106 protein-coding genes, 1 tRNA gene and 1 riboswitch (2 of these 108 running past the window's edge) are annotated in these 112,058 nt (G+C 67.4%); of the genes, 48 read left to right on the top strand and 59 right to left on the bottom strand.

The annotated features are described in order from the left end of the window. Positions 1 to 66: transfer RNA gene (locus IED13_RS07250), tRNA-Gly, on the top strand (it extends 9 nt beyond the left edge of the window). Positions 67 to 138: 72 nt separating this feature from the next. Here IED13_RS07250 and IED13_RS07245 read toward each other — a convergent pair. The 4 genes from IED13_RS07245 to IED13_RS07230 all read right to left on the bottom strand — a co-directional run bounded on the left by IED13_RS07245 (position 139) and on the right by IED13_RS07230 (position 4,246). After that, positions 139 to 1,071 carry a glutaminase gene (locus tag IED13_RS07245; protein WP_038365043.1) on the bottom strand — a complete coding sequence of 311 codons (933 nt, stop codon included), beginning with the start codon at positions 1,069 to 1,071 and terminating at the stop codon, positions 139 to 141. Positions 1,072 to 1,247: 176 nt separating this feature from the next. Beyond that, positions 1,248 to 2,438 (bottom strand): GGDEF domain-containing protein, encoded by a 1,191-nt coding sequence (locus tag IED13_RS07240; RefSeq protein ID WP_191123786.1) that lies wholly within the window; start codon positions 2,436 to 2,438, stop codon positions 1,248 to 1,250. 136 nt (positions 2,439 to 2,574) lie between these two features. Then, positions 2,575 to 3,369: a class I SAM-dependent methyltransferase gene (locus tag IED13_RS28535; protein WP_113252820.1), complete on the bottom strand. Its 795-nt coding sequence runs from the start codon at positions 3,367 to 3,369 to the stop codon at positions 2,575 to 2,577. Between the two features lie 121 nt (positions 3,370 to 3,490). Beyond that, a complete protein-coding gene (locus IED13_RS07230; RefSeq protein WP_208112850.1) occupies positions 3,491 to 4,246 on the bottom strand; it encodes a Crp/Fnr family transcriptional regulator in 756 nt (251 codons plus the stop codon). A 203-nt stretch (positions 4,247 to 4,449) separates the two neighbouring features. On the opposite strand from IED13_RS07230, the gene IED13_RS07225 reads away from it, so the two are divergent. Then, entirely contained in the window at positions 4,450 to 4,728 is a 279-nt protein-coding gene (locus IED13_RS07225) for a hypothetical protein (RefSeq protein ID WP_038365041.1), read from the top strand. A gap of 205 nt (positions 4,729 to 4,933) precedes the next feature. Beyond that, positions 4,934 to 5,824: a transglutaminase family protein gene (locus IED13_RS07220; protein WP_038365039.1), complete on the top strand. Its 891-nt coding sequence runs from the start codon at positions 4,934 to 4,936 to the stop codon at positions 5,822 to 5,824. Positions 5,825 to 5,857: 33 nt separating this feature from the next. On the opposite strand, the gene IED13_RS07215 is transcribed toward IED13_RS07220, so the two are convergent. Genes IED13_RS07215 through IED13_RS07205 form a run of 3 tightly spaced genes read right to left on the bottom strand, consistent with a single transcriptional unit; the run spans position 5,858 to position 8,291 of the window. Beyond that, entirely contained in the window at positions 5,858 to 7,477 is a 1,620-nt protein-coding gene (locus IED13_RS07215) for a histidine kinase dimerization/phosphoacceptor domain -containing protein (protein WP_191123785.1), read from the bottom strand. A gap of 36 nt (positions 7,478 to 7,513) precedes the next feature. After that, positions 7,514 to 8,104 (bottom strand): sigma-70 family RNA polymerase sigma factor, encoded by a 591-nt coding sequence (locus IED13_RS07210; protein ID WP_038365035.1) that lies wholly within the window; start codon positions 8,102 to 8,104, stop codon positions 7,514 to 7,516. After that, on the bottom strand, positions 8,091 to 8,291 hold the full coding sequence (locus IED13_RS07205) for a NepR family anti-sigma factor (protein ID WP_162719993.1): 201 nt from the start codon (positions 8,289 to 8,291) through the stop codon (positions 8,091 to 8,093). Before IED13_RS07205 ends, IED13_RS07210 begins: the two co-directional genes overlap by 14 nt. Before the next feature lie 234 nt (positions 8,292 to 8,525). Here IED13_RS07205 and IED13_RS07200 point away from each other — a divergent pair, with 234 nt between their 5' ends. The 3 genes from IED13_RS07200 (at position 8,526) to IED13_RS07190 (ending at position 10,454) form a co-directional block, all read left to right on the top strand. After that, complete coding sequence (locus IED13_RS07200; protein WP_038365029.1) at positions 8,526 to 9,320, top strand: response regulator; 795 nt, start codon at positions 8,526 to 8,528, stop codon at positions 9,318 to 9,320. 133 nt (positions 9,321 to 9,453) lie between these two features. Then, a complete protein-coding gene (locus IED13_RS07195) occupies positions 9,454 to 9,618 on the top strand; it encodes a hypothetical protein (protein WP_162719994.1) in 165 nt (54 codons plus the stop codon). A 170-nt stretch (positions 9,619 to 9,788) separates the two neighbouring features. Beyond that, a complete protein-coding gene (locus IED13_RS07190; protein ID WP_191123784.1) occupies positions 9,789 to 10,454 on the top strand; it encodes an extensin-like domain-containing protein in 666 nt (221 codons plus the stop codon). 19 nt (positions 10,455 to 10,473) lie between these two features. Here IED13_RS07190 and IED13_RS07185 read toward each other — a convergent pair whose 3' ends face one another. Next, complete coding sequence (locus IED13_RS07185; protein ID WP_166652920.1) at positions 10,474 to 10,644, bottom strand: hypothetical protein; 171 nt, start codon at positions 10,642 to 10,644, stop codon at positions 10,474 to 10,476. A 298-nt stretch (positions 10,645 to 10,942) separates the two neighbouring features. On the opposite strand from IED13_RS07185, the gene IED13_RS07180 reads away from it, so the two are divergent. Beyond that, entirely contained in the window at positions 10,943 to 11,449 is a 507-nt protein-coding gene (locus IED13_RS07180) for a DUF992 domain-containing protein (protein ID WP_051988248.1), read from the top strand. A gap of 157 nt (positions 11,450 to 11,606) precedes the next feature. Next, complete coding sequence (locus IED13_RS07175; RefSeq protein WP_112762414.1) at positions 11,607 to 11,984, top strand: response regulator; 378 nt, start codon at positions 11,607 to 11,609, stop codon at positions 11,982 to 11,984. A 17-nt stretch (positions 11,985 to 12,001) separates the two neighbouring features. On the opposite strand, the gene IED13_RS07170 is transcribed toward IED13_RS07175, so the two are convergent. The 7 genes from IED13_RS07170 to IED13_RS07140 all read right to left on the bottom strand — a co-directional run bounded on the left by IED13_RS07170 (position 12,002) and on the right by IED13_RS07140 (position 22,096). Next, positions 12,002 to 13,378: a sensor histidine kinase gene (locus tag IED13_RS07170; RefSeq protein ID WP_191123783.1), complete on the bottom strand. Its 1,377-nt coding sequence runs from the start codon at positions 13,376 to 13,378 to the stop codon at positions 12,002 to 12,004. Positions 13,379 to 13,457: 79 nt separating this feature from the next. After that, the gene (locus IED13_RS07165; RefSeq protein WP_191123782.1) at positions 13,458 to 13,889 is read right to left on the bottom strand and encodes a hypothetical protein; all 432 of its coding nucleotides are present in this window, start codon (positions 13,887 to 13,889) and stop codon (positions 13,458 to 13,460) included. A gap of 3 nt (positions 13,890 to 13,892) precedes the next feature. Then, positions 13,893 to 14,252: a DUF883 C-terminal domain-containing protein gene (locus IED13_RS07160; RefSeq protein ID WP_038365020.1), complete on the bottom strand. Its 360-nt coding sequence runs from the start codon at positions 14,250 to 14,252 to the stop codon at positions 13,893 to 13,895. Between the two features lie 150 nt (positions 14,253 to 14,402). Beyond that, the gene (gene polA, locus IED13_RS07155) at positions 14,403 to 17,444 is read right to left on the bottom strand and encodes a DNA polymerase I (protein WP_248312477.1); all 3,042 of its coding nucleotides are present in this window, start codon (positions 17,442 to 17,444) and stop codon (positions 14,403 to 14,405) included. Between the two features lie 221 nt (positions 17,445 to 17,665). Continuing rightward, on the bottom strand, positions 17,666 to 18,598 hold the full coding sequence (locus IED13_RS07150; RefSeq protein WP_191123780.1) for an aldo/keto reductase: 933 nt from the start codon (positions 18,596 to 18,598) through the stop codon (positions 17,666 to 17,668). A gap of 249 nt (positions 18,599 to 18,847) precedes the next feature. Next, entirely contained in the window at positions 18,848 to 20,671 is a 1,824-nt protein-coding gene (gene typA, locus IED13_RS07145) for a translational GTPase TypA (RefSeq protein WP_038365017.1), read from the bottom strand. Between the two features lie 153 nt (positions 20,672 to 20,824). Beyond that, positions 20,825 to 22,096 carry a TAXI family TRAP transporter solute-binding subunit gene (locus IED13_RS07140; protein WP_162719996.1) on the bottom strand — a complete coding sequence of 424 codons (1,272 nt, stop codon included), beginning with the start codon at positions 22,094 to 22,096 and terminating at the stop codon, positions 20,825 to 20,827. 193 nt (positions 22,097 to 22,289) lie between these two features. On the opposite strand from IED13_RS07140, the gene IED13_RS07135 reads away from it, so the two are divergent. The 3 genes from IED13_RS07135 to IED13_RS28735 all read left to right on the top strand — a co-directional run bounded on the left by IED13_RS07135 (position 22,290) and on the right by IED13_RS28735 (position 26,244). Next, positions 22,290 to 22,970, top strand: a complete 681-nt coding sequence (locus IED13_RS07135; RefSeq protein WP_191123779.1) for a phosphoribosylanthranilate isomerase — start codon at positions 22,290 to 22,292, stop codon at positions 22,968 to 22,970. Beyond that, positions 22,967 to 24,184, top strand: a complete 1,218-nt coding sequence (trpB, locus tag IED13_RS07130) for a tryptophan synthase subunit beta (RefSeq protein ID WP_191123778.1) — start codon at positions 22,967 to 22,969, stop codon at positions 24,182 to 24,184. Before IED13_RS07135 ends, trpB begins: the two co-directional genes overlap by 4 nt. Positions 24,185 to 24,318: 134 nt before the next feature. Continuing rightward, the gene (locus IED13_RS28735; protein ID WP_191123777.1) at positions 24,319 to 26,244 is read left to right on the top strand and encodes a glycosyltransferase; all 1,926 of its coding nucleotides are present in this window, start codon (positions 24,319 to 24,321) and stop codon (positions 26,242 to 26,244) included. On the opposite strand, the gene IED13_RS07120 is transcribed toward IED13_RS28735, so the two are convergent. From IED13_RS07120 to mutM, 13 genes are all read right to left on the bottom strand, one after another. Then, positions 26,189 to 26,785, bottom strand: coding sequence for an SCO family protein (locus tag IED13_RS07120; protein ID WP_112762421.1), 597 nt, complete (start codon positions 26,783 to 26,785; stop codon positions 26,189 to 26,191). The genes IED13_RS28735 and IED13_RS07120 overlap by 56 nt on opposite strands. A 30-nt stretch (positions 26,786 to 26,815) precedes the next feature. Then, positions 26,816 to 26,992 carry a hypothetical protein gene (locus IED13_RS07115; protein WP_156115994.1) on the bottom strand — a complete coding sequence of 59 codons (177 nt, stop codon included), beginning with the start codon at positions 26,990 to 26,992 and terminating at the stop codon, positions 26,816 to 26,818. A gap of 67 nt (positions 26,993 to 27,059) precedes the next feature. After that, a complete protein-coding gene (gene gyrB / locus IED13_RS07110; protein ID WP_191123776.1) occupies positions 27,060 to 29,498 on the bottom strand; it encodes a DNA topoisomerase (ATP-hydrolyzing) subunit B in 2,439 nt (812 codons plus the stop codon). Between the two features lie 256 nt (positions 29,499 to 29,754). After that, positions 29,755 to 31,593, bottom strand: a complete 1,839-nt coding sequence (gene recQ / locus IED13_RS07105) for a DNA helicase RecQ (RefSeq protein WP_191123775.1) — start codon at positions 31,591 to 31,593, stop codon at positions 29,755 to 29,757. A 229-nt stretch (positions 31,594 to 31,822) separates the two neighbouring features. After that, positions 31,823 to 32,176, bottom strand: a complete 354-nt coding sequence (locus tag IED13_RS07100; RefSeq protein WP_191123774.1) for a hypothetical protein — start codon at positions 32,174 to 32,176, stop codon at positions 31,823 to 31,825. A 6-nt stretch (positions 32,177 to 32,182) separates the two neighbouring features. After that, positions 32,183 to 32,797, bottom strand: coding sequence for a LysE family translocator (locus IED13_RS07095; protein WP_191123773.1), 615 nt, complete (start codon positions 32,795 to 32,797; stop codon positions 32,183 to 32,185). A gap of 76 nt (positions 32,798 to 32,873) precedes the next feature. After that, positions 32,874 to 34,001 (bottom strand): DNA replication/repair protein RecF, encoded by a 1,128-nt coding sequence (gene recF, locus IED13_RS07090; RefSeq protein ID WP_191123772.1) that lies wholly within the window; start codon positions 33,999 to 34,001, stop codon positions 32,874 to 32,876. A gap of 13 nt (positions 34,002 to 34,014) precedes the next feature. After that, a complete protein-coding gene (dnaN, locus tag IED13_RS07085) occupies positions 34,015 to 35,130 on the bottom strand; it encodes a DNA polymerase III subunit beta (RefSeq protein ID WP_112762424.1) in 1,116 nt (371 codons plus the stop codon). A 154-nt stretch (positions 35,131 to 35,284) separates the two neighbouring features. Beyond that, on the bottom strand, positions 35,285 to 36,748 hold the full coding sequence (dnaA, locus tag IED13_RS07080; protein ID WP_051988271.1) for a chromosomal replication initiator protein DnaA: 1,464 nt from the start codon (positions 36,746 to 36,748) through the stop codon (positions 35,285 to 35,287). An 841-nt stretch (positions 36,749 to 37,589) separates the two neighbouring features. Further along, complete coding sequence (rpsT, locus tag IED13_RS07075) at positions 37,590 to 37,856, bottom strand: 30S ribosomal protein S20 (protein ID WP_038365000.1); 267 nt, start codon at positions 37,854 to 37,856, stop codon at positions 37,590 to 37,592. Positions 37,857 to 38,036: 180 nt separating this feature from the next. After that, a complete protein-coding gene (locus tag IED13_RS07070; RefSeq protein ID WP_038364997.1) occupies positions 38,037 to 39,020 on the bottom strand; it encodes a threo-3-hydroxy-L-aspartate ammonia-lyase in 984 nt (327 codons plus the stop codon). A gap of 108 nt (positions 39,021 to 39,128) precedes the next feature. Further along, entirely contained in the window at positions 39,129 to 39,902 is a 774-nt protein-coding gene (locus IED13_RS07065; protein WP_191123771.1) for an enoyl-CoA hydratase, read from the bottom strand. A 202-nt stretch (positions 39,903 to 40,104) separates the two neighbouring features. Further along, positions 40,105 to 40,995: a bifunctional DNA-formamidopyrimidine glycosylase/DNA-(apurinic or apyrimidinic site) lyase gene (gene mutM, locus IED13_RS07060; RefSeq protein WP_133560286.1), complete on the bottom strand. Its 891-nt coding sequence runs from the start codon at positions 40,993 to 40,995 to the stop codon at positions 40,105 to 40,107. Between the two features lie 114 nt (positions 40,996 to 41,109). Here mutM and ubiE point away from each other — a divergent pair, with 114 nt between their 5' ends. Both ubiE and ubiB read left to right on the top strand, forming a co-directional pair. Then, positions 41,110 to 41,871, top strand: coding sequence for a bifunctional demethylmenaquinone methyltransferase/2-methoxy-6-polyprenyl-1,4-benzoquinol methylase UbiE (ubiE, locus tag IED13_RS07055; RefSeq protein ID WP_191123770.1), 762 nt, complete (start codon positions 41,110 to 41,112; stop codon positions 41,869 to 41,871). Between the two features lie 16 nt (positions 41,872 to 41,887). After that, positions 41,888 to 43,444 (top strand): 2-polyprenylphenol 6-hydroxylase, encoded by a 1,557-nt coding sequence (ubiB, locus tag IED13_RS07050; RefSeq protein ID WP_133560290.1) that lies wholly within the window; start codon positions 41,888 to 41,890, stop codon positions 43,442 to 43,444. 123 nt (positions 43,445 to 43,567) lie between these two features. Here the strand turns inward: ubiB and IED13_RS07045 are convergent, their stop codons facing one another. After that, entirely contained in the window at positions 43,568 to 45,022 is a 1,455-nt protein-coding gene (locus IED13_RS07045) for an AMP nucleosidase (RefSeq protein WP_038364987.1), read from the bottom strand. Positions 45,023 to 45,182: 160 nt separating this feature from the next. On the opposite strand from IED13_RS07045, the gene IED13_RS07040 reads away from it, so the two are divergent. Genes IED13_RS07040 through IED13_RS07030 form a run of 3 tightly spaced genes read left to right on the top strand, consistent with a single transcriptional unit; the run spans position 45,183 to position 46,610 of the window. Next, complete coding sequence (locus IED13_RS07040; protein ID WP_112762428.1) at positions 45,183 to 45,530, top strand: ArsR/SmtB family transcription factor; 348 nt, start codon at positions 45,183 to 45,185, stop codon at positions 45,528 to 45,530. A gap of 39 nt (positions 45,531 to 45,569) precedes the next feature. Further along, entirely contained in the window at positions 45,570 to 46,115 is a 546-nt protein-coding gene (locus IED13_RS07035; protein WP_191123769.1) for an SRPBCC family protein, read from the top strand. Positions 46,116 to 46,175: 60 nt separating this feature from the next. Continuing rightward, a complete protein-coding gene (locus tag IED13_RS07030) occupies positions 46,176 to 46,610 on the top strand; it encodes a VOC family protein (protein ID WP_142022445.1) in 435 nt (144 codons plus the stop codon). A gap of 141 nt (positions 46,611 to 46,751) precedes the next feature. Here IED13_RS07030 and IED13_RS07025 read toward each other — a convergent pair whose 3' ends face one another. The 5 genes from IED13_RS07025 to IED13_RS07005 all read right to left on the bottom strand — a co-directional run bounded on the left by IED13_RS07025 (position 46,752) and on the right by IED13_RS07005 (position 51,707). Next, the gene (locus tag IED13_RS07025) at positions 46,752 to 47,507 is read right to left on the bottom strand and encodes an SDR family NAD(P)-dependent oxidoreductase (protein ID WP_191123768.1); all 756 of its coding nucleotides are present in this window, start codon (positions 47,505 to 47,507) and stop codon (positions 46,752 to 46,754) included. Next, a complete protein-coding gene (locus tag IED13_RS07020) occupies positions 47,480 to 48,517 on the bottom strand; it encodes a ketopantoate reductase family protein (protein WP_191123767.1) in 1,038 nt (345 codons plus the stop codon). The genes IED13_RS07025 and IED13_RS07020 overlap by 28 nt, the downstream gene beginning before the upstream one ends. 13 nt (positions 48,518 to 48,530) lie before the next feature. After that, complete coding sequence (locus tag IED13_RS07015) at positions 48,531 to 49,478, bottom strand: isoaspartyl peptidase/L-asparaginase family protein (protein ID WP_191123766.1); 948 nt, start codon at positions 49,476 to 49,478, stop codon at positions 48,531 to 48,533. Between the two features lie 73 nt (positions 49,479 to 49,551). Then, positions 49,552 to 51,144 carry an ABC transporter substrate-binding protein gene (locus tag IED13_RS07010; RefSeq protein ID WP_038364972.1) on the bottom strand — a complete coding sequence of 531 codons (1,593 nt, stop codon included), beginning with the start codon at positions 51,142 to 51,144 and terminating at the stop codon, positions 49,552 to 49,554. Between the two features lie 32 nt (positions 51,145 to 51,176). Beyond that, entirely contained in the window at positions 51,177 to 51,707 is a 531-nt protein-coding gene (locus tag IED13_RS07005) for a MarR family winged helix-turn-helix transcriptional regulator (RefSeq protein WP_051988240.1), read from the bottom strand. Between the two features lie 157 nt (positions 51,708 to 51,864). On the opposite strand from IED13_RS07005, the gene IED13_RS07000 reads away from it, so the two are divergent. Genes IED13_RS07000 through IED13_RS06980 form a run of 5 tightly spaced genes read left to right on the top strand, consistent with a single transcriptional unit; the run spans position 51,865 to position 57,064 of the window. After that, complete coding sequence (locus tag IED13_RS07000) at positions 51,865 to 52,566, top strand: creatininase family protein (RefSeq protein ID WP_133560309.1); 702 nt, start codon at positions 51,865 to 51,867, stop codon at positions 52,564 to 52,566. A gap of 22 nt (positions 52,567 to 52,588) precedes the next feature. Further along, a complete protein-coding gene (locus IED13_RS06995) occupies positions 52,589 to 53,563 on the top strand; it encodes an ABC transporter permease (protein WP_112762434.1) in 975 nt (324 codons plus the stop codon). Further along, a complete protein-coding gene (locus IED13_RS06990; protein ID WP_038364968.1) occupies positions 53,560 to 54,438 on the top strand; it encodes an ABC transporter permease in 879 nt (292 codons plus the stop codon). Before IED13_RS06995 ends, IED13_RS06990 begins: the two co-directional genes overlap by 4 nt. Further along, positions 54,435 to 56,147: a dipeptide ABC transporter ATP-binding protein gene (locus IED13_RS29185; RefSeq protein WP_191123765.1), complete on the top strand. Its 1,713-nt coding sequence runs from the start codon at positions 54,435 to 54,437 to the stop codon at positions 56,145 to 56,147. Before IED13_RS06990 ends, IED13_RS29185 begins: the two co-directional genes overlap by 4 nt. 11 nt (positions 56,148 to 56,158) lie before the next feature. Continuing rightward, positions 56,159 to 57,064, top strand: a complete 906-nt coding sequence (locus IED13_RS06980; protein ID WP_142022439.1) for a polysaccharide deacetylase family protein — start codon at positions 56,159 to 56,161, stop codon at positions 57,062 to 57,064. Positions 57,065 to 57,121: 57 nt separating this feature from the next. Here IED13_RS06980 and IED13_RS29180 read toward each other — a convergent pair whose 3' ends face one another. Next, a complete protein-coding gene (locus IED13_RS29180) occupies positions 57,122 to 57,445 on the bottom strand; it encodes a hypothetical protein (RefSeq protein ID WP_248312476.1) in 324 nt (107 codons plus the stop codon). A gap of 608 nt (positions 57,446 to 58,053) precedes the next feature. On the opposite strand from IED13_RS29180, the gene IED13_RS29175 reads away from it, so the two are divergent. The 4 genes from IED13_RS29175 to thiC all read left to right on the top strand — a co-directional run bounded on the left by IED13_RS29175 (position 58,054) and on the right by thiC (position 62,078). Then, complete coding sequence (locus IED13_RS29175; RefSeq protein WP_260368380.1) at positions 58,054 to 59,274, top strand: OmpA family protein; 1,221 nt, start codon at positions 58,054 to 58,056, stop codon at positions 59,272 to 59,274. A 141-nt stretch (positions 59,275 to 59,415) separates the two neighbouring features. Then, positions 59,416 to 59,697 (top strand): hypothetical protein, encoded by a 282-nt coding sequence (locus IED13_RS06970; protein WP_191123764.1) that lies wholly within the window; start codon positions 59,416 to 59,418, stop codon positions 59,695 to 59,697. Between the two features lie 44 nt (positions 59,698 to 59,741). Continuing rightward, positions 59,742 to 59,939: a hypothetical protein gene (locus tag IED13_RS06965; protein WP_038364961.1), complete on the top strand. Its 198-nt coding sequence runs from the start codon at positions 59,742 to 59,744 to the stop codon at positions 59,937 to 59,939. A 77-nt stretch (positions 59,940 to 60,016) separates the two neighbouring features. Further along, positions 60,017 to 60,121: riboswitch (TPP riboswitch) on the top strand. 79 nt (positions 60,122 to 60,200) lie between these two features. Then, positions 60,201 to 62,078 carry a phosphomethylpyrimidine synthase ThiC gene (thiC, locus tag IED13_RS06960; protein WP_133560319.1) on the top strand — a complete coding sequence of 626 codons (1,878 nt, stop codon included), beginning with the start codon at positions 60,201 to 60,203 and terminating at the stop codon, positions 62,076 to 62,078. Between the two features lie 88 nt (positions 62,079 to 62,166). Here the strand turns inward: thiC and IED13_RS06955 are convergent, their stop codons facing one another. Beyond that, on the bottom strand, positions 62,167 to 63,051 hold the full coding sequence (locus IED13_RS06955) for a hypothetical protein (protein ID WP_191123763.1): 885 nt from the start codon (positions 63,049 to 63,051) through the stop codon (positions 62,167 to 62,169). A 345-nt stretch (positions 63,052 to 63,396) separates the two neighbouring features. On the opposite strand from IED13_RS06955, the gene dnaK reads away from it, so the two are divergent. Together dnaK and dnaJ are read left to right on the top strand one after the other, a co-directional pair. Next, positions 63,397 to 65,310 carry a molecular chaperone DnaK gene (gene dnaK / locus IED13_RS06950; protein WP_038364955.1) on the top strand — a complete coding sequence of 638 codons (1,914 nt, stop codon included), beginning with the start codon at positions 63,397 to 63,399 and terminating at the stop codon, positions 65,308 to 65,310. Positions 65,311 to 65,464: 154 nt separating this feature from the next. Beyond that, on the top strand, positions 65,465 to 66,595 hold the full coding sequence (gene dnaJ / locus IED13_RS06945) for a molecular chaperone DnaJ (protein WP_038364952.1): 1,131 nt from the start codon (positions 65,465 to 65,467) through the stop codon (positions 66,593 to 66,595). A 72-nt stretch (positions 66,596 to 66,667) separates the two neighbouring features. Here dnaJ and IED13_RS06940 read toward each other — a convergent pair whose 3' ends face one another. Beyond that, a complete protein-coding gene (locus tag IED13_RS06940) occupies positions 66,668 to 66,859 on the bottom strand; it encodes a CsbD family protein (RefSeq protein ID WP_038364949.1) in 192 nt (63 codons plus the stop codon). A gap of 86 nt (positions 66,860 to 66,945) precedes the next feature. Beyond that, positions 66,946 to 67,767: a helix-turn-helix domain-containing protein gene (locus IED13_RS06935; RefSeq protein WP_113252788.1), complete on the bottom strand. Its 822-nt coding sequence runs from the start codon at positions 67,765 to 67,767 to the stop codon at positions 66,946 to 66,948. A gap of 127 nt (positions 67,768 to 67,894) precedes the next feature. On the opposite strand from IED13_RS06935, the gene IED13_RS06930 reads away from it, so the two are divergent. After that, on the top strand, positions 67,895 to 68,308 hold the full coding sequence (locus tag IED13_RS06930; RefSeq protein WP_113252787.1) for a hypothetical protein: 414 nt from the start codon (positions 67,895 to 67,897) through the stop codon (positions 68,306 to 68,308). A gap of 71 nt (positions 68,309 to 68,379) precedes the next feature. After that, positions 68,380 to 70,581 (top strand): esterase-like activity of phytase family protein, encoded by a 2,202-nt coding sequence (locus tag IED13_RS06925; protein WP_191123762.1) that lies wholly within the window; start codon positions 68,380 to 68,382, stop codon positions 70,579 to 70,581. A 123-nt stretch (positions 70,582 to 70,704) separates the two neighbouring features. Here the strand turns inward: IED13_RS06925 and IED13_RS06920 are convergent, their stop codons facing one another. From IED13_RS06920 to IED13_RS06900, 5 genes are read right to left on the bottom strand one after another with little or no spacing between them, the layout of a single operon-like run. Continuing rightward, positions 70,705 to 71,508, bottom strand: coding sequence for a MetQ/NlpA family ABC transporter substrate-binding protein (locus IED13_RS06920; protein ID WP_038364941.1), 804 nt, complete (start codon positions 71,506 to 71,508; stop codon positions 70,705 to 70,707). A gap of 55 nt (positions 71,509 to 71,563) precedes the next feature. Next, positions 71,564 to 72,229, bottom strand: a complete 666-nt coding sequence (locus IED13_RS06915; RefSeq protein WP_112762445.1) for a methionine ABC transporter permease — start codon at positions 72,227 to 72,229, stop codon at positions 71,564 to 71,566. Next, on the bottom strand, positions 72,219 to 73,325 hold the full coding sequence (locus IED13_RS06910) for a methionine ABC transporter ATP-binding protein (protein ID WP_191123761.1): 1,107 nt from the start codon (positions 73,323 to 73,325) through the stop codon (positions 72,219 to 72,221). Before IED13_RS06910 ends, IED13_RS06915 begins: the two co-directional genes overlap by 11 nt. A gap of 7 nt (positions 73,326 to 73,332) precedes the next feature. Further along, a complete protein-coding gene (locus IED13_RS06905) occupies positions 73,333 to 73,494 on the bottom strand; it encodes a hypothetical protein (protein ID WP_156115993.1) in 162 nt (53 codons plus the stop codon). 5 nt (positions 73,495 to 73,499) lie between these two features. Then, a complete protein-coding gene (locus IED13_RS06900; RefSeq protein WP_113252785.1) occupies positions 73,500 to 73,751 on the bottom strand; it encodes a hypothetical protein in 252 nt (83 codons plus the stop codon). 422 nt (positions 73,752 to 74,173) lie between these two features. On the opposite strand from IED13_RS06900, the gene IED13_RS06895 reads away from it, so the two are divergent. Further along, complete coding sequence (locus tag IED13_RS06895; RefSeq protein ID WP_191123760.1) at positions 74,174 to 74,557, top strand: hypothetical protein; 384 nt, start codon at positions 74,174 to 74,176, stop codon at positions 74,555 to 74,557. A 92-nt stretch (positions 74,558 to 74,649) separates the two neighbouring features. Next, entirely contained in the window at positions 74,650 to 75,129 is a 480-nt protein-coding gene (locus IED13_RS06890) for a copper chaperone PCu(A)C (protein WP_081925515.1), read from the top strand. 98 nt (positions 75,130 to 75,227) lie between these two features. Here the strand turns inward: IED13_RS06890 and IED13_RS06885 are convergent, their stop codons facing one another. Continuing rightward, complete coding sequence (locus IED13_RS06885) at positions 75,228 to 76,157, bottom strand: dihydrodipicolinate synthase family protein (protein ID WP_191123759.1); 930 nt, start codon at positions 76,155 to 76,157, stop codon at positions 75,228 to 75,230. Positions 76,158 to 76,183: 26 nt separating this feature from the next. Further along, positions 76,184 to 76,870, bottom strand: a complete 687-nt coding sequence (locus IED13_RS06880) for a fumarylacetoacetate hydrolase family protein (protein ID WP_142022428.1) — start codon at positions 76,868 to 76,870, stop codon at positions 76,184 to 76,186. 233 nt (positions 76,871 to 77,103) lie between these two features. On the opposite strand from IED13_RS06880, the gene IED13_RS06875 reads away from it, so the two are divergent. Next, positions 77,104 to 77,313: a cold-shock protein gene (locus tag IED13_RS06875; protein ID WP_038364926.1), complete on the top strand. Its 210-nt coding sequence runs from the start codon at positions 77,104 to 77,106 to the stop codon at positions 77,311 to 77,313. A gap of 238 nt (positions 77,314 to 77,551) precedes the next feature. Here IED13_RS06875 and IED13_RS06870 read toward each other — a convergent pair whose 3' ends face one another. From IED13_RS06870 to IED13_RS06860, 3 genes are read right to left on the bottom strand one after another with little or no spacing between them, the layout of a single operon-like run. Next, positions 77,552 to 78,790 (bottom strand): multidrug effflux MFS transporter, encoded by a 1,239-nt coding sequence (locus tag IED13_RS06870; protein ID WP_248311207.1) that lies wholly within the window; start codon positions 78,788 to 78,790, stop codon positions 77,552 to 77,554. Beyond that, positions 78,787 to 78,933, bottom strand: a complete 147-nt coding sequence (locus IED13_RS06865) for a hypothetical protein (RefSeq protein WP_156115992.1) — start codon at positions 78,931 to 78,933, stop codon at positions 78,787 to 78,789. The genes IED13_RS06870 and IED13_RS06865 overlap by 4 nt, the downstream gene beginning before the upstream one ends. After that, on the bottom strand, positions 78,930 to 79,565 hold the full coding sequence (locus tag IED13_RS06860; RefSeq protein WP_038364925.1) for a glutathione S-transferase family protein: 636 nt from the start codon (positions 79,563 to 79,565) through the stop codon (positions 78,930 to 78,932). The genes IED13_RS06865 and IED13_RS06860 overlap by 4 nt, the downstream gene beginning before the upstream one ends. Positions 79,566 to 79,733: 168 nt before the next feature. Here IED13_RS06860 and IED13_RS06855 point away from each other — a divergent pair, with 168 nt between their 5' ends. Beyond that, positions 79,734 to 80,435 (top strand): hypothetical protein, encoded by a 702-nt coding sequence (locus IED13_RS06855; protein ID WP_191123758.1) that lies wholly within the window; start codon positions 79,734 to 79,736, stop codon positions 80,433 to 80,435. A 3-nt stretch (positions 80,436 to 80,438) separates the two neighbouring features. Here IED13_RS06855 and IED13_RS06850 read toward each other — a convergent pair whose 3' ends face one another. The 3 genes from IED13_RS06850 to IED13_RS06840 all read right to left on the bottom strand — a co-directional run bounded on the left by IED13_RS06850 (position 80,439) and on the right by IED13_RS06840 (position 85,812). Then, positions 80,439 to 81,386, bottom strand: a complete 948-nt coding sequence (locus IED13_RS06850; protein ID WP_162737798.1) for a lysylphosphatidylglycerol synthase domain-containing protein — start codon at positions 81,384 to 81,386, stop codon at positions 80,439 to 80,441. 197 nt (positions 81,387 to 81,583) lie between these two features. Further along, a complete protein-coding gene (locus IED13_RS06845) occupies positions 81,584 to 83,866 on the bottom strand; it encodes an NADP-dependent malic enzyme (RefSeq protein ID WP_038364922.1) in 2,283 nt (760 codons plus the stop codon). Positions 83,867 to 83,988: 122 nt separating this feature from the next. Continuing rightward, positions 83,989 to 85,812, bottom strand: a complete 1,824-nt coding sequence (locus IED13_RS06840) for a methyl-accepting chemotaxis protein (protein WP_191123757.1) — start codon at positions 85,810 to 85,812, stop codon at positions 83,989 to 83,991. A gap of 105 nt (positions 85,813 to 85,917) precedes the next feature. Here IED13_RS06840 and mutS point away from each other — a divergent pair, with 105 nt between their 5' ends. Further along, a complete protein-coding gene (gene mutS, locus IED13_RS06835; RefSeq protein ID WP_191123756.1) occupies positions 85,918 to 88,644 on the top strand; it encodes a DNA mismatch repair protein MutS in 2,727 nt (908 codons plus the stop codon). 8 nt (positions 88,645 to 88,652) lie between these two features. On the opposite strand, the gene IED13_RS06830 is transcribed toward mutS, so the two are convergent. The 3 genes from IED13_RS06830 to IED13_RS06820 all read right to left on the bottom strand — a co-directional run bounded on the left by IED13_RS06830 (position 88,653) and on the right by IED13_RS06820 (position 91,407). Beyond that, the gene (locus IED13_RS06830; RefSeq protein WP_191123755.1) at positions 88,653 to 89,510 is read right to left on the bottom strand and encodes a C40 family peptidase; all 858 of its coding nucleotides are present in this window, start codon (positions 89,508 to 89,510) and stop codon (positions 88,653 to 88,655) included. Between the two features lie 80 nt (positions 89,511 to 89,590). After that, on the bottom strand, positions 89,591 to 89,944 hold the full coding sequence (locus tag IED13_RS06825; protein ID WP_191123754.1) for a MarR family transcriptional regulator: 354 nt from the start codon (positions 89,942 to 89,944) through the stop codon (positions 89,591 to 89,593). A gap of 80 nt (positions 89,945 to 90,024) precedes the next feature. Further along, complete coding sequence (locus IED13_RS06820; RefSeq protein ID WP_260368379.1) at positions 90,025 to 91,407, bottom strand: leucyl aminopeptidase family protein; 1,383 nt, start codon at positions 91,405 to 91,407, stop codon at positions 90,025 to 90,027. Between the two features lie 122 nt (positions 91,408 to 91,529). Between IED13_RS06820 and IED13_RS06815 the strand changes: the two genes are divergently transcribed. Next, positions 91,530 to 92,414 carry a tetratricopeptide repeat protein gene (locus IED13_RS06815; RefSeq protein ID WP_191123753.1) on the top strand — a complete coding sequence of 295 codons (885 nt, stop codon included), beginning with the start codon at positions 91,530 to 91,532 and terminating at the stop codon, positions 92,412 to 92,414. Between the two features lie 58 nt (positions 92,415 to 92,472). On the opposite strand, the gene IED13_RS06810 is transcribed toward IED13_RS06815, so the two are convergent. Both IED13_RS06810 and IED13_RS06805 read right to left on the bottom strand, forming a co-directional pair. Beyond that, positions 92,473 to 93,246 (bottom strand): IclR family transcriptional regulator, encoded by a 774-nt coding sequence (locus IED13_RS06810; protein ID WP_038364916.1) that lies wholly within the window; start codon positions 93,244 to 93,246, stop codon positions 92,473 to 92,475. A 1-nt stretch (position 93,247) separates the two neighbouring features. Then, positions 93,248 to 94,021 (bottom strand): IclR family transcriptional regulator, encoded by a 774-nt coding sequence (locus IED13_RS06805; protein WP_038364913.1) that lies wholly within the window; start codon positions 94,019 to 94,021, stop codon positions 93,248 to 93,250. Positions 94,022 to 94,139: 118 nt separating this feature from the next. On the opposite strand from IED13_RS06805, the gene IED13_RS06800 reads away from it, so the two are divergent. Genes IED13_RS06800 through IED13_RS06765 form a run of 8 tightly spaced genes read left to right on the top strand, consistent with a single transcriptional unit; the run spans position 94,140 to position 101,134 of the window. Beyond that, entirely contained in the window at positions 94,140 to 94,976 is an 837-nt protein-coding gene (locus IED13_RS06800; protein WP_318652228.1) for a shikimate dehydrogenase family protein, read from the top strand. 42 nt (positions 94,977 to 95,018) lie between these two features. Then, the gene (locus IED13_RS06795; protein ID WP_038364910.1) at positions 95,019 to 95,687 is read left to right on the top strand and encodes an amino acid ABC transporter permease; all 669 of its coding nucleotides are present in this window, start codon (positions 95,019 to 95,021) and stop codon (positions 95,685 to 95,687) included. A 7-nt stretch (positions 95,688 to 95,694) separates the two neighbouring features. Then, positions 95,695 to 96,345: an amino acid ABC transporter permease gene (locus tag IED13_RS06790; protein ID WP_051988233.1), complete on the top strand. Its 651-nt coding sequence runs from the start codon at positions 95,695 to 95,697 to the stop codon at positions 96,343 to 96,345. Between the two features lie 37 nt (positions 96,346 to 96,382). Beyond that, positions 96,383 to 97,228, top strand: a complete 846-nt coding sequence (locus tag IED13_RS06785) for a transporter substrate-binding domain-containing protein (protein ID WP_038364908.1) — start codon at positions 96,383 to 96,385, stop codon at positions 97,226 to 97,228. 53 nt (positions 97,229 to 97,281) lie between these two features. Further along, positions 97,282 to 98,061, top strand: a complete 780-nt coding sequence (locus IED13_RS06780; protein WP_112762457.1) for an amino acid ABC transporter ATP-binding protein — start codon at positions 97,282 to 97,284, stop codon at positions 98,059 to 98,061. Positions 98,062 to 98,121: 60 nt separating this feature from the next. Next, entirely contained in the window at positions 98,122 to 98,589 is a 468-nt protein-coding gene (locus IED13_RS06775; protein ID WP_038364906.1) for a MaoC family dehydratase, read from the top strand. After that, a complete protein-coding gene (locus IED13_RS06770; RefSeq protein ID WP_191123752.1) occupies positions 98,589 to 100,118 on the top strand; it encodes an acyl CoA:acetate/3-ketoacid CoA transferase in 1,530 nt (509 codons plus the stop codon). Before IED13_RS06775 ends, IED13_RS06770 begins: the two co-directional genes overlap by 1 nt. 29 nt (positions 100,119 to 100,147) lie before the next feature. Continuing rightward, the gene (locus tag IED13_RS06765; RefSeq protein WP_191123751.1) at positions 100,148 to 101,134 is read left to right on the top strand and encodes an aldo/keto reductase; all 987 of its coding nucleotides are present in this window, start codon (positions 100,148 to 100,150) and stop codon (positions 101,132 to 101,134) included. A gap of 91 nt (positions 101,135 to 101,225) precedes the next feature. On the opposite strand, the gene IED13_RS29170 is transcribed toward IED13_RS06765, so the two are convergent. Then, positions 101,226 to 102,221 (bottom strand): cupin, encoded by a 996-nt coding sequence (locus IED13_RS29170; protein ID WP_191123750.1) that lies wholly within the window; start codon positions 102,219 to 102,221, stop codon positions 101,226 to 101,228. Between the two features lie 540 nt (positions 102,222 to 102,761). Further along, on the bottom strand, positions 102,762 to 103,343 hold the full coding sequence (locus tag IED13_RS06755; RefSeq protein WP_133560543.1) for a TetR/AcrR family transcriptional regulator: 582 nt from the start codon (positions 103,341 to 103,343) through the stop codon (positions 102,762 to 102,764). Between the two features lie 79 nt (positions 103,344 to 103,422). Here IED13_RS06755 and IED13_RS06750 point away from each other — a divergent pair, with 79 nt between their 5' ends. The 4 genes from IED13_RS06750 to IED13_RS06735 all read left to right on the top strand — a co-directional run bounded on the left by IED13_RS06750 (position 103,423) and on the right by IED13_RS06735 (position 110,189). After that, a complete protein-coding gene (locus IED13_RS06750) occupies positions 103,423 to 104,547 on the top strand; it encodes an efflux RND transporter periplasmic adaptor subunit (RefSeq protein ID WP_191123749.1) in 1,125 nt (374 codons plus the stop codon). After that, positions 104,544 to 107,666 carry an efflux RND transporter permease subunit gene (locus IED13_RS06745; protein ID WP_191123748.1) on the top strand — a complete coding sequence of 1,041 codons (3,123 nt, stop codon included), beginning with the start codon at positions 104,544 to 104,546 and terminating at the stop codon, positions 107,664 to 107,666. Before IED13_RS06750 ends, IED13_RS06745 begins: the two co-directional genes overlap by 4 nt. A gap of 367 nt (positions 107,667 to 108,033) precedes the next feature. Further along, on the top strand, positions 108,034 to 109,029 hold the full coding sequence (locus IED13_RS06740; RefSeq protein ID WP_142022206.1) for a sterol desaturase family protein: 996 nt from the start codon (positions 108,034 to 108,036) through the stop codon (positions 109,027 to 109,029). Further along, positions 109,026 to 110,189: a GNAT family N-acetyltransferase gene (locus IED13_RS06735; protein ID WP_191123747.1), complete on the top strand. Its 1,164-nt coding sequence runs from the start codon at positions 109,026 to 109,028 to the stop codon at positions 110,187 to 110,189. The genes IED13_RS06740 and IED13_RS06735 overlap by 4 nt, the downstream gene beginning before the upstream one ends. Here the strand turns inward: IED13_RS06735 and IED13_RS06730 are convergent. Further along, positions 110,140 to 111,636: a glucosamine inositolphosphorylceramide transferase family protein gene (locus tag IED13_RS06730; protein WP_191123746.1), complete on the bottom strand. Its 1,497-nt coding sequence runs from the start codon at positions 111,634 to 111,636 to the stop codon at positions 110,140 to 110,142. The two genes, IED13_RS06735 and IED13_RS06730, sit on opposite strands and share 50 nt — an antisense overlap. Before the next feature lie 206 nt (positions 111,637 to 111,842). On the opposite strand from IED13_RS06730, the gene IED13_RS06725 reads away from it, so the two are divergent. Continuing rightward, positions 111,843 to 112,058, top strand: the beginning of a protein-coding gene (locus IED13_RS06725; RefSeq protein ID WP_191123745.1) for a GumC family protein. It continues 1,923 nt past the right edge of the window; 216 of the gene's 2,139 nt are visible here — the first part of the coding sequence; it begins with the start codon at positions 111,843 to 111,845; its stop codon lies off the right edge, out of view.

Here is a 112,058-nt window from a genome sequence, read left to right as displayed (position 1 = left end):
GTTCAGTGGTAGAACGTCAGCTTCCCAAGCTGAATGTCGTCGGTTCGATCCCGATCGCCCGCTCCAATGTCCCTCGAAGCTTCAGCATGTTGTGGCGGCCTGCCGCGAGACCTGCGCTTGCCGGCGTGGCCTTCGCCCTTAGCCCGGGTTGAAGACCGACCAGCCGGTCGCCTCGGCGAGCCGCTCCAGCGCGAGCGTTCCCAGCATGGAATTGCCGTTGGCGTTGAGGCCCGGCGACCAGGCCGCGATCGCGGCCTTGCCTGGAGCGATGGCGAGGATGCCGCCGCCGACGCCGGATTTTCCGGGCAATCCGACGCGAAAGGCGAAATCGCCCGAGGCATCGTAATGGCCGCAGGTCAGCATCAGCGCGTTGATGCGCCGTGCCCGTTGGGCCGAGACGACCCGCGGCCCGCCCGGCAGATGCAGCCCGCCATGCATCAGGAAGCGCCCGGCCATGGCGAGCTGGCGGCAGCTCATGGCGATGGCGCATTGGTGGAAATAGACGCCGAGCGTCAGCTCCGGCGCATGGTGGATGTTGCCGAACGCCTTCATGTAGTTGGCGAGTGCGATGTTGCGGAAGCCGGTCGCCTGTTCGGCCCGCGCCACCGCCTCGTCGATGATGATGCCGTCGTCATCGGCAAGATAGCGCGTGAAGCGCAGCAATTCGCCGATCGCCTCGCGCGGTGCGTGCCCGGCGAGATTGATGTCGGAGACCACCAGCGCGCCGGCATTGATGAAGGGGTTGCGCGGGATGCCCTGCTCGCGCTCGAGCTGCACGATCGAGTTGAACGGCGTGCCCGAGGGTTCGCGCCCGACACGGCGCCAGAGCGTGTCGCCGACCTTGCCCAGCGCCTGTGTCAGCGCGAACACCTTGGAGATGCTCTGGATCGAGAAGGGCTCCTCGCTTTCGCCGGCGCTGTGGACGGCACCCTCGGCGGTCACGACGCAGAGTCCGAACTGGCGGGGATCGACGCGGGCGAGCGGCGGGATATAGCTCGCGACCTCGCCGCGGTCGCTCGCGTCGCGCATCTCCGTCGCGATGTCCTGCACGAGGCGCGCGAGATCGGCCAAGCTTCCCCTCCTGCCCTTCTGTCGCAATGAGGCAAGCCCGATGCACGCGCTCAGGTCAAGCGAGGCGGGGGCGATGCCGCCTCTTCGCCCTTGGAGCCGGATGATGCCATCTGATATCTGAATCCGTCTCTCGCCGAGGAGTCGGAGCAGGATTCCTGCGAAAAACCGGTTCTCCCTTAGTGCAGGAGAGGGCGGTTGCCGGCGCCCTGCCCGTCGATGACGGCGCGCTGGCTGGCGATGACGCAAAGCGATTTTCCGCGCGACTTCGCCTGGTAGAGCGCTGCGTCGGCCGCCACCATCAGGGCGTTCATGTCGGTTCCGTGCTCAGGGGCCAGCGCAATGCCGACCGAGGCGCCGATATGCAGCCGGTGGCCGCTGTCGAGCTCGTATGGCTCGGAGATCTCCGCGACGAGGCGCTCGCCGATGCGCTGCAGCTGCACCCGTTCGGTCTGCTCGGACAGGACGACGAATTCGTCGCCGCCGATCCGCGCGGCAAGGTCGGAGCTGCGCACGAGGCCGCGCAATCGCTCGGCGACGAGCTGCAGCAGCGCGTCGCCGGCCGGGTGGCCGTGGGTATCGTTCACGGATTTGAAGCCGTCGAGATCGAGATAGATCAACGCCAGGCCGTGCGGGGCGGAGGCACTGCCGAAGCGGGTCTCGAAGGCACGTGTCAGCCCGGCCCGGTTCGACAGGCCGGTCAGCATGTCGTGACGGGCGTGGAAGGCGTTCTCGCGTTCGGCCCGCATCGTCGAGATCAGCATCCCGTTCAGCTTGTAGGCCGCGACCGTCATGCTGAAGAGATAGAGCGGGATCTGCATGAAGGTGATGAGCATGATCGGCTCGCTGGCGAACAGCGTCGCGAAGCAGCATGGTCCCAGCGTCAGCCCGATCATCACGCCCGCCATGCGCGGCGCTCCGAAATTCCGGAAGCAGATGCCGCCGACCATGGCGGCCGCCGACAGGCAGGCGAGGGTGGCGACGACCCAGTCGCCGCTCGTCAGGCTCAGAAAGGTGCCGGCGCCGATGCCGGCCGCCCAGGCCACGCCGAGCAGGAGATAGGTATCTGTCCAGGTTGGTTCGCCGCGTTCCGCCCTGCGGCGGGCGTTGATGAGCACGAAGAGCCGGGCGAGGCAGCACAGCACCTCGAAGACGCACCAGAGCTGGAACGGCAGGGTCGGGATGCGCCAGGCGATCAGGAAGGAAACAGCGAGCGAGTTGATGACGCCGCCGGCGAAGATCGGCAGCGTGCCGAACAGGCTGGCGATCAGTGCGGCCCTGATCTCGGCGGGAACGTCCGGGCCCGCATCGGCGAGCCAGCGCGTCACGCGCCAGCGCGGCAGAGTGTAACGCAGGGCTGCACCGCTCATGGGGCCGGTCGAAGTCCTCGCTGCGAACAGGTCCGATGCGGTGCCTGCTCCAACAGGCTGTCTAACGTCGAGCGGTTACGATTCGGTTCGGCTGGCCCGCATTATTTGCATGGCCCGCAACCGGATCGGACGGGGCTCAGCTCGCTTCGCGGTAGACCCAGACCCGCGCCGGCGGAATGTTGCGCAGGACCCAATCGGAGACGAAGGCCTTCAGGCCGGAGCCCTTGCGCGGGATCGGCGAGATCACCGAATAGGTGAACTGGATGAAGGGCGCGCCTTCGACCATCAACGGGAACGCCTCCTTCGCCAGCGCCGTCCGGCTCGGGGGCGGGCGGTTGAACAGGGGCAGGCTCGAGACCAGGGCGGCGGCCTTCTCGGTCAGGTGCCCCGCCAGCGTCGTCGAGAGGGCGTAGGCATCGCCCTGGACGACGGTGGCCCGCGGGAAGCGCTTGCGCAGCAATTCGCAGAATTCGGGGCTGTATTCCACGAGGATGAGACGCTCCTCGTCGACGCCGCGCTCGATCAGGGCTTCGGTCACGGGACCGGTACCAGGGCCGATCTCGATGACGGGGCCGGGCTGCTCCGGATCGACATAGGACGCCATGCGCCGCGCCAGGGCCGGGCTCGAGGGGGTTACCGAGCCGGTCCGCAGCGGATCGTCGATCCAGGATTTGATGAAGCGAGCCTCGTCGCCCAGCTTCTCCGCGGCTACGCTGACGCGGCTCTTGAGCTTCTCCGCCTTGTTGCGGACCTCGCCTTCGACCTTGTAGCGGACGGCCGCGACCTTGAGCCTAGCCTCGGCCACGCAATCGACCAGATCGGCCGCGGTGACGCGCACCTCGCCTTCGAGCCGGCTGGCGACGCGCGACTGGCCGAGCCGGGCCGCGATCGAGCCCGCGCGCGGCGGACGATGTCTGATCGTCGAAGACATGATACCCCTTGCGCGCCCCGAACTTCGCCTTCAAGCGCTGCGGAACGTTACCCACCCGGCATATGGGGTCAAGTCCGGCCTCTCGCCAAGCCCCATCTCGGTCGTTGGCCACGAAATGGCGTCAGATCAGCGGCCGCGGCGCTTTGCTTTGCTCGTAGACAGCGGCCATGCGGGCGGTAAGGCGCGGATTCAGTAGGGTCAGCCGTCCGCCGGAAATGGTGAACAGCCCCGCCTTGCGCAGTTTCGACCATGTCTTGCTGGTATGGACGAGGGAGAGGCCGAGCGCATCGGCAAGCTGTTGCTGCGACAGGGGAAAGTCGAAGCTGCCGTCGCTGACCAGCCCGAGCGCATCGGCGCGGCGATAGAGCGTGATGACGAGGGCCGCGATACGCTCGCTGGCATTGCGCTGGCCCACCGAGGTCAGGTTGTCGTCGATCATGGACTCCTCGCGGGAGCCGAGCCAGGCGAGCTCATAGGCGAGATTGGGCATCCGCACGAACAGGTCCCAGATCCGTTTGCGCGGGAAAACGCAGAGTTCGACATCGGTGAGCGCCTCGATGCCGTGCTGGGCCGCGGCGAGCAGGGAGGCCTGCAGGCCGACGATGTCGCCGGGCAGGAGAAAGTTGAGGATCTGGCGGCGCCCGTCCGGCAGGGATTTGTAGCGGAAGGCCCAGCCCGAGAAGAGCGTGTAGAGCTCAGCGCTTTCCTGGTCCGGGCTAATGATGTCGCTCCCCGCCTTCAGGCTGCGGTGATCCGTCTTCATCGCCTGGATGAAACGGATCTCGTCATCGGTCTTGTCCTCGAAGGCGGGCTTCATGCGCAAAGGACAGGCAAGGCAGGGCGTGCCGATGCGGCCCGGCCTCGAATTGAGGTTCATCATTGAATCTGTTCCCCCCTCGCGGCGGAAGATTGCGCCGGCGGCCGAATAACGCCGGGAAGCCGTTCGGCGTTCCACGAGGGCCGGTTTCGACCGGCTTTTGCCTTCGTCGTCCCGTCCCGGGGAACCGGAAACCGTCCGGCTGCGTTTCTATCTCGTAACAGCCGGCCCATCCGGGCTGGCGCAGGCGTTGGGAGACGAAGATGCTGAACGACAGCCTGGCCCCCGCCAAGCGCGCCTTGTTCTTTTTCGGCTGCATGGCGGCCGTGGTGACCGGCCTGAGCTTCGGCGCCGGCTTGCAGATGCCGACCGACCAGAGCTCGACCACTGTCGCCGCCTTGCGGGGTCATGCGCAGCCTGGTGAAGCCCGCTTCGCCGCCGTCGATCGGGCGGACCGCAGCGAGAGCGCCGCCCGCCGCAGCATCCCGGCGCCGTCGAAGCAGGCGATGGCGGATGGCGTCCGCGCCCTGATCCTGCGCTAGAGCATTTCCGCGCTTCTCCGATCTCCTTGTTTTATCGCATTTTCTTCACGCAAACCGGTGTCCACTTCGCTCGAAAATGCTCTAGGAGCAGCGGAACCAATCACGCTTTTCCGCGTTCAGCCCGCAGCGCATCCTCGCGCCGCACTTCAAAGCCGCCCTGGGGCGGCTTGTTTTTTGCGGGTGAAGGGCGCCGACAGGGGAACCGATGCATCTGCGTGTCCGCCATGCCACGACCTACCGCTATGCCGAGCCGGTCAGCTTCGGCCCGCATCGGCTGATGCTCAGGCCGCGCGACAGCTTTGATCTGCGGCTGGTCGATACCGCCCTGGCGATCTCGCCTCCTGCGATGCTGCGCTGGATGCACGATGCCTATGGCAACCCGGTCGCCGTCGCGACATTCGCGGAACCCCACGACACGCTCGAGATCGTCAGCGAATTGATGCTCGAGCGCTTCGGTTCGGCGCTGCCGCGCAGCAGGCTCGCACCGGGCGCGGCCTTGACCGGTGTCGTCTACAGCGACGGCGAACGCATGGTCCTGCAGCCCTATCTCCACCTCGCCGCGGCCGATCCCGACGGCGTGATCGAGCGCTGGCTCGCCGATTTCCGTGCCGGGTTCGGCCCGGGCTCGGGCCATCTCCTGCGTGATCTCGCCCATGCGATCCATGCCGGGCTGAGCTACGCCGTCCGCTACGACGAGGGTACCCAGCATCCGGCCGACACGCTGCTGCTCGGCAGCGGCTCCTGCCGCGACTACGCCTGGCTGTTCATCGAGCTGGCGCGCCGCATGGGTTTCGCGGCGCGCTTCGTCACCGGTTATATCCAGGATCAGACGCCGGACGCGGCCGGGCTCATCTCGCCCGTCGGCCTGACGCATGCCTGGGCGGATGTCTTCATCCCCGGCGATGGCTGGGTCGAGTTCGATCCGACCAATGATCTCGTCGCCGATCGCCAGCTTCTGCGCATTGCGGTGGCGCGTGTCCCCGAGGACGCATCGCCGATCGCCGGTAGCTTCACGGGGCCGCCGGGCGCCTTCCTGGGGTTGAGCGTCGGCGTCCTGATCGAACCGGTTGAGGCTCCGCTGGAAAAGCCCTGCTGACCGACGCGCTGGAGACCCGCCCGCGCAGCGGTCTCAGCCTTTATGGCTGACGCGCCAACGCCCGAGATTGCGCCCCTCCGGCGGTCCGGACTGAACCGCCTCGATCTGCGCGAGCAGGCCGGCGAACAGGCGCGGGGGCTCCTGATGCACGATCTCGCGGTCGGCCTCGATCGCGACCTCGATCGTCGTGTCATCGAGATCGTGGACCGTCAGCGTGATCCGCACCCCGGGCGTGCTGCGCAGCACGCGTGAGGCGACGTCGGCGACGAGAAAGCCAAGAGGGATGATGCGATCGACCGACAAGGTCGCGGCTGTCTCGATCCGGCCCGAGATCCACTGATCGCGCCGGCGGATCAGGTTCGAGATCATCGTGACGACGTCCTCGAGGAACAGGTCGACCCGGACCGGTTGCATCTCGCCATCCGCGAGGGTGAAGCGATAGGCTGCGGACAGGACGTGGACGCGGCATTCCGCGTCAGCCAAGGCGAGCCTGGCCTCGTCGCGATAGTCGCGCTTGGTCAGCCCGATATAACTCTGCACCACCTGGAGGCTGTTCTTCACCCGATGATGCAGTTCGCGCACCAGGAAGCGGTTGTCGTCGAGGGCGGTCTGCAGGCGCCGCTGCCGCACCTCCTGCTCGTCCACCATGATGTTGAAGGCTTCGGCGACGCTGCGGATGTCGCTTGGCATGTCGTCGGCGACGGCCGCACGCGCCGCCCGTCGCGCGGTCGCACGGGAGCGGGCCGCCGCCTCGATGCTGCGCAGCCAGCGCACGCAGTGCCGGTCGATGGCGCGCAGATAGACGATGCACAGCAAGGTCAATGTCAGCAACGGCGCGAGCAGGAGCACTGCGAACTGGATGCGCGCGGCCTGCTCGCGCGAATCGTTGAAGGAGGCGACGACGTAGAAATCGGGTTCGGCGACCATGCGCGCGACATAGACGCGTTCGTCGCCCTGGCGGCTCGGCGCGCGCCAGCGCTCAAGCGCCTGCGGGAGACGGGCATCGCGCGGCAGCCAGCCCAGAGCCTCGCCGTCGCCGCGGCTGGCGACCACGCCGCTGCCTTGCGAGACGAGCGCGACCTCCATGTCCGTGCCGCCCTCGCCGAGGTCGAAGACGTTCTCCAGCACCTCGGGTTCGATCAGCAGCAGAGCCTCGCGCAGACCCGCTCCGGATGCCGTCGGATTTTCGGTATGCACGGTGAGATAGCGCCGGTTGCCGATCGTGGCCTGGTCGTAATGCGACTTGCCGAGATCGATGCCGCTCCAGGGCGCCACGGCGGGAAGGTCGCGCAGGCGCGTCGCCGTTCGATCCAGCGTTTGCGCATCGATACCGGCATCGAGCGCTGCGGTGCAAAGCTGCCCGTCGGCGCCGCGCACCAGCACGGCGGAGAAGCCGCGGACCTGGGCGAGCATCTTGAGGCCGGCCTCCCTGCAAAGCTCGGGCGAAAGCCCGGCTTCGGCCGTGGCCGTGCCGAAGGACAGGAGCGAGCGCAGGGCGCCGCGATACCAGATCCGCGTGCGAATGGCGAACTCGTCGGCCGCCCGGATCTGCGCGGTCTCGATCGCGCCGGTGATGGTGCGATAGGCCGTGGCCGCAGCCAGGGCGGTCACGCAGCCGATCGGAAGCGCGATCGCGATCAGCAGCGCCAGCAAGCGCCCCCGGACAGTGCTGAATCGCGTTAGGCGCATTCAGGAGCCGACTGGTTCGGAGCCCGCCCTTTGCATGGCGGCAGCGCTGGTCCGATCCGGTCCGAGATCGTCGACGCTGCCAATGGAGAGGAGTTCGGCGAGCTTGGTGCGGGCACGATTGACACGGCTCTTGATGGTCCCGATCGCGACGCCGCAGATCTCCGCCGCCTCCTCATAGGAGAGCCCGGTCGCGCCGACCATGATCAGCACTTCGCGCTGCTCCTCGGGCAACTTGGCCAGCGCCTTGCGGAAGTCGGCGAGATCGAGATGGCTTTCCTGGTTGCCATGCGTCGCCAGACGCTCGGCGTAGGTGCCTTCGCTGTCCTGCACCTCGCGGCCACGCTTGCGGTAGAGCGAATAATAGGTGTTGCGCAGGATGGTGAAGAGCCAGGCGCGCAGGCTCGTTCCCGGCTCGAACTTCTCGGAATTGCCCCAGGCCTTGAGCAGCGTGTCCTGAACGAGATCGTCGGCGAGCTGCATCGAGCCGGAGAGAGAGGCGGCGAAGGCGCGGAGATTCGGAATCTCCTTGATCAGGCCGTCCTTGAACTCATTGGCCTTGAAGTCGCTCGCCTTGCAGTCATTGGCACTCATGGGACGACGCTCCGCCTGCGCGCTGCTCCGTCGCCTCCAGCTGCGCCAGCAGCACGAGAAACTTGTCGGGTATCGGCGCGTTCACGATGTCGTCGTAATGCGCCTTCAGCGAGCGGCCGATGGATTCCTGGACCCTGGGATCGAGAACCATGTCGAGATCGTCGTTGTCGCCTCCGGGATCAGGCATTGCAGCATCCAGATTCGTCATATCAGCCCTCGCGCCGAGACCAGGCCTGCTTTTCCAGCAGGTCCCGCATGTAACTTCCGATCATGGCGGAACCAGCCTCGGGCGGCGACGGCGACACCAATGCGCCCTAATAACAGCCTCCCTCTTGAAAGGTTCCCACTTTCCAAAAAAATAAATTGCTTGTCTCCTGCGGTACCTAAGTCATTATCCGCGCACAATAAAAAGGACGGTTTGATGACGATAGCCAAGGAAATTGCGCCTTATCTTCCTTACCTGCGCCGCTTCGCTCGCGCGTTGAGCGGCACGCAGACCAGCGGCGACGCGCATGTCGTCGCCATGCTGGAAGCGCTCATCGCCGACCCCTCCAGCTTTCCCCGTGACCTGGACCCGCGCATCGGGCTCTACCGGACCTTCCTCAAGCTCTGGTCCTCGGTCGGAATCGACACGCGCGAGACGGTCGTCGAGCTCGGTAACTCGCCGGCCGAGCGCAATCTCGAGGCACTGACGCCGCGTCCGCGCCAGGCCTTCCTGCTACGGACCGTGGAGGGCTTCTCGATCGAGGAGGTTGCAGCGATCATGGAAATCTCGTCCCCGGACGCCGCCGCGCTGGTTCAGATCGCGGGCCAGGAAATCGCCGAGCAGGTCGCGACCGATGTCCTGATCATCGAGGACGAGCCGATCATCGCGCTCGACATCGAGACGATGGTCGAGGAGCTCGGCCACAGCGTCACCGGCATTGCGCGCACCCAGCGCGAGGCGATCGCTCTGGTCGCCAAGAAGCGCCCCGGGCTCGTGCTCGCCGATATTCAGCTGGCCGATGGCAGCTCCGGTCTCGACGCCGTTAACGAGATCTTGACCTCGATTGACGTGCCGGTGATCTTCATCACCGCCTATCCGGAGCGGCTTTTGACGGGCGACAGGCCGGAGCCGGCCTTCCTCATCACCAAGCCGTTCCAGCCCGAGGCGGTGAAGGCCGCGATCAGCCAGGCGCTGTTCTTCGATCGCCGGGCCGGCCGGAAGGCGGCGTGAAGGATCTGTGAAGGATAATTGGGCTCGCCTTCGCTGCGGGCCTTGCTTTTGGCGCACGCTGCGGAACAAGCCTCGTCACGCTGCGTTCGCGACTTGATGTCGGGTTGGTTTGCAGTTGGGGAGGGTGTGGGCCATGGCAACGACCTTCGTGGTTGCAGCAGGGGGCGCGGCGACGGTTGCGGCTGCGTTGTTTTCCGGAACGGTGCAGCCTGGAGCGATCAGCAACGAGATTCTCTCGCTGGCGCTCGCGGCATTGACCAGCATTGCGGTGGCCAGCGCTTCGGCCCTCGACGGCTGATCCGGCCCGCTCGCAGCCTCGCTGTGGCATTGGCTCTCTGTTGCGGCTTGCCGCTTCTTTCCGACGCGCCTGCCGCCGCGCAGGCGTCGCGGAAGGACGGCGGGGCGTTTTCGCGAGAGCTTCCGCCGGTCCGGCCGGCCGAGCTTGGCCCTTCCACTGAGCAGCAGACGATGCGGCCTGCCGCAGCTCTGGGGGGCGCTGCCGCGCAGCCTCTCGCCAGCGAGCGGCCGGAAGCGCTACCCCCGGGCGGGGAAACGTCCTGCCTGGCGGCTCTCCAGGCAATCCCGGGCAACAGCATCGAGGCCGCCGATCCGAAGCTCGCGCAGGGCGATCCCGCCTGCCGCGTCGACGAGCCCGTCATCGTGAAGGCGCTTGCCCTCCGCGCAACCGGGACGGCGGGCGCGGGCACCGTCACCTTCGCGCCGCCGGTGACGCTGAGCTGCGCCATGGCGAAGACCGTCGCGGGCTGGCTCGACGACAGCGTCCGGCCGCTGGCACGGGGACATTTCGACAGCGATCTCACCGAATTGCGCGTCGGCGGCGGGCATGAATGCCGCCGACGCAACCGCGCCTCGGCCGGGCCCGTCAGCGAGCATGCCACGGGCAAGGCGCTCGACATCTTTGCGTTCCACCTCGGCGAGGGGAAAGCCGCGACGCAGGTTTCGGTGGAGAAGCCGGCCGGCCTGGCTCAGAACCGGTTCCTGACGGCCGTGCGCCAATCGGCCTGCGGCGCGTTCATGACGGCGCTGGGGCCCGGCTCGGATGCCGCCCACGCCAATCATCTGCACATCGACATTCAGGAGCGCCGCACGCATGCCTCGCGCTTCTGCCAATAGGTTCGCGGTCGTCTTGCGCTCAGAAGATCAGCTTGAAGCGGCGGGCGGCGAGCTCACTGGCCGGGTCGGCCTCAGGCTCCGAGCCGTCGACCAGCCTCAGCGCGGCGCGGCGGGCGGCCATCACCTGAAGGGCCGCCTCGCATGCGAGCCCGTCGGCGAGCAGATCCTCGAGCTCCCAGAACGGCGGCACGTGCAAATCCGGCCCGGCGGTCGGCTCCGGGGGTGTCGGGGTTTTCCCACGCAGGCGACTCACGGACATCGACATTCCCATGCCAGGATGAAGCCGCAACGCAACAGGCTCTCGGTGGTTCCATTATGCCGGAACTGTGGGCATCTTGAGGCGTTTCGTTGGGTCACCCGGAGCCGGACCCGATCGTGTCGAAATCGACCCGAACGGTGCATCCGTCTTCGCATATTGATAGGGAATGCATGATCACCCAGATTGCGTTGCGATCCGGGCGGTGAGTCCTCTGGCGGGAGCTTTCAAGATGAGCATTCGGCACTACACGTCATGCTTCGGCGCCGCGGCCGCGCTCGCCTGCCTGTTCGGCCCGGTCCCGGCGCGGGCGCAGTCGGGGCCTCCGACCGGGCGGCTGTCCTGTACGGTCGGGGCGAGCTTCGGGGCGGCCGTGAAGACGCAAAAGCCGCTCGAATGCCGTTTCAGGCCGAGGCGAGGGCCGATGCAGTACTATACCGGCATCGTCCGCCAGTTCGGCCTCGATCTCGGCTCGATCCGCCCCACGACGATGTCCTGGCATGTCTACGGCCCTTATGCGCGCGCTCCGCTCGGCGCGCTGAACGGCCGCTACACGGCGCAGACGGCCGCCGCCGCGCCCGCAAGCGGTGCCGCCTCATCGCCCTTGATCGGCGGCGAGGATGACAAGGTCAGCTTGCAGCCGCGTGCGATTCAGACGACGCGCGGCTTCAATGCCGCCGGTGGCGTCACGCAATTCGAGTTGACGCTCGCGAGCTCCGGTACCGGGCGCCGGCGCTGATCGCGTGGGAGGGGGCGCTTACCCTTTGCTAACCGTGATCCGGCAGAATTGAGTCAAACCGGATGTAATCCTGGCCGCGGCGCGTTTGAGGCAGGAACATCGTGACCCCTGTTACGTTGGGGGGTAACAGGTTGAAGTGAGTGAGAAAGCCGTTTCAATGGCTGCTGTTCGCGTTCTGATTGTCGAAGACGACCCGTTCATCGCCATGGACATCGAAATGGCGGTGGCGGAGCAGCTCGGCGAGGCGGCCGAGCTCATCGTCGTCGAATCCGTGGCTCAGGCCCGGCGGGCTGCAGCCGGGCAGCTCTCCTGCGCCCTGCTCGACATCGACGTCGTCGACGGCAAGACCTTCGAAGTCGCGGACACGCTGCGCAAGACCGGCATTCCCTTCGCCTTCGTGTCCGGCTCGGCGCCGCAGGAGGTGCCCAAGCCGCTGCGGCAGGCCCGCTTCCTGCGCAAGCCCTTCTCGACGCGCGAGGTCGTGGCTTTCGTCATGGCGGCGATCGGGGGCATCGTTCCTGAAAGCATCGCCTGATCCGCCTGCCACAGGGGTCAGGCGCTGTCGCGCTTCGGGAAAATCACGGTGACACGAGTTCCCGGGCGGTCGGTGCCGGGGTGAAGCGGCAGCGTCGTCATCGTCGCCCGCATGCTGCGCAGCAGGCTCGCGATCACGGTCTGGCCGAGCCCCTTGCTGTGGTTCTCCGCCGGCATGCCGATGCCGTCATCCTCGATCGACAGTGACAGGGCGGGCTCGCCGTCCTGCTCGGCGCGTTCGAGGCGGATCGCGATCCGCCCGGCCATATTGTCCGGAAAGGCATGCTTGATCGCATTGGTGACGAGCTCGTTGACGATGACGACGTAGGACACCGCGTCGCGGCCGGGCAGCCGGATCGAATCCATGTCGAGGTCGATCGTGATCGGCCGTCCCTCGGCCGATTTGCCGATCTCGGCGAGCAGGTCCTCCATGTAGGGACGCGCCTCGATGGCATCGGTCTCGATGTCCAGGCGCAGCCGCCTTTGCCCGGCGGCGATCGCCTGGATGCGTGACTGCGCCTGCCCCAGCGCCGCCTTGACCGCAGGCTCGCGCGTCTGCCGGCTTTGCACGTTCAGCAATGCGGAGACCATGGCGAGGTTGTTGCCGACGCGGTGATTGACGTCACGCAGCAGCGCCTCGATGCGCAGGCGCTCGCCTTCGAGCTCACGGGTCCGATCGTTGACCATCTGCTCGAGCTCGGCATTGCTGACCGCCAGCTCCGTGCTGCGACGCTGGCGCCTGCGCAGGAGTTGCCAGGCGGCGAAGGCCAGCCCGGCAAGCGCGACGACGATGCCGGTGCTTCCCCAAAGGCGTCGCCGTTCCTCGCTGCGGTAGAGCGAGCGCAGGCGGATGTTCTCCGTCTGCTGGATTTCCTGGACCGCGTCGCGCAGCTTGTCCATCGTGGCGATGCCGGGCCCGTCGCGCATCATGGCGACGGCCTCCTCGCGGCGCCCGTTGCGCGTGAGTTCGATCGTCCTGTTCAGCTCGGTGAGCTTGAGCCGCATGGTCTCGCGCAGGCTGGCCACGCGCTGCTTCTGGGCAGGGTCGGCATCGACCAGCGCCTCGAGCACGTCGAGCTCCGGACCGGCCGTCGCACTGCCTTCGGTGAAGGGTTCGAGATAGGCGGCCTGACCGGTCAGCAGATAGCCGCGCTGGCCGGTCTCGGCATCGCGGAGCCGGCCGAGGAAGCGTTCCGCCCGTTCCCGGATCTCGATCGCGTGCGAAACCTGGTCCGCGGCGTGGCGCGCCTGCAGATTGATCCAGGCCGCCAGAACGATCGCGATGGCGACGACGCCGATCGCGCCGATCGTGATCGTTGCTGAGCGCAGCCGCGCGCCGAGCAGGGGAAAGGCGGGGAGCGGCAAGCGGTTCCGGGGCCTCACGAGATCAGACATGCCTGTCCTGTTACAGGACGCATACCCGTATCCCTATGTAAAAAGACAGCCTCCGTCCACCCGCGCCGGGTGAGGCGCTTCAGGCGTCATCCGTGTCCTCGCCGTCACCGCCCGAAAAAAGCTGCCGGCCGAGGACGGTGCCCAGCACCGCGATTCCGGCCAGGGCCGCAATGCGCCATCCGGTCCGCGAGGTCAACATCTTGGCAGCCAGCGGAGCGGCGGCGAAGGCCGCGGTGGCGGCGATCGGGCGCTGCGGGCGCGGGCGGTTCCTGACGAAGAGCGCGATGCCGAAGGCGATCAGCGCCGAGATCGCGAGGCCGCCCGCGATCCACAGGCTTGCTGCGACCGCGCCATAGCGCTCCGTCAGAACGATGTGCAGCGCATTGAGCGAATAGCCTCCGGCGCAGAGCAGCAGCAGGGCCGCGAAGGCGAACAGGCCGAAGACCGTGGCGTTGCGTTTCACCGTTCCGGAGACTTCCGAAGCGATGAAGGAACCGAGCCCCCCGAACATCGGCTATCGCGCCGAAAGGTAGCCGACGAAGAGGCCGACGGCGGCCGCCAGCCCGAGCGCCCGCAGGGGCCGCTCGCGAATCTCGTCCTCGACCAGCTTCTGCAATTCGGTCGCCTGTTCCTTGGCGACGTCGACCATCCGGTCGGTATCGACGCCGACGGAGCGCAGCCGGTCGCTGACGGTTGCGGCGATATCCTCGGCGCTGCGGGTCAGGGTCTCCTCGAGCGCGCTCGCCTGACGCTTGGCACGGGCACCGGCGCGGCGCGCTTTCTGCGCGACATCCTCGGTGCCGGCTTCGATCCCGGCCTTGGCGTCCTTGACGGCCGCGGCCGCCGAACGTTTCGGAGATGTCGTTCTTGCCATGACGCTGGTTTCCTGTCGCTCGATGCCGTGAAGACCAATGGTGTCCGGACTGGACGTTGGCCGCAAGAGACCCGCCTGATGCGGGTCTCTCTCAGGGCGCCAACGCAGGCGGACCTGCTTCTGTTCCGCAGCCGGCGACGGGGCGAGGCTTCAGTGCGCCTCGTCCCAGTTGCCGGCGGCGCGGGCCTCGACGGCGAGCGGCACCCTGAGCTGCACGGCCGGATGCGGCGCCTCGATCATCACCCTCTCGATCACCGGCAGCGTCTTCTCGACCTCCTCGTCGGGAACCTCGAAGACGAGCTCGTCATGGACCTGCAACAGCATGCGGGCATTGAGCCGCTGGGCGGCGAGCGCCGCGTCCATGCGGATCATCGCCCGGCGGATGATGTCGGCGGCCGAGCCCTGGATCGGCGCGTTGATCGCCTGGCGCTCGACGAAGGCGCGCTCGGACGGGTTCTTCGAGGCCACCGCGGGGAAATGGCAGACGCGGCCGAAGATCGTCGTGACCTGGCCATGGACGCGCACATGGGTCTTGGTCTGGTCCATATAGTCGCGGATGCCGGGGAAGCGCTCGAAATACTTGCGGATATAGGCGCTGGCCTCCTCGCGGCCGATGCCGAGCTGGTTGGCCAGCCCGAAGGCCGAGATGCCGTAGATGATGCCGAAATTGATCGCCTTGGCGCGGCGGCGCACCTCGCTCGGCATGCCCTGGACGGGAACGCCGAACATCTCGGAGGCCGTCATCGCATGGATGTCGATGCCATCCGCGAAAGCCTGCCGGAGCTGCGGGATCTCGGCGATATGGGCGAGCAGGCGCAGTTCGATCTGGCTGTAATCGGCCGAGACCAGCTTGAAGCCCTTTTCCGGAATGAAGGCCGTCCTGATCTTGCGCCCGGCCTCGGTGCGGATCGGGATGTTCTGCAGATTGGGCTCGGAGGAGGAGAGCCGGCCCGTCGTCGTCGCCGCCAGCGCATAGGAGGTGTGGACCCGGTTGGTCTGCGGGTTCACATAGGCGGGCAGCGAGTCCGTATAGGTCGATTTCAGCTTGGCAAGCTGGCGCCACTCCAGAATCTTGGAAGGCAGCGGATGGCCCTGCTCCGCGAGGTCTTCGAGCACGCCGGCGCCCGTCGCCCATTGGCCGGTCGCGGTCTTCTTGGCTCCTGCCAGCCCCATCTTGCCGAACAGGATGTCGCCGAGCTGCTTCGGGCTGCCGATGGTGAACTTCTCGCCGGCGAGCTCGTAAATCTCGTCCTCCAGCCGCGCCAGCCCCTGCGCGAAATCGCCGGAGAGGCGGGAGAGGATCTGCCGGTCGATGGCGATGCCGCGCGTCTCCATCGCGGCGAGCACGGCGACCATCGGCCGTTCCAGAACCTCGTAGACGGCGGTCTTCTTCTCGGTGGCAAGCCGTGGCTTCAGCGCGAGCCAGAGCCTGAGCGTGACGTCGGCATCCTCGGCGGCGTAGTCGGTCGCCTTGTCGAGCGGCACCTTGTCGAAGGTGATCTGCGACTTGCCGCTGCCGGCGACCTGCGCATACGGAATCGTCTCATGGCCGAGATGGAGCTCGGAGAGCCGGTCCATGCCGTGGCTGTTGCTGCCGGCATCGAGCGCATAGGAGATCAGCATCGTGTCCTCGATCGCGGACACGGTGAGGCCGTGGCGTTCCAGAACCAGCAGGTCGTATTTGAGGTTCTGGCCGATCTTGAGCACGCTTTTGTCGGCCAGCAGGGGCTTCAGGGCGGCGACAGCCTGCGCCAACGGAATCTGCTCGGGCAGCAGACCTTCGTCGAAGAGCCCGCCATCGCCGGCGCGATGCTGCAGCGGGATGTAGCAGGCGCGGCCGGGCGCGACCGCGAGCGAGATGCCGACGAGATCGGCCTGCATCGCATCGAGCGAATTGGTCTCGGTATCGAGGGCGACATGGCCGGCCTCATAGGCCCAGCCGATCCAGCGTTCGAGATCGGCGAGCCCGCGCACGCATTCATATGTGGAGCGGTCGATCTTGCCCGCGATCGCCTCGTTCTTGCGGGATGCGGCGAGATCGGCGGGCTTCATCCAGCCGGCTTCGCCGCCGGTCGCTTCGGGCAGAGTGGCCGAGGCTGACGGGGCGGCCGGCGTCACGTCGGAAACCGCGTCCTCGATGACATCGGCGCCGGCATAGAGCGCCTTGAGCTCGGCCGCGCGCGAACCGCCGGGAGCCAGCGCGGGATCGGCATCGACGGCGCCGACATCCGCCTCATAGGCCTCGGCGACGCGCTTGGTGATGGTGGTGAACTCCATCGCCTTGAGGAAGGCGATGAGCTTGGCCGGGTCGGGCTGATCGAGCGTCAGGGTCTCCAGCGGCGTCTCGACCTTCACGTCGTCCACGAGCGTGACGAGCTTGTGCGAGATCCGGACCTTCTCGACGACCTCGGGATTGGTCAGCGTCTCCCGGCGCTTCGGCTGCTTGATCTCGCCGGCCCGCGCCAGCAGGGTTTCGAGATCGCCATATTCGCCGATAAGCTGGGCCGCCGTCTTGATGCCGATGCCGGGCGCGCCCGGCACGTTGTCGGTGGCATCGCCCGCGAGCGCCTGCACATCGGTGACCTTGTCGGGCGTGACGCCGAAATACTCGACCACCTCCGGCTCGCCGATGCGACGCTCGGCGCGGAAGCCCGCGCCCTTCTTCTGGTCGCCCGAGGCGGGGTCGTACATGGCGACACCCGGCCGCACCAGCTGCATCAGGTCCTTGTCGGCGGAGACGATCAGCACATCGGCGCCGGCCTCGCGCGCCTGCTTCGCATAGGTCGCGATCAGGTCATCGGCCTCGTAGACATCCTGCTCGACCGGGATCAGTCCGAAGGCGCGCACCGCCTCGCGCATCAGCGGGAACTGGGGAATGAGATCGGCCGGCGGCTCCGAGCGGTTGCCCTTGTAGGCCGGGTAGATCGCCTTGCGGAACGAGTTCTCCGACTTGTCGAAGACGATGGCGAGATGGGTCGGCCTGACGCCGAGCACGCCCTCGCGCACGAACTGAAAGAGCTTGGTGGCGAAGAGCCGGACCGCTCCGGACGGCAAGCCGTCAGAACGGGCATTGTATTTCCGGTCCTGGTTGATCGACTGGAAATAGGCCCGGAAAATGAAGTTCGAGCCGTCGACCAGGAAGAGGTGGTCGCCGGGCTTCAGGGCGGGGGCGGTCGTGGCTTTATCGCTCATGGCGCGGACCATAAGCGGGCGCGCGCGGGCGGTCCATGGCGATGGCGCGACGGGATGCACGAAGCTGTCAGGAATGGCGCCGCCTTCTCCCCTGCGGGAGAAGGCGGCGCGGCGAAGCCGAGACGGATGAGGGCGCGCACCGGCTTGGATCGCTAGCGATCAGCGTCGCGAGATCCCTCACCCTCACCCTCTCCCGCAAGGGGAGAGGGGACGGTTCCTGCCTACTTCACGATCTCATCGATCTCCGCCAGCTCTCCCGCCGTCAGGGCCCAGTCGGCCGCCTTCACATTGGCCGCGATCTGTTCCGGCTTGGTCGCGCCGGCGATGACGCTGGAGACGACCGGTTGCGCCGCCAGCCAGGAGAAGGCGAGCTCGACGAGGCTGTGGCCGCGCTGCTCGGCGAAGGCGGTCAACCCCTCGATCTTCAGCCAGTTCTCCTCGCTGAAGATCTGGCCGGCGCGCTCCGGCAGCTTGGTCAGCCGCGCGCCTTCCGGCATCGCCGCGCCGCGCTTGTACTTGCCGGTGAGCGCGCCATTGGCGAGCGGGAAATAGGGCAGCAGACCCATGCCGTAATGGGCGATCGCCGGGATCAGATCCTTCTCGGCGCCGCGCTTCAGCAGGCTGTACTCGTCCTGCGCCGAGGCGAAGCCGGTGAGGCCGAGATCGCGCGCCGTCCATTGCGCATCGGCGACCTGCCAGGCGACCATGTTGGAGCAGCCGATATAGCGGACCTTGCCCTGGGTCACGAGGTCTTCCAGCACGCGCAGCGTCTCGTCGATCGGCGTCAGCGGGTCGGGCTTGTGGAACTGGTAGAGATCGATCCAGTCGGTCTTCAGCCGCTGCAGCGACTCTTCGACGGCGGTCATGATGTAGCGGCGAGAGCCGCCCTCGCCGCCATGGAACATCTTCATGCCGAATTTGGAAGCGAGCACGATGTCCTTGCGGCGCGCGCCCAGCACCTGGCCGAGCGCGGTCTCCGAACCGCCCTTCTCGCCATAGATGTCGGCGGTGTCGAACAGCGTGATGCCGTGCTCGATGGCCGCGTCGACGACCTTGCGCGTCGCCTCGAGATCGATGCGGCCGCCGAAATTGTTGCAGCCGAGGCCGACGAGCGAGACGCGCAGGCCCGAGCGGCCGAGATTGCGGAACTGCATGGCGATGGTCCTTCCCCTTTCGCATCGGACCGAAAAGCGGGCTCCACTTTTCGGAAAAATCCGATGCGATAACACCGTGATAGATCACCGTGACCGCGTCCGGTCGGACGCGCGATGATCTGGAGGCGGGCAGAGGACCAGAGCGCGTGCGCGAGGGCAATCGCCCGGTGCGTCATCCTCGGGCTGCGCTGAGCGCAGACCCGGCTTCAGATCAAAAAAATGCCCGGGTCAGGACCCGGGCATTGCCGATCAGGCCACTTCGGCCTTCATCTTCTGCGAGCGCTTGCGCTCGTTGGGGTCGAGGATGGCCTTGCGCAGGCGGATCGACTTCGGCGTGACCTCGACGAGCTCGTCGTCGTCGATCCAGGCCAGCGAGCGCTCCAGCGTCATGCGGATCGGCGGCGTCAGGCGCACGGCCTCGTCCTTCGACGTCGTGCGGATGTTGGTGAGCTTCTTGCCCTTGAGCACGTTCACCTCGAGGTCGTTCTCGCGGGTGTGCTCGCCGACGATCATGCCCTGATAGACCTTCCAGCCGGGCTCGATCATCATCGGGCCGCGATCCTCGAGGTTCCACAGCGCATAGGCCACGGCCTCGCCGGTCTCCATCGCGATCAGCACGCCGTTGCGGCGTCCGCCGATCTCGCCCTTGTAGGGGAGATAGTCATGGAACAGGCGGTTCATGATCGCCGTGCCACGCGTGTCGGTCAGGAGTTCGCCCTGATAGCCGATCAGGCCGCGCGTCGGGGCATGGAACATCAGGCGCAGGCGATTGCCGCCGGAGGGACGCATCTCCAGCATGTCGGCCTTGCGCTCCGACATCTTCTGCACGACGACGCCGGAATGCTCCTCGTCGACGTCGATGATGACCTCCTCGATCGGCTCCAGGAGCTGGCCGCTCTCGTCGCGCTTGAGCACCACGCGGGGACGCGAAACGCCGAGCTCGAAGCCCTCGCGGCGCATCGTCTCGATTAGGATCGCGAGCTGGAGTTCACCGCGGCCGGAGACGATGTAGCTGTCCTTGTCGGAGGCTTCCTCGATCTTCAGCGCGACATTGCCCTCGGCCTCCTTGAGCAGGCGGTCGCGGATGACGCGGGTGGTGACCTTGTCGCCCTCGGTGCCGGCGAGCGGCGAGTCGTTGACCATGAAGGTCATCGACACCGTCGGCGGGTCGATCGGCTGGGCTTCGATCGGCTCGGTGACGGAGGGGTCGCAGAAGGTGTCGGCGACCGAGCCCTTCACCAGGCCCGCGATCGAGACGATGTCGCCCGGAATCGCTTCCTCGATCGGCGTGCGCTCGAGGCCGCGGAAGGCGAGGATCTTGGTGATGCGGCCGGTCTCGACGGTGGAGCCGTCGCCCGAGAGCACCTTGATCTGCTGGTTCGGCTTGGCCGTGCCGGAGACCACGCGGCCGGTGATGATGCGGCCGAGATAGGGGTTGGCCTCCAGCAGCGTGCCGATCATCCGGAACGGGCCTTCCTCGACGCGCGGCTCGGGCACATGCGAGAGGATCAGGTCGTACATCGGGGCCAGGCCCTGGTCCTGCGGGCCGGCCGGATCATGCGCCATCCAGCCCTGCTTGCCCGAACCGTAGAGGATCGGGAAGTCGAGCTGCTCGTCGGTCGCGTCGAGCGCGGCGAAGAGATCGAAGACCTCATTGATGACTTCGGTGGTGCGGGCGTCGGGCTTGTCGACCTTGTTGATCGCCACGATGGGCTTGAGGCCGAGCTTCAGCGCCTTGGAGACCACGAACTTGGTCTGCGGCATCGGGCCCTCGGCCGCGTCGACCAGCACGATGGCCGAATCGACCATGTTCAGGATGCGCTCGACCTCGCCGCCGAAATCGGCGTGGCCGGGGGTGTCGACGATGTTGATGCGCGTATCCTTCCAGACGACCGAGGTCGCCTTGGCCAGGATGGTGATGCCGCGCTCCTTCTCGAGGTCGTTGGAATCCATCACGCGCTCGATGACGCGCTGGTTGTCGCGGTAGGTGCCGGACTGCTGCAGCAGCTTGTCGACGAGCGTGGTCTTGCCATGGTCGACGTGCGCGATGATGGCGATGTTGCGCATGGACATGCGGATAGGGCCTTGCTTTCAAGGCCACGAGCCGGTCAGGTTCAAAGCCCTGCCGGCGCAGCCCGTTTCACGTGAATCTGGAATTCGTTGCGCTGCACATAAACGTTGGCGGCCGTTTCGGCAACCGCAGCCGGTGCCGAAAGGTGAACGGGCTCAACCTTCGGCCAGCGCCCGCTGCCGCTCGGCGACCGCCCGGCCGACCTGATCGATGGCGAGGCGGTAGGCCGCGAGCGCGGCCGCATCGAGATCGCCCTTGGCATAATCGGCGAGCACGCGGGTCAGGACCATGTCCGCCTCGCGGCCGAGCCGGGCCAGTTCCGCCTCGTCCTCGCAGGAGCGGATGGTGCCGAGCAGCTCCAGCAGCGTGTCGAGGCCGGCCATGGCGCGGCGGCGGCGGGTCGCGCCCTCGCGGCCGAGGATCGTGGCCGCGCCGGTGCCGAGCGCCGACAGCGCCATCGCGCCGATATAGAACCAGTCGCCATAGCGGTCGAAGAAGCTCTCCTGCTCGCCATCGATATAGGCGGCGGCGCCGGTATGGACCGGCAGGGGCGCATCCTTGTCGGTCGAGGGCGTCTCCAGCGCCTGGATCGCGGGCAGCTCGCTCGCCAGCGTGAGCCTGAGCGCGAGGATGTCCTTGGTCAGGTTGCCGACGAGCGTGTCGTCGAGGCTCTGGGCGGCGACGAGGCGCGAGGTGATCGCGATGGTCTGCAGGCTTTCGGCCGGGCGCGGCGGGTCGCCGCCCAGCGCGCCGCGCACGATCTCGCCGGTCTCGATCGCGCGGTAATGGGCCGCGAGCGCATCGGCTTCGCGGATCGGGATCAGCACCGGGTCCTCGCCCCAGGCCTCGCGCAGCCGGCGCAAACCGTCATTGTTGGTGTGGGAGCCGACCGCATTGATCGAGAAGAAGGCGTCGATGCGCCTGTCCTTCGCCGCGGTGACGATCTCGTCCTGCGTCAGCCCGACGATCTCGACCTCTTCCGGCCTCACCTCATACTGCCCCAGCACCCGCTTCAGCAGCACGATATTGCCGGCCGGATTGCGTCCGACACCGATCCTGCGGCCGCGCAGATCGGCGATGCGGCCGATCGCGGTCTCCTTCGTCGTGATGATGAAGGGAAAGGTCCGACGGGTGATGAGCACGGTGTCGGCCGTCGAGGGCATGGCGATATCGGCCCGAAGCAAGGCGAGGTCGGCTTCACCGGCATCGATCCGCTTCGCGCTGTCCTCGGCCCCCTCGGTCAGGAGGAGGCGGATGCGGACATCGGCCTTGTCCCGGTTGAGCCCCTGCACGAAGGCGGCGGCCATGCGCGCATCCTCCGAGCCGAGCGGCCCCACTGCGAGGCGCAGCGTGCGCGGCTGGTTATAGATATAGAGGGCTGCGGCGGTGACGCCGAGGATGGCGAGCAGGGCCGCCGCAATGGTCAATACGCTCCACCGCATCGCGAAACCGGCTACGCCCCTTGTCTTCGCCCCGTCACAGCATCGCTTCCTTCGCCACCATGTCGCAAGTGTGGCATGGAATCGGCCCACTGCGCAGATGACGCGACTATGCTAGATGCCCGTCCGGCAATCGAAGCCCTCGGCGTGAAGGCTTTCAAACCGGCGCTAAGACGGAACGATGGTAAACGCAACCTTAACGATCAAGATCTGCGGCCTCTCGACTCCCGAGACGCTGGACGCGGCGCTCAGCGGCGGCGCCGACATGATCGGCTTCGTCTTCCATCCGAAGAGCCCGCGCTTCGTCACGCCGGAACGCGCTGCGGAACTCGCCGCACAGGCGCGCGGCAAGGCGGAAATCGTCGCGCTGATCGTCGATTGGGACGAAAAGCGCGCGGCCGACCTGGTGGAATTGCTGAAGCCGGACCGGCTGCAATTGCATGGCTCGGAATCGCCGGAGCTCGCCGCGGCCATCGCCTCGGCGAGCGGTAGGCCGGTGATGAAGGCGCTCGGCGTCGCGACGGCGGCCGATCTGGATCGCGTCCCGCGCTATGCAGCCATGGTCGATCGCATCCTGCTCGATGCCAAGCCGCCGAAGGACGCCGCCTTCCCCGGCGGGCATGGCCGCGCCTTCGACTGGACATTGCTGACCGGCCTCGACCCTGCGCTGCGCTTCATGCTATCGGGCGGGCTCGATCCGGCGAATGTCGCGGAGGCGATCCGGGTGGCCCGGCCGGCCGGCGTTGACGTATCAAGCGGCGTCGAGCGCGCGCCGGGCGTCAAGGATCCGGCCCGGATCGCGGAATTCATCGCATCGGCCCGCAAGGCCGCGGCGGCAATGCAGGAAGGTTTGACGGCATGAACGCCCCCTCCAGCCCGAACAGCTACCGCAACGGCCCGGACGAGAACGGCCGCTTCGGGATGTTCGGCGGCCGCTTCGTCGCCGAGACGCTGATGCCGCTGATCCTCGAGCTGGAGGAAGCCTACAACGCCGCCAAGGCCGACCCGGCCTATCACGCCGAGATGGCCTATGGGCTGAAGCACTATGTCGGCCGGCCCTCGCCGCTCTATTTCGCCGAGCGCCTGACCGAGCATTTCGATGGCGCCAAGATCTATCTGAAGCGCGAGGAGCTGAACCATACCGGCTCCCACAAGGTGAACAACGTGCTCGGCCAGATCCTGCTGGCGCGGCGCATGGGCAAGAAGCGGATCATCGCCGAGACCGGCGCCGGCCAGCACGGCGTCGCGACCGCGACGCTCTGCGCCCGCTACGGGCTCGAATGCATCGTCTATATGGGCGCGGTCGACGTCGCCCGTCAGGCGCCCAACGTCTTCCGCATGCAGATGCTCGGCGCCACCGTCGTGCCGGTCGAATCCGGCACGAAGACGCTGAAGGACGCCATGAACGAGGCGCTGCGCGACTGGGTGACCAATGTCGCGACGACCTTCTACTGCATCGGCACGGTTGCCGGGCCCCATCCCTATCCGGCGATGGTGCGCGATTTCCAGTCGATCATCGGCAGGGAGACCCGCGAGCAGATGCAGGAAGCCGAAGGCCGCCTGCCGGATTCGCTGATCGCCTGCATCGGCGGCGGCTCGAACGCGATGGGGCTGTTCCACCCCTTCCTCGACGATTCCAGCGTCGAGATCTACGGCGTCGAGGCCGCTGGCCACGGCATCCCGAGCGGCCTGCATGCTGCCTCGCTCACCGGCGGACGCCCCGGCGTGCTGCACGGCAACCGCACCTTCCTGCTTATGGACGACGACGGGCAGATCAAGGACGCGCACTCGATCTCGGCCGGGCTCGACTATCCCGGCATCGGGCCGGAGCATTCCTGGCTGCACGATGTCGGCCGGGTGAAATACCTCTCGGCCACCGACGAAGAGGCACTGGAAGCCTTCCAGCTTCTCTCGCGGCTGGAAGGCATCATTCCCGCGCTCGAAAGCGCGCATGCGCTGGCGCGCGTCGCTGAACTCGCCCCGCAGAAGCCGAAGGACCATCTGATGGTGGTCAGCCTCTCCGGCCGCGGCGACAAGGACATCCCGCAGGTCGCGGAGATCCTGGCGGGGCGCTGACGGCACGCCCGTCGGCCCGGAAATTCCGAAAGTCGTACGACTTCGCGACTCGACTCGCGCGCCTGAAACCGCAACCATAGGTTTGCCGGGCGTGCTGGGCGCCCGGCTGGCGTGGCGTCGGACGGGATTGGACCGTGGGGGGCGACGGTCGGGGCGATGTTGTCGATCCGCAGGGGCGCGGCTTCGCCGATTTGCCCGTCGAGATCGCTTTTCTCCCCCGCCACGGCGTCGCGCCGGCCGGCCTTGCCCTTGCCGCGCGTCGCGCGCGGCGCTACGGCACCGACGCGGTGCGCGAGGTTTTCGCGCTCGGGTTGATCGATCAGGAGAGCTATTACCGGGCGCTCGCTGCCGAGCTCGGCCTGCCTTTCCATACCGACGCCTTCGATCTCCTGTCCGGTGGCCGGCATGAGGCGATCCTGCGCGGCGGCATCGCTCCTTTGGCGGGGCCGGTGAACCCGCGCTTGCGCTTCCTGCTCGCGCCCGAAGGCGCCGCCCTGCGCCATATGATCTCGGCCGGGGCGCGCCACCGCGACGATGTCGCGGTCACCACGCCCCGTCGCTTCGCGGACCGCCTGCGGGAGGCCAATGGCGAAGGGCTGGCCCGATCTGCTGCCGGGCTCGACGAGCCGGGCCTTGCGCGTGACAGCGCCCGCACCGGCGCCAGCCGCGGCCAGGTCGCCGCGACCGGCATCGGCCTCGCGACGGCAACGCTCGGGGGCATCTTCGCGCCGCTGGAGAGCTTCTTCGCGCTTGCCCTGCTGCTCGGGCCGCTGTTTCTGGGGCTCATCCTGCTCAGGCTTGCGGCCTCGATCGAGCGCACCTCCCCCGATCTCTGGCGCACCCAGCGCTGGCGCCTCGATGACAGCCGTTTGCCGGTCTACACCGTCGCCGTGCCGATGTACCGGGAGGAGGCGGTGCTGCGGCAGATGCTCCGGGCGCTGTCGGAGCTGGACTACCCACCGGCCAAGCTGGACATTCGCCTGCTGGTCGAAGCTGAAGATACCGGCATGCGGGCGGCGCTCGCGCCGATGTCCCTGCCGGCGCATGTCACCGTCACGATCGTGCCGCCCGGCCAGCCCCGGACGAAGCCGCGGGCGCTGAACCTCGCTTTGCTCGAGGCGCGCGGGAGCCTCTTCACCATCTTCGACGCCGAGGACATTCCCGATCCCCAGCAATTGCGGCTGGCGGCAGCGCGCTTCCATCGCGCTTCCGACGATCTCGCCTGCCTCCAGGCGCGGCTGGTGATCGACCATGCCGAGGAGGGCCTGCTGCCGGCCTTGTTCGCGTTGGAATATGCAGGGCTTTTCGAGGTGCTCAATCCCGGGCTGCTGCGCGCCCGGTTGCCGATCATGCTGGGCGGCACCTCCAATCATTTCCGGACTGATGTGCTTCGGGCGCTGGGCGGCTGGGACGCCTGGAACGTCACCGAGGATGCCGATCTCGCGGTTCGGCTGGCCAGGGCCGGCTATCGTATCGGCGATCTGCCGTCGGATACGCGCGAGGAGGCCCCGGTCACGGTCAAGGCCTGGCTCAGCCAGCGTTCACGCTGGATCAAGGGCTACATGCAGACGGCGGTGACGCATTCGCGCGCGCCGTTGAAACTGCTGCGCGAGGCCGGCTTCGCCGCGACCTTCGCCTTCGCCTCGCTGGCGCTGGGCACGATCGTGACGGCGCTCGGCTATCCCGTTTTCGCGGTCGCGACGCTCATCGCCTATTGGGAGGGCTCGCTCTTCGACCCGGCGAGCGCGCTGACCACCGTGACATCGGCCTTCGCGCTGTCGATCTGGCTCTTCGGCACGCTCTCGCTGTTCCTGCCGCCGGCCATCGGCGCGCTGCGCCGGCGCGACCCGAGCCTGTTATGGCTGCTGCCGTTGCTGCCGCTCTATTACGGGCTGGTCTCGGTCGCGGCCTGGATGGCCTTTTACGAATACTTCGCCCGGCGCTTCGCCTGGAACAAGACGGAGCACGGGCTGGCGCGCCGGCGGACGCCGCCGGCCGAGGCCGTCAGCTCTGGCGAAGCCACTCCGCCGCCGCCTGCGCCGGTGCCTGTTCGATATTGAAGGCGCCGACGAAGCTGCCATCCTTGCCCATCAGATAGACCAGCGCGGTATGGTCCATCGTGTAGTCGCCATCCTTGAGCGGCGTCTTCTTCGCATAAGCGCGATAAGCCTTGATCGTCGCGTCGATTGCTGCGCGATCACCGGTCAGGCCGATGATGCGCGGATCGAAGGAGCTGAGATAGCTCTTCATCACCTCCGGCGTGTCGCGCTCGGGATCGACGGTCACGAACAGCGCCTTCAGGTTCTTGGCCTTGTCGCTCTCGCCGGCGGCGCGCAGCGCTTCGGAGATCTCGAAGAGCTTGGTCGGGCAGACATCGGGGCAATGGGTGAAGCCGAAGAAGACCAGGAAGGGCGAGCCGCGCAGATCCGTATCGGAGAGCGGCTTGCCGTCCTGCGTGGTCAGGGTGAAGGGGCCGCCGACGCTGGCCGTCCCGCTCCCCGTCGTCCGGCCACCGGGGGAGAAGGTGAGGATCGCCGCTGCGGCGAGCGCGAGCGCGCCGGCGAGGAAGACGACGAGGGGCAGGATGAGGCGGCGATTCACGGTGATGTCCCGAAGAGAAGCTGGAGACCGCTAGAAGCAGGCGACGATGGCGGCGATCAGACCGTCGGTGAACAGTCGGCTGCCCTCGCGCCACCACAGCAGCAGGCCGGTCAGAACCAGAGCGAGAGCCCCGCCGGCGAGCAGCAGGATGCCAGCCCGGCCGGGCGGGCCGCTCTCGACACCGGGTTGTTGCTCCGTCTGGGCCATGACCGGACCATAACGCCGAAGCCGGAGCGCCGAAAGCGCTCCGGTGACGCAGGTCGTTGCAGCGGGATCAGATGTCGACGGTGGCGTTCAGCGCGTTGGTCTGGATGAATTCGCGCCGCGGCTCGACAACGTCGCCCATCAGCTTGACGAAGAGGTCGTCGGCCTCGTCGTTCTGGTCGTTCTTGACGCGCAGCAGCGTGCGCACGTCGCGATCGAGCGTCGTCTCCCAGAGCTGGTCGGGGTTCATCTCGCCCAGTCCTTTGTAGCGCTGCAGCGCGACGCCCTTCTTGCCGATGGTCGAGACCGCATCGAACAGGTCGGTGGGGCCGTTGATCGGGAAGGAATCGCCCTTGCGGGTGAGCAGCGCCGGCTTGGCATAGGCTTCCTGCAGGGAACCCGCCGCGGCATCGAGCTTGCGGGCTTCCGCACTGGCGAGGAGGCCTGCGTCGATGGTCGCCGCCTGCTTCACGCCGCGGATCATGCGCGAGAACACGAAGCCGCCTTCGCTCACCTTGCCTTCCCAGCCACGCTCCAGCTCGTCCGAGATCGCATCGAGGCGGCGCGCGACAGAGGCTGCCGCCTCGTTCGCCTGGGCCTCGTTCTCCTCGCTCACCGGATGCAGCACGCCGGCGATCGCCATCTGCTCGACGATGCGCCGGTCATAGCGGGAATGGAGCTGGCCCAGCGCGTTGCGGACGTTGCGGGCTTCCTCGATCAGCACCCTGAGATCGGCGCCGGCCCGTTCCACGCCCTCGCTGGTGCGGAAGGTCGCGCCGTCCAGCGTCGAATCGATCAGGTACTCCTCCAGCGCCCGCTCGTCCTTGAGATAGACATGGCTCTTGCCGCGCGCCGCCTTGTAGAGCGGCGGCTGGGCGATGAAGAGATGGCCGGCATCGATCAGTTCCGGCATCTGCCGGTAGAAGAAGGTCAAGAGCAGCGTACGGATATGGGCGCCGTCGACGTCGGCGTCGGTCATGATGATGATCTTGTGGTAGCGCAGCTTCGCCAGGTTGAAGCCGCCCTGCTCGGCATCGGCGCGGCCGATGCCGGCGCCCAGCGCCGTGATCAGCGTGCCGACCTGATCCGACGAGAGCATCTTGTCGAAGCGCGCGCGCTCGACGTTCAGGATCTTGCCGCGCAGCGGCAGCACGGCCTGGTATTCGCGGGCGCGGCCCTGCTTGGCGGAGCCGCCGGCCGAGTCACCCTCGACGATGAAGAGTTCGGATTTGGCGGGATCCCTCTCCTGGCAATCAGCCAATTTGCCCGGGAGCGAGGCGATATCGAGCGCGCCCTTGCGGCGGGTGAGGTCGCGCGCCTTGCGGGCGGCCTCGCGGGCGGCAGCGGCTTCCGCCACCTTGCCGACGATGGTCTTGGCCTCGCCCGGATGCTCTTCGAGCCACTCCGAGAGAGCCTGATTGACCACATTCTCGACGACCGGGCGGACTTCCGAGGAAACCAGCTTGTCCTTGGTCTGCGAGGAGAATTTCGGGTCGGGAACCTTGACCGAGACGATCGCGGTCAGGCCCTCGCGGCAATCGTCGCCGGTGAGCGAGACCTTCTCCTTCTTGGAGATGCCGGAGCTTTCGGCATAGCCGGTGATCTGGCGCGTCAGCGCGGCGCGAAAGCCGGCAAGATGGGTGCCGCCGTCGCGCTGCGGGATGTTGTTGGTGAAGCAGAGCACGTTCTCGTGGTAGCTGTCGTTCCACCACAGCGCGACGTCGACGGTGATGCCGTCCTTCTCCGAGGTCAGCATGATCGGCTTGTCGATCACGGCCGACTTGGCGCGGTCGAGATAGCGCACGAAGGCCTCGACGCCGCCATCATACATCAGCTCCTCGCGCACGATCTCGGCATGGCGCGCATCGGTCAGGACGATGCGCACGCCCGAGTTCAGGAAGGCGAGCTCGCGCAGGCGGTGTTCAAGCGTCTTGTAGTCGAACTCCACCATGGTGAAGGTCTCTTGCGACGGCAGGAAGGTCACCTCGGTGCCGCGCTTGTCGCCCTGCGGGCCGACGACCGCAAGCGGCGCCACTGCGTCGCCATGGCGGAACTCCATGTAGTGCTCGTGGCCGCCGCGCCAGATGCGCAGCTTGAGCGAAACCGAGAGCGCGTTGACGACGGAGACGCCGACGCCGTGCAGGCCGCCCGAGACCTTGTAGGAGTTCTGGTCGAACTTACCGCCGGCATGGAGCTGGGTCATGATGACCTCGGCGGCCGAAATGCCTTCCTCGCTGTGGATATCGGTGGGGATGCCGCGCCCATTGTCGCTGACCGTGACCGAGCCGTCGGCATTCAGCGTCACCGTGACGAGGTTGGCATGACCCGCCAGCGCCTCGTCGATGGCGTTGTCGACGACCTCGTAGACCATGTGATGCAGGCCCGAGCCGTCATCGGTGTCGCCGATATACATGCCAGGCCGCTTGCGAACGGCATCCAAGCCCTTGAGAACCTTGATGGAATCGGCGCCGTAGTCGTCGGGCTGGGCGCTGAGCGCGGCATCGGTCATGAAATGGTCCCTGAGCGGGCGAGCGAGCGCCCGCGATGATCCTGATTCGAAACGACAATATAGGGGCAGACGATGGCTTTTTCACGCGCCTACGCGTGCGTGTGCGTAGAGGGGCGGTTTGGTTCGCCTGCCTCGTCATTCCGGACAAGCCGCGAAGCGGCGCCGATCCGGAATCCATCGGAGGGCTCCGGCGTTCGACGATGGATTCCGGGTCTCCGCTTCGCTGCGCCCGGAATGACGACGGACAGGGTGAGCCTTAGCCTCGAAACTCCGAAATCGCCTCGACGAAGGCCTCGCCATATTGCGCGAGCTTGCGCTCGCCGACGCCCTCGATCGCCCGCATCTCGTCCAGGCCCAGCGGCCGCTCGCGCGCCATCGCGATCAGGGTCCGGTCGGTGAAGATGATATAGGCCGCCACGCCCTCCTCGCGGGCGATCTGGAGCCTGAGCTTGCGCAGATGCTCGAACAAGCCGGCCGTGCCCTCGTCGAGCCCGTCGGCGCGGGCCGCGTCGCGCTCCGAGCGGCGGGAGCGTCGCTCGGCGAACGGGTCGGCCCGGAGCGCGATCTCCTCTCGGCCGAACAGGATGTCCTCGCCCTTCGGCGTCAGCTTGAAGCCGCCATGCTCGGCGCTGGCCTCGGCCAGCGCCCCGGCGGCGAAGAGCTTGCGCGTCAGGCCCATCCAGGCGGCCTTGGGCTTGTCGGCGCCGACGCCGAAGGTCTTAAGCCCGTCATGGTTCTGCCGGCGGATGACCTCGGTCGTCGTGCCCGTCAGGATATCGGCGAGATGGCCGGCGCCGAAGCGCTCGCCGGAACGGATCACGGCCGAGAGCAGCTTGCGCGCATCGAGCGTCGCATCCTGCAACGCGGGCGCCTCCGCACTACAGAGATCGCAGCGGAACGGCGCTTGGCCATGCCGGCATGGCGGTGTCTCCTCGCCGAAATAGGCGAGCAAGGCGCTGCGCCGGCAGAGCGCGTTCTCGCAGAGATCGATCATCGCGTTGAGGCGCTTGTGCTCGATGCGCCGGCGCTCGTCGTCGATCTGCTTCTCGTCGATCTGGCGGCGCCTCAGAGACATGTCGTCGACGCCATAGAGCGTCAGCGTATCCGCCGGCAGGCCGTCGCGCCCGGCGCGGCCGATCTCCTGGTAATAGCCCTCGATCGAGCCCGGCATATCGGCATGGACGACGAAGCGCACATCCGGCTTGTTGATGCCCATGCCGAAGGCGATGGTGGCGCAGACGACGACGCCGTCCTCCTGCAGGAAGATGTCCTGGTTACGGTTGCGCGTCTCCTGCTCGAGCCCGGCATGGTAGGGCAGGGCATTCCAGCCCTTTTCGCTGAGCGCCGTGGCGAGACGCTCGGTCTTGCTGCGCGAGGAGCAGTAGACGATGCCGGAGCCGTTGCGGTGGCGGCGCAGGAAATCGTCGATCTGCCGGCGCGGCTGCTCCTTCGGCGCGAAGGCGAGCTTCAAATTCGGCCGGTCGAAGGAATGCACCACCATGCGCGGCGGCTGCGGGAAGAGCTGCTGGGCGATATCGGCCTGGGTCTGCCGGTCGGCGGTCGCGGTCAGCGCGGTGACGGGCACGCCGCCGAGCGCCTCGCGCGTCTTGGCGAGCAAGCGATATTCCGGGCGGAAATCATGGCCCCATTGCGAGACGCAATGCGCCTCGTCGATCGCGAGCCGGGTCACGCCGAGGCGCTTCAGCCGGCCGACCAGTCCCTCGCCGGCCAAGCGTTCGGGCGAGACGAAGAGCAGCCGGAGATCGCCGGAATTGAGCTTGTCCCAGGCCTCGCTGGCCTCGCTCTCGCTGTTCATTGAGTTGAGCGAGGCGGCCGATACGCCGGCTCGCACGAGCTGGCCGACCTGATCGCGCATCAGGGCGATCAGCGGCGAGACGACCAGCGTGAGCCCGCCCGCAACCAGCGCCGGCAATTGGTAGCACATCGACTTGCCGGAGCCCGTGGGCATCACCGCGAAGACGTCTTCGCCGTTGAGTGCGGCTGCGATCACCTCCCACTGGCCGGGGCGGAAATCGTCGTAGCCCCAGACGGATTTGAGGATCGCGCGGGCGTCTGATTCGCGGGATGGCGACATGGACAAGGGATGTGCCGCAGCCGGGCGCGCTTGGCCAGCCTTTCGAGCCGAAAGCCTGTGTCGGTATCCTTCGGAGCCACCACCGTCATCCCAGGCTTGACCCGGGATCCATCGAAAGGCGCCGCGCTTTACGATGGATCCCGGATCTCCGCGGAGTTTAGCCTTGGGCCGATCGAAGATCGGACCCGAGAGCTTCGTCCGGGATGACGGCGTGAAGCTTGGATGGCTCTCAGACTTTGACGGCCAGCAGGTGGATCACAATCGCCAGAGCAAAAACCGCCGTGATCAGCTTGGACGGCCAGGGCTTGAGGTCGAACCAGATGAATTGCAGCGTCAGCCGCAGGCCCCAGAAGGTGGCGCCCACGAGCGGCAGCACGGGGTGGACGCGGCCTTGCCCGGCCAGCCAGATCAAGGTCGCACCATAGGCGAGGAAGACGAAGATCAGCATCGCGTTGAGCGTCTGCGTGATCGCCGTGTTCAGGCCGCCGGATGGCGTCAAACGCTCCGGCCAGCCGAACAGACGCCGGAACGCGGCATGAAACAGCGCGAAGCCGAGATCGATGAGGCCGGCCGCCAGAGCCAAGGCTGCTCAGCTCCGCGTCGCGATCGCGGCAGCGGCGCCCGCCATCACGCCACCGGTCGTCCGGTTGATCCAGCGCATCGCGCGCGGGCTGGCGACGAGGCGCCGGGCCCGGTCGGCCGCATAGGCATAGGCCATCAGCGTCCCCGTGATGATCGGGGCGATCAGCGCAGCGACTTCGACGAAGGCCAGCGTGCTCATCGCGTTGAGGTCGATCACCAGCGGCAGGATCGACAGGAAGAAGACCATGACCTTGGGATTGCTGAGCGTCAGCGCGATGCCGCCGAGGAACAGGCGCGCACCCTCGCCGCGGGCGGCAGCGGAGGGCTTCGGTGCTTCGGCCGGCGCCGTCCAGGCCTTGTAGGCGAGGTAGAGCAGATAGGCGCAGCCGGCATATTTGATCGCGACGAAGACGCCGTGGAAGCTCTGCATCAGCACGCTCAAGCCCAGCGCGGTCAGTGTGAACCAGACGAGATCGCCCGCGACGATGCCGGCGAGGAAGGGCAGCGAGCGCCGGAAGCCCGAGGACAGCGAGCGCGCGACCAGCGCCGCGATGGCGGGGCCGGGCGAGGCGACAGCGAGGAAATAGACGCCGGCGAACAGGGCAAGGCTGGAGATGTCCATGGAAAGCCTCCGAGACTGCCCGCGAGATTAGCAGGAACGCGACGAAGCGTCCCATCGCAAGCCGTGGCCTGACCGATCAATCGAGCGGATCGATCCGCCCCGGCGTCACCGAAAAGCGCTGCGCGCCGGCCGGCAAATCGCCGAACAGGGCAGCGTCGGCACCGGTCATCCAGACCTGGCAGCCGAGCCCGGTCAGCCCGTCGTAGAGCGCCGCACGGCGGCGCGGATCGAGATGGGCGGCAATCTCGTCGAGCAGAACCAGCGGCGCGATGCCGCTCATCGCGGCGACCAGCCTGGCATGGGCGAGCACGAGCCCGATCAGCAGCGCTTTCTGCTCGCCGGTTGAACCCTGGCCGGCTGGAATATCCTTCGGCCCGTGCCGGACCTCCAGATCGGAGGCTTGCGGCCCCGCGAGCGTGCGCCCGGCGGCACGGTCGCGGTGGCGGCCCTGACGCAGCAGGTCGCGATAGGCGTCCTCCGCGTCGACGGCCGGCAGGCGCGCGACGAGCGCGTCGATCTCGCCGGAGAGCGCGATATCGGCGAAAGGGAAGGGCGAGGCCTCGTCTCGCGTCTCGGCGATGATGGCGGAGAGCCGCGCCACCGTCTCGGCCCGGGCGGCGGCGACCGCGATGCCGAGCTCGGCGACCTCGCGCTCGACGGCGTCGAGCCATTGTCCCTGATTGGGGCTCTCTTCAAGGATGCGGTTGCGCGAGCGCAGAGCCCGCTCCAGCGCGTTCGAGCGGGTCGCATGGGCGGGATCGATCGCCAGCACGAGACGGTCGAGGAAACGGCGCCGGTCGCCGGCGGCGCCGCGGAACAGCCCGTCGAGATCGGGCGTCAGCCAGACCAGCCGCAGATATTCGCTGAAGGCCAGCGCCGAGCCGGCGGTCGTGCCGTCGATGCGGGCGATGCGCGGGCGGCGCCCCTCCGCATCGAGTGGTCCGAGCCCGATACCAAGCCGGCCGGCCTCATCGGCCAAGGTGATGGACGCGGCGAAGCTGCCGTCGCCGCCCTGGCGCGCCATGCCGGGCAGCTCTGCCCGGCGCAGGCCACGGCCGGGCGCGAAGAGCGAGAGCGCTTCGAGGATATTGGTCTTGCCGGCACCGTTCTCGCCGATCAGCGCAACGATTTGACCCTCGACCGGGAGATCGAGGGCCTCGTAGGAACGGAAATCCTGCAGGATCAGGCGCGTAACGGCCGTCACGGCCGAAAGCCCTTCACACGCGCATCGGCATCAGCACATAGAGCGCGGAGGCGCCTTCGCGGTCTTGGATCACGGTCGGCGAACCCGGGTCGGCGAGCTTCAGCAGCGCCGTGTCGCCGTCGAGCTGGGCGGCGATGTCCATCAGGTAGCGGGCGTTGAAGCCGATATCGAGCGGGCTCGCCTCGTAATCGACCTCGATCTCCTCGGTCGCCGAGCCTGAATCCGGATTGGTGACCGAGAGTGTCATGCGCCCGTCGGCCATGGAGAGCTTCACGGCGCGGCCGCGCTCGGAGGAGATCGTCGAGACGCGGTCGACGGAAGCGGCGAAATCGCCCCTGTCCACCGTCAGCCGCTTGTCGTTGCCGGAGGGGATGACGCGCTGATAGTCGGGGAAGGTGCCGTCGATCAGCTTCGACGTCAGCACGACATCGGCGGCGGCGATGCGGATCTTCGAGCCGGAAAGCTCGACCGCGACCTCGCTCTCGCCATCCTCCAGCAGCTTCTGGATCTCGGCCACGGCCTTGCGCGGCACGATCACGCCGGGCATGCCGGCCGAGCCCTGCGGGGCGGCGGTGTCGACCCGGGCGAGCCGGTGCCCGTCGGTCGCGACGGCGCGCAGCACCGGGCGGCCATCGACATCGATGGTGTGGAGATAGATGCCGTTGAGATAGTAGCGCGTTTCCTCGGTCGAGATCGCGAACTGGGTCTTGTCGATCAGGCGCTTGAGCTCGCCGGCCGGCAGCACGAAGCGATGCGCCATCTCGCCGGCGGTGATGTCCGGGAAATCGCTTTCCGGCAAGGTCTGGAGCTGGAAGCGCGAGCGGCCCGAGCGCAGCACGAGGCCGGTGTCGCCGGTGGTCTCCAGCGAGACCTGCGCGCCGTCCGACAGCTTGCGGACGATGTCATAGAGGGTGTGTGCCGGCACGGTCGTCGCGCCGGGCTCGGTGACATCGGCCGGAATCGTCTCCACCACCTCGATGTCGAGATCGGTCGCCTTGAGGCGCAGGCCTCCATCAGTGGCGCTGAGCAGCAGGTTCGACAGGATCGGGATGGTGTTGCGGCGCTCCACCACGCGATGCACGTGGCCGAGCGATTTGAGCAGCGTGGAACGTTCGACCGTGACCTTCATGATTGTCTAGTCTTCTGACGCTAGCCGCCCAGGCATGACGGCCCGGGCCCGAATGAATGGCCAGCGACATTGCCGGACAGCAGCCGGGCGCGCAAGGGCCGCGCATCCCGGCAACCACAACCATTTGGCAGGACAGGCGCGAGCGGCCGCTCCCTCACTCCTGCAGCATGCGCTTCAGGAGATCGACCTCCTCATGCAGCGAGCGGTCCTCGCTGATCGCTTTCTCGATCTTGCGCACGGCATGCAGCACCGTGGTGTGATCGCGCCCGCCGAAGCGCCGGCCGATCTCGGGCAGCGAACGCGGGGTCAGCGCCTTCGACAGATACATCGCGATCTGGCGCGGCTTCACGACCGCGGCCGTGCGGCGCTCGGAGAGGATATCGGCGCGGCTGACATTGTAGCGCGTCGCGACGAGCTTCTGGATGTCCTCGATCTTGACCCGGCGCGGCTCGCGCGTCCGCACGAGGTCGCGGATGGCCGCCTCCGCCGTCTCCAGCGTCACGAACTGGCCGGACAGCGTCGCATGGGCGAGCAGCCGGTTGGCGGCGCCGTCGAGATCGCGGCCATTGGTGGCGACGACGCGGGCGACATAGGCCACCACATCCGGGCTGACCTGGAAGTTGGGATGGGCGCTCTGCAGCGCTTCCAGCCGGGTCGCCAGGATCTTGGCGCGCAAGGCTTCGTCGAGTTCGCCCACTTCGACAACCAGACCGCCGCCCAGCCGCGAACGGATGCGCTCGTCGAGGGCCTCGAGCTCGCCGGCAAGGCGGTCGCCGGCGACGACGATCTGCTTGCCCGCATCGAGCAGCGCGTTGATCGTGTGGCCGAATTCCTGCTGGATCGACTTGCCCTGGATGAACTGCACGTCGTCGACGACGAGCAGGTCGATGCCGCGCAGCTTCTCCTTGAAGGCCAGCGCCGTTTGCGATTTCAGCGCCGCGACGAAGCCGTACATGAAGCGGTCCGCCGTGAAATAGGCGACGCGCTTGCCCAGCCGCCTGGCTTCCTGCGCGATGGCCTGCAGCAGATGCGTTTTACCCAGGCCGACACCGGCATGGAGATAGAGCGGGTTGTAAGGGCTCTGTCCGGCCGGCGCCGCCGCGATGCGCTCGGCCGCGGCGAAGGAGAGCTGGTTCGACTTGCCGACGACGAAGTTCTGGAAGCTCATCCGCCTGTCGAGTGTCGTGCCGCAGACATCGACCAGCTCGGGTTCGCCGGACTGGGCGGTCGCCGCGCCGGGCTTGGCCGCCTCGGCCGGGACCGGTGTCGTCGAAGAGGCGGGGCGGCTGCGCATCACGGCTTCCGCCAGCGGCGCCGGCGTGGTGTCGCGCGAAGCCTGGCGGACCGAGAGCAGCACGCCCTTCGGCGCCGGCAGCTCGGCGATGCAGTTCACCCGCAGCCGCTCGGCGTAATGGGCCTCGAGCCAGCTTTTCAGGAAGCGGGTCGGGACGGTGAGATAGGCGATGCCCCCGACGATGCCGGCAATCTCCAGCCGGGCGAACCAGCTCGAGAAGACATCCTCGCCGAGTTCGGCGCGCAGGCGGCGGCGCACACGCTCCCAGGCGTCCTGGAGCGACGCGTCCTCTGCTCCGACCGGAGCAGTCTCCTCGACCGCCATTGTCACCACCACCGACGCTGCCTCGACCGTATCTCCGATTTGCTGCCGCTCGAACATCAATGGCCCCATTTGCTTCAAAATTGAACACGCCTTCGGAGGGGCGATTGCAGAGGCAACCGCCTTCCCGGCGCTGTTGTCCGGTTAAAAAGGATCCCGGCCCGGCAGGCGCATCCGCCCGACAGGTCAGGAAATCCCGGTTCTGTCGATTACGCTTGGAAGGCTCGCCGCTGGCTGGAGCCGCGCTTCATCTCAATACAGAAGACAAAGAGCCGCATTCTCCAACCTCCCTGGTCGCGAGCCAAAACACCGATAATCTATGGAAACCGCCACCGCGTTCATTGCTGTCCGCCCGGCGATGAAGTGACCTTACAGGGCGCGCTCGACGGGCTGCAATATCCCTTTCAGCCGGCTTCGGAGCGAGGTGGCTTCCGCCCCCCGGATCGAACGGGGTCGGGGGGCTGCAATTGGTTGGGGAACTTAATCTTTTCTTTACAGCGGGCGCGCTCGCGGCGGCCGAATCTTTTTTTTCAAAGGGGCGAATGGGTGCCTTGGAGTCGCCGCGATTCTCTCGCCTCAAAATCCTTTGCCCGCTAAGGTGATGAAAAATAATGACTTTCCATGTGCGGCAGACTCTCGCTGAAGCAGCGATTCCGCGCCCCGAAAGCGCCCGGAGAGTCAAGTCCGTAAAGCCGTGGAAAGATTGCCGAATCGGCTTGCCGTAACGATTTTTTTCTTCCGTGGCGGCGCGTGGCGAGGCGGCAACAGGGGGCCTTGAAGCCAACAAAAAAGCCCGGCGTCGAGCCGGGCTTTTAAACGATGCGATGCGGTCCGCGAAGGTGGCTCAGGAAGCCAGCGCGCCGATGCGATGGGCGAGACGCGAAACCTTGCGCGAGGCGGTGTTCTTGTGAACCACGCCCTTCTGCGCGGCGCGCATGATCTCGGGCTGGGCAGCCTTGAGCGCCTCGGCCGCGGCGGCCTTGTTGCCCGTGGCGATCGCCTCTTCGACCTTGCGCAGGAAGGTGCGCATGCGCGAGCGGCGGTTCTTGTTGACCTCGGTGCGCCGCGCGATCTTGCGCGTGGCCTTCTTGGCCGACGTCGTATTGGCCATCCAAACGTCCTCGTCTTCATCACGGTCCGTCGCCTGGCGTTGAGCCGGCGGTTCTGACCGCTACCTTGCTGGAAACACGTGAGCGGCGGCCGAGCTTGCGCGGGCCGCCGCGAGTGGTGGGGCTATAATCGCTCGCGCGGCCGCCGTCAACGCGGAATCCGCGTGAGCTTTACCATGAGGTCACACTGACGGCGCGATGAAGCGGGCGAAGCTCGCCAGATCGACATTGCCGCCGGAGAGAATGACGCCGACGCGCCGCCCTTCGACGGGCACGGCGCCGGTGAAGGCCGCCGCCGCGGCGAGGCAGCCGGTCGGCTCGACGACGAGCTTCATGCGCTCCGCGAAGAAGCGCATCGCGTCGATCAGCGCCGCGTCGCTGACCGTGACGATGTCCTCGACGTCGCGCTGGATGATCGGGAAGGTGAGATCGCCGAGGAAGGCGGTCTGCGCCCCGTCCGCGATCGTCTTAGGCACGCCGATCTTCACGATCTCGCCCTTGCGCAGCGACTGCTGCCCGTCATTGCCGGCCTCCGGCTCGACGCCGAAGATCCGGCAGCCCGGATTGAGCGCCTTCGCCGCGAGCGCCGCGCCGGCGAGCAGCCCGCCGCCGCCGAGCGGCACGATCAGGATGTCGAAGGGGCCGGCATCCTCGATCAGTTCCTTCGTCGCCGTGCCCTGGCCGGCGATGACGTGGGGATGGTCGTAAGGGGGGATGATCGTCAGCCCGCGCTCACTGGCGAGGCGATCCCCGATGGCGAGCCGATCCTGCGTATAGCGGTCATAGCGCACGACCTGCCCGCCATAGCCCTCCGTCGCTGCCACCTTCGCGGCCGGCGCGTCGTTTGGCATGATGATCGTGGTCGGCACGCCCAAGAGCTGGCCCGCATAGGCGATGGCCTGCGCATGGTTGCCGGAGGAGAAGGTGACGACGCCGGCCTTCTTCTGCGCGGGTGAGAGCGAGGCGATCGCGTTGTAGCCGCCGCGGAACTTGAAGGCGCCCATGCGCTGCAAATTCTCGGGCTTGAAGACCAGGCTCGCATTCGTCCGCCGGTTGGCGGTGGCGGAGCTCATCGCCGGCGTGTGGTGGGCGATGCCCTTCAGCCGCTCGGCCGCCGCCTCGACATCGGCATAGGTCGGGAGGGACGGTCCGGTCTGGGCGTTCATGGCGGGAAATCCTGCTGGCGAAAGACGTGTTCTATCTGCCAGCAGGAGCGCCGGTCCATCAAGGCGGGGCCGCTCGACGCCGCCATGCGGCAGGCGATGGCCGGTTGCTCAGGCGTTCCTGAAATCCGGCTTCCGCTTCTCGGCGAAGGCGGACATGCCCTCTTTTTGGTCGGCGGTGGCGAAGAGCGAGGAGAAGACGCGGCGCTCGAAGCGCAACCCCTCCTGAAGGGTTACCTCGAAAGCGCGCTCGACCGCCTCCTTCGCCATCAGCACGGAGGGCAGCGACTTCGTGGCGATCGCCTCGGCCGCCTTCAGCGTCTCGGTCAGCAGGTCGGGGAGCGGCACGACGCGCGCGACGAGCCCGGAGCGCTCGGCTTCCTCGGCATTCATCATCCGGCCGGTGAGGATCAGGTCCATCGCCTTGGCCTTGCCGACCGCCTTGGTCAGGCGCTGCGTGCCGCCGGCGCCGGGGATGACGCCGAGATTGATCTCGGGCTGGCCGAACTTGGCGTTGTCGGCGGCGATGATGAAGTCGCACATCATGGCGAGCTCGCAGCCGCCGCCGAGCGCGAAGCCGGCGACCGCGGCGATGATCGGCTTGCGGCGCTGGCCGATCCGGTCCCAATCCGCGAATTTGTCGTCGAGATAGGTGCCCGGAAACGTGCGGCTCTGCATCTCCTTGATGTCGGCGCCGGCGGCGAAGGCCTTCTCCGAGCCGGTGAGGACGACGCAGCCGATGCCGTCATCCCCACCGAAGCCGTCGAGCGCCGCGTTGATCTCGCCGATGAGCTGGCCGTTCAGGGCGTTCAGCGCCTGCGGGCGGTTGAGCGTGATCAGCCCGACCTTGCCCTTCGTCTCGACGAGAATGGTCTCATAAGCCATGGCGGCCTCCCGGATGGTCCTGCTCCGCCAGCTTTAGCGAGCGGCGCGAGAGCGGTCCATGCGCGTTGCGCACATCCGCGCATTCGCTGTCTCCCCCAGCGCGTCATGCTCGGGCTTGACCCGAGCATCTCGTGCAAGAGGAGGCTCCAGTGTCACTTCCGGCCGGAGATTCTCGGGTCAAGCCCGAGAATGACGCGTGTCTCTACCGCCTCGGCTGGCAGCTCTCGCAATAAAACGTCGAGCGGCCCGACTGCACTAGGCGCTTCACCAGCTTGCCGCAGCCGGGCGTGACGCAGGTCTCGCCCTCGCGGTCATAGACCTTGAAGCGGTGCTGGAAATAGCCGAGCGAGCCGTCGGCATGGGCGAAGTCGCGGAGCGTCGAGCCCCCGGCCGCGACGGCCTCCTCCAGCACCTCGCGGATGATGCGGGCGAGCTCATGCGCTTTCTCGCGCGGCCGGCCCGTCGGTGTCGCGATCGTTCCGGCTTCGGCCTCGGGGTGGAGCCCGGCCCGGAACAGCGCCTCGCAGACATAGATATTGCCCAGACCCGCCACGAGCCGCTGGTCGAGCAGCGCGGCCTTCAGGGGCGCGAACTTGCCCGCGAAGAGCTTCGCCAGCGTCTCGCCGGAGAGTTCGTTGCCGAGCGGCTCGATGCCCATGCCGGCGAAATGCTTGGAGGTAGCCAGCTCGGCGCGCGGCACGAGGTCCATGAAGCCGAAGCGGCGCACGTCATTGTAGGTGACCCGCGCGCCGGTCCCCATCTCGAACACGACATGGTCGTGGATCAGATGCCGGCCGATATCGTTGTAGTAGCTGCCGGGTTCGGTCGGCGGCGTTCCGGGCGCCTCGACGATGAAGCGCCCGCTCATGCCCAGATGCATCACGAGCGCCGCGCCGTCGTCGAGATCGGCGATCAGGTATTTCGCCCGCCGCGACAGGGCCTCGATCCGCCGGCCTGTCAGGCGCTCAGTGAAGCGCTCCGGCAGGGGAAAGCGCAGGTTCGGCCGGCGCAGCTCGACCCGCGCGAAGCGCTCGCCCAGCATGGCGGGCTCCAGCCCGCGCCGGACGGTTTCGACCTCGGGTAGCTCCGGCATATCAGCGACCTCAAATAAAGCCTGCGTCGAGAGGGCCCGCGACAAGCCCGCCGCCTTTGGCTATTGATCGGCTCAGGCGAATACAAGACAGATTTGCACAAGGCCGGCCCGACCGTGACAGCAGCTTCCGACACCACCCATTTCGGCTTCGAGACGGTGAAGCTCGCCGAGAAGCAGGCCAAGGTCGACGACGTCTTCCACAAGGTCGCAGACCGTTACGACCTGATGAACGACATGATGTCGGGCGGGCTGCACCGGGCCTGGAAGAGCGCGCTGCTGACCGCGATCAACCCACCGAAGGATCGTGCCTTCCATCATCTCGACGTGGCCGGCGGCACGGGCGACGTCGCCTTCTCGGTGCTGGAGGCCGGCGGCCCGCTGACTGATGTTACCGTGCTCGACATCAACGCGGACATGCTGCGCGTCGGGCGCGAGCGGGGCGAGAAGCGCTTCCCGGATAATGATCGCATCCGCTTCGTCCAGGGCAATGCCGAGGAACTCGGCCTGCCGGACGGTCATTTCGACTGCTACACCATCGCCTTCGGCATCCGGAACGTGCCGCGCATCGACAAGGCGCTGACCGAGGCCTATCGCGTGCTGAAGCGCGGCGGGCGCTTCCTCTGCCTCGAATTCAGCCATGTCGACGTGCCGCTGCTCGACAAGATCTACGAGACCTATTCCTTCAGGGTGATCCCGCCGATGGGCCGGATGGTCACCGGCGAGGCCGAGCCCTACCAGTACCTCGTCGAATCGATCCGCAAATTCCCGAAGCCGCAGGCCTTCGCCAACATGATCGAGGATGCCGGCTTCCGCCGCGCGAAATTCACGCCGATGACCGGCGGCGTCGTGGCGCTGCATTCCGGCTGGAAGCTGTGATGCTGGCTGCGGCGGCATGATCTCCTCCTTCTTCCACATGCTGCGCGGCGTGCGCGTCGGCTTCGTGCTGGCGCGTGAGGGCGCGCTCGCCTTGGTCGACCCCTCCGTGCTGCCGCCGCTGGCGCGGGGCCTGATCCGTGTCGGCCGGCTGATCGAGCGGCGCGGCGCCGGTTCTTCCGCGACCCGCCTCGCGGCGGCGCTGACCCGGCTCGGCCCCTCCTACGTCAAGTTCGGCCAGTTCCTGGCGACCCGGCCGGACGTCGTCGGCATGAAGATCGCCGAGGATCTGTCCGCCCTGCAGGACCGAATGCCGGCCTTTTCGATGGCGGAGGCGCGCGCCATCGTCGAGGCTGCGCATGGCGTGCCGCTGGAGACGCTGTTTCCCGAGTTCAGCGAGCCGGTTGCGGCCGCCTCGATCGCTCAGGTCCACCGCGCCCGGCTGAAGGATGGCCGCGAGGTGGCGGTGAAAATCCTGCGGCCGGGCATCCGCGACCGCTTCAACCGCGACCTCGCCGCGATGCGCTTCGGCGCCGAGATGGCCGAGATGCGTTCGGCCGAGGCGCGCCGGCTACGCTTCACCGGCGTGGTCGAGACGCTGGCCCGCTCCGTCGCGATGGAGATGGACCTCAGGCTCGAGGCCGCCGCCCTCTCCGAATTTGCGGAGAACACCAAGGAAGACACCGATTTCCGCGTGCCGGAGCCGGATTGGCAGCTCACCGCGCGCGAGATGCTGGTTGACGAATGGATCGACGGCGTTCGCCTCTCCGATGTCGAGGGCCTGCGCGCCGCCGGCCACGACCTGCCGGAGCTGGCCCGCAAGATCATCCAGTCCTTCCTGAAGCACGCGATCCGCGACGGCTTCTTCCATGCCGACATGCATCCCGGAAACCTGTTCGTCGATGCGGAGGGGCGCCTCGTCGCGGTCGATGGCGGCATCATGGGTCGGCTCGGCCTGAAGGAGCGGCGCTTCCTCGCGGAAATCCTGCTCGGCTTCATCACCCGCGACTACACGCGCGTCGCGCAGGTGCATTTCGAGGCGGGCTATGTCCCCGCCCATCACGATGTCGCGGATTTCGCCCAGGCGATCCGCGCCGTCGGCGAGCCGATCCACGACAAGCGCGCCGACCAGATCTCGATGGCCAAGGTCCTGACCCTGCTCTTCGAGATCACCGGCATGTTCGACATGGCGACGCGCACCGAGCTCGTCATGCTGCAGAAGACCATGGTGGTGGTCGAGGGCGTGGCGCGCTCGCTCGATCCGCATCTCGATATGTGGGGCACGGCCGACCCCGTCGTGCGCAGCTGGATCACCCATAATCTCGGGCCGATCGGCAAGCTGGAGGAGGCCGGGCGCGGCGCCCGCTCCCTGCTCGGCTCGCTGGCGGCGCTGCCTGACACGGTCGTTCGGGCCGAGCGCGTCCTCGGGCAGCTCGAGGACGCCTCGCGCCACGGTTTTGCGCTCGACGAGCGCAGCGTCGCCGCGATCGGCCGAGCCGAGGCGCAGCGCAATCGCTGGGGCACGGCGGCGCTCTGGGTGATCGCGGCGCTGGTCGCCTACGGCGTGTTCGGCTAGGTCAAGCCTCAGCCGTCATTCTCGGGCGAAGCACAGCTTCGACCCGAGAATCTCTCGCAGGAAGAGGCGCCTTTCCGTCCTGAGATGCTCGGGTCAAGCCCGAGCATGACGTGCCTCTCTGAGTTACCGAAACGGCGGCTCGTCAAAGCTCCTGAGCTTGCGCGAATGGATCGCCGAGCCGGTCTCCTTGAGCTTCTTCAGCGCGTCGAGTCCGATCCGCAGATGCTCGCCCACCGCCCGTTCGTAGAAGGCGTTGGCGGCGCCGGGCAGCTTGATCTCGCCATGCAGCGGCTTGTCGGAGACGCAGAGCAGCGTGCCGTAGGGCACGCGCAAACGGTAGCCCTGCGCCGCGATCGTGCCGGACTCCATGTCGACGGCGATGGCGCGCGACAGGTTGATGCGGCGGCGCTCCTTGGTCCAGCGCAGCTCCCAGTTGCGGTCGTCCTGCGTCACGACGGTGCCGGTGCGCAGCCGCTGCTTCAGCGTATCGCCCTTCTCGCCGGTGATGTCGGCCGCGGCCTGCTGCAGCGCGACCTGCACCTCGGCCAGGGCCGGGATCGGGATGTCCGGCGGCACCAGCTCGTCCAGGATGCCGTCCTGCCGGAGATAGGCATGGGCGAGGACATAGTCGCCGATGATCTGCGTCTGGCGCAGGCCGCCGCAATGGCCGACCATCAGCCAGCAATTGGGGCGCAGCACCGCCAGATGGTCGGTGATGTTCTTCGCATTGGAGGGGCCGACGCCGATATTGACCAGGGTGACGCCGTCGCCATCCTTCCGGATCAGGTGATAGGCCGGCATCTGGAAGCGGTGCCAGGGCGCCGACATCACCCGCTCAGCCGCCGAGACGTCGACGCCGTCGCGGTCGATGCGGATGCCGCCCGGCGCGACCAGCGCCTCGGCCGTGCCGGCCTCGATCTCGGCCAGGCCCAGCCGGACGAACTGGTCGACATAGCGATGGTAGTTGGTCAGCAGCACCCAGGGCTGCACGGCCCGCCAGTCGGTGCCGGTGTAATGCACCAGCCGGCGCAGCGAATAGTCGACACGCACCGCGTCGAAGAGCGAAAGCGGCCGCGGCTCGCCCTCGACGATGTCGAAGGTGCCGTCGGCGATCTCGTCCCCGACCAGCGCGAGCAGCGGGGTCGGGAAATAGCGCGCGAGCTCGGCGGCGGTGATCTTGCCGCGCCCCAGCTCGTCGCCGCCTTCGAGCGCATAGGGATAGGGGATTTCCTGCTGGCTGATGCCGGTCTCGATCATCGCGCCGTATTCGGCGACGAGCGGCTTGAGCTGGTCGAGCAGATAGCTCCTGAACTCGGCCGGCTGGGTCACCGTCGTCGAGTAGATGCCCGGCGCGGCGAATTTGGCGTAGCCGCGCCGCGTCGCCGCCGGCAGCTTGGAGGGCTCGTAGCTCACCCGCAGCATGGGGTAGCGATAGCGCTCCCGCTGCTCCGGGGTCGGCGGCTCTCCGGTCTCGAAGAAGCGCTGGAGATCGCTGCGCAGCGCGCCGCGCGCCTCCTCATAGAGCCGTTCGAGGCGGTCAATGGCAGCTTCGGGCGTCGCGGCGGTCTCGAAGCTCATGGGCGGCGGCATCCTTCTCTCCCATCGGTTCTAACCATGCGCCCTCGGTCCTGACAACAACCGGCAGTCCGCCCCGCCAGATTGGGGGAAAGGACGGCTTGACGCGGGTGGAGTTCGGCATTACTAAACCGATCAGTTAATTAACTGATCGGTTTCATAGATGTCGACGGACCCGCTCAGCCTGACCTTCGCCGCCCTCGCCGACCCGACCCGCCGCGCCATCCTGGCCCGGCTGTCGGAGGGCGAGAGCTCGGTGAAGGAGCTGGCCGAGCCCTTCGCGATGAGCCTGCCGGCCGTCTCCAAGCATCTGAAGGTGCTGGAGCGGGCCGGGCTGATCACGCGAGGGCGGGAGGCGCAGTGGCGACCCTGCCGGCTCGATCCCGGCCCGTTGCAGGACGTCTCGGAATGGCTGGAGCATTACAGCCGTTTCTGGGACCAGAGCCTGGGGCGGCTGGACGAGGTCCTGCGCGCGATCAAGGCGAAACCGCCGGGTGAACCGGGCGTTTGACGTCCAGATCTCTTCAATTGGATCAAAAGGCTTCTCGTCATGCTCAAGACAGCTCTCCTCAGCCTGCTCGGCCTCGTCGTGATCGCCGTCGCGGTGGTGCTGATCCTTGCCGCCCGCAAGCCCGACACCTTCCAGGTCACGCGCACGGCCACGATCAATGCGCAGCCGGAGCGGATCTATCCGCTCATCGCCGATTTCAAGGCCTGGGGCGCCTGGTCGCCCTGGGAGAAGAAGGATCCCGCCATGACGCGCAGCTATGGCGGGCCGGAAAGCGGAGTCGGCGCGACCTATGCCTGGGCCGGCGACAAGAATGTCGGTGAGGGCGGCATGCGCATCCTCGAGGCCAACCCGCCCGCCAGGATCGCGCTCAAGCTCGATTTTCTCAAGCCATTCGAGGCGCATAACGACGTCGTCTTCGCTCTCGCCCCGCAGGGCTCCGCGACGAATGTCACCTGGACCATGACCGGCCCGACGCCCTTCATCGGCAAGATCATGCATGTCTTCATGGATATGGACCGCATGGTCGGCGGCGATTTCGAATCCGGTCTGGCAGCGATGAAGGCGGCCGCCGAGCGGCCCGCCTGAAGCCTGTCGCCGCAGGGCCTGAACGCCGCCGATACGCGATAATCAAAGGAGGAGACGACGATGAAACTCTCGACCTATCTGATGTTCGGCGGCAATTGCCGCGAGGCCTTCACCCACTACGAGAAGGTGCTCGGCGGCAAGATGCTCGCCATGATGGATCACAAGGGTACGCCGGCCGAGGAGCATGTTTCGCCGGAATGGCGCGACAAGATCCTGCACGCCTGCCTGGAGATCGACGGCCAGATGCTGATGGCCTCGGACGCGCCGCCGGATCGCAGCGACGGCCCGATGCGCTCGGTCTCTGTCAGCGTCGGGGTCAAGACGCCGGAGGAGGCGGAACGCATCTTCGCAGGGCTCTCCGAAGGTGGCGCCAAGGTCACCATGCCGATGGCCGAGACCTTCTGGTCGCCGCGCTTCGGCATGCTGACCGACCGGTTCGGCACGAGCTGGATGGTCGGGGCGGAGATGCCGGCGGATCAGGCGAATTGCGGTTGACGCTGCCGGTTTCCCGAGGAAACACGCCGTCATCCCGGGCTTGACCCGGGATCCATCGTAAGGCTCTGCGCTCTGTGATGGATCCCGGATCTGCGCGGCTTGGCCGCTTGTCCGGGATGACGGCGGGTTTCCGAGCCGCCTCTACGAGCGCCCGCCGTCGACCGAGAGCACCTGCCCGCTGATCCAGCCGGCCTGCTCGCTCAGGAAGAACAGCGTCGCGTTGGCGATGTCCTGCGGCGTGCCGAGCCGGCGGGTGTGGATGCTCTCGACCAGCCGCTTCTGGCCCTCCGGCCCATAGCTCTGCCATTGCCGCTCGGTCGCGGGGTTGGAGCGGACGAAGCCGGGCGCCACCGAATTCACCGTGATGCTATGCGGGCCGAACTCCCAGGCGAGCTGCCTGGTCAGCCCGACCAGAGCGTGCTTGGCGCTGGCATAGGCCTGAATGCCGGTGAGGCTCGGGCGCAGGCCCGCGCCCGACGAGATCGTGACGATGCGGCCATAGCCGGCCCGTCGCATCACCGGAGCCGCGGCTTGCGCCAGGAAGAAGGCGGCATCGACATTGGCGGCGAAGATGGCGCGCCAATCCTCTTCCGAGATGTCCTCGATCGGCCGGCCGACCTGCCCGCGCACGCCGCCGGCGGCATGGACCAGGAGATCGAGCCCGTCATCGGCGGAGGCGATGGTCCGGATCAGCGCCTGCGCCGCCTCGGGCGAGCCAAGATCGACGGCATGGGCGGTCGCGCCGAGGCTCCGGGCGGTCTCTTTGACGCCATCCGCATCGATGTCGGCGAGATGGACACGCGCGCCGGCCTCTGCCAGCGCCGTGGCAATGGCGCGCCCGATGCCCTGGGCGGCACCGGTGACGAGGGCTACGCGGCCGTCGAAACGGATCTGCATCGGTCGATCAGCACCTTCAGCGTCTCGAAGGCCATCGGGCGGCGGCCTTCCTCGATGTCGTGGATGAGCGAGACCAGGGTCTCCAGCGCCGGCGTCGCGACGCCGGCCTCGCATCCGAGCGTGGCGATGATGCCGATCTGCGGATCGACCTCGGTCCTGCGCTTGCGCACCGCAAGGTCGCGCCAGATGCCGGAATGGGTCTTGGCCGTCCGCGAGGTGTAGTCGGCGAGCCATGCGATCGTTGCGACCTGCGGCCCCTCGGGCGCGCCCGGCGCGAACACCGTCGGGTCGAATTCGCCGAAGCCGAGCGAGGTGATGCCGCGCTTGCTCGCCACCGCGCCGACTTCGCGGCCAAGCGCGAGCCAGCCCGGCAGGCGCTGCGGGTCGGCGAAGTTCGCCGACATCGAATCGTCGGTCAGGGCCGTGGCGAACAGCATCGCGCCGTAGGCGAGCTTGCCCCAGAGATAGCCCCAGATGTTGTCGGTCAGGATCGAATCCGGCTCGAACAGCTTGAGCAGGCGGTGCATCTCGGCCGCGCGCTCGCTGACGGAGCCGTCGATCTCGCCCACGACCACGGCGCCGCGATTGCCATAGAGAATCTCGCCGTCGCCCAGCCAGTCGGCCCCGAAATTGACGAAGCAGCCGAGCGTGCGCCGCTCGCCGACCGCCCTGGCGATGGCGAGCTCGTTGAGCCCGTTCTGGGCCGAGAGCACGAAACCGTCCTCGGCCAGATGCGGCTTCAGCGCGGCGAGCGCCGCTTCCGTCGCGCCTGCCTTCACGGCGAGCACGATGCGGCGATAGCGGCCGTCCAGCTCCTGCGGCGTCACGGCCGGCACGACCTGCCGGAATTCGGCAACCGGGCCGGTGGTCGAGAGCCCCCGTGTCCGGCAGGCCTCGACATGGCCGGGTACGACATCGACGAGGAGCACAGGCACGCCAGCCCGCGCCCAATAGGCGCCGAGTGTCCCGCCGATCGCGCCGGCGCCCCAGATCAGGATCGGTTCGCTCATCCGCGCCGGCTCATCAGGCCTGCCCGACCATCTCGACATCGCCATGGGTGGCGACGTGCAAAAGCCCGTCCGGCGTCACCCAGCCGCGATACATGCCTTCAGTGTTGTAGGGCGCGACGATCGTGCCGTCGGCGCCGACAGCCACCAGCCCGGCGCCGATCTTGTGGTCGGAAAGCTCGCCCAGAACCTCGTGCGTCGCCTGATCCAGCGTGAGGCCCTTATAGGCGACCAGGGATGCGATCTCGTGGCCGACGCAATAGCGGATGAAATACTCGCCCTTGCCGGTGCCGGAGACGGCGCAGCGCCCGTCGCGGGCATAGGTGCCGGCGCCGATGATCGGCGAATCGCCGACGCGCCCGGCCGGCTTGTTGGTGTAGCCGCCGGTCGAGGTCGCGGCGGCGAGGTGGCCCTGCGCGTCGCAGGCGACGGCGCCGACCGTGCCGTGCTTCTCGGCCTCGCTGGCTTCGGAAGCCGTGCCGACGATTTCGCGGATCTTCATCGAGGCGAGGTTCTTACGTCGCCGCTCGGTCGAGAAATATTCGTTGGGGACGGTGTCGACGCCCTCATGCTCGGCGAAGACGTCGGCGGCCGGACCGGCCAGCAGCAGCGGATCGCCGCGCAACATCAACGCCTTGGCCGCGACGATCGGATTGCGGATGTGCTTGGCGGCGCAGACCGCGCCGGCAGCGAGCGTCGCCCCATCCATGATCGAGGCGTCGAGCTCATGCTCGCCATCGGCGTTGAAGGCGGCGCCGTGGCCGGCATTGAAATGCGGCGAATCCTCCATGACGCGCACGGCGGCCTCGACGGCGTCCACCGCCGGCCCACCCTTGGCGAGGATGGTCCAGCCGGCGCGCAACGCGCCGGCGAGGTCGGAGCGGGCTTGCGCCCATTCGGCTTCGGTCATCTCGGCCTTCGGCAAGGTGCCGCAGCCGCCGTGGATGGCGAGAGCAAGTGTCATGAAAGAGGTTCCGTCGAAGTGATCTGGTCCGTCCCGGCCGGCGCGGGGCCGGCCGGGAGGCGGAGGCGAAGGGTCACTTCTTAACAGGCTTGATGTCCATCGCCAGCGTGTCCTCGTCGACGCGCGGCGCGATGGTGACCTTGTCCTTCTGCATCGCCCAGGCAGAGCCGACGGCCGTGATCGGCAGGCGCGGCCGGTCCTTGGCGACGATCGCGGCGACATCCGAGAGCATCTTGTTGCGCTTGGCCTCGTCCATCTCGATGGCCGCGTCCTCGATCAGCTTGTCGACCTGCGGGTTGGCGTAGTTCTGGACGTTGAAGGCGCCGAGCTTCTTGGCCGGGTCGTTCGAATGCACCAGCGAGGACAGCGTGTAGTTGGCCTCGCCCGTCAGCGTGCCCCAGCCGGACATCGCCATCGAGAAATCCCCGCGCAGGCGGGCCGGGAAGAAGACGGCGCCGGGCTGGGCATTGGCGTTCACCTCGATGCCGATGCGCGCCAGCATCTGGGCGATCGAGGTGCCGACCTGCCGGTCGCCGGGCAGGCGGTCATTGGTGAAGGAGAAGGTGACCTTGAAGCCGTTGGGGTAGCCGGCTTCCTCCATCAGCTTCTTCGCCTTGGCGAGGTCGGGCTTCAGCGCCGGCAGCTCCTTGTTGAAGCCGGCGATGGTCGGCGTCACCAGCTGGTTGGCCGGGGCGCCCAGCCCTTCCATGGCGATCTCGGCGAGCGCCGGCCGGTCGATGGCGAGGTCGATCGCCTCGCGCACCCGGACGTCCTGCATCGGGTTCTTCGGCAGGGGCGAGCCGTCCTTGGCGCTGACCTGCGGGGACTTGTCCCGCATGTCGAGCTCCATGTTGAAGAGATAGACGCTTTCGATGGTGGTGACGGTGAGCTTCGGGTCGCGCTTGAGCGTCGGCACGTCGGAAGCCGGCGCGCGCACGATGATGTCGACCTGGCCCGCCTTGAGCTGCGCGACGCGGGCGGCGTCGTTCGGCAGTTCCTTGCGCACGACCTTGGCCCAGGGCTCCTTCGGGCCCCAATAGCCGTCGAAGCGCTCGAGCACGAGCTGGTCCTTCGGCGTCCAGGACACGAATTTATAGGGGCCGGTGCCGATCGCGGCCTTGCCGGAGTTGAACGCCTCGTTGGCATTGTCCTTGGTCAGGCCGGCGGCCGCCTTGTGCGAGACGATGAAGAGGCGGATGAAGTCGTTCGGCAGGTTCGGCGCGGGCCCGTCGGTGACGACCTGCACCGTCAGCGGATCGACGATCTTCACCTCCTTGACGCGGCGGACATAGATCGTCGTCGGGTTCGGGCCGGCGACGACCGGGATGCGCTCGATCGAGAACTTCACGTCCTCCGCCGTGAAGTCCGAGCCGTCATGGAACTTGACGCCGGGCCGCAGCTTGAACTCCCAGACATTGGGCTCGATCGCCTTCCAGCTCGTGGCGAGCCGCGGTTCGAGCTGGAGCTTGTCGCCCGACCAGATCAGCGTGTCGAAGACCTGCTTCAGCGCTTCGGCATGGGTGCCGGTCGCGGTGAAGTGCGGGTCGATCGATTCCGGGCCGGCGCGGACGCCGATCGTCAGCGTCTGGGCCAGCGCGCCGGTCGAGACGGTGGCGCCGAGCAGGGCGGCGAAGGCGGCGAGACGAAAGCTGCGTGCCAGATTCATCATGGATCCCCTGTTGTTGGCGTTGATGTCGTCTAGAGTTCTTGCGGCCAGTCGGGCGAGGCGATGACGAGCTTGTCCATCAGCGTGCGGAGCTGGCGCTGCTCTTCGGAGCTGAGGCAGGCGAGCATGGCCTGCTGCTGCTCCACCATCAGCGGCATGGTCTCGTCGAAGATCTTGCGCCCGGCCGGCGTCAGATGCAGCACGTAGCTGCGTAGATCGGCCGGGTCGCTCTCGCGCTTCAGGAGGCGCCGCTGCAGCAGCTTCTGGATCGCGCGCGAGAGCGTGTTCTTCGGCAGGCCGGCCGAGGCGACGATGTTCTTCGCCGCCACGCCCTCCTTGAGGCCGACCGCATAGAGCGCGACGAAATCCGGCCGGACCAGGCCGTAGCGCGTCTCGATCCAGCGATAGACCGGGTCGTTGAAGCGGAAGGCGACGAAGTTCAGCCTGAAGGATAGCCAGCAGGGGTTTTCCCAAAGCTTGGTCACGATCAAGGGATCGAGCGCGCCCAGCGCCGCTTCGCGTGCGGGATCGACAGGCGAAAGGGGGCTCGGAGAGCGGCTCATGTCGGCTGTCTCTTCGGTCAAATTAGTTCCAGATGGAACTTGACCGTATCTTGGGACGGAGTCAAGGGTAGTGCCGGGATCGCGCCATCGCAATCCATTTAGTCTATCGCATTAGTAGTTTGTCCGTCGCTCCAATGACCCAAGCAAGGAACGCACCGTGCTGGTTGCCGAGATGAACTGGATGCAGATCGAGGCGCAGGCGCGCCGCGACGATCGCTGCGTCCTGCCCCTCGGCAGCGTCGAGCAGCACGCCTATCTCAGCCTCGCGACCGATGTGATCCTGTCCGAGCGCGTGGCACAGGAGGCGGCCGAGCCGCTCGGCATTCCCGTCTTTCCCGTGCTCGCCTATGGCCTGACGCCGGGATTCCTGGATTTCCCCGGCAGCATCTCGCTGAAGCTGAGCACTTATGCGGCTCTGCTGGGCGACATCTTCGACGGCTTCTACCGCTCGGGCTTTCGCCGGATCGTGCTGGTCAACGGCCATGGCGGCAATTCGCCGGCCCAGAACTTCGCCACCGAATGGCTCGATCGTCACCCGGACGCGAGCGTCAGGCTGCATAATTGGTGGGCGGCGCCGCAATTCCAGGCGGCGGTCAAGGCGGTCGATCCGGCCGCCTCGCACGCCTCCTGGATGGAGAACTTCCCCTGGACGCGGCTTGCGGGCGTGGCCATGCCCGATACGCTGAAGCCGCCCTTCAACGCCGCCGAATATCAGGCCGCCAGCCCGGCGAAGCGGCGCGAGATCCTCGGAGACGGCAATTTCCACGGCCTTTACCAGCGGCCGGATGAGGAAATGTTGGAGCTCTGGCAGGTCGGCGTCGAGGAGACCCGTGCAGCGATGGTGGAGAACTGGCCGTGACGTCGCGCCGAAGGCTTCACGCATGCTAGGCCACATCGCCTCCCGCCTGGCTCAGGCCCTCGTCGTCATGCTCGTCATGTCGGTGCTGGTCTTCGTCGGCGTCTACGCGATCGGCAATCCCATCGATGTCCTGATCGGCCCCGATGTCAGCCAGGAGCTCCGGCTCCAGACCATCGCGCATTACGGGCTCGACCGGCCGCTTTGGGAGCAGTACCTCACCTTCCTTGGCCGCGTGCTGCACGGCGATTTCGGCCGCTCCTTCGTCTTCGGCATGCCGGTGATGGATCTCATCCTGTCGCGGCTGCCGGCGACGCTGGAACTGACGCTGGCTGCGGTCTGCGGCGCGGCGCTGATCGGCATCCCCGCCGGCATCTATGCGGGCTACAGGCCAGACAGCTTCGCCTCCCGGCTGATCATGACGGTCTCGATCCTCGGCTTCTCGGTGCCGACCTTCTGGATCGGCCTCGTGCTGATCATGGCCTTCGCCGTCGAACTGCAATGGCTGCCGGCCGGCGGGCGCGGCGAGACCGTCTCCGTCTTCGGCGTCGAATGGAGCTTCCTGACGCTGAATGGGTTGAGCCATCTGCTCCTGCCGGCGCTCAACCTCGCCCTCTTCAAGCTCGCCCTGATGACGCGCCTCGCCCGCGCCGGCACCCGCGAGACCATGCTCTCCGACACCGTGAAATTCGCTCGCGCCGCCGGCTTGTCCGAGTGGACCGTGCTGCGCCGCCATGTGCTGCGGCTGATCGCGATCCCGCTGGTCACCGTCTTCGGCCTCGAATTCGGCTCGACTCTGGCTTTCGCCGTTGTCACCGAGACGATCTTCTCCTGGCCGGGCATCGGCAAGCTGATCATCGACTCCATCCAGTCGCTCGACCGGCCGGTGATGGTCGCCTATCTCATGCTCGTCGCCTTCGTCTTCATCACCATCAATTTCCTCGTCGATCTCGCCTATGTCGGGCTCGATCCGCGGCTCAGGAAGGGGGGCGCGCGATGACCGACGCTTCTCCAGCAGCCCGCTTCTGGGCCGAGTTCCGCGAGAGCAAGGTCGCGGTCGTGGCGCTCGCCGTGGTCGTGCTGATGATCGGCATCGCCTTGCTGGCACCGCTCGTCGCGCCGCAGGACCCTTACGACCTCGCCAATCTCTCGCTTTCCGATGCGCGCCGTCCGCCGGGTTTCGTCGGCGAGGGCGGCTATACCCATTGGCTCGGCACGGATGCGCAGGGGCGCGATCTCCTCTCGGCCATCCTCTACGGCCTGCGGATCTCGCTGGAGATGGGCCTGGTGGCGGGCGCGCTCGCCTTCACGCTCGGCGTCGCGCTCGGCATCGGCGCGGCCTATATCGGCGGGCGCTGGGAAGCCTTCATCATGCGCGTCATCGACCTGCAGCTCGCCTTCCCGGCGATCCTGCTGGCGCTCGTGCTTTCGGCGCTGCTGGGCCAGGGCAAGCTCCAGCTCATCGCGGCGCTGGCCTGCGCGCAATACGCCTATTTCGCCCGCACCGCCCATGGCGCGGCCTCGGCCGAGCGCGGCAAGGACTATGTCGAGGCTGTGCTCTCGACGCCGTTGCCCGGCTGGCGCGTCGTCCTGCGCCATATCTTTCCGAACTGCCTGCCGCCCTTGATCGTCGTCGCGACCGTGCAGGTGGCCAATGCCATCGCGCTGGAGGCGACGCTCTCCTTCCTCGGCGTCGGCCTGCCGGTGACGGAGCCCTCGCTTGGCATGCTGATCTCGAACGGCTTCCAGTACATGCTGTCCGGCCGCTACTGGATCTCGATCTATCCCGGCATCGCCCTGATCGTCCTGATCGTCGCCATCAACCTCGTCGGCGACCGCATTCGCGACCAGGTCAATCCGAGGCTGAAGCGATGAGCGACGCGCCTCTCCTTCAGGTCACCGACCTCGCCACCCATTTCCACACCCGCAATGGTGTGGTGAAGGCGGTCGACGGCGTCTCCTTTGCGCTGAAGCGCGGCGAGGTGATGGGGCTCGTCGGCGAGTCCGGCTCGGGCAAGAGCATCACCGGCTTCTCGATCATCGGGCTGATCGACGCGCCCGGCCGCGTTGAGTCCGGCTCGTCGGTGAAGCTGGAGGAGCGCGAACTCGTCGGCTTGCCTTCGGCGGAACTGCGAAAAATCCGCGGCAAGCAGATCTCGATGGTCTTCCAGGACCCGATGATGACGCTGAACCCGATGCTGACCATCGGCACGCAGATCCGGCTCGCCCTGGAAGCGCATGAGACGGTCTCCAGCGCCGAGGCTCGCCGCCGCGCCGTCGCGGCCTTGGCGCAGGTCCGCATTCCCGACCCCGAGAGCAAGGTCGATTTCTACCCGCACCAGTTCTCGGGCGGCATGCGCCAGCGCGTTGCCATCGCGATTGCCCTGTTGCATCGGCCGAAGCTGATCATCTGCGACGAGCCGACGACCGCGCTCGATGTCTCCGTCCAGGCCGAGATTCTCGTCGAGATGAAGGAGCTCGTCGCCGAGCTCGGCACGGCGCTGATCTGGATCAGCCACGACCTCGCCGTCGTCGCCTCGCTCGCCGACCATGTCTGCGTCATGCGCTACGGCAAGATCGTCGAGGCCGGGCCGACGCTCGATGTCCTGACCCATCCGCAGCATCCTTATACGCGGGGCTTGCTCGATGCGCTGCCCTCCCGCTCCGAGCCCGGAACGCTGCTGGCTGGCGGCGCCGGCGCGGAGGCTGCTCCGCCGCCACGTGTCGCGAAGGAGACCGCACCGCAAACCGGCGACGCCGTGCATTACGTCCGCATCGAGCATGTCGCCAAGCGCTTTGCCCAGACGCCCGGCCTGTTCCGGAAGCTCGCGCAGAAGGCCGGCCTGTCGAAGGCACCGGCCGCTGTGCAGGCCGTCGACGACGTCACGCTGGTGCTGAAGCGCGGCGAGGCGCTCGGTCTCGTCGGCGAATCCGGCTCGGGCAAATCGACGCTCGGACGCGTCGCGGCCGGCATCTATGCGCCGGACAGCGGTTTCGTGCGCATCGACGATGCGCCGGTGATGAGCGCGGGCGACCATCCGCACAAGGTCACGACGCGCGTCCAGACGATCTTCCAGGACCCCTTCGCCTCGCTTAACCCCCGCATGAGGGTGGGTGACAGCATCGCCGAAGGTCCGCTGGCGCACGGGCTCATCAAAAGCGGCGAGGCGAAGACTTACGTCCGGCAATGGCTGGCGGCGGTCGGGCTCGATCCGGATTTCGCGGACCGCTACCCACACCAGTTCTCCGGCGGCCAGCGCCAGCGCGTCGCCATTGCCCGCGCGCTCGCCATGCAGCCGGATGTCGTGGTCTGCGACGAGCCGGTCGCCTCGCTCGACGTCTCCATTCAGGCGCAGATCATCAACCTCTTGATCCGCCTGCGGCAGGAACTGGATCTCACGCTGATCTTCATCTCGCATGACCTCTCGGTCGTCCGCCATCTCTGCGACCGCGTCGCGATCATGTATCGCGGCAAGATCGTCGAGAGCGGCCCGGCCGGCCAGGTCTACGATCATCCGCAGCACGACTACACCAAGCGCCTGCTCGCCGCCGTGCCGGTGCTACCGGGCGCTGTGACGACCTGAGGAGAGCGACCATGACAAGCCAGTCCGATGAACTCCTGCCCTGGCAATGGCCGGAAGAGGTCTGGCGCGGCAAGGTCGAGCAGGTTCGCGCCGGCCGCAATCTCAAGCCGGCCAGATGGAAGAACGGCGCCCGTTGCGCCGTGGCCCTCTCCTTCGATGTCGATCACGAGACCAACGAACTGCGCGACGGCGGCAAGTCGGTCGGGCGCCTCTCCTGGGGCCAGTACGGCAACCGCGTCGGCGTGCCCCGCATCCTCGACCTGCTGAAGCGGCAGGATATCCCCGCAAGCTTCTTCGTGCCCGCCGTCACGGCCCTGCTCTATCCGGAAGAGCAGCGCCGCATCATCGGTGCCGGCCACGAGATCGGCCTTCATGGCTGGATCCACGAGGTCAATACGGCGGTGCCACCTGAGAACGAGCGCGAATTGCACCTGCGCTCGGCCGATACGCTGGAGAAGGTCACCGGTGTCCGCCCGGTCGGCATGCGCACGCCGTCCTGGGATTTCTCCGACGTGACGCTCGCGATCGAGCGCGAGCTCGGCCTGCTCTACGATTCCTCGCTCTTTGCCGATGACGATCCCTATGAGATCGTCGAGAAGGGCGAGCCCACCGGCATCGTCGAACTGCCGGTCGAGTGGATTCGCGACGACGCGCCCTATCTCAGCATGAACCGCTTCCAGGCGCTCCGGCCCTATACGCCGCCGGAAGCGGTCTTCGACATCTTCCGGCGCGAATTCGAGGGCGCCTATGCCGAGGGCGGGCTCTTCCTGCTGACCATGCACCCGCATGTCATCACCTACCGCTCGCGCTTCTGGATCCTCGAGGAGCTGGTTCGCCTCGCCAAGGCCAAGGGCGATTGCTGGTTCGCGACCCATGCCGAGATCGCGGCCTATGTGAAGGACGAGGCCGGCATCTGACCCGCTCGGGCGGTGGAACCGCTGCCCGATTCCCGCCGTTTTCGCTTCATCGCCGGTTCAGGCCGCAAGGGCCCTGATACCGCGCAGGTTGAACGAATGACGGGAATCGCGATGCGCACGAAACGCTTGCTGCTGGTCGGAACGGTCCTGCCGGCCCTTATCCTCTCCCAGGCGGGGCAGGCCTTCGCGCCGTTGGGCGTCCAGCTCGCCCAGGCGCCGGGAGGCGACGACGATCGTGGCCGCGGCCAGCGTGAGCGCCAGCCCGGTCCCGGAGGAGGCCAGCCCGGTCAGCCGGGGCATCCAGGAGCCGGCGGCCAGCCGGGGCGTGCCGGAGCCGGCGGTCAACCCGGCCAGCCCGGCCGCCCGGGACAGCCGGGACAACCTCCTGGCGAGCGCGCGCCCGCAGCGCCCCGCCCGCCCATGCCTTCCGCGCCGGCACCGGCCGAGCGGACCGCCCCGCCGCCTCCGCCGCAGAGCCAGCCACGGCCTGCGCCGCCGGCCCTGCAGCCCCGGCCCGAGCGCCCGGCGCCGCCGAGCGCCGCGCCGGCTCCTCAGGAACGCCTCGCGCCGCCTGCCGCGCCTGCGCCGTCGCGGCCTGCGCCCGTGCCGCCGCCGGCAGCACAGCCCGGCGTGCCCCGGTGCAGCGTCCGGCCGTTCCGCCTGCGCCGCAGCCCGGCGCTCAGCCGACCCAGCGACCCGTGCCTCCCGCGGCACCGACGGCTCCGGCCCAACCCAATGCGGCTTCGCCCGGTGCGCCCCAGCCCGGCCTCAGGCCGGATCAGCGCCCGGCTGCGCCCGGTGCGATCCCGTCCGCCCCGCAATCCGGCGCGCAGCCCTCACAGCGGCCCCTGCCGCCGCCGGGAGCGCCCGCGCAACCCGGAGCACCCGTGCAGCGGCCCGTGCCTCCGCCCGCGCCGACGGCTCCGGTCCAACCCAACGCGGCGACGCCGGGCGCGCGCCAGCCCGGCCCCCGGCCCGATCAGCGGCCCGTGCCGCCGATTCCGCCCGCCGTTCCCGGCCAGCCCTCGACCCCGGCTCAACCGGGTGCGGTTCCTCCTGCTGCGGCCCCGGTTCAGGGCCAGCCGAACCCGGCCGTGCCGCCGGGAGCTGCGCCCGGTGCCGTCGTGCCCGGCCGTCCCGGCGTCGCCCCGCCTGCGCCTGGCGCCGTGCAGGGGCAGCCGCCGGCAGGTCTTCCCGGCCAACTTCCCGGTCAGCCGCCCCAGCGTGAGGGGCGTCGCGGCGGCATTTCGCCCGGCGTCGCCGGGGCGATCGGCCTCGGGGCCGGCGTCATCGGCGGTATCATGGCGACCCAGGGCGCCGAGCGCTTCGACGACATCCGCAGGGAACGGCAGGAGCAGCGCGAAGGTGACCTCACCATCATCCGTGAACCCGGCCGCACCATCATCCGCGACGATGACGGCCGCGCCATCATCCGCCGCGACGAGGACCAGCGCTTCCGGGATCTCGGCTGGCAGGGCCGCGCCGAGCGCCGCGACGGCGAGACGCGCACCGTCTTCGAGCGGCCCGACGGAACGCGCATCGTCACCGTCACCGACGAGGAGGGCCGGCTGATCCGCCGCAGCCGCATCGGCCGCGACGATCGCGAGGTGATCATCATCGACAACACGCTGCGGGACCGTCCGGGGCGCTTTGCCGACGATGTCGTGGTGCTGCCCCCGCCGCCGCTGCCGATCCCGCGCGAGCGCTATATCGTCAATGCGGACCAGGCCGATGAGAGCCTGATCTACGAGACGATCATGGCCCCGCCGATTGCCGCGATCCCGCGTCGCTACACGCTGGACGAGGTCCGCTACTCGCCCGACCTGCGTGCCCGCATGCGCAGCGTCGATATCGACACGATCAACTTCGAGACGGGCTCCTGGCAGGTCACGGCCGACCAGGCGCAACGCCTCGCGGTGATCGCGGATTCGGTGCGGCGTGTGCTGCAGGGCTCGCCGAACGAGGTCTTCCTCGTCGAGGGCCATACCGATGCCGTGGGTTCCGACATCGACAACCTCTCGCTCTCCGACCGCCGGGCCCAGTCCGTCGCCGAGATCCTGACGCGCGACTTCCAGATCCCGCCCGAGAACCTGACGACCCAGGGCTATGGCGAGCAGTATCTGAAGGTGCAGACGCAAGCTGCCTCGCGCGAGAACCGGCGCGTCACGCTTAGGCGTATCACGCCGCTGCTGACGGGCCAGAGTCGCTGATCGGCGCGGCGTCGAAACGCCGCTATCGCACAGAGCGGGGCTGCACTTTGTGCAGCCCCGCTCTTCGTCGGAAGCAAGGAACCGCCGCTTCGTTTCGCCAGTTCTATCTTCCGGAGGAGTAGTCCGAAGGGAGATGAAGCCATGAAGAAGCTCTCCTTGATGCTGGCATGCCTGCTTCTGGCCGGATCGCTTCTGGCGCCGGCCGCGCAGGCCCAGAGCACCCCGTCGCCCGGCCCTGCGGTCAAGCAGCGGGCGCCCGGCGTGCCGATCGCCCCGCAACCGGGGGAGGTTTCCCGCTTGCGGTCCGAGGAGCGAGGGCTGTTCCATCAATACGGGCGCGTGGCGCAGGACGGACGCGCGGCGCAGGAGGCCAATCGCGATCTGCCGATGCCGCGCGGCGTGCCTTCGATCATCGCGCCCTGAGAGGCGTTCAGGATTGTTCAACGCTTGCGGCCTAGCATTGCCGCATGAGTGACGTTGCCGCCATCGCCCAAAGCCTCGTCTCGATGCAGTCAGCCTCGACGCAGCAGGCCCTCGGCACCGAGATGCTGCGGCAGAATGCCGAGGCCGAGCGCGGCGTCGTCGCCATGCTCGAGCAGGGCGCTGAGCAGGCGAAGGCCGTCCTCCCCGCAGGCCAGGGCCTGCAGGTCGATCGCACGGCCTGACGTTTTTTGCATGCCGGCCCCTGCGTGCCGGCTTTCCTTTGCCGGTTGCGTCTCCCCGGTCGAAGCCCTAACCTTGGAATCGTTCCGAGGGGTGCTCGCAAGGGCTGAGATGGCTGATGAGGCCGAACCCGTCGAACCTGATCCGGGTCATACCGGCGGAGGGACTGGAACGCGGGTCGGGCCGTACCTTATCCGCAGACAGCGACTGGACCGCTTCCAAACCCGGATCTCCTGAACCTTGGACCAAGGAGGAGATCCCGCATGAACGCCCACAGCAAACCGCAGAAGAACAGCGTCAAGGCCGCGCCGCAAAGCGTGACCACGGGACCGATCATCGGCTCGCGCAAGATCTACGTGCCGACACCCGAGGATGGCTCGATCCGGGTGCCGTTCCGCGAGGTGCAGCTTACCACGGACGCCGAACCGCCGGTGCGGATCTACGACCCGTCCGGCCCCTTTACCGAGACCGACGCGAAGATCGACCTCGATGCGGGCCTGCCCCAGCCGCGTCGTGCCTGGCTCGACGCCCGCGGCTTCGAGCGGGTCGCCGGGCGCGCGGTCACCGCCGCCGATAACGGCCATATCAGCGAAGCGCAGTTGGTTCCGGCCTGCCCGGCTGAGCGCCCGATCCTCGAGGCGAAGCCCGGCCAGATGGCGACGCAGTACGAATTCGCCAAGGCCGGCATCATCACGCCCGAGATGATCTATGTCGCGCATCGCGAGAATCTCGGCCGTGCCGCGATGATGGAAGGCGCCCGCGAGCGCCACGCCGATGGCGAGAGCTTCGGCGCCAGCGTGCCGGAATTCGTCACGCCCGAGTTCGTCCGCGAGGAGATCGCGCGCGGCCGCGCCATCATCCCGGCCAACATCAACCACCCCGAGCTCGAGCCGATGGCGATCGGCCGCAATTTCCTGGTCAAGATCAACGCCAATATCGGCAACTCGGCCGTCACCTCCGGCGCGGCCGAGGAGGTCGAGAAGCTGGTCTGGGCGATCCGCTGGGGCGCCGACACGGTGATGGACCTCTCCACCGGCCGCAACATCCACAACATCCGCTCCTGGATCCTGCGCAATTCGCCGGTGCCGATCGGCACGGTGCCGATCTACCAGGCGCTGGAGAAGGTCGGCGGCGATCCGATCAAGCTCGACTGGGAGGTGTTCAAGGACACCCTCATCGAGCAGGCCGAGCAGGGCGTCGATTACTTCACCATCCATGCCGGCGTCAGACTTCCCTATGTTCCGCTCACGGCATCGCGAGTTACCGGCATCGTTTCGCGTGGCGGCTCGATCATGGCGCGCTGGTGCCTGGCGCATCACAAGGAGAGCTTCCTCTACGAGCGCTTCGACGAGATTTGCGACATCATGCGCAAATACGACGTCTCCTTCTCGCTGGGCGATGGCCTGCGTCCGGGCTCGATCGCTGACGCCAATGACCGCGCCCAGTTCGCCGAGCTGGAGACGCTGGGCGAGCTGACCCAGGTCGCCTGGAAGAAGGGCTGCCAGGTGATGATCGAGGGCCCCGGCCATGTGCCGATGCACAAGATCAAGGAGAACATGGACAAGCAGCTGCGCGAATGCGGCGAGGCGCCCTTCTATACGCTCGGACCGCTGACCACCGACATCGCGCCGGGCTACGACCACATCACCTCCGGCATCGGGGCTGCGATGATCGGTTGGTATGGCTGCGCCATGCTCTGCTACGTCACGCCGAAGGAGCATCTGGGCCTGCCGAACCGCGACGACGTCAAGACCGGCGTCATCACCTATCGCATCGCGGCCCATGCCGCCGACCTCGCCAAGGGCCATCCGGCCGCGAAGATCCGGGACGACGCGGTCTCCCGCGCCCGTTTCGACTTCCGCTGGGAGGACCAGTTCAACCTGGCGCTCGACCCCGACACGGCGCGCGAGTTCCACGACGAGACCTTGCCGAAGGACGCCCACAAGGTCGCGCATTTCTGCTCGATGTGCGGGCCGAAATTCTGCTCGATGAAGATCACGCAAGATCTGCGCGCCGAGGTTCTGGCGATGGGCGAGAACGAGCGCAAGGCGCTCGAAGCGCTCGCGGATGAAGGCATGGCGGCCAAGTCGAAGGAGTTCCTCGACAAGGGCGGTAGCATCTACCTGCCCGCGGCGGAGTGAACAGAGCCTCCGGAGGTCGCGACGCGGCTCGCGTTGCGGCCTTCGGGCGGCCGGAATAACCCGCCGGCTGTCGCGGACCGGGAAATCGCTACTGGGTGGGCGTAAGCGGGAGCGGCGCGGGCTTCGGTGCCGCCGGGCGCGGTTTCGGCTTGGCCGCCTGCTTCGGCTCGGTGCCGAGCCCGAGCCTCGCCCGCAGCTCGGCCGCGCGCGCCTCCGTGACCCGCGCGGCGCAGAAGCCGTATTGGCCCTCGCGCTGGAAATCGCGGCAGATCATCTCGCGCTCGCCCGAGAAGCCGGCCTGCTCGCGGGCAAGCGTCCGCTGGTCGACCGCGTTCGCCTTCGCCGTCAGCGTCCGGTAGCCGTCGCGCAGTGCGCGCTCGGCCGCGCCGCGCGCACGTTCGATCGCCTTGGCCTGGCTCGCGACGACACCCTGATCCGGCCCCCAGAGCCCGCGCGGATCGATCCGGCATTGCGCGGCTTCGACGATGCAGGGCGCGGCTGGCTCCGTCACCAGCAGGGCGCCGTCGAGCACGTCGAAGACGATCGGGCAGATCGGCGCCTCCAGCCTGTAGCGCGGCAGGCCCGCCGGCTTGCCAAGGGGGGTGACGGGAAGGGGCGCATCGCCGAAGGAAACGGCGCAAGGTTCGACCAGATTGGCGGCCTGATAGCCGTCGAGATTGAGCTTCAGCCCGTAGCCGCCGCCGAGCTTCTCGAAGACGGCGGTACCATGGTGCCCGTTCAGATGCAGGGTCTTGCCGAGGATCGCCTCCTCGCCCGCGATCTTGAGGGCCGGCAGGCTCTGCTGGCGCGGCGCCGCCGGCGCGCCTGCCGCCGGCGGGGCGGCCTGGTGGGTTCCCGGAGCGTTGAAGGGCTGGGCGCCCGGCAGTTGCAGCGGCTGCGCCCATGCGGCGGTGCCGGCGGCTGCCGGAAGCAGCGCTGCGAGGCCGAGGACGATGCGCTTGCGTGCTTTCATCGGGTTCATGTCAAGCCAAACGGCCCTTTTGAATGAGCCGTGCTTTTGGCGTGCGCAAGGACGCAAAGGCCACACTCGGCCGGGAAAGCGCCGCAAAGATAACGTTAGGGCAAGTCCCGCCGCATACTCGGGAATGTGTAATCCCCGATTCTTAATCGGCTCGCCTGTCTTGCAAGGGCGGGAACACCCTCACTATATACGCGCCCAAGGGGCGGTTTCACCACCGTCAAACGTGGAATGCCGGGTCGTTCGCCGCTGAAGCGGGTGCGAGCCGGTCCATGGGCCGGCAGGCGGCGTGAACGCGTCGCAGGTCGGCGATCTGCTCAGTCGAAAGGGATCCCATCCATGGGTAAAGTCATCGGTATCGACCTTGGCACGACCAATAGCTGCGTCGCAGTGATGGAAGGCTCTACACCGAAGGTCATCGAGAATTCGGAAGGCGCGCGCACCACGCCCTCCATCGTCGCCATCACGGATGACGGCGAACGCCTTGTCGGCCAGCCCGCGAAGCGGCAGGCCGTCACCAATCCGGAGCGCACCTTCTTTGCGATCAAGCGCCTCATCGGTCGGACCTACGACGATCCGATGACGCAGAAGGATCTCAAGCTGGTCCCCTACAAGATCGTCAAGGCCCCGAACGGCGACGCCTGGGTCTCGGCCGACGGCAAGGAATATTCGCCGTCGCAGATCTCGGCCTTCACGCTGACCAAGATGAAGGAAACGGCGGAGGCCTATCTCGGCCAGCCCGTCACCCAGGCCGTCATCACGGTTCCCGCCTATTTCAACGACGCCCAGCGCCAGGCGACCAAAGATGCCGGCAAGATCGCCGGCCTTGAAGTCCTGCGCATCATCAACGAGCCGACTGCGGCCGCGCTGGCCTATGGTCTCGAGAAGAAGTCGTCCGGCACCATCGCGGTCTATGACCTCGGCGGCGGCACCTTCGATGTCTCGATCCTCGAGATCGGCGACGGCGTCTTCGAGGTGAAGTCGACCAACGGCGACACCTTCCTCGGCGGCGAGGATTTCGACATGCGCCTCGTCGAGTATCTCGCGGACGAGTTCAAGCGCGAGCAGGGCATCGACCTGAAGAAGGACAAGCTCGCCCTCCAGCGCCTGAAGGAAGCGGCCGAGAAGGCCAAGATCGAGCTGTCGAGCGCCGCGCAGACCGAAATCAACCTGCCCTACATCACGGCGGATGCCTCCGGTCCCAAGCACCTCGCCATCAAGCTTTCGCGCGCCAAGTTCGAGAGCCTGGTCGACGACCTGATCCAGCGCACCATCGAGCCCTGCAAGAAGGCGCTCAAGGATGCCGGCCTCTCGGCGGGCCAGATCGACGAGGTCGTCCTCGTCGGCGGCATGACCCGCATGCCGAAGGTCCAGGAGGTCGTGAAGCAGTTCTTCGGCAAGGAGCCGCACAAGGGTGTGAACCCTGACGAGGTCGTCGCCATCGGCGCCGCGATCCAGGCCGGCGTGCTGCAGGGCGACGTCAAGGACGTGCTGCTGCTCGACGTGACCCCGCTTTCGCTCGGCATCGAGACGCTGGGCGGCGTGTTCACGCGTCTTATTGACCGCAACACCACGATCCCGACCAAGAAAAGCCAGGTCTTCTCCACCGCCGAGGACAACCAGAACGCGGTGACGATCCGGGTCTTCCAGGGCGAGCGCGAGATGGCGGCCGACAACAAGCTGCTCGGCCAGTTCGACCTGATGGGCATTCCGCCGGCCCCGCGCGGCATGCCGCAGATCGAGGTGACCTTCGACATCGACGCCAACGGCATCGTGTCCGTGACGGCGAAGGACAAGGCCACCAACAAGGAGCAGCAGATCAAGATCCAGGCTTCCGGCGGTCTCAGCGAGGCCGACATCCAGAAGATGGTGAAGGATGCCGAGGCGAACGCCGCCGAGGACAAGAAGCGCCGCGAGCTCGTCGAGGCCAAGAACCAGGGCGAGAGCCTGGTGCATTCGACCGAGAAGTCGCTGAAGGACTTCGGCGACAAGGTTTCGGAAGCCGACAAGTCGGCGATCGAGACGGCGGTCGAGGCGCTCAAGACCGCGCTCACGGGCGAGGACGCCGAAGCGATCAAGGCCCGCACCAACGAGGTGATGCAGGCTTCGATGAAGCTCGGCGAGGCGATGTATGCGGCCAGCCAGGCCGAAGGCGCTGCCGCCGAGGGCGAGCATCACGAGGAAGCCAAGAAGGACGACGTCATCGACGCCGACTTCAAGGATGTCTCGGACGACAAGAAGAAGAGCGCGTAACCGCGCGCTCGGGATGACGACGTGATGGCCGGGCTTGACCCGGCCACCACGTTCGGGAATGGCGTTGAGGCCAACTGACGACGCTTGACGCGCGGATGGCCGGGCTTTCGAGTCCGGCCGTCTTGCGTCGGGACCACAGGGACAGAACGTTTCGATGTCGAAGCGCGATTACTACGAGATCCTCGGCGTCAGCCGGACCGTGACGGATGTCGAGCTCAAGGGCTCCTTCCGCAAGCTCGCGATGCAGCATCATCCGGACAAGAATCCCGGCGACCACGAAGCCGAGATCAAGTTCAAGGAAATCAACGAGGCCTATCAGGTCCTCTCCGACGGCCAGAAGCGCGCCGCCTATGATCGCTTCGGCCATCAGGCTTTCGAGAATGGCGGCGGAGCCGCCGGCGGGGCCGATTTTTCCGACTTCATGTCGGATATCTTCGATTCCTTCTTCGGCGACGCCCGTCGCGGCGGGCCGCGGGGAGCCAATGCCCGCGAGCGTGGCGCCGATCTGCGTTACAACCTCGAGATCGGGCTGGAGGACGCCTTTACCGGCAAGAACGCCTCGATCCGCGTGCCGACCTCGGTTTCCTGCGAGGCCTGCACCGGCAGCGGCGCCAAGCCCGGCTCGAAATCGCGCCAGTGCCCGACCTGCGGCGGCCATGGCCGCGTGCGTGCCAATCAAGGCTTCTTCTCGGTCGAGCGGACATGCCCGACCTGCAATGGCCGGGGCGAGGTCATCGACGACCCTTGCAAGAATTGCCAGGGCTCGGGCCGGGTCACGCGGGAGCGCACGCTTTCGGTCAACATCCCCGCCGGCGTCGAGGACGGCACGCGCATCCGCTTGGCCGGCGAGGGCGAGGCCGGCCTGCGTGGCGGCCCGGCGGGCGATCTCTACATCTTCCTGTCGATCAAGCCGCACGCGATCTTCCAGCGCGACGGCGCAGATCTGTTCTGCCGCGTGCCGATCGGCCTGGTCTCGGCCGCGCTCGGCGGCGAGATCGAGGTGCCGACGCTGTCTGGTGAGCAGGCCCGGGTGAAGGTCCCGGAGGGCACGCAGACCGGCAAGCAGTTCCGCCTCAAGGGCAAGGGCATGAGCGTGCTGCGCTCGCGCGAGGTCGGCGACCTCTATATCCAGGTCGTGATCGAGACCCCGCAGAAGCTGACGGCGCGCCAGCGCGAACTGCTCGAGGAGTTCGAGCGCGAGAGCTCGCACAACAACCATCCGGAGACGGCCGGCTTCTTCGGCCGGGTCAAGGATTTCCTCGGCGGGCTCGGCGGCACGGCCTGAGCCACGCCGAAGCAAGGCAAGAAAAAAGGGCCGCCCCGAGGGCGGCCCTTTCCGTTTCTGCGGGCTTGCGCCTCAAGCCTTGTCGACGACCTTCTTGATCGCGTCCTTGCCCTTGCCGATCGCCTGCTGGGCCTCGCCCTTGAGCTCCTGCGCCTTGCCCTCGGCTTCCCATTCCGGCTTGTTCACTGCCTTGCCGGCGGCCTGCTTGATGTTGCCGGCGGCCTCGTTGGCCAGGCCCTTGATCTTGTCGGTCGTGCTGCCCATGGCGTGGGGTCCTTTCGATGTCGATGCCGCTCGCGCGGCCTTCGCATAGGCAACCGGGCTTGCCGCGAAAGGTTCCGGCCCGGTTCTCAAGCGCGTCCCGCGCCCGTCGCCGCCAGCACGCGCAAGGCCTCGGCTGTCGCCGGGTCGGCCGGGAAGAAGGTTTCCAGGGCGAGCTCCGACAGGGTCACGTCGACCGGCGTGCCGAACACCGTCGTCGTCGAGATCAGCGACAGCGTGGCGTCGCCGAGCCTGAGCTTGAGCGGCACGGCGATGGCGGGCTCGGTGCCCGCATCGTGCTGGGGCGGCGCAGAGCCTTTCGGATCGGGATAGGCCGAGAGCTCGGTGAGCAAGGCGCCGAGTTGCGTATTCGCCGTCGCCCGGACCTGCTGGCGCAGCCTTGCGAGCAGATGCCCCTTCCATTCCGCGAAGTTGACGATGAAGGCTGCGAGCCCGCCCGGATGCAGCGAAAGCCTGAGGACATTGATGGGCGGCTTCAGCAGCTCCGCCTCCGCGACAAGGCCGAGGAAGCCGGCCACGGCGTTGTTGGCGGCGAGCAGGTTCCAGTGCCGGTCGACCGCGAGCGCCGGATAGGGCTCGTGGCCTTTCAGGATGAGGTCGATCGCCGTGCGGGCGGCCTGCAAGGAAGGATCCTCCAGCGACCGCTCGCGGTAGACCGGGGCATAGCCGGCCGCCAGCAGCAGGGCGTTGCGCTCGCGCAGCGGGACAGTGAGGTGTTCAGCCAGCAGCAGCACCATCTCGCGGCTTGGCCGGGCGCGGCCGCTTTCGATGAAGCTCAGATGCTTCTGGGAGATCTCGGCTTCCAGCGCGAGATCGAGCTGGCTGAAGCGGCGAAGCTGGCGCCAGTCGCGCAGCAGCGAGCCGATGGGCGGAGCGTGATGTGTCGTCATGCCGACAAGCTAGCCGGGCGGCCGGCCCGTTCCAATTACCTCCCGCTTAATCGACGGGCCGCCGCGATGGCGCCAGCATCCCCCCATCGCAACGGGCATTCGGCCCCCAGACGAGAAGGAGACTGCCATGTCGACGATCCGCTCCTCGCGCTTCCTGCGCAACGCCCTGGCCCTCGATGCCGCCGCCTGTGCCGGCATGGGCCTCGTGCTCGCCGGCGCCGCCGGCGCGCTTGCCGGCCCGCTCGGCTTGCCCACGGGCTTCCTGCGTGGGGCGGGGCTTGTCCTGCTGCCTTGCGCGGCCTTGCTCGCCTGGTTCGCCAGCCGCGAGACGCTGCCGCGCTGGGCGATCCATCTCGTCGTCGCGGTCAATCTGATCTGGATCGCCGACAGCGTCCTGATCCTGCTGGCGGGCTGGTTCGCCCCCTCCTCGCTCGGCATCGCCTTCGTCCTGGGGCAGGCGCTCGCCGTCGCGGTCGTGACGGAGCTGGAGATCATCGGCCTGAAGCGTTCCGCCGATGAAGGCGCCGCTCTCCCGGCCTGAGGATCCGTCACGCGGCTGTCGCACAGGCCCACTAGCCGACGGGTTTCCCCTTCAGCCAGCGGATCCGACCCATGCGCCAGCCCCTCGCCCTCGCGGCTCTCGCTTCGTTGCTCCTCGCCGGTACCGCCGGCGCGGAGCCGCTGTTCAACCGCATCGCGACCTTCTCGGTGCCGGACAACCTTCCGGCCGACCGTGATCGCAGCAAGAAGACCGTCTCCGAGATCATCGCCGCCAGCGAGGACGGCATGCTGCTCGCCTATACCGACGCGGAGCAGAAGGCGCTCGGCCTCATCGACATCACCGACCCGGCCAATCCCAAGCCCGCCGGCTTCGTGTCGCTGGAAGGTGAATCGACCTCTGTGACCGTCCTCGGCGACAAGGCCTTCGTCGCCGTCGTCACCTCCGGCGACAACTTCAAGGAGCCCGCCGGCCACCTCGCCACGGTCGATCTCAAGACGAAGCAGGTCGTGGCGACATGCGACCTCGGCGGCCAGCCGGATTCGGTCACGCTGACCAAGGACAAGGGCAAGATCGTCATCGCCATCGAGAACGAGCGCGACGAGAAGCTCAACAAGGGCGCCCTGCCGCAGCTCCCCGCCGGCAACCTGACGCTGATCGGCATCAAGGACGGCGCCATCGACTGCGCCTCGCGCCAAATCATCGATGTGACCGGCCTCGCCACGGTCGAGCCGACCGATCCGGAGCCGGAATTCGTCGATGCCAACCAGGACGGCCTCGTCGTGGTGACGCTGCAGGAGAACAATCACCTCGTCATCGTCGACAGCAAGACCGGCAAGGTGGTGACGCATTTCTCGGCCGGAACGGTCGATCTCAAGAACATCGACAAGACCCGCGACGGCAAGATCAGCCCGACCGAGGAGCTGAAGGGTGTGCCGCGCGAGCCGGACGCCGTGCGCTGGCTCGACAATGATCGCTTCGTCACCGCCAATGAAGGCGACTGGAAGGGCGGCTCGCGCGGCTTCACGATCTTCCGCAAGGACGGCACGATCGAGTTCGACTCCGCCTCGGATGTCGACCACCTCGCCATGCGGCTGGGACATTACCCGGAGCGGCGCTCGGCCGCCAAGGGCAGCGAGCCCGAGGGCATCGAGGTCGCGACCTACGGCAACGACCGGCTGATCTTCGTCGGGCTGGAGCGTGCCTCGCTGGTGCTGGTCTACAAGGATGAGGGCCCGGGCAAGGCGCCGCGCTATTTGCAGGCGCTGCCGACCGGCATCGGCCCGGAAGGTCTGCTCGCCATCCCGCAGCGCGACCTCTTCGTCTCGGCCTCGGAAACCGATGTCGGCGAGAAGGGCGGGGCGCGTTCGGCCGTGATGATCTATCGTCGCGCCGAGCAGACCGCCGCTTATCCGACCATCCAGTCCGAGAACGAGAACGGCCTGCCGATCGGCTGGGGCGCGCTCTCCGGCCTCGCGGCCCGCGCGGATGAACCCGGCAAGCTCTTCTCGATCACCGACAGCGCCTATACGCCCTCGCGCATCCTGGAGATCGACGCGACGGCGAAGCCCGCCCGCATCACCGGCGCGATCACGGTGACGAAGGACGGCAAGCCCGCCTCCTACGATCTCGAAGGCATCGCGACGCGCAGCGGTGGCGGCTTCTGGCTCGCGTCCGAGGGCAATCCGGAGAAGAAGGATGCCGTGCTGCCCGACCTGCTCCTGCGCGTCTCGGCCAAGGGCGAGGTCGAGGAGGAGATCCGTCTGCCGGAGGCGCTGGCGAAGCACGCCGTGCGCTTCGGTTTCGAGGGCGTCACCGTCACCGGCACCGGCGCGGATGAGACCGTCTGGCTCGCCGTGCAGCGCGAATGGCAGGACGATCCGAAGGGCAAGACCAAGATCCTGTCCTACAAGCCCGCGACCAGGGAATGGGGCGTGCTGCACTATCCGTTGAGCCAGCCGGCGAAGGGGCACTGGATGGGCCTCTCGGAGCTCGTCGCGCTCGGCGACGACCGTTTCGCCGTGCTGGAGCGCGACAACGCTTTCGGGCCCAAGGCCTTCAAGACGATCCAGGCCTTCTCGGTGAAGGGGCTGAAACCGGCCGCGATCGGCGCAAGCGAGATCCCGACGGTCTCCAAGACCCTGTTGCGTGATCTCACGCCGGACCTGATGAAGGCTGGCGGCTACGGTCTCGACAAGGTCGAGGGCATGGCGGTGGACAAGGCCGGCCACCTCTTCGTCGTGACCGACAATGACGGCGTCGAGGATTCCTCGGGCGAGACGCAGTTCTTCGCTTTCGGCAAGCTCGGGAACTGAGCGAATCCATCGCGTCATGCTCCGGGCAAGCCCGACCATGACGCGCAAACAAAAAAGCCCGGATGCGTGAGCATCCGGGCAGGTGCCTGGCTGATGATCGAAAAGCCAGGTGGGAGGAGAGGGTTACCAGCCGGCGAGGACGGCGCCCTTGAAGCGCTCGGCGACGAAAGCCTTGATCTCGGGCGTGTGGTAGGCGCCGAGCAGGGTCTTGACCCAGGGCTTGTCCTTGTCGGCGCTGCGCACCGCGATGACGTTGACATAGGGACCCTTGGCGTCCTCGCGCAGGATGGCGGAGGCCGGGTCGATCTTGGCGTCGACGGCGTAGTTGGTGTTGATCGCGGCGGCGGCGACGTCATCGAGCGAGCGCGGCGTCTGGGCGGCCTCGATCTCGATGATCTTGAGCTTCTTCGGATTGGCGGTGATGTCGGCGACGGTCGGCTTGAAGCCGACGCCGTCCTTCAGCTTGATGATGCCCTTGTCCTGCAGCAGCAGCAGCGAGCGGCCGCCATTGGTCGGGTCGTTCTGGATCGCGACGCTCGCGCCGTCCGGCACCTCGCTCCAGCTCTTGTATTTCGACGAGTAGATGCCGAGCGGGAAGTTCACCGTCAGCCCGACCGTCTCGATCTTGAAGCCGCGATCCTTCACCTGATTGTCGAGATAGGGCTGGTTCTGGAAGGAATTGGCCTCCAGCTCGCCGGCGTCGAGCGCCTGGTTCGGCACGACGTAGTCGGAGAACTCGATGATCTTGAGCTCGACGCCCTGCTTGGCCAGCAGCGGCTTCACCTTCTCCAGGATCTCGGCATGGGGGCCGGGCGAGACGCCGATGCGGACGACCTGATTCTGCTGGGCGAGCGCGGGCACGGCTGGGCCGAGCGCCAAAGCGAGGCCGGCGGCGAGCGTGAGGCGGCGGGTGAGGGAGATCGTCATGGTCGATGGTCCTTTGGATGGAAGACGGGATGGCTGGAATCAGGCTTGGCGGTGATCAGGCCTGGCGCAGGCGCTTGTTGAGGCGGCGCGCCAGGCGGTCGCCGAAGCTCTGCACGAACTGGACGAGGACGATGAGCACGGCGACGACGGTCGCCATCACCTCGGGCATGAAGCGCTGGTAGCCGTAGCGGATGCCGAGATCGCCGAGCCCGCCGCCGCCAACCGCGCCGACCATGGCCGAGAAGCCGATCAGGCTGACGATGGCCAGCGTCAGGCCGAGCACGATGGCGGGCAGCGCTTCCGGCACCAGCACCTTTCTGACGATCTGGAGGGGCGTCGCCCCCATGGCGCGCGCCGCCTCGACCAGCCCCTGGTCGACCTCGCGCACCGCGCCTTCGATCAACCGCGCGATGAAGGGCACGGATGCGACCGTCAGCGGCACGATCGCCGCCGTGGTGCCGATCGAGGTGCCGGCGATCAGCCGCGTGAACGGGATGATCGCGACCACGAGGATGATGAAGGGCGTCGAGCGCGTGGCGTTGACCAGCACGCCGAGCGCGGCGTTGAGGGCCGGCGCCGCGAAGAGCTCGCCGCGCTTGCTGGTGGCGAGGAAGACGCCGAGCGGCAGGCCGAGCAGTGTGCCGATGCCGGCGGCGACGGCGACCATGCTCAGCGTGTCGAGCGTCGCCTGCCCGATCAGGCGCAGGATTTCAGGAGACATGGCCGATCACCTCCGCCTTGAGACCGAGATTCCGGAGCGCGCCGAGCACGGCCTCGCTCTCCGGGATGCGCGACGGCACCGAGACGAGCAGGCTGCCGAAAGGCTTGCCGGCGATGGCGTCGATCCGCCCGGCCAGGATGTTGACGTCAACCCCGACCACCGAGCTCAGCCGGCTGATGACGGGGGCGGTGGCGTTCTCGCCGGTGAAGGTGATGCGCAGCACGATCTCGGAGCCGGGACGGGCCTCCGGCCGGATGCGATCCGCGAGATGGGCGGGAACCTCGACGCCGGTGACGGCCTCGACGAAGCGCGCCGTCGTCGGATGCTGCGGGTTGGTGAAGACGGCGAAGGTCTCGCCCTCCTCGACGATCCGGCCGCCCTCGATCACCGCGACGCGGTCGCAGATTTCCTTGATCACCGGGATCTCGTGGGTGATCAGCAGGATGGTGATGCCGAGCTCGCGATTGACCTGCCGCAGCAGCGCGAGGATCGATTGCGTCGTCTCGGGATCGAGCGCCGAGGTCGCCTCGTCGCAGAGCAGCAGCTTCGGGTCGGTCGCGAGCGCGCGGGCAATGCCGACGCGCTGCTTCTGCCCGCCGGAGAGCTCGGCCGGGTAGCGCCCGCTCTTGTCGGCGAGCCCGACCAGCGCCAGCAGCTTCTCGACCTTGCTGGCGATGGTCGCCTTCGGCGTGCCGGCGATCTCGAGCGGCAGGGCGACATTGTCGAACACCGTGCGCGAGGACAGCAGGTTGAAGTGCTGGAAGATCATGCCGATCTCGCGCCGGCGGCGACGCCATCCGGCCTCGTTCAGCGCGGTCACATCCTCGCCCTCGATCAGGATCCGGCCGGCGGTGGCGTGCTCCAGCCCGTTGACGAGCCGGATCAGTGTCGATTTGCCGGCGCCGGAGCGGCCGATGACGCCGACGATGGCGCCGGCCGGCACGGTGAGGTCGATGCCCGACAATGCGGCCACGGCCTGCTGCCGGCTGCGGCCGGCATAGGTCTTGCCGACCTGCTCGAAACGGATGATCGGATCGGGAACGGCAAAAGGCCGTGCGCCGATGCCCAGAGCATCGGGTTTGACGGGGGCGTTCATCATGTCCTCAGAAATGCGGATGGCAGGACCAGTGGCTGATGCCGAGCTGTTCCAGCGTCACGGCCTGCACCGAGCAACGCTGATCCTCATTGCCGGCCGGCCCCGTTTCCGGAACCGCCCGGCGGAACCAGGCACTGAGCGCCTGCCACAGGGAGAAGACAATCCGCATGGCCGTTACGACGCCAGGCGAAAGGCCGGCGTACCCCGGCGGGGCCCGGCCAGCATGCGCGCGGCCAGCTCCGCCGCGCCGGGGGTGGCGAAGCGGTGGCCGTCGAGGGCGCGGAAGGCGGCGCTCGCCGCGATGAAGGTGAAGAAGCGCTCATCGGCGCGCCGGTTGACGAGGCCGGCCTGCGTCTCGCCGACCTCGATGACATAGGCTTGCTGGGCCGGGCTGTGCCGGCCGGCGGATGGCAATGGAAGGGACATGGCTCTGCTCTCGGGCCGCGTTGCGGCGTTCAGGGTGACGATGGAACGAAGGGGCTTGAGGCGCCCGATGGTCTCAGCGTCGACAGCGGCAGAGCGGGGAACGGAAGCGCGGTCGGTTTCGGAGGTCGTTCGCGTCGGTCATGTCAGTCTCCTCGGTCTGGAGCCCACGACCCAGTCGTGGCGCTTTAGCGTTTGGTGACGCGGCGCAAGCTGCTGCTCAAATCTCCGCGGCTCCCGGCACGCCGGAAGCACCGCCAATCTGGTTCAGGAAGTCCTGTTTGTCAATCGCTCCGTTCTTTTAAAGAAACGAGCCGGCGGAGAATAATCTTCTCCGCGACGAGAGAGCGGGGGGCTTCGTGATAGGTGCGCTGCGGCAAGAGGTGGGCTTGACCACAGCCTCGAACGGGCGCCATGGATGCCGCATGCCGGCCCGTGCACGCCTTTTCCAACGGCTGCGCCGCTCCGTTCTCGGGGCGTGGTTCGCTGCCGCCTATGCGCTGACGGTGCTGGCGCTCGCTCTGGCGCCGACGCCTTCTGTCGCGTTCGGGCTGCCCGGCGGCGTTCTGCTCTGCTCGGGCGTGCCGGCGCCGGATGGCCGTTCGGAGATCCCCGCGACGCCGCTCGGCGATCTCGCCCATTGCAAGGGCTGTCCGCATAATCCCGTTCTCGGTGTCCCTCCCGTGCTCGCGGCGCTTCTCGTTGCGCGCCCGGGTGTCCGTCAGGCGCTTTCGCGGCAATGGGATGAGGGTCAGCTCTCCGTCGCCGCGACCGGCCTGCCGCCGTCGCGTGCGCCGCCTGCCATCTGAGCGGCACGTCTTTTCTTTTCGTGATTCCCTTTGATGCCGAAGTGCCGCCGAAAGCGCTGTCGCGCCGGCCGCCGTTCCGCAGGACCATTCCGATGAAGCTCTCGCTTTCCCTCGCCGCCGCCATGCTGGCGCTCTCGGCCGGTTTCGCCTCCGCCCATGACTTCAAGGTCGGGCCGCTCAAGATCGGCCATCCCTGGTCGCGTGCCACGCCGGCTGGCGCCAAGGTCGGCGGCGGCTACCTCACCCTCGAAAATACCGGGACGACCCCGGACCGGCTGGTCTCGATCGCGGTTCCCTTCGCCGCGCGCGCCGAAATGCACGAGATGGCGACCAAGGACGGCATCATGACCATGCGCCCGCTGGAGAACGGCATCGAGGTGCCGGCCGGCGGCAAGGTCGAGTTCAAGCCCGGCGGCTACCACATCATGTTCATGGAGCTGAAGCAGCCGCTGAAGCAGGGCGAGATGATGAAGGGTTCGCTGACCTTCGAGAAGGCCGGCACGGTCGATGTCGAGTTCAAGGTGGATTCGATCGCCGCCAAGGGCGGCGAGGGCGAGCACAAGGGGCACTGAGTCAAGCTTCAGGGGAGATGCCCGGGCTCGACCCGGGCATCTCCCCGACGAGAGTCTCGGGTCGCCGCGACGCGGCGCCCGAGAATGACGCTGTCGTCTCAGATCTTCGCGCGCGGGTCGTGCTTGGCGATCCGGGCCAGCAGATAGTCGACCTCGGCCTTCGCCGCTGCGCTCAAGGCGGAGCCCGGCTTGCGCTGGGCGTCATGGGCCAGGATGCCGCGCTTGGCCATCACATATTTGCGCACGGCCAGGCCGACGCCCTGCTGCTGCTCGTAGCGCATCAGCGGCAGATGCAGGTCGAAGATGTCATGCGCCGCATCGCGCTGGCCGGCCTTCTGCAGCCTGACCACGTCGATCAGCAATTCCGGGAAGGCATAGCCGGTATTGGCGCCATCGGCGCCGCGCTCCATCTCGAAATCGAGGAAGAGGCCGCCATTGCCGGTCACGATCGAGATCGGCCGCAGCGATCCCTCTTTCTGGAACTTGCGCAGCGTCGAGATCTTCTCCAGCCCAGGCCAGTCCTCGTGCTTCAGCATCACGCAGGAGGGATTGTCCATGACGATCTTGCGGATCACCGCCGGCGTCATCACCACCGAGAGCGTCAGCGGGTAATCCTGGATGACGAAGGGGATGTCGCTGCCGATCGCCTCGACGGCCTGCGCGTAATAGCCGGTGATCTGGTCGTCGGTGCGCAGAGAAGGCGGCGGGGCGATCATCACGCCGCCGGCGCCGAGATCCATCACCTGCCGGGCGAGCGAGCGCATTGCCGCGAAGCCCGGTGCCGAGACGCCGACGATGATCGGCTTAGCCCCCATCCTGGCGACGCAACGCTTGACCAGCTCGACCGATTCCTCCGGCTCGAGCTTGGGCGCTTCGCCCATGATGCCGAGCACGGTGACGCCGTCCGAGCCGATGTCGTGATAGAACTGGAACAGCCGGTCGGCCGAGGCCCAGTCGATGCTGCCATCCGGGTTGAACGGGGTCGGCGCGATCGGGAAGACGCCCGAGGCGTCGGAGGTCAGCGGCATGATGGTTCCTCGTCCTGCGCGTGTGATCAGACGATGCGGGTGCGGACGGTGCCGACGCCGGCGATCTCGCCTTCGAGCACGTCGCCCTTGGCGACCGCGGCCACACCCTCGGGCGTGCCGGTGAAGATCAGGTCGCCGGGCTTGAGCTCGACGAGGCCGGAGAGATAGGCGATCGTCTCCTCGACGTTCCAGATCTGCTTGGCGAGATCGGAGCTCTGGCGCACGACGCCATTGACGGTGAGCGCGATCTTGCCGGCGCTGGGATGGCCGGCCTGGCTTGCCGGCACGATCTCGCCGACCGGGCCGGACAGGTCGAAGCCCTTGCTCATGTCCCAGGGGCGCCCGGTCTTCTTCGCCGCGTTCTGCAGGTCGCGCCGCGTCATGTCGAGCCCGGCGGCGTAGCCGTAGACATGGGCGAGCGCCTCGGATTCGGGGATGTCCCTGCCGCCGGTGCCGATCGCGACGACGAGCTCCATCTCGTGGTGGAGATCCCCGGTCTTCGTCGGATAGGGCATGTCGGCGCCGTTGATCAGCAGCGCGTCGGCGGGCTTGGTGAAGAAGAACGGCTCCTCGCGGTCGGGGTCGCCGCCCATCTCGCGGGTGTGCTCGGCATAATTGCGCCCGACGCAGAAGACGCGGCGGACCGGGAAGGAGCCGCCGCCGGCAACCGGCACGGCGGTGATCGCCGGCGGGTCGATCACATAGTTGCTCATCGGATGTCTCCCTCTCGATTATCTCCGCGCCGTTCATGCGGGAGCGGCCGCGTTGCCGCAAGGGCTCCCGTTCCGGGAACGGGCCTGCGCGGGAGGCATTGCGCCTAAAGATCGAGGGGCTTTTCGCTCTCGCGGCAAGGTTTTGTGCACCGCGTCGTTGCAACCTCGGCGAAATGCCCCCTACAGTGTCGCGCCGGGTCGATCCGGCTGACGCGTATAGGAAGGGAACACACGTGAGCACGGGAACCGTCAAATGGTTCAACGAGACGAAGGGTTACGGCTTCATCACCCCTGATCAGGGCGGCGGCGACATCTTCGTTCATATCAGCGCTGTCGAGCGCTCGGGCCTGCGCGGTCTGAACGAGGGGCAGAAGATCAGCTATGATCTCGAGCCCGATCGCAAGACCGGCAAGAGCTCGGCGGTCAATCTGAAGGTAGCCTGAAGCGGCGGACCGGAAAGCGCAATCCGCTTTCCGGAGACATCCGGCGCTGAAACAACAGGATAGATCGCCAGTTTGCGCCTGATAAGGGCGCATGGCGATCTAGCGACCAACGACTACGGGAAGACGGGCGGCGGCGGCATCGTTTCCCAAGCCACGGCGAATCTCGATCGCACGGATTCGATTGCTAGGATTCCGGGCCTGTCCGTCGCCTATGGCGGCGGAACGAAGGGGAGGCGCCTCAGGAGCGCCCGGGCGCCGGATGGAAGAGCCGGCCCTTCTCGACGATCAGCACGATGCCGAGCGCGACCAGCCCGCACAGGAAGAAGCCGAGCGTGATCGGCACGACCGTGCCGTCGAAATGCTGGCCGATATAGAAGCCGAGCAGCGCGCCGACCACCGTGGTCACGAAACCCTGGACCGAGGAAGCCGTGCCGGCGACATGGCCGAGCGGATCCATGGCGAGTGCGCCGAAATTCGGGCCGATCAGGCCGAAGCAGAACATGGCGCCGCCCTGGAAGAGCGCGAACAGCAGCAGCGTCTCATGGCCCGAGAGCGCGACCAGCGCATGAGTTCCGGTGAAGAGGATGTAGCCGATCAGCGCGCCATGCGAGACGCGACGCATGCCGAGCCGCCCGACGATGCGCGAGTTCAGCAGCGAGGCAGCGGCCATGAACAGCGCGATCCCCGCGAAGACGATCGTGAAGAGGTGGGGCACGTTGAAGACGTCGACGAAGACCTGCTGCGCCGAGTTGATGAAGCCGAACAGCCCACCGAGCACGAAGGCCATGGCCAGCATGTAGCCGACGCCGATGCGGCTCGTGAGGGTGGTGCGGAAGGCGGCCGAGACATTGGCGACGTCGATCGGCTTGCGGTCCTCCGGGTGCTGCGTCTCGGGCAGCTTGAACATCACCCAGATCATCACCGCGGCGCCGAACGCCGTCAGGATGCCGAAGATCCAGCGCCAGGGCGCCACCAGCAGGATCGCCTGGCCGATCGAGGGGGCGAGAATCGGCACGGCCAGGAAGACGATCAGGGCCAGCGACATCACCCGCGCCATGTCGCGGCCGGAATAGCAGTCGCGCACGATCGAGACGGTGAGGACGCGCGTCGCGGCCGCCCCGATGCCCTGCACCACCCGGGCGATCATCATCGCCTCGAAGGAGCCGGACAGGGCCGCGCCGATGCTCGCCAGCACATAGACGCTGAGCCCGAACAACAGCACCGGCCGCCGTCCGTAGCGGTCGGAGATCGTGCCGTAGAAGATCTGCGAGACGCCGAAGCCGAGCAGATAGGCCGTGATGATCCATTGCCGCTGATTGGCCGCGGCGATGCCGAGCGCCTCGGCCATCTCCGGCAGGGCCGGCAGCATGGAATCGATCGCGAGCGCGTTCGTCGCCATCAGCGCGGCGGTCAGCCCTACGAAAGGATAAAAGCCCATGCCGTGGCGCGGCCGGACGATGGCTGTCATGTCGTTCATGGCGAAACTGCGAGGTAGGCGCGCAAAATGGCGCGCAAAGGCAAGCTGCCCAGCTTGCCTTCACCGTGTAAATCGGCCGGCAAGACGCGGCAACCCGCGATGTCGGCGGCGCGCCATGCGCTGGGCGCGAGGCCGGGCGTCATCCGGCCTTCTGCATCTGCGCCATCAGCTCGTCGTCGATCTGCTTGGCCCGCAGGGCCGCCGGCCGTGCGGCGAGCCGCGCGCCATAGGCTTCGAAGGCGGGGCGTTTCTCCATCGTGCCGAACTGCAACCCCCACAGGACCTGCGAGCCGACATAGACATCCGCCGCGCTGAAGCGGTCGCCAGCGATATATTCGCTTTGCGAGACCGCGTATTCGAGCGTGTCCATCGCATCGGCATAGGTGCCATAGCCGACCGATCTTGCCCGTTCGGGCGGAGCTTCCAGCCCGAAGGCCTTGTTGGTCACGGCAGCCTCGACCGGCCCGGCGGCGAAGAACATCCAGCGGTAATATGGTCCGCGCCGATGGTCGCCGGGCGCGGGCGCAAGCCCCGCCTGCGGGAAGGCGTCGGCGAGATAGGCGCAGATCGCGGCGCATTCGGTGACGACCGTCGCGCCGTGCACCAGGGCCGGCACCTTGCCCATCGGGTTGATCGCCTTGTAGGCGGCACCCTTCATCGGCCCGCCGAAGCCGACGATCTCGGCACGGTAGGGCTGGCCGAGCTCCTCCATCATCCAGCGCGCGATGCGGCCGCGCGACATCGGGTTGGTGTAGAGCACGAGTTCGTCGGACATGGGTTCAGCTCCTGAGAGATCGCGCGGCTTCTATCCTGCGATAGTGACACGCTCCTGTCAGGAGCGTGCCTGACGCGCCGGTGCCGAACTGTTAGTCTGCGCGCGAAGCAGGGCGGGAGCATGAACGAATCACAGCCAATACCCAGCGTCTCCGTCAGCGATGGATGGATGACGATCGACGGGCTGCCGCATCGGTATCAGCAGGGTGCGGCGCGCCGTTTCCGGCTCGATGCAGCGGCGCTGCGCGTCATCCGTGGCTATGCCAGCCGCGACGGGCGGCTCGAGGATGTGCAGCGGCTCGAGGCGGAGGCGCGGATCGTCGGGGGCGCGCTGCGCCGAGCCGGGCTGGATGGAGCGGCGGGCCGGCTGCGCCTGACGCTGCGACCGCTTGCGACCTCGAGCGAGGCGGCGCGGCTCCTGCTGCTGCTCGGCTATCGCGACGAGAACGGCGAGGCCGAGCCTTTCGCCGAGGGCTTTCTCGCGCCCTCCGTCTTCGAGGCCCTGAAAGCCGACATCTTGAGCGGCCTCGCGCAGGAGCTCTCGCTGGAGGCGACGACCAGCCTCTGGATTCGCGAGGAGGACCGCGACACCCCGGCGGGGCAGCCGGTCGACTGGTATCTGGGGCCGGCGGCGGATGGGCAGGGCAGCGCGCCCGCCCGTGGCTTCATCGAAAGCATCGAGTGGTGCCAGGCCGCCGCGGCCGAGGCGCCTCATCCGGCCGGATCGGAACCGATGGCTCCGCTCGATCACGCCGAGTCGGAGGACCACCATCTGGATGACAGCGCCGACCAGCTCCGCCGCATCAACTGGAGCCTCAAGCAGCTCCTGCTCGTTCTGGCCTTCATGCTGATCATCATCGCGATGAAATAGATCTCAGCGCTCGCGGCGCCGGATGCGGCGGATCATCTCGTTGAGCGCCAGCAGCACCAGCGCGAGGATGAAGGGCAGCAGGTAGTAGATCACCCGGAACAGCAAGAGCGCGCCCAGCACATATTCGAAGGGCAGCCGGTTGAGCGCGACGAGCATCGTCGCCTCGAACACGCCCAGCCCGCCCGGCGAATGGCTGGCGATGCCGATCAGGCAGCCGAAGATATAGGCGGCGAGGAAGGTCGGGTAGTCGAGATTGTAGCCGCCCGGCAGCAGCACGAAGAGCACGGCTGCGGCGGCGCAGACCTCGCTGGCGCCGAGCGCCATCTGGCCGAGCGTCGTGCCGAGGCCGGGCAGGTGCAGGTTCCAGCCCTTGACCCGCAGCGTCCGCTCATCGGTCGCGACCCAGACGAGATAGCCGAGGATGCCGGCCGAGATCAGCCCGCCCACCGCCTGGACGACAAGCGGCGAGGTGCGCGCCAGCATCGCGACCGAATCGGCCGAATAGAACAGGCTGACGCTGAGGATGGCGCCGAGGCCGAGCCAGAAGGTGAGCCCGGCGATCACGGTCAGGCTCGCGACTTCCGAGGCGCGCACGCCCTTGGGCGCATAGATCCAGTAGCGCACCGTGCCGCCGGTCACGATCGGGAAGCCGAGCGTGAAGGACACCGAGTAGCTGGTGAAGGAGGCCAGCGCGGTGGTTCGGTAGGGGATCGACAAGCCCAGCCGGCGCAGCGCCAGGGCGTCGTAGCCGGTGAGCAGCAGATAGCTCAGCGCCGTGAAACAGGCGGCGAGGCCGAGCTGGCGCGGGCTGGCGTTGGAGAAGGCCGCGGCGAGATCGCCCGGATTCATCTGGCCGATGATGTGCCAGAGAACCGCGAGCGAGGCGCCGAAGATCAGGATGCTCGCCAGCGGCCCGAGCCACCACCAGCGGCTGCGCCTGCGCAGGTGCATTCCTGGCTCATGCGGGCCGAAGGACATACGCTCTCTTGGTCGGTTGCGCGCCGCCGGCGGGGAAGGCGGCGCGGTTGCGGAAGCGAGGTCGCCGATGGCGTCCCGGCCCGAGACATAGCGCTTCGACGGCGATGCACAAGCCGTCGAAGCGAATGGAGCGCATGAGGCGGGCGCCGGCCCGCCCCATGCGTTGGGCCTCAGCCGCCGATATTGAAGGCGGCGAGCGCGGCCATGTTGACGATGTCGGAATCCTTGGCGCCGAGCGGCACGATCTGCACCGGCTTGTCGAGCCCGACGATCAGCGGGCCGATCACGGTCGCCCCGCCGAGCTCCTGCAGCAGCTTGGTCGAGATCGAGGCGGAGTGGAAGGCCGGCATCACCAGCACATTCGCCGGCCCGGAGAGGCGGCAGAACGGATACTGGCTCATGATCTCGCGGTTGAGCGCGACATCGGCGGCCATTTCGCCGTCATATTCGAAATCGACGCGCTGGCCGTCGAGGATCTTCACGGCCTCGCGCACCTTCTCGGAGCGTTCGCCGGCCGGATGGCCGAAGGTCGAGAAGGCGAGCATCGCGACCCGAGGCTCGTAGCCGAGCCGCCGGCCGACGCCGGCGGCCTCGATTGCGATCTCGGCCAGCTCCTGCGCCGTCGGCATCTCGGTGATCGCGGTGTCGGCGACGAGCACGGTGCGCTCGCGCGAGATCACCACCGAGACGCCGATCAGCCGATGGCCGGGTTTCTCGTCGATGACGCGGCGGACCTCGTCGAGCGCGATCGAATAGTTCCGGGTCACGCCCGTCACCATCGCATCGGCATCCCCGAGCGCCACCATCGCGGCGGCGAAATGGTTGCGGTCCTGATTGATCAGGCGCTGGCAGTCGCGGAAGAGATAGCCTTCGCGCTGCAGACGCTCGTAAAGATATTGCGCATAGGCCGAATTGCGGTGCGAGAGCCGCGCATTCTGGACCTCGATGCCCTTGCCTTCGAGATCGACGCCGAGGAAGGTCGCCGTCTCGTAGATGCGCTCGTCGCGGCCGACCAGGATGGCCTGGCCGAGCCCCTGATTGACGAAGGAGGCGGCGGCACGGATGACCTGCTCCTCCTCGCCCTCGGCGAAGACCACGCGTTTCGGATAGCGCCGGACACGCTCGAAGATGCCGTTCAGCGTGCCCGCGATCGGGTCGCGACGGGCCGAGAGCTGGGCCTTGTAGGCCTTGGTGTCGACGATCGGCTTGCCGGCGACGCCGGAATCCATCGCGGCCTTCGCGACCGCCATCGGCACGACATGGATCAGCCGCGGATCGAACGGCACCGGGATGATGTAATCCTTGCCGTAGCGCGGGCGGGTGCCCTGATAGGCGGCGGCGACCTCGTCGGGCACGTCCTCGCGGGCGAGCGCCGCCAGCGACTCGGCGGCGGCGATCTTCATCTCCATGTTGATGGTGGTGGCGCGCACGTCGAGCGCGCCCCGGAAGATGAAGGGGAAGCCCAGGACGTTGTTGACCTGGTTGGGATAGTCCGAGCGGCCCGTCGCCATGATCGCGTCGTCGCGGATGGCATGGACCTCCTCCGGCGTGATTTCCGGGTCGGGGTTGGCCATGGCGAAGATGATCGGGTTCGGTGCCATCGAGGCGACCATCTCCGGCGTCACCGCGCCCTTCTGCGACAGGCCGAAGAAGGCGTCCGCCCCCTCCATCGCCTGCGCCAGCGTGCGCCGGTCGGTGACGGCGGCATGGGCCGATTTCCACTGGTTCATGCCCTCGGTGCGGCCCTGGTAGATCACGCCCTTGGTGTCGCAGAGGATGACGTTGTCGGGCTTGAAGCCCATCGCCTTCAGGAGCTCGATGCAGGCGATGGCGGCAGCGCCCGCGCCGTTGATCACGAGCTTCGCCGAGGTGATGTCGCGCCCGGTCAGGTCGAGCGCGTTGATCAGGCCGGCGGCGGCGATGATCGCGGTGCCGTGCTGGTCGTCATGGAAGACCGGGATGTCCATCAATTCGCGCAGGCGCTGCTCGATGATGAAGCACTCGGGCGCCTTGATGTCCTCGAGATTGATGCCGCCGAAGGAGGGGCCGAGATAGCGCACCGCGTCGATGAACTTGTCTGGATCCTCGGTATCGACCTCGAGATCGATCGAGTCGACATCGGCGAAACGCTTGAACAGGACGGATTTGCCCTCCATCACCGGCTTCGAGGCGAGCGCCCCGAGATTGCCGAGGCCGAGGATGGCCGTGCCGTTCGAGATCACCGCGACGAGGTTCGAGCGGGTCGTGTAGTCATAGGCGCGCGACGGGTCTTCCGCGATCGCCAGCACCGGCACGGCCACACCCGGCGAATAGGCGAGCGAGAGGTCGCGCTGCGTCGCCATCGGCTTGGTGGGAACGATTTCGAGCTTGCCGGGCCGCCCTTGCGAGTGGAACAGCAGCGCCTCCTGGTCGGTGAAGGTCGGGCGTGAGCGCTTCGTCGGTCGGTCGGTCATGAAAGGCGTCTTTGTTCTTGAGCGTTTCCTCGGGGGCCGCGACCATAGGGCAGCGCGCGGCCGCACCACAAGCAGCGCCGTTCGACAATACCCATGCCGGAATGGATAAAATCGCGGAGGGGTCAGAGCCTGCTGCGGACGCGCCGCGCGAATTCGCCGACATAGCGGTCGAGCGCCTCGGTCTGCTCGTCGACCTTGCGCGCGGCGGCGGCGACCCGGATGGCGGCGTCGCCCGTGACGCGCGCCTCGGTTCCCACGGCGCCGATATTGGCGCTGACGGTGTTCGCGCTCGCGGCGACGGCCTGGGCGTCGGCCGCGATGCCGGTCGCGATGTCGGCCTGGCGATTGACCACGCTGGCGATGGCGCCGGAGGTTTCCTCGATCGTCGTCATCGTATCCTGGATATGGGCCACGGCCTCGAAGGTCGTGGCGGCGGCGTGGCGGATCTCGCCCAGCGTCGCGGCGATGTCGCGCGTCGCCTTCTGCGTCTGCTCGGCCAGCGTCTTCACCTCGCTTGCGACCACTGCGAAGCCGCGACCGGCCGCTCCGGCACGGGCCGCCTCGATCGTGGCGTTGAGCGCGAGCAGATTGGTGCGGGCCGCGATCTCCTCGATGAAGTCGAGCACGGCGCGGACCTTGTCGGCGGCTTCCGCGAGGCCGGCCACGTCCCGGCGCGTGCTGCGGACATAGCTGGCGGCGGCGCGCACCGTCTCGTCGGCATGGCCGGTCTGGCGGGTCAGTTCGCGGATCGAGGCCTCGATCTCCTCGGCCGCCCGCGCCACGCTGCCGACGCGCAGGGAGGCCGTGCCCGCCTCCTGCGTCACGCCGTCGGCGCGGTGGGTGGTCTTGTTGGCGCTGTCGACCATCTGGCCGGCGGCCTGATGCATGTCGTGGATCGCCTCGCTGACATCGCCCAGCGCCCTGCCGACCGTGCGTTCGAGGTCGCCGGCAAGCTCGTCGAGCGCGGTCCGGCGCAGCGCTTCGATCTCGTCGCGGCGCGTCACCAGCGTCTTCTCGGCGGTGACGTCGAGCAGGATGCCGTCCCAGACATAGGTTCCGTCGGGGAGTCGGCGGCGCGTCGATTCGCTGCGCAGCCAGACCGTGCCGCCATCGGGGGCGTGATAGCGCCCCTCGAAGCGCCAGACCCCGTCATCGGTCATGTCCTCGCGGCGCTGGCCGTCGAAGCGGGCGCGGTCCTCGGCGAACATCTTGCTGAGCCAGACCTCCGGATCGCGTTCGACCTCCTCTCGCGTGATGCCGAGGGCCTTGTCGATGGCAAAGGAGGCGAACTGATAGAACAGCCGGCCGTCCGGCTTCAGGATGCACTGGTAGAGCGTGCCGGGCGCGCGCCGGATCAGCGTCCGCAGCCGATAGGCGGTTTCGCGGCGATCATTGTCGTGGATGACGACGATGCCGGTGAGGATGATGCCGACCGTGCTGACCAGGATCATGGCCGGCACGGCCTCGCGCAGGAAGCGCTCTCCCGCCTCGCCCGGGATGAGGGGCACGGAGGCGAGCAGGCAGACGGCATCGAGCGAACATAGCAGGATCAGGTCGCGCGCCATCAGCGGGCGCCTGCGCCGTGCCAGCCAGATCGCGAAGGCGATGCCGATCAGCATGCGCATCACGATGCCGCTGATGCCGGTGGTGACGCCGACGCCGCCCGTCAGGTAGCGCGCGATGACGAGGGGCACTGCGGTCAGCACCGAGGCCCATGGGCCGCCGATCGGGCCTGCCAGAATGGCGAAGGTGTTGCGCGAATCGACCACCAGCCCTGGCTGGAGCGTGACCGGGTTGGCCATGCTGACGAGCGCGCCGCCCGCGAAGAGCAGGCCGACGACGCAGGAGCGCAGCCAGCTCCGCCCGGCGAACCAGGGAGCGATCACTGTCAGCACCAGCCCGGCGAACAGCAGGAAGAACAGGCTCTGGACGAGATTGATCAGCAAGCGGGCGGCCTTCCGCCGGAAACGATGGAGCCACCCTGCTTTCAATTGTTGAAAGCCGTCCTAACGGATGGCCTTGGCCGCGCATTTTGCTAGCTTGCGCGGCCCATGCGTCACAGCCCTCCCCGCGAAGCCACCCGTTCCGCCGCCCCGGCCGAGGCTGCGCCCGAGCGCGTCACGCCGATGATGGCGCAGTATGTCGAGATCAAGGCCGCGAATCCGGACTGCCTGCTGTTCTACCGGATGGGCGATTTCTACGAATTGTTCTTCCGGGACGCGGAAATCGCCTCGCGCACGCTCGGCATCGTCCTGACCAAGCGCGGCAAGCACCAGGGCGACGACATCCCGATGTGCGGCGTCCCCGTGGACCGCGCCGACGACTATCTCCAGCGGCTGATCGCCGCCGGCCATCGCGTCGCCGTCTGCGAGCAGACCGAGGATCCGGCCGAAGCCAGGAAGCGCGGCAACAAATCGGTGGTGAAGCGCGATGTCGTGCGCCTCGTCACGCCCGGCACCATCACCGAGGAGCGCCTGCTCGAGCCCGGTCGTGCCAGCCTGTTCGTCGCCGTGGCGCGCCGCAAGACCGGCGAGGCCGTCGCCCTCTACGGCGTCGCCGCCATCGACATCTCGACTGGCCGCTTCACCGTGATGGAGACGCCGCAGGAACGGCTTTCCATCGAGTTCTCGCGTCTGGAGCCGCGCGAGATCGTCTGCCCCGATGCGATCCATGACGATCCCGAGCTGAAGGAGTTCTGGCGCGAGATCGCAGTGCCGGTGACGCCGCTCGCCCGCGACGGGCTCGATGCGGCTTCCGCCGAGCGCCGCCTCAAGGAATTCTTCGGCGTCGCGACGCTCGATGCCTTCGGCAGCTTCAGCCGCGCCGAGATCGCGGCGGCGGGTGCGGCCTTGGCCTATGTCGAGCGCACCCAGCTCGGTGCCCGCCCGCCGCTCTCCGCCCCGGTGCGCGATTCGGGTTCCGCGACGATGCTGATCGACGCGGCGACCCGCGCCAATCTGGAGCTGACCCGCACTTTGAGCGGCGAGCGCCAGGGCAGCCTGCTCGCCGCGATCGACCGCACCGTGACGCCGGGCGGCGCCCGCCTGCTGGCCGAATGGCTCGCCGGGCCGCTGACGGAGCAGGGCGCGATCGCCGCGCGCCATGACGCCGTGGAGCTGGTGGTCGCGGATGGCGCGTTGCGTGAGGATCTGCGGCGGGCTTTGGAAAAGGTGCCGGATGTGGCGCGCGCGCTGGCGCGCCTCTCGCTCGACCGGGGCGGCCCGCGCGATCTGGCCGCGCTCGGGGCCGGCCTGACCGCGGCGCGCGACGTCGCAGCCCTGCTCCTTCGCCGCGGCGACCTGCCGGACGAACTCGCCCGCGCCATCCGGGCGCTCGGCGAGACCGACCCCGACCTGCCCCTGCGTCTGACCGAGGCGCTTGCCGAGGAGCTGCCGCTCAACCGCCGCGACGGCCGCTTCGTGCGCGAGGGCTACGATGCGGCGCTGGACGAATTGCGCCTGCTGCAGGTCGATTCGCGCAAGGTCATCGCCCAGCTCCAGGCGCGCTACGCCACCGAGACCGGCTGCCGCACCCTGCGCATCAAGCACAACGCCATGCTCGGCTATTTCGTCGAGGTGCCCCAGGCGATCGGCGAGGAGTTCCTGAAGGACCCCTGGCGCGCGACCTTCGTGCATCGCCAGACCATGTCGGACGCGATGCGCTTCTCCTCGGTCGAGCTCGGCGAGCTCGAGGCCAAGATCGCCTCCGCCGCCGACCGGGCGCTGAAGCTCGAGCTCGCCATCTTCGCCCGGCTGACCGAGGCGGTGCTGGCCCAGGCCGAGCCGGTCAAGGCGGCGGCGCTGGCGCTGGCGGCGCTCGACGTCGTCGCGGCGCTGGCCGATCTCGCCGCCCGCGAGGGCTGGAGCCGACCCATCGTCGATGCGGGCGCGGCCTTCTCCATCGAGCGCGGCCGCCATCCGGTCGTCGAAGCCGCGCTGAAGCGCGATGGAAAGCCCTTCGTCGCCAACGATACCGAATTGTCACCGCCCGGCACCGAGGCGACTGGCGGGCGCATCTGCCTGATCACCGGTCCGAACATGGCCGGTAAGTCGACCTTCCTGCGCCAGAACGCGCTGATCGCGGTTCTCGCGCAGATGGGCTCTTTCGTGCCGGCGGCAAAAGCCCATATCGGCATCGTCGACCGTCTGTTCTCGCGCGTCGGCGCCGCCGACGATCTGGCGCGTGGCCGTTCGACCTTCATGGTCGAGATGGTCGAGACCGCCGCGATCCTGAATCAGGCCGGCCCGCGCGCGCTCGTCATCCTCGACGAGATCGGGCGGGGAACCGCGACCTTCGACGGCCTCTCCATCGCCTGGGCGGCGATCGAGCATCTGCATGAGGTCAATCGCTGCCGCAGCCTGTTCGCGACGCATTATCACGAGCTGACGGCATTGGGAGACCGGCTCGACCGCGTCGCCAACGCGACCGTGCGCGTCACCGAATGGAAGGGCGAGGTCGTCTTCCTGCACGAGGTCGTGCCGGGCGCGGCCGATCGTTCCTACGGCATCCAGGTCGCCAAGCTCGCCGGCCTGCCGCCGGCGGTGGTCGAGCGTGCACGCGCCATTCTCGGCGAGCTGGAGAAGACCGAGCGCGAGAAGCCGGTCGCTTCGCTGGTCGACGATCTCCCGCTCTTCGCCGCGCCGCTCCGGCGCCCGACGGCCGTGGTCACGGAAGATCAGCCCGACGGCTTGCGCGACGAACTGGCCGGGATCGAGCCGGACGAGATGACCCCGCGCGAGGCGCTGGAAGCGCTCTATCGGCTGAAGGGGCTGGCCTGAAGCCTGCTCTATCCCAGCCGCTTGATGCTGGTGATCGCGCCGAAGCTCTTGTCGCGGATGCGGTCGCGCGCCTCGCGCAGCGGCTCGCGATGCACGTCCATCGTATGGCCATTGGCGTGCAGCAGCGTGTCGGGAGCGGTCAGCATGCCGACATGGCCCTTCCAGAAGACCAGGTCGCCGCGCTTCAGCCCGGACAGGCTCTCGTCGAAGGCGACGGCCGTGCCGAGCCCGGTTTCCTGCATGTCGGAATCGCGCGGCGCGGCGATGCCGGCGGCCGCGAGGGCGATCTGCGTCAGCCCGGAGCAGTCGAGCCCGAGGCTGGTCTTGCCGCCCCAGAGATAGGGCACGCCGAGGAAGCGCTCGGCGACCCCGGCGTAATCGGGCTTGAAGCGGTCGAGCGCGGCGAGATGCTTCAGGAAGACATGGCCGCCATCGCTGAGGACAGCGAAGTCGCCTGTTTCCCTGGCCACCGTGACCGCGGCGTTGAGCGAGAGCGCCGCGAGCGGCGGCAATTTGATCGAGGGGCCGGGATAGACGAAGGTCCTGAGCGCGCTGACGCGATGCGTCGGAGCCGGAGCATCGGCTCGCAGGCAATCATCCGGCAGATAGCCGACATAGCCATCGCCTGCGAGTTGAACCCAGGCCCAGCCCTCATAACGCTCATAGACCTGCACCAGCTCGCCCGCGAGCGCCTCGGTATCGAGGGCGGCGTCCGGTCGCGGTTCGCGCCGCAGCGGCGCGGAGGCTGCGACCACGCGCATCGGCTGCGGCTCGGCGAAGGCGGGTGCCTTGACCTGCCCGCGCAGATGGCTGGCGGCGAGATCGGGACGGAAGGCGGTGATGCGACGGTCGAGAATCACGGTCATGGCGGCAATCTAGAGCATGTCGGACGAGATCGTCATTGTGGGGAGCGCCGGCACCGAAGCGATCCAGGGCGGAGGAGGTCTCAACCCGCCCCGATCTCCTTCGCATGCTCGGTGACGAGGTCTCCCAGCCGCTCCACGGCCAGCGCCCCTGCGACGGTGCGCTGGATCACGACATTGCGCCGGTCCTCCTCGTCGCGCTTGCGGGTGAGCAGGCCGAGCTTGCCGAGCGTGTCGAGCGCGCGGGTGATGACCGGCTTGGTCACGCCGAGCTGCCTCGCCAGTCCCCTGACCGTATGTGGCGGCAATTCGAGATAGACCGTGAGCAGGATCGCGGTCTGGCGGGCCGAGAGATCGGCCTGCTCGTCTCGCACCAGATCGAGATGCACCTGCCGCCAGAGCCTGAGTGCCTGCGAGGGCCTGATCTCCAACGGCATGCGGACGGGGTTCCAGATCGTTACGGACCCGTATCATTATCCTGCAGGGGGAAAGGCGCAATCGGCTTCGCCGATCAGCCTTAACCGGCCGGGTAGAGTTGCTTCGCCAGCGCATAGCTCAATCGCGCCGCCTGGCATTCGCCGCCTTCCGGGCGGCCGGGTTTGGTTGTGGGGTTCCAGCCATAGATGTCGAAATGGGCGTAGGACTGCGTGCGTTCGACGAAGCGGTTGAGGAAGAGCGCCGCCGTGATGGAGCCGGCCATGCCGCCGCTCGAAACATGGTTCACATCGGCGATCTTGGAATCGAGCATGCGGTCATAGGGAGCCCAGAGCGGCAGTCGCCAGACCGGATCGTTCACCGCGAGGCCGATCCGCGCGATCTCGGCGGCGAGCCCTTCGTCATGCGTGTAGAAGGGCGGCAATTCCGGCCCCAGCGCCGTGCGGGCCGCGCCGGTCAGCGTGGCAAAGTCGATCAGCAGCTCCGGCGCCTCCTCGTCGGCGAGCGCCAGTGCATCGGCGAGGATCAGCCGCCCCTCCGCATCGGTGTTGCCGATCTCGACGGTGAGGCCCTTGCGGCTCGGCAGGATGTCGCCGGGGCGAAAGGCCGCGCCGGAGATCGCGTTTTCGACCGCCGGCACCAGCAATCGCAGGCGCACCGGCAGCTTCGCCAGCATGATCATCCGGGCGGCGGCGATCGCGGCCGCCGCGCCGCCCATATCCTTCTTCATCAACAGCATGGCGGCCGCGGGCTTGATGTCGAGCCCTCCGGTGTCGAAGGCGACGCCCTTGCCGACGAGCGTGACCTTCGGATGGGCCGGATCGCCCCAGACCAGATCGATGAGGCGCGGCGCCCGTGGCGAGGCCCGGCCGACCGCATGGATCATCGGCAGGTTCTCGGCGATCAACTCGTCGCCGGCGATGCTGGTGACGCTCGCGCCGCATTCGGCCGCGAGCACCTGGATCGCCGCCTCGATCTCGTCGGGGCCCATGTCGTTCGCCGGCGTGTTGACGAGGTCACGCGCCAGCATCGCCGATTCGGCGATCAGGCTGATCTCCGCCCCGTCCACGCCCGCGGGCAGGACGAGCCGGGCCTTCGCCGGCACCGGCTTGCGGTAGCGGTCGAAACGGTAGCCCTGCAGCAGCCAGCCGAGCGTGGCCAGGTCGGGATCGTCGATCTCTCCCGCGAGCGCATAGTCCCTCGCCGGCAATTGCGCCGCCAGCCGCGCGGGCGCGAAGGGATCGCGGTTGCGGCCCGGCCTGTCGAGGCCGAGCAGCACGGCGGCGAGCCGCCCTTGGGCATCCGGCAGGAAGCAATGCTGCCCCGCCCGCGCCGTGAAGCCCTGCGCCAGCGCGAAGCTCCCCTGCTCGGATGTCAGGCGTTCCTGAAGATCGGGCCAGCCCGGCGCGGAAACGGCATGAACGGGGATCGCGGCGGCGGCGGCGGAGGTCAGGAGGCTGTGCACGGGCGGGAACCGGTTTCGGAGCGGCGGGAGCGGCTGGTTAACAATGCATTAGGGTTAACGCTTTATCACCGGAGCGACCAGACGAACCCATCAGGACGTAAGTCCGCGAGGCTATCCGGCCCATGTCGCAAACACAGCCCGCTTCCCGCCCTCCGTTCCCGCGTCGCCGGCGTGCCGGTCTCGGTTTCGCCGTTGGCCTTGTGGCGCTGGCGCTCGCCGGCTGCCAGAGCCGCGGCGGCCCCGGCGACATCACCGGCTCGATCGGCCGCAGCCAGCCGGCGCAGCCGCGCACGGCCTCCGACTGGCAGGCCGAGCGCGATAGCTGGGCCAGGCGCTACGACGCCAATCCGAAGGACCGTGACGCGGCCTTCTACTATGCCCGTGCCTTGCGCGCCTCCGAACAACATGCCCAGGCTCTCGCCGTTCTCCAGAACGCGGTGCTCGTGCATCAGGACGATCGCGAACTGCTCGGGGCCTATGGCCGTTCGCTCGCCGACAATGGCCGGCTGCGCGAGGCCGACGAGGTGCTCTCCCGCGCGCATTCGCCGGAGCGGCCGGATTGGCGCATTCTCTCGGCCCAGGGCACCGTCGCCGACCAGCTCGGCGAGCACGACCGGGCGCAGCAGCTCTACCAGACCGCCTTGAAGCTCGTGCCGAACGAGCCGACGGTGATGTCCAATCTCGGCCTCTCGCTGGCGCTGTCGCGGAATCTGCCGGAGGCGGAGCGCGTCCTGCGCGAGGCGGCGGCTACGCCCGCGGCCGATGTGCGCGTCCGCCAGAATCTGGTCCTCGTCCTCGGGCTGCAGGGCCGCTTCGGCGAGGCGGAGACGCTCGCTCGCCAGGACCAGAGCCCGGCGGAAGCGGCGGCGGCCATCGCCTATCTCAAGCGCAGCGTCAGCCAGCAGAACAGCTGGGAGCTGCTGAAGGGAAAAGCCCGCGTGCAACCGGCGCCGAAGCCGCCCTTGGCGCGAGGGCCGGGCACGGCCAGCGCGCAGGATCAAGGCTGACCCGTCGAGGAGGACGCCGGCGATCGGCCGACTATGAGCGTGGCCCGATCAGCGTCAGCTAATGAAGACTGAACAAGGGTGATGAAGCCGCTGCCGCTCCGAGTTCGTTGGCGCTCGCCTGCAGCCAGGGGGCGATCTCGGCCATCCGTTCCCGGGTCATCCGGATCGTCGGGCCTGCTACGCTGATCGTTCCGACCGGATGCCCGACGCCGCGCTTGCGGATCGCGGTGGCCATGGCTGATGTGCCGACCTCGTAGGCCTCGGTCACGCAGGCGTAGCCGAGCCTGCGCGTCTGCTCGATCTGCTCGAGCAGCTGATCGATCGTGCGCGGCGCGTTGGGCCCCAGATCCGGTCGATGCAAGCCTTGTCTTTCGACCACCATCCGCAGCTGCGCATCGTCGAGGCTCGCGAGCCAGGCCTGCCCGTTCGCGGTGGCGGCAAGATAGACTTCGGTCTCGGTATGGGGGACGTAGAACAGTCCGCTTTGCGCGCTCTGGGATTTGGCGACCCAGGTCAGATGGTCGCTTTCGACGACCGCGAGCCTCACCAATTCCCCCGTTCGCTTGGCGAGGTCGTCGAGAATGGGCTGGACGAGGTCGGTGATGCCGCTGGTTCCGAGATAGGCGAGCCCCAGCGCCGCGAGCTTGACGCTGAGGCGCACCGCGCCATCGGGCGAGCGGAAGACGAAGCCGCCTTCGACGAGCCCCTGAACCGTCCGCTCGGCTGCGGCCTGTGGAATCTTCAGCAGTTGCGCCAGTTCGCGCGGGGCAAGGCCGTTCGGATACTGCGCCAATGTTTCAAGCATGCCGAGAGCCCGGATTCGACTGGACATGTCAGTGCGCCGTCCCGGGGAACAAGGGCAGTTCCTCGCTGGCCTTGGCGATCGCCTCCGCCGTTTCGCGCAGCGGCGGCAGGATGCGATCCATCGCTTCGCTCGTCATGCGGATGACGGGGCCGGCAACGCTGATCGTGCCGATCGGGCGTTTCGAGCGCTCGCTGAAAGCCGCGACGGCGATGGCCGCGGTTCCTGGCTCGTAGGTTTCGAAGATCTTGGCGTAGCCCAGTTCCCGCGCGGTCTCGACGAAGCCCAGCAGCTCGCGCATCGTCCGCGGCGCGTTGGGGCCGTATCCCTCGCGCTTCAGGCCCTGCCGGGCCGCCAATTGCAGCGCCTCGTCCTCGTCCAGGCAGGACAACCAGGCATGGCCGTTCGAGGTCGCGGCGAGATAGACCTCGGCGCCTTCATCGGGGTTGTAGAGCAGCCCGCGCCGCGCACCTTGCGCCTTCGCGACGCGGATCAGTTTCTCGTCGTGGATCACGGCCAGCGTCACCAGCTCGCCGGTCTTGTCGGCGAGTTGGTCGAGAAGCGGCTGGATCCGGGTGGTCACCCCGGCGGAAGCCAGGTGGCTGAAGCCGAGCGCGACGATCTTGGCCGTCAGCCGATAGGCCCCGCCCTCGAACTCCTGGCGGACATAGCCTTCGTCCTTGAGATCGGCGAGCAGCCTATGCGTCGCACTGCGGGGGATCGCCAATGCGTCGGCGATCGCCATCAACGGCAGGCCGCCGGCGTGGCGCGACAGCATCTCGATTATCGCGATCGCCCGATCCATGGCGCCTCCATTCCAATTGGAAGCTTATTCAAATTGGAACGCAGTGTCACTTCTCTTGACCGCAGTGGAACTATGATATTTATGGAACCAGTTCCACTTTATCGAACGGGCCCGATCCGTGGCGGTAGCCTCCTTCGTCAACGACAAGCGCGATGCTCCAGCCGTGGAGTCGATCACCGGTCGCACGCGCCTCTTCGCCGTGCTCGGCGACCCGGTGGCGCAGGTCATGGCGCCGGCCATGATGAACCGGCTCTTCCGCGAGCGGGGCGTGGATGCCGCACTGATTCCGGTGGAGGTGTCGCCCGGCGATCTGGCTGCCGTCGTCGAAGGCCTGAAGCGGATCGGCAATCTCGACGGCTTCCTCGTCACGGTGCCGCACAAGCTCGCGGTCTGCCGTCACGCGGATCGGCTCAGCGAGGCCGCGCGGCTGGCGGGGTCCGTCAATGCGATGCGGCGCGAGGCAGACGGCAGTTGGTCTGGCGACAATTTCGACGGTGCGGGCTTTGTGCGGGGTCTTCTCGGCGCCGGCCACGCCATCGCGGGCAAGCGCCTCACCCTCGTCGGCGCGGGAGGGGCGGGCGTCGCGATCGCCGCCGCGGTCCTGCAGGCGGGGGCATCGGCAGTGTCGGTCGTCGATATCGATCCGGCGCGGGCAGAAGCGCTCGCAGGCCGTCTTGGCGAGCGCTGGCCGGGTCTTGCGCGGGCCGCAAGCTCCCCCGATCCGGCGAGCGACGTGGTGGTGAACGCCACGCCGCAGGGTTTGCGCGAGGATGATCCGCTGCCCTTCGCGCTGGATGGCCTGTGCGCCGAAGCCATCGTCGCCGACATCATCATGAAGCCGGCGCAGACGCGGCTGCTGCGCGAGGCTGCTGCGCGCGGCCTGCGAACGCATCCCGGACTTCCGATGCTGAACGAGCAGATTCCCCTCTACCGGGAGTTCTTCCGCATCCCCTGAGACACCGACCCCGGCGAAAGACCGGGGCGCCTGGAGGAAACCTTGACGTATCAGTTCGATTTCTCGGTCCTGCTTCCCTATTGGGAGCAGCTGCTGCGCGGCTGCTGGCTGACGATCCTGCTCTCGGCGATCTCGATCTCGGCCGGGCTCACGATCGGCATCCTGACGGCGCTTGCCAAGCGAAGCCGGTTCACGACGGCACGGATCGCGGCCGGCACCTATGTCGAGATCATCCGGAACACGCCGTTCCTGGTGCAGGTCTTCTTCATCTTCTTCGGCCTGCCGGCGCTCGGCATCAGCTTCCAGCCCTGGAGCGCCGCCATCCTGGCGCTGAGCCTCAACTGCGGGGCCTTCTCGGCGGAGGTCATCCGCGGCGGCATCGACGCGATCGCGCGCGGCCAGTACGAGGCCGGCACGGCGCTCGGCCTCAAGCCGCTGCAGATCTTCCGCCACATCGTCCTGAAGCCGGCGCTGCGGATCATCTTCCCGGCTCTGTCCGGCCAGTTCGTGCTGACGCTGCTGACGACCAGCATCGTCTCCTCGATCTCGGCGGAGGAGCTGACCTCGATCGCCCAGTCGATCGATACGCTGACCTTCCGCAGCTTCGAGATCTACATCGTCGCGACGATCCTCTACCTGACGATGTCGTTCGGCTTCGCGACTTTGTTCAAGCTGATCGACCGCGTCTATTTCTCCTATCCGGTGAAGTGAGGGCGCCATGATCAGGCAATTCGGTCTGCCGGAAGCGCTTGCCATCCTCTCGGGTGTGCAGGCGACGATCCTTCTCTCCCTGATCGCCTTCGTCGGCGGCGGTGTCGTCGGGCTCGCGGTCGCGCTGATGCGGACCTCGGAACGGACATGGCTGCAGCGCTGCGCCGGCTTCTACATCGACTTCTTCCAGGGCACGCCGCTGCTGATGCAGCTCTTCCTCGTGTTCTACGGGTTGCCGGTGCTCGGCTACAAGGTGAACCCCTGGATCGCCGTCGCCATCGGCTTCACGCTGCATGCCAGCGCCTTTCTCGGAGAGATCTGGCGCGGCAGCATCCAGGCCGTGCCGCGCGGGCAGACCGAGGCCGCCTATGCTCTGGGCCTGAGCTATGCCTCCCGCATGCGCAACGTCGTGCTGCCGCAGGCGATGCGGATCTCCGTCGCGCCGACCGTCGGCTTCATGGTGCAGCTCATCAAGGGCACTTCGCTCGCCGCGATCATCGGCTTCGTCGAATTGTCCCGCGCCGCCCAGATCATCGCCAGTGCGACCTACAAGCCGCTGCTCGCCTATGGCTGCGCGGCGATCGTCTACTTCGTCCTCTGCTTCCCGCTTTCACGCCTGAGCATGCGCCTCGAGAAGCGCTTCGCCGTGAAGACCTGACGACCCCTGAAAACAACATCAACCGGAGGAAACACCCATGAACTGGATTCAGACGTTCCGGCGTACGGCGCTGGCTTCGGCCATCGTGCTGGCAGCCGCATCCGCGATGGCCGGAGCCGCTGCGGCGCAGACGGTGGAGTCGATCAAGAAGGGCGGCGTGCTCAAGATCGGCTCGCAGGTCTCCCAGGTGCCCTGGGGCTTCAGTGATGCTTCCGGCAAGCTGACGGGCTTCGACATCGAGCTCGGCGAGATGCTGGCGAAGGATCTCGGCGTGAAGGCCGAGGTCACGCCGGTCACGTCGAGCAACCGCGTCGCCGCGCTGCTGACCGGCCAGGTCGACGTGCTGGCGGCGGTGATGGGCATCTTCGCCGACCGGCAGAAGGTCGTGCTGTTCTCGCGGCCCTACACCACCAACGACACGATCTATATCGGCAAGGCCTCGGCCAACATCAAAGGCTGGAACGACCTGAAGGGCGTCCGGGTCGGCGTTCCGCGCGGCACGCCGCAGGACATCGCCATCACCAAGGCGGCGCCGGCGGGTGCCACCATCCAGCGCTTCGACGATGACGCCGCGACCGTGCAGGCGCTGATCGCGGGACAGGTCGACATGATCGGCGGCGCCGCGACTCAGGTTCCGAACATCGCCCAGGTGGCCGGTCCCGGCAAGTTCGAGCAGAAGTTCATCGTGGCGCGCGCCTATAACGCCTTCGCGGTGCGGCCCGGCTCGCGCGAATGGGCCGATTATCTCAGCGATTTCGTCGCCCGCAAGCTGGCGAGCGGCGAGTTGCCGGCGCTCTACAAGAAGTGGATCGGTGGTGAGCTCGCCGAGATGCCGAAGACGGGCGAGGGCGAAGCCGCGCTCCCGGTTTCGATGGTGCAGTGACCGCGCGCGGGCGGCCTCCCCGCCGCCCGCCACTCTCCGGAATGAGCAAGACCATGTCAGTCAATCCCGATCAACGAAGCCGCGCGAGCGCATCCGCCGACGCCCCGATCATCGAGATCGCGGGCCTGCGGAAATGGTTCGGCACCTTCCAGGTCCTGCAGGACATCGCGCTGACCGTTGCGCGCGGTGAGCGGATCGTCATCTGCGGGCCGTCGGGCTCCGGCAAATCGACGCTGATCCGCTGCGTCAACAGCCTCGAGCGCTATCAGGAAGGACGCCTCGTCGTCGACGGATACGATCTCGGCGCCGGGCAGAAGAACATCGACACCGTGCGCGCCGAAGTCGGCATGGTGTTCCAGCAGTTCAACCTCTTTCCCCATCTGACGGTGATGGAGAACTGCATGCTGGCGCCGATGAAGGTGCGCGGCACGCGGAAGAAGGAGGCGCAGGAGCTGGCGATGCGCTTTCTCACCCGCGTGCGGATCGCCGATCAGGCGCTGAAATATCCGGCGCAGCTTTCCGGCGGCCAGCAGCAGCGCGTCGCGATTGCCCGCGCGCTCTGCATGACGCCGAAGATCATGCTGTTCGACGAGCCGACCTCGGCGCTTGACCCCGAGATGGTCAAGGAGGTGCTCGACACCATGGTCGGCCTCGCCGAGGACGGCATGACGATGCTCTGCGTCACCCATGAGATGGGCTTCGCCCGCAAGGTCGCCGACCGCGTGATCTTCATGGATGCCGGACAGATCGTCGAGATGGGCAAGCCTGAGCCCTTCTTCGCGAACCCGCAGAATCCCCGGACGCAGGCCTTCCTCGGGCAGCTCCTGCACTGACGCATCGCAAGCCGCGCGGGCAGCGCCCATCGCCGCAGACGTTTTCCAAAGGGACCCATCATGCTTCCGGGCAAGTTCTACGAAGAGATCCAGATCGGCGACGAACGCCTGACGCCGCGTGTCACCGTCACCGAGGGCCATGTCCTGGCCTATGCCGGCGTCGCCGGCGACTTCTCGCCGATCCATATGGACGAGGTTTATGCCCAGTCGACGGTGTTCGGTGGGCGCATCGCCCATGGGCTGATGGGGTTGTCGTTGACCGACGGCATGAAGGTGCAGTCCGGCTTCTTCCATGACGGCATCGCGCTCGGCTGGAGCTGGAACTTCAAGAAGCCGATCCGGATCGGCGACACCTTGCAGGTGAAGTTCCGCGTCGCCGATATGCGCATTCCGAAGAGCCGCAGCGACATGGGCATCCTGACCATCGCCATCGCGCTCCTCAACCAGCATGGCGAGGTGGTGCAGGAGGGCGAGCACCGGCTGATGGTGCCGCGCAAGCCGGACGCAGGCCAGGCGGAGGCCAACTGATGGCCCGCAACAAGTTCATGAGCGCCGATCAGGCCGTCGGGCTGATCAAGGATGGCGACACCGTCGCGCTGGTCGGCGGCGGCGGCGGCCTGATGGAGGCGACGCATACCTTCCGCGCGGTCTCGCGCCGCTTTCTCTCGACCGGCTATCCGCGCAACCTCACGGTGCTTCATGCGCTCGGGATCGGCGACAAGAAGACGGAAGGGATGAACCACTTCGCCCATGAAGGGCTGGTGAAGCGCGTCATCGGCGGCCACTGGGTCTGGTCGCCGAAGATGCAGGAGATGGCGCGCGACGAGAAGATCGAGGCCTATGTCCTGCCCAGCGGCTGCGTGATGCAGCTCTATCGCGAGATCGGCGGGCAGCGGCCGGGGCTATTCACGCATGTCGGCCTGGGAACATTCGTCGATCCGCGCCACCAGGGCGGCAAGATGAACGCCTCCGCCAAGGAGGATCTGGTCGAGGTGGTCAATCTCGGCGGGCAGGAGCTGCTCTGGTACAAGTCCTTCCCGATCAATGTCGCGATCATCCGCGGCTCCTTCGGCGATGCCGACGGCAATATCAGCCTCGATCAGGAGGCGGCGAATGTCGATGTCTATGCGGCTGCCCTCGCGGCGCATAATTCCGGTGGCATCGTCATCGCGCAGGTCCGCACGGCCGTCGACGTCAACTCGCTGCCGGCGCGGTCGGTCCGGGTTCCCGGCGCCATCGTCGACGCGGTGGTGGTCGATCCCGACCAGCGCATGAGCTACGATTTGCCCTATGATCCGCTGATCTCCGGCGAGCGCCGCGGGCCCACCCCGCTCGATCCGCCGGAGCCGCTCAACATTCGTTCGCTGATCGCCCGGCGCGCCTACCAGGAATTGACCGAGGGCGACGTCATCAATTTCGGTGTCGGCATCGGCGAGGGCGTCGCCAAGATGGTCGCCGAGCGCGGCGAGGTCGGGCGCTATTACCAGACCATCGAGCACGGCACCTATGGCGGCTCGCTGCTCGTGGGCCTGCTCTTCGGCTTCGCGCGCAGCGCCTCGGCCATGATCGACGGCCCCTCGCAGTTCGACTTCTATGCCGGCGGCGGCCTCGACACCGCCTTCCTCGGCTTCGGCGAGCTCGACGAGGCGGGCGACGTCAACGTCTCCAAGCTCGGCGGCCTGACCGTCGGGCCCGGCGGCTTCATGGACATCGCCCAGAACGCGAAGAAGGTCGTGTTCTGCGGAACCTTCGATACCAAGGGCAGCAAGCTTCAGCTCGGCGACGGCAAGCTGACGATCGCACAGCACGGCCATGTGCGAAAGCTTGTCGGCAAGGTCGAGCAGATCACCTATTCCGGCAAACAGGCGCTGAAGCGCGGCCACAAGGCGGTGTTCGTGACGGAGCGGGCTGTTTTCAACCTCGAAAACGAGGGGCTCGTCCTGAGCGAAGTCGCGCCCGGCGTCGATATCCGCCGCGACATCCTCGAGCGGATGGACTTCATGCCGCTCATTCCCCGCGATCCGCAGCTCATGGACAGCGCGATCTTCACCGACTGAACCGGCCTTCGATCCGTTCCGAGGACATCATGGACTATCGCAATCTCGGCCGCAGCGGCCTCAAAGTATCGCGCATCGCCCTGGGCTGCATGAGCTATGGCGACCCAACCCGCGGCAATCACAGCTGGGTGATGGGTGAGGAGGAGGGGCGCCCCTTCATCCGCAAGGCGCTGGAAGCCGGCATCAACTTCTTCGACACGGCGAATGTCTATTCGGACGGCGCCAGCGAGGAGGTGCTCGGCCGCGCCATCCGCGACTTCACGACGCGCGAGGCCGTCGTCATCGCCACCAAGGTCTATGGCCGGATGCGTCCCGACGCGAACGGCCAGGGCCTTTCGCGCAAGGCGATCTTCTCCGAGATCGACGCCAGCCTGAAGCGCCTCGGCACCGACTATGTCGATCTCTACCAGATCCATCGCTGGGACTACGAGACACCGATCGAGGAGACGCTGGAGGCGTTGAGCGACGTCGTGAAGGCGGGCAAGGCGCGCTATCTCGGCGCGTCCTCCATGCATGCCTGGCAATTCATGAAGGCGCTGGGCTTGCAGCGCCAGCATGGCTGGGCGCCGTTCGTTTCGATGCAGAACCATCTGAACCTCCTCTACCGCGAGGAGGAGCGCGAGATGCTGCCGCTCTGCCGTTCCGAGGGCATCGGCGTGGTTCCTTGGTCGCCGCTGGCGCGCGGCCGGCTGACGCGGCCCTGGCAGGACGAGCCGGCGACGGCGCGTGCCGCGGCCGATGAGGTCGGCAAGGGCTTTTACGACAAGTCAAAGAGCGCCGACCGCGCCGTGGTCGACCGTGTGGGGGACATCGCAGAACAGCGCGGGGTTCCGCGCGCCCAGATCGCGCTGGCCTGGCTGCTGCACAAGAACGGCGTCACGGCGCCTCTGATCGGTGCCACCAAGATGGCGCAGCTCGATGATGCGCTGGCGGCGCTGCCTTTGAGGCTCTCCGAGACGGAGATCGCCGCCCTGGAGGAGCCCTATGTCGCCCATGAGCTTTCGGGTTTCGCTTAGGTCAGGGACCGTGCCTTCGGTCACGCGATCATAAAAGCGACCTCCGCGAGGCGGGTATGCCAATCGCGGTCGTCCAACGCCTCGGCGGGCCTCAAGCCGGCGCGATGACCACGGCCTCGCAGGAGCCCGTGGACGCAGCCGGCCGATGCTCGACGCCATGCGGAATCACGATGAATTCGCCCTCGCCTACGGTTTCCTCGCGATCGCGAAACTCCATGAGCAGGGTGCCCCTGTGCACGAAGACGAGCTTGTCGTCGTTCAGCTCGAAGCGCCAGGCAGAGGGGGACTCGATGCGGACGAGCTTGATCGCCATTCCGTTGATGCGGCCGGGGACGACGGCCTCGCCGGAGGTCGGCAACCCCGCGAAGGAGGCGGCGAGGTTGTTCTTGCTGAACGGCGAGAGATGGTTGTTCAGCCGCGCGACGTCGCGGATGATGGCGGAGAGCTGGTCGGGCACGCTCTTGCTGCCGGCGGGGTACTTGCCGTCAAGAGCGGCAGTGCCGATGGTGAAGCCGGCTGCACCAGCCTCCTTCACGATGGCGATGCGCTCGGGCGTGTCGATCGACCCGGCGATGTAGACCGGCTTCGAGACCGCCTTACAGACCGCCATCATCAGGGCTGGAACGTCGCCCTTGGAGCGATAGGCGAGGAGATCGAGCCCATGCACGCCGTCGCGCGCGGCGAGCGACCTCGCGCTGTCGACGATCTCCTCGATGCTGCCTTCCAGCACGCTTGGGTGGCCGACGATGCGCCCAGGGAAGGGGCAGTATTGGATCGACGAGCCTGCAATGATCGGCAGCACATCCTCGGCGTGGGTGCCGCCGAGCAGCATGTCGACACCGATGTCGAGGGCGGCCCTGGCCGATGCGGTCTCGCTGTCGCGGTCGAGCGAGACGACCTCGAGATAGGAGGTCGCTCCCCCCGCCTTGATCGCAGCGTTCAGTGCCTTGAGCTGCGAGATCGGGAGACCGATATCCTTGAAGCCGATATGGCGGACGCCGAGGCTGAGCGCAATCTGCAGCTGCTGCGCGGCGTCCTCGACCGTGCGGTCGTTGCGCGTCAGCATGAAGATGAAGCGAAGTCCCATGACGCTGCCTTTCAGATGCGGCTGTTCGTGGCCCCGCATGGCAAGAGGCCTTCGTCTCCATCGAGCCAATATTTGTGGAGTGGCCTCATGAGATTGCCGATTTGACCGCTGCCTGTGTGCGATAATCCAGCCCGAGTCGACGGAAGATCTGCAAACCGAGCCCGACCAGTGTCGAAAAAGCAGATCTGCTTTTGCCGATGTCCCGGCCGACCGGAGGCGGCGGCATAGTCCGTGCGGTCGATGCTGTGTCCGGTTGCAAGCTTACGAGCGATCCGCATCGAGGATCAATCGCTTCCGCTCAACACCGACACCCCATGTTCGCCGTCCGATTGGGAAAACCGGTCGGCGATATCTGCCATACCGGTGGTGGCGAAGTCGCACGGTACCTGGCGCGGCATGGCGGACCGGCAGGCCCGCCAGCGTGCCGAGGGCGGCTGGATCCGCGGGAAGCAGGACGATGGGGGCCACTGACGACGTGGACCTCGGATCGAAGCGGATTGAGGCCCGATTGCGGTCCGTCGAGCGCGGTTTCTGCGGCGCCTACTGCACGCCGTTGGTCGTCTTCGCATGGCCCTCAAGCTGGGAGCCGGCTGCGTTCAGGATCCGGCGCGCCAGCGTTTCGTCGTTGACCGTCCTCGACAGCAGGACCGCACCGACCATCATCGACAGTTTTGCCAGAAGCGCATCGCTGTTCTCCTCACCGGACAGGCTTGCGATCATGTCGAGGTTCGCGCGGATGCCGGCTTCGAACTCGGCCTTCACCTCCGGGCCCTGCCGGGCCGCGTCGGATGCGAGCGCGACGAACGCGCATCCTTCGGCGCGCTCCGCGACGTGCTCCGGGCTGAGGTAGAACTCCGCCACGGCCGAGAGCGGGTCGTCCGGGCGAGAGGCGGCTGCGGACGACCAGCGCTCGGCCGAACTGGCGATCGCTCGCCGCGATGCCAGCGCTGTCAATTCATCCTTCGAGGCGAACTGCTTGTAGAAGCCGCCCTGCGTCAGGCCGGCTCCGGCCATCAGGTCCTTGAGGCCAATGCCGTCGAAGCCGTGCTCGCGAAAGAGCCGGCTCGCCGTCTCGATCACCCGCTCCCTGTTCTGTGCCGCTTGCTCTCGGGAGACCCGCATGCCGTGCTCCAAAAAATTAGATTGCGTTCACACTCTATAACCGTCATAGATGTCGGACGCAATCTATTTGGTAAGCATCATGACAAGGAAATCCCGGTTCGCCCTGCTCGCAGTCGGGGGCATCGTGGTCGCCGCCGGGATCGGGGGCGCCGTTATGCTGATCGGGCACAAAGCCGCTCCTTTGGCGGCTGTCGACTCCCGGCAGGAACCGCCGATCGTGCGCGTGTCGACGGCAAGCCCGGTCACAGGCGCCGACCGGCGCTTTACGGGCGTCATTGCGGCACGCGTCCAGAGCAATCTCGGCTTTCGCGTCCCGGGCAAGGTCGTCGAACGGCTGGTCAATATCGGCCAGTCCGTGAAGGCGGGACAGCCGCTTCTGCGGGTTGACGAGACCGATCTGCGGTTGGCGCTCACCGCCAAGCGCAACGCGGCCATCGCCGCCCGGGCCGTGCTGACGCAGGCGACGGCCGACGAGGCGCGCTACGCGGTGCTCGTGAAGAACGGGTTCGCCGCCAGCCCCCAGCGCTACGAGCAGGCGAAGGCCGCGCTCGACACCGCCAAGGCCCAGGCCGCCGCGGCAGAAGCCGAGGCGAATGTCGCGGAAAACGAACTCAACTATGCCGTGCTGGTCGCCGACGCGGACGGGATCATCGTCGAGACCCTGGCGGAGCCCGGGCAGGTCGTCGCGGCAGGGCAGGTGGTCGCCCGGCTCGCGCAGACGGGCCCGCGAGAGGCGTTGGTGGTCCTGCCCGAAACGGTCAGGCCCCCGATCGGCTCCGCCGCGCAGGCGACGCTCTACGGCGTCGCGGGGCGCAGCTTCCGCGCCACTCTGCGCCAGCTATCCGACTCGGCCGATCCGCAGACCCGGACCTATGAGGCTCGCTATGTCCTCGAAAGCGAGGCTGCGCTGGCGCCTTTGGGCGCAACCGTTACGGTCCGCTTGTCCGATATGGCGACTGACGCCGAGACGGAGATTCCGCTCGGAGCAGTTCTCGACGACGGCCAGAAGACCGGCGTCTGGCTTCTCGACGATGCGGGCTCCGCCGTGACGTTCCAACCCGTGCGTCTCGTTCGCGTCACAAGCGAGACGGCGGTCGTCTCGGGGCTGCAGGCCGGCCGCCAGATCGTGTCGCTCGGGGCGCATCTCCTGCGCGAAGGCCAGCCGGTCCGGACTTCCTCGAACGTCAAGGCGGCCTCGCGATGAGCTTCAATCTCTCGGCCATCGCGGTCCGCGAACGCGCCGTCACCCTCTTCACGATCCTCCTGCTCGTCGCGGCTGGCGCCTACGCCTTCGTCAAGCTCGGGCGTGCCGAGGATCCGAGCTTCACCATCAAGACGCTGACGGTCACCTCCGTCTGGCCTGGCGCGACGGCCCGCGAGATGCAGGACCTCGTCGCCGAGCCGCTGGAGAAGCGGCTGCAGGAGCTCGCCTGGTACGACCGCGTCGAGACGACGACACGACCGGGCTATGCCTACCTCACGGTCAACCTGAAGGACGCCACGCCGCCTTCCAAGGTGCAGGAGGAGTTCTATCAGGCGAGGAAGAAGCTCGCCGACGAGGCGCGCAACCTACCGCCCGGCGTGCTCGGTCCCTTCGTCAATGACGAGTATTCCGACGTCAGCTTCGCGCTCTATGCGCTGAAGGCGCAGGGTCTGCCCATGCGGGAGCTGGCGCGGCAAGCCGAAACCATTCGGCAGGATCTCCTGCACGTTCCCGGCGTCAAGAAGGTCAACATCCTTGGCGAGCGCCCCCAGCAGATCTTCGTCGAGTTTTCCTATGCGAAGCTCGCGACGCTGGGCGTTTCCGCCCAGGACATCGTCACCGCCCTGCAGCGTCAGAATACGGTCACGGCGGCGGGCTCGGTCGACACCAAGGGCCCGCGCGTCTTCATCCGGGTCGACGGCGCCTATGAGGGCGTCCAGGCCATCGCCGACACGCCGATCGTCGCCGGAGGCCGGACCCTCAAGCTGTCCGACATCGCGGATGTCCGCCGCGGCTACGAGGACCCGCCGAGCTTCATCATCCGGCATCAGGGCGAGCCCAGTCTCATGCTCGCCGCAGTGATGCAGGACGGCTGGAACGGGCTGACGCTCGGGAAGGATCTCGAGAGCAAGACCGCCGCGATCGGCCGGACATTACCGCTCGGCATGTCGCTCGAAAAGGTAACGGACCAGGCGGTCAACATCGCCGCGTCCGTCGACGAGTTCATGATGAAGTTCGCGATGGCGCTCGGCGTCGTGCTGCTGGTCAGCCTGCTCAGCCTCGGCTGGCGCGTCGGGATCGTGGTTGCCGCGGCGATCCCCATCACGCTCGCGGCCGTCTTCTTCATCATGCTGGAGACCGGCCGGTTCTTCGACCGCATCACGCTCGGCGCGCTGATCCTGGCGCTCGGCCTCCTCGTCGACGACGCCATCATCGCCATCGAGGTCATGGTCGTGAAGATGGAAGAGGGCATGGACCGCATCAAGGCGGCCGCCTATGCCTGGAGCCATACTGCCGCGCCCATGCTCTCGGGCACGCTGGTGACGATCGCCGGCTTCCTGCCCGTCGGCTTCGCCTCTTCCACGGCCGGCGAATACGCCGGCAACATCTTCTGGGTGGTCGGCTTCGCGCTGATCGTGTCCTGGATCGTGGCGGTGGTGTTCACGCCCTATCTCGGCGTCAAGATGCTGCCGGAGATCAAGCCGATCGAAGGCGGTACGCACGCGATCTACGACACGCCGAACTATCGGCGTCTGCGGCGGCTCATCACCTTCGCCGTCGACCACAAGTTCCTGACCTGCGCGATCGTCGGCATCGCCTTCGCTCTCTCCGGCGTCGGCATGGGCGGGCTGAAGCAGCAGTTCTTCCCCACCTCCGACCGGCCCGAGGTGCTCGTCGAAATCCGCCTGCCGGAAGGCAGCAGCATCGAGACCACGACCGCCGCAGTCCAAAAGCTCGAGCGCTGGCTCGAACGGCAGCCCGAAGCCAAGATTGTCACCAGCTATGTCGGTCAGGGCGCGCCGCGCTTCTTCCTCGCGCTTTCGCCGGAGCTGCCCGATCCGGCTTTCGCCAAGATCGTCGTGCTGACGCCGGATGCCCATGCGCGTGAAGAGCTCAAGCTTCGGCTGCGAGAGGAGATCTCGAACGGGCTCGCGCCCGAGGCCTATGTCCGCGCCACGCAATTCGTCTTCGGGCCTCCCTCGGTATTCCCCGTCGAGTTCCGCATCGTCGGTCCCGACCCGGCTGAACTCTACAAGATCTCCGAACAGGCCCTGCAGGTCATGCGGGGCATCCCCGATGTCCGGGAAGCGAACCGCGACTGGGGCAACCGCACGCCGGTCCTGCGCTTCGTGCCGGACCAGGACCGCCTCAACCTGATCGGCCTGTCGCCGGCGCAGGTCGGCCAGCAGCTCCAGTTCCTGCTGAGCGGGGTGCCGGTCACACAGGTCCGGGAAGACATCCGCAACGTGCCGGTCATCGCCCGCAGCGCCGGCGCCGAACGTCTCGACCCGACGCGCCTCGCCGACTTCTCCCTGATGAGTCGGGACGGGCGGCAGATCCCCCTCGACCAGATCGGACACTCTGAGATCCGCTACGAGGAGCCGGTGCTGAAGCGGCGCGATCGGATGCCGACAATCACGGTCCGTTCGGAAGTTAACGAGGCGACGCAGCCTCCGGAGGTCTCCAAGCAGGTGCGGGCCGCGCTCCAGCCGCTGATCGACGCGCTGCCGGCCGGCTATCGCATCGACATGGGCGGCTCGATCGAGGAGGCAGCCAAGGCGAACGATGCTCTCGGCAAGATTTTTCCGCTGATGATCGCCGTGACCCTGATCGTCGTCATGGTCCAGGTGCGGTCGTTCTCGATGATGACGATGGTGCTGTTCACAGCCCCGCTCGGCCTGATCGGCGTGGTGCCGACGCTGCTGGCCTTCAACCAGCCCTTCGGCTTCAACGCGATCCTGGGCCTCATCGGGCTGGCGGGCATCCTGATGCGCAACACCTTGATCCTGACCGACCAGATCAAGGAGAACCAGATCGCGGGGCTCGATGACTATCATGCCGTCATCGAAGCGACGGTTCAGCGCACGCGGCCGGTCATCCTGACGGCGCTCGCCGCGGTCCTGGCCTTCATTCCCCTGACCCACTCCGTCTTCTGGGGTTCGATGGCCTATACGCTGATCGGCGGCACGGCGGTCGGGACGGTGCTCATCCTGCTCTTCCTGCCGGCGCTTTATGCTGCGTGGTTCCGGATCAAGCCGACGGTCGCAACCGCCCATGAGGTCGAGGCCGGGCCGAGCGCCGAGACTTCGCCACTCGCCTATGCGCACGCGGCTGAGTAACCATGCGAGACAAGCGACAATTCGCTCTGGCGTGCGTCTTGCCTGGCGCCCGGCGCGCCTACTGTAAGATCTCATTCAAAATGAGCCTGGAGACGGCTATCCCCGCCCCAAATCTCATAGGAGCTCAAGGCCTATCTCGCTTAAGCTGAGCCTGTGCGGAATTCGTCTCACTCAAGGTGAGGCTGTGCAGATTTTAAAAGGCGGCCGCAGGGCCGCCTCTTTATTCTGCGAGTGCGGTCGCCCGGGCTTAACCAGAAATGGCTTAACCCTGAGCAACGGTCTTTCATCGCATCGGCCGAAGCCTTAATCACCTGCGTGCCAAAGATGTGGCCCCGCATCGATGATTGAGATGCCGATGTTTGCGCAAATGACCGACTTCGTCGGAAAGATCCTCGACAAGATCTCGGCGACGAGCCTGATCGCGACCGGAATGCTCCTGCTGACGGCGCTCGTCAGCGCGCTGGTCGCCTATCTCAGGACGACGAAGGAGCGCAGCTTCCGCGAGTTCTTCGATTTCGTGTTCCCGCATGAGATCATCATGCATCCTTCGGCGAAGGCGGACCTGCTGTTCTGGGTCACGCGCAAGGCGATCATGCCCTTCCTGATGCTGCCGGCGGGGATCACCTTCGTCGTCGCGGTCGGCTATGCGACCAACCGGGTGCTGGCGACGCTCTTCCACATCGATCCGCCCCTGATCCCGGGCCCGGCCGGCCCGCTCACCACGGTCATCTTCACCGTGACGATGCTGCTCGCCTACGACATCTCCTATTACCTGTACCATGTCGCGCAGCATCGCTTCCCGATCCTGTGGGAGCTGCACAAGGTCCATCACTCCGCCGAAGTCATGGTCGGCATCACCAAGGACCGCGTCCACCCGCTGGACGAACTGATGAACCGCGCCTGGGACGGGGTCATTCCCGGCATCTGCTTTGGCATCTGGTCGCTTGTCTCGCTCAACCTCGTCGAGCTTACCGTCTTTGGCATCAACGTCTATGTGATGCGCAATATCCTGATGATGGATTTCGTCAGGCACACGCATTTCAAGATCTCGTTCGGGCCGCTCAACAGCGTCGTGCTCTGCCCGCACTGGCACCAGTTGCACCACAGCGTCGACCCGCGCCATTACGACAAGAATTTCGGCCTGCTCTTCTCGTTCTGGGATCGCTTCTTCGGGACGCTCTGCGTGCCGAAGCCGGACGAGGACTTCAAGTTCGGGCTGATGGAGCGCAATGTCCGCGACTACCAGTCGCTTTCGGGCCTCTATCTCATGCCGCTGAAGCGGATGTGGCGCCAGATCAAGCTGCGTCTGCGCCCCCGCGCGGCCCGGCAGACCGCGCCCGAGATCGAGGAAACCCAGTCGTGACCGGGCGGAAGCGCGTTACCGCAGCAGCCGGCCGCGAACTGGAGATCGTCACCTCCTACGAGCGGCTCGCGGTGCTCGCGCCGGCCTGGGACGACCTGTGGCGGCGCGCCGACGGGCTCGTGTTCCAGAGCCATGCCTGGGTCGATGCCTGGTGGCGCACCGCAACACGCCGCGACGATCGCGACCTGCTGATCGGGCTGGTCTGGAACGGCGCCGCGCTCGAAGCTGTCCTGCCCTTCGCCACGATCCGCCGCCGCGGCGTCACCGTGCTCGAATGGGCCGCCAAGGAGCATAGCGACTACGGCGACGCCCTGCTCGCGCCTGACCGGAACCGCGACGCCGTCACCGCCCTGTGGTGGGAGATCGCCGCGGCCGGCGGCTTCGACATGCTGTATCTCAACCGCCTCCTGCCGGATGCGGCGATCCGGGGGATCATCGCGCCCGACGTCGCGAGCGGCCGCTTGCGCCCCAATCACCGCAGCGAGATCAGCTATCGCGTCGCCGGCCCCTGGCGGCGCGGCACGGACTGGTTCGAGGCACAGTCGAAGAAGACCCGGCAGAACTACCGGCGCGGCCGGAAATTCATGGAGGAAGGCGGCGAGCTCCGCTTCCGCCTGATGGGACCCGACGAGCCGCTGGAGCCGGTGCTGACTCGCGTTGCCGCGCTCAAGCGCAAATGGCTGGAGCGGCATGGCCGCGCCTCCGATCTGTTCGACGAGGGCGCGCCTGCGCTCGCGGCGCTGGTCGACGTCATGGCCCGGCTCGGCATCCTGCATGTCTTCGTGCTGGAACTGGCCGGTGCGATCGTCGCCGTCTCGATCAATGTCGTCCAGCGCCGCCGGATGATGGCGTTCATCACCACCTACGATCCGGAATTCGAGCGTGCCTCGCCCGGCATGGTCCTGATGATGGATTATATCCAGTGGTCGATCGACCAGGGGCTCGAGATGGTCGATTTCATGTGCGGCGGCGAGGATTTCAAGCGGCGCTTCGCGACGGAATCCGCGACGCTGGAATCGGTGACGGGCGCGCGCACGCTGGTCGGCCGGCTGGCGATGCTCGCCGACAGCGCGGGCCACGCCATCAAGAACTGGCGCTCGCGCCCGGCGGCTACCGGCGCGCCAGCGGATTCCGCCGAACCATCGCCGAGCCATCGATAAACTCGAACCCGCCGGCACTGTTCAGGCTGTGCAGGCGCCGGCCGGGCCAGAGCGGCCCTCCCGCCTCCAGGATGGTCTCGACCTCCTGCGCGAAACCCGTGTCGTCGAGTTGGGTCACGCGGGCGATGCCGAGCGCCTTGCCGTACCCCTGACGGCAATCCTGCACCGGGCGCAGCAACTGCCCGTCACGCAGCACCATCCGCCCGGCTGGCCGCGCCGAGGCGATGTCGATCAGCACGGGATTGCGCGGATGCGGCGTCCAGGGGCCGCGGAAATCCGGCGCCGACCACAGGTGCAGCGCGTCCGAGAACGAGCCGCCGCCGTCGCGCACCGTTGCGAACAGCCACCACCGCCCGTCCTGCTCGATGAGGGTGGCGTCGCTCGCGACCACGCCCTCGATCAGGGTCGCCTCCTTCACCCAGCCACCCGGAAAAGCCGTGGCGCGGAAGAGATCGACCCGCGCCGCGCTGCAGCTTTCCGGGATCATCCAGACCTCGTCGTCGCGGGCGAAGACGAAGGGATAGGACAGGTGGCCCGGCTGCTCGAACACGGGTTCGGGCCGGCCCAGCGGTCCGTCCGGCCCGAACGCGACCGCCGAGATGATGCCCTTGCCGGCCGCATGGGCGAAATCCTCGACGAAGAGCGTGACCCGGCCCTTGTGCAGGATCGGAAAGGGGTCGGCATAGAAGCGGGTGCCGTCATCCGGCAGGTCGGTCCAGCCGCTATCCGGATGCCGTTGCAGGGTGAACAGGTCGGGCCCGTCGAGCTTGCGCCAGCCGACCCGCCAATGCGGCGCGTGGAAGCAGGTCCGGTAGACCAGCTCGATCGCCTTCCCGATCCCGGCCTTGACGACCGTCTTCGCGATGCCGGCCGGCGCGGCGGGCGGCGTCGGCGGCCCCGTCTCGGTCGCAGGCAGAACCGGAACGCGCAATCGTCCGCCGGCCATGGCAGCGACGATCAGCGTCACGATCCGGTTGAGGATATCGTCCAGCTTCGCCAGGAGGATGCGGCCGCTTTCAGAGCCCGGCCGGCCCGCCGCGACGACATCGCCGCTTTCCCTGAGCTCGACGAGGGGAATCCCGCCGCCGAGTAGGGCGGCGACCAGAGCATCTTCTCCCGCCTTGCCGTCGAAATGCAGCGTCCAGCGCCGCCCGGCTTCCGCCACGCTCCCATCCCCGAGATCGAGAACCAGATCGGCGAGGCCGGCCCGCCGGCTGATCGGAACGGCCGCATCGCCGGGCTCAGCCACGGCGAACAGGCTGTCGGGGCGCAAGCCATGGAGCAGGCCCTCGACGCGAAACAGAGGGCCGAGCCCGCTCCCGTCGACAGGAGCTCTCTCCGGCAGGCAAAGCGACAGCTCGAGGCCCGGAAGGCTCCGCAGGCGATCGATCAGCAGCAGATGCCATCGCCGCAACGGCGAAGCACCGATAGTCAACCTCAGTCGCATGCCCCATCCCACGCGGCCGCGCGCACCAGGCGGCCCGCGAGCGAAGGGTAGCCTGCCATGTCGGGATTTCGATTTCGTTAGCCCTGCCGGCGCAGTGGCGCGGGGGTAGAGCGGGGCTTGTTAAGGACTCGATGCCATTGTCCCCAGCGGTATCGCGACCGGGAAAGGCCGCGGTGCCGGCGTTGTTGTGTTGGTAGAGTAGAGGAATGGCCAGCCTGGCTGCGAGCGATCATCGGCAGGAGGAAGCGGTGCAGCCGGCTCCTCGGGAGGCTTATCGCCGGCGTCAGGATGGCGCTGTCGAGATCTCCGAGCTCTGGCGCATCCTCTGGCACCGCCGTTTCATGATTCTGGCCATTGCCGGCCTGCTCGCAGGCCTGACACTGGCCTATGGCGTCGTGACTTCGCCCCTCTACACGGCATCA

The sequence above is a fragment of the Allobosea spartocytisi genome (genome assembly GCF_014764685.1).
GTDB classification, from domain to species: Bacteria; Pseudomonadota; Alphaproteobacteria; order Rhizobiales; family Beijerinckiaceae; genus Allobosea; species Allobosea spartocytisi.
Note: the sequence above shows the minus strand (reverse complement) of the source record. Positions and strands in the feature narration are given on the sequence as shown.

Excerpts from the sequence above, each read along its gene's own strand:
- IED13_RS06775 (WP_038364906.1), top strand. The coding sequence starts at position 98,122 with ATGCTTCCGGGCAAGTTCTACGAAGAGATCCAGATCGGCGACGAACGC.
- IED13_RS06925 (WP_191123762.1), top strand. The coding sequence starts at position 68,380 with ATGCGCCAGCCCCTCGCCCTCGCGGCTCTCGCTTCGTTGCTCCTCGCC.
- IED13_RS06830 (WP_191123755.1), bottom strand. The coding sequence starts at position 89,510 with ATGACCGTGATTCTCGACCGTCGCATCACCGCCTTCCGTCCCGATCTC.
- IED13_RS07150 (WP_191123780.1), bottom strand. The coding sequence starts at position 18,598 with ATGCAGTTCCGCAATCTCGGCCGCTCGGGCCTGCGCGTCTCGCTCGTC.
- IED13_RS06965 (WP_038364961.1), top strand. The coding sequence starts at position 59,742 with ATGAGTGACGTTGCCGCCATCGCCCAAAGCCTCGTCTCGATGCAGTCA.
- recQ (WP_191123775.1), bottom strand. The coding sequence starts at position 31,593 with ATGTCGCCATCCCGCGAATCAGACGCCCGCGCGATCCTCAAATCCGTC.
- gyrB (WP_191123776.1), bottom strand. The coding sequence starts at position 29,498 with ATGACCGATGCCGCGCTCAGCGCCCAGCCCGACGACTACGGCGCCGAT.
- IED13_RS07220 (WP_038365039.1), top strand. The coding sequence starts at position 4,934 with ATGCATCTGCGTGTCCGCCATGCCACGACCTACCGCTATGCCGAGCCG.
- typA (WP_038365017.1), bottom strand. The coding sequence starts at position 20,671 with ATGTCCATGCGCAACATCGCCATCATCGCGCACGTCGACCATGGCAAG.
- IED13_RS07160 (WP_038365020.1), bottom strand. The coding sequence starts at position 14,252 with ATGGCAAGAACGACATCTCCGAAACGTTCGGCGGCCGCGGCCGTCAAG.
- IED13_RS07065 (WP_191123771.1), bottom strand. The coding sequence starts at position 39,902 with ATGGCTTATGAGACCATTCTCGTCGAGACGAAGGGCAAGGTCGGGCTG.
- IED13_RS06740 (WP_142022206.1), top strand. The coding sequence starts at position 108,034 with ATGACCGACTTCGTCGGAAAGATCCTCGACAAGATCTCGGCGACGAGC.
- IED13_RS06825 (WP_191123754.1), bottom strand. The coding sequence starts at position 89,944 with ATGCCGTTGGAGATCAGGCCCTCGCAGGCACTCAGGCTCTGGCGGCAG.
- thiC (WP_133560319.1), top strand. The coding sequence starts at position 60,201 with ATGAACGCCCACAGCAAACCGCAGAAGAACAGCGTCAAGGCCGCGCCG.
- IED13_RS07180 (WP_051988248.1), top strand. The coding sequence starts at position 10,943 with ATGAGCATTCGGCACTACACGTCATGCTTCGGCGCCGCGGCCGCGCTC.
- IED13_RS06915 (WP_112762445.1), bottom strand. The coding sequence starts at position 72,229 with ATGTCTCCTGAAATCCTGCGCCTGATCGGGCAGGCGACGCTCGACACG.
- IED13_RS07200 (WP_038365029.1), top strand. The coding sequence starts at position 8,526 with ATGACGATAGCCAAGGAAATTGCGCCTTATCTTCCTTACCTGCGCCGC.
- dnaK (WP_038364955.1), top strand. The coding sequence starts at position 63,397 with ATGGGTAAAGTCATCGGTATCGACCTTGGCACGACCAATAGCTGCGTC.
- IED13_RS06995 (WP_112762434.1), top strand. The coding sequence starts at position 52,589 with ATGCTAGGCCACATCGCCTCCCGCCTGGCTCAGGCCCTCGTCGTCATG.
- IED13_RS06900 (WP_113252785.1), bottom strand. The coding sequence starts at position 73,751 with ATGTCCCTTCCATTGCCATCCGCCGGCCGGCACAGCCCGGCCCAGCAA.
- IED13_RS07165 (WP_191123782.1), bottom strand. The coding sequence starts at position 13,889 with ATGTTCGGGGGGCTCGGTTCCTTCATCGCTTCGGAAGTCTCCGGAACG.
- IED13_RS06865 (WP_156115992.1), bottom strand. The coding sequence starts at position 78,933 with ATGACGCCCGGCCTCGCGCCCAGCGCATGGCGCGCCGCCGACATCGCG.
- IED13_RS07195 (WP_162719994.1), top strand. The coding sequence starts at position 9,454 with ATGGCAACGACCTTCGTGGTTGCAGCAGGGGGCGCGGCGACGGTTGCG.
- IED13_RS06855 (WP_191123758.1), top strand. The coding sequence starts at position 79,734 with ATGACGATCGACGGGCTGCCGCATCGGTATCAGCAGGGTGCGGCGCGC.
- IED13_RS07170 (WP_191123783.1), bottom strand. The coding sequence starts at position 13,378 with ATGTCTGATCTCGTGAGGCCCCGGAACCGCTTGCCGCTCCCCGCCTTT.
- IED13_RS06755 (WP_133560543.1), bottom strand. The coding sequence starts at position 103,343 with ATGCGGGTCTCCCGAGAGCAAGCGGCACAGAACAGGGAGCGGGTGATC.
- IED13_RS06780 (WP_112762457.1), top strand. The coding sequence starts at position 97,282 with ATGTCAGTCAATCCCGATCAACGAAGCCGCGCGAGCGCATCCGCCGAC.
- IED13_RS06990 (WP_038364968.1), top strand. The coding sequence starts at position 53,560 with ATGACCGACGCTTCTCCAGCAGCCCGCTTCTGGGCCGAGTTCCGCGAG.
- IED13_RS06785 (WP_038364908.1), top strand. The coding sequence starts at position 96,383 with ATGAACTGGATTCAGACGTTCCGGCGTACGGCGCTGGCTTCGGCCATC.
- IED13_RS07210 (WP_038365035.1), bottom strand. The coding sequence starts at position 8,104 with ATGAGTGCCAATGACTGCAAGGCGAGCGACTTCAAGGCCAATGAGTTC.
- IED13_RS06845 (WP_038364922.1), bottom strand. The coding sequence starts at position 83,866 with ATGACCGACCGACCGACGAAGCGCTCACGCCCGACCTTCACCGACCAG.
- ubiB (WP_133560290.1), top strand. The coding sequence starts at position 41,888 with ATGATCTCCTCCTTCTTCCACATGCTGCGCGGCGTGCGCGTCGGCTTC.
- IED13_RS07230 (WP_208112850.1), bottom strand. The coding sequence starts at position 4,246 with ATGAACCTCAATTCGAGGCCGGGCCGCATCGGCACGCCCTGCCTTGCC.
- IED13_RS06905 (WP_156115993.1), bottom strand. The coding sequence starts at position 73,494 with ATGCGGATTGTCTTCTCCCTGTGGCAGGCGCTCAGTGCCTGGTTCCGC.
- dnaJ (WP_038364952.1), top strand. The coding sequence starts at position 65,465 with ATGTCGAAGCGCGATTACTACGAGATCCTCGGCGTCAGCCGGACCGTG.
- IED13_RS06935 (WP_113252788.1), bottom strand. The coding sequence starts at position 67,767 with ATGACGACACATCACGCTCCGCCCATCGGCTCGCTGCTGCGCGACTGG.
- IED13_RS06955 (WP_191123763.1), bottom strand. The coding sequence starts at position 63,051 with ATGAAAGCACGCAAGCGCATCGTCCTCGGCCTCGCAGCGCTGCTTCCG.
- trpB (WP_191123778.1), top strand. The coding sequence starts at position 22,967 with ATGAACGCCCCCTCCAGCCCGAACAGCTACCGCAACGGCCCGGACGAG.
- IED13_RS06910 (WP_191123761.1), bottom strand. The coding sequence starts at position 73,325 with ATGAACGCCCCCGTCAAACCCGATGCTCTGGGCATCGGCGCACGGCCT.
- dnaN (WP_112762424.1), bottom strand. The coding sequence starts at position 35,130 with ATGAAGGTCACGGTCGAACGTTCCACGCTGCTCAAATCGCTCGGCCAC.
- IED13_RS07070 (WP_038364997.1), bottom strand. The coding sequence starts at position 39,020 with ATGAACGCCCAGACCGGACCGTCCCTCCCGACCTATGCCGATGTCGAG.
- IED13_RS06765 (WP_191123751.1), top strand. The coding sequence starts at position 100,148 with ATGGACTATCGCAATCTCGGCCGCAGCGGCCTCAAAGTATCGCGCATC.
- IED13_RS07025 (WP_191123768.1), bottom strand. The coding sequence starts at position 47,507 with ATGCAGATCCGTTTCGACGGCCGCGTAGCCCTCGTCACCGGTGCCGCC.
- IED13_RS06930 (WP_113252787.1), top strand. The coding sequence starts at position 67,895 with ATGTCGACGATCCGCTCCTCGCGCTTCCTGCGCAACGCCCTGGCCCTC.
- IED13_RS06920 (WP_038364941.1), bottom strand. The coding sequence starts at position 71,508 with ATGACGATCTCCCTCACCCGCCGCCTCACGCTCGCCGCCGGCCTCGCT.
- IED13_RS06880 (WP_142022428.1), bottom strand. The coding sequence starts at position 76,870 with ATGAGCAACTATGTGATCGACCCGCCGGCGATCACCGCCGTGCCGGTT.
- IED13_RS07205 (WP_162719993.1), bottom strand. The coding sequence starts at position 8,291 with ATGCCTGATCCCGGAGGCGACAACGACGATCTCGACATGGTTCTCGAT.
- IED13_RS06940 (WP_038364949.1), bottom strand. The coding sequence starts at position 66,859 with ATGGGCAGCACGACCGACAAGATCAAGGGCCTGGCCAACGAGGCCGCC.
- polA (WP_248312477.1), bottom strand. The coding sequence starts at position 17,444 with ATGAGCGATAAAGCCACGACCGCCCCCGCCCTGAAGCCCGGCGACCAC.
- IED13_RS07020 (WP_191123767.1), bottom strand. The coding sequence starts at position 48,517 with ATGAGCGAACCGATCCTGATCTGGGGCGCCGGCGCGATCGGCGGGACA.
- IED13_RS06730 (WP_191123746.1), bottom strand. The coding sequence starts at position 111,636 with ATGCGACTGAGGTTGACTATCGGTGCTTCGCCGTTGCGGCGATGGCAT.
- IED13_RS07005 (WP_051988240.1), bottom strand. The coding sequence starts at position 51,707 with ATGAGCCGCTCTCCGAGCCCCCTTTCGCCTGTCGATCCCGCACGCGAA.
- IED13_RS06890 (WP_081925515.1), top strand. The coding sequence starts at position 74,650 with ATGAAGCTCTCGCTTTCCCTCGCCGCCGCCATGCTGGCGCTCTCGGCC.
- IED13_RS06850 (WP_162737798.1), bottom strand. The coding sequence starts at position 81,386 with ATGCACCTGCGCAGGCGCAGCCGCTGGTGGTGGCTCGGGCCGCTGGCG.
- IED13_RS07015 (WP_191123766.1), bottom strand. The coding sequence starts at position 49,478 with ATGACACTTGCTCTCGCCATCCACGGCGGCTGCGGCACCTTGCCGAAG.
- IED13_RS06815 (WP_191123753.1), top strand. The coding sequence starts at position 91,530 with ATGTCGCAAACACAGCCCGCTTCCCGCCCTCCGTTCCCGCGTCGCCGG.
- IED13_RS07240 (WP_191123786.1), bottom strand. The coding sequence starts at position 2,438 with ATGAGCGGTGCAGCCCTGCGTTACACTCTGCCGCGCTGGCGCGTGACG.
- IED13_RS06810 (WP_038364916.1), bottom strand. The coding sequence starts at position 93,246 with ATGTCCAGTCGAATCCGGGCTCTCGGCATGCTTGAAACATTGGCGCAG.
- mutM (WP_133560286.1), bottom strand. The coding sequence starts at position 40,995 with ATGCCGGAGCTACCCGAGGTCGAAACCGTCCGGCGCGGGCTGGAGCCC.
- IED13_RS29170 (WP_191123750.1), bottom strand. The coding sequence starts at position 102,221 with ATGGGACTTCGCTTCATCTTCATGCTGACGCGCAACGACCGCACGGTC.
- IED13_RS06750 (WP_191123749.1), top strand. The coding sequence starts at position 103,423 with ATGACAAGGAAATCCCGGTTCGCCCTGCTCGCAGTCGGGGGCATCGTG.
- IED13_RS07190 (WP_191123784.1), top strand. The coding sequence starts at position 9,789 with ATGCGGCCTGCCGCAGCTCTGGGGGGCGCTGCCGCGCAGCCTCTCGCC.
- IED13_RS06860 (WP_038364925.1), bottom strand. The coding sequence starts at position 79,565 with ATGTCCGACGAACTCGTGCTCTACACCAACCCGATGTCGCGCGGCCGC.
- IED13_RS29185 (WP_191123765.1), top strand. The coding sequence starts at position 54,435 with ATGAGCGACGCGCCTCTCCTTCAGGTCACCGACCTCGCCACCCATTTC.
- IED13_RS07045 (WP_038364987.1), bottom strand. The coding sequence starts at position 45,022 with ATGAGCTTCGAGACCGCCGCGACGCCCGAAGCTGCCATTGACCGCCTC.
- IED13_RS06770 (WP_191123752.1), top strand. The coding sequence starts at position 98,589 with ATGGCCCGCAACAAGTTCATGAGCGCCGATCAGGCCGTCGGGCTGATC.
- IED13_RS07115 (WP_156115994.1), bottom strand. The coding sequence starts at position 26,992 with ATGGCCCAGACGGAGCAACAACCCGGTGTCGAGAGCGGCCCGCCCGGC.
- dnaA (WP_051988271.1), bottom strand. The coding sequence starts at position 36,748 with ATGGCGGTCGAGGAGACTGCTCCGGTCGGAGCAGAGGACGCGTCGCTC.
- IED13_RS06895 (WP_191123760.1), top strand. The coding sequence starts at position 74,174 with ATGCCGGCCCGTGCACGCCTTTTCCAACGGCTGCGCCGCTCCGTTCTC.
- IED13_RS07225 (WP_038365041.1), top strand. The coding sequence starts at position 4,450 with ATGCTGAACGACAGCCTGGCCCCCGCCAAGCGCGCCTTGTTCTTTTTC.
- IED13_RS07040 (WP_112762428.1), top strand. The coding sequence starts at position 45,183 with ATGTCGACGGACCCGCTCAGCCTGACCTTCGCCGCCCTCGCCGACCCG.
- IED13_RS06885 (WP_191123759.1), bottom strand. The coding sequence starts at position 76,157 with ATGCCGCTGACCTCCGACGCCTCGGGCGTCTTCCCGATCGCGCCGACC.
- IED13_RS07095 (WP_191123773.1), bottom strand. The coding sequence starts at position 32,797 with ATGGACATCTCCAGCCTTGCCCTGTTCGCCGGCGTCTATTTCCTCGCT.
- IED13_RS06980 (WP_142022439.1), top strand. The coding sequence starts at position 56,159 with ATGACAAGCCAGTCCGATGAACTCCTGCCCTGGCAATGGCCGGAAGAG.
- IED13_RS06745 (WP_191123748.1), top strand. The coding sequence starts at position 104,544 with ATGAGCTTCAATCTCTCGGCCATCGCGGTCCGCGAACGCGCCGTCACC.
- IED13_RS06870 (WP_248311207.1), bottom strand. The coding sequence starts at position 78,790 with ATGAACGACATGACAGCCATCGTCCGGCCGCGCCACGGCATGGGCTTT.
- IED13_RS28535 (WP_113252820.1), bottom strand. The coding sequence starts at position 3,369 with ATGTCTTCGACGATCAGACATCGTCCGCCGCGCGCGGGCTCGATCGCG.
- IED13_RS06805 (WP_038364913.1), bottom strand. The coding sequence starts at position 94,021 with ATGGATCGGGCGATCGCGATAATCGAGATGCTGTCGCGCCACGCCGGC.
- IED13_RS07030 (WP_142022445.1), top strand. The coding sequence starts at position 46,176 with ATGAAACTCTCGACCTATCTGATGTTCGGCGGCAATTGCCGCGAGGCC.
- rpsT (WP_038365000.1), bottom strand. The coding sequence starts at position 37,856 with ATGGCCAATACGACGTCGGCCAAGAAGGCCACGCGCAAGATCGCGCGG.
- IED13_RS07035 (WP_191123769.1), top strand. The coding sequence starts at position 45,570 with ATGCTCAAGACAGCTCTCCTCAGCCTGCTCGGCCTCGTCGTGATCGCC.
- IED13_RS07175 (WP_112762414.1), top strand. The coding sequence starts at position 11,607 with ATGGCTGCTGTTCGCGTTCTGATTGTCGAAGACGACCCGTTCATCGCC.
- IED13_RS06970 (WP_191123764.1), top strand. The coding sequence starts at position 59,416 with ATGAAGAAGCTCTCCTTGATGCTGGCATGCCTGCTTCTGGCCGGATCG.
- IED13_RS07135 (WP_191123779.1), top strand. The coding sequence starts at position 22,290 with ATGGTAAACGCAACCTTAACGATCAAGATCTGCGGCCTCTCGACTCCC.
- IED13_RS06790 (WP_051988233.1), top strand. The coding sequence starts at position 95,695 with ATGATCAGGCAATTCGGTCTGCCGGAAGCGCTTGCCATCCTCTCGGGT.
- mutS (WP_191123756.1), top strand. The coding sequence starts at position 85,918 with ATGCGTCACAGCCCTCCCCGCGAAGCCACCCGTTCCGCCGCCCCGGCC.
- IED13_RS07010 (WP_038364972.1), bottom strand. The coding sequence starts at position 51,144 with ATGAATCTGGCACGCAGCTTTCGTCTCGCCGCCTTCGCCGCCCTGCTC.